This is a genomic window from Parabacteroides distasonis ATCC 8503 (assembly GCF_000012845.1).
GTDB lineage: Bacteria > Bacteroidota > Bacteroidia > Bacteroidales > Tannerellaceae > Parabacteroides > Parabacteroides distasonis.
The window spans coordinates 4,508,256-4,623,598 of sequence record NC_009615.1 but is presented as its reverse complement, the minus strand read 5'-3'; the positions used below and the strand labels follow the sequence as shown (position 1 = coordinate 4,623,598).

Below are 115,343 nucleotides of genomic sequence, written 5' to 3'. Positions count from 1 at the left end.
ATCAAGGAGCGTACGGCCTACCGTATACTGAGCGATTACTTGAAAGAATGCGACCCTCGCAACAAGATATTCGTCTTGCACCGTCTGGACCGAGACACATCGGGTATCATGATGTTCGCCAAGAACCAGAAGGTAAAAGAGCAACTACAGTCCAACTGGAGCGAGGCTATCACGCAACGAACCTACGTGGCCGTGATAGAGGGACGACCGGAGAAAGACACGGATTTGATCGTATCCAACCTCGTGGAGAACAAGCATATGCAAGTGTACGTGACACAAGATGGTGACGGGAAGGAAGCGATCACACGCTACCGACTCCTGCAAACGAACAATCGCTATTCGCTCGTGGAACTCGATCTGGAGACGGGACGCAAGAACCAAATCCGTGCGCAGATGCAATCCATCGGCCATCCGATAGCCGGAGACTCTAAATACGGGGCGGAGACAAATCCCGCCGGACGCTTGATGCTCCATGCCCGCAGGCTCTGTTTCATCCATCCGGTAACAGGCGAGGAGATGCGCTTCGAGACACGGATCCCAGAGAAATTCACATCGACAGCAAAGTAATCTATCAATAAAGGACAAAAAATGAAGAAACTCATCAGTTCGATCATGCTGGCGCTAATAGCGCTGGTAGCGCAGGCGCAAATACTTACGCCTGTCAAGTGGAAAATTAAACTAGACGACAAGGGCGGCGCACCCGAGAAAGAGATCGTCTTTACCGCCACGGCGGACAAAGGTTGGCACCTGTATGACATGAACCTGCCGGAAGGAGGTCCTGTTTCTACATCTTTCACATTCGAGACATTGAATGGAGCTGAACTGATTGGTCAACCGGTTCCTTCTGTAAAGCCGACCACGGTTTACGACGAGCAATTCGCCATGAACCTTCGTTGGTATCCGGGTACGGTATCGTTCATCCAAAAACTAAAGGTTACCGATCCCGCTAAATTCAAGGTAGAGGGCGAGGTGGAATTTATGGCTTGTAATGACGAGACTTGCCTTCCCCCAGATCAAATACCTTTCTCTTTCGATAAGAAAAGTATCCATGTAGATCCAGCTCTGGCAGCTAACAGCTCGACTACAGAGGTGGATAAAGAGGACGCCACGGCCATACAGCCGGATACGCAAGTCGTAGCGGAAGAGGCCAGCGAGTTGAACACTCCGGACCCTGCCGCTAAAGAGACACCGGCTACGACATCTCCTAAAGCGTCCGACAGCTTAACCGATAGCCCGAATCTTTGGTCTCCGGTGATCGACCAATTGAAATCGTTCGGCGACGCTACGGTATCGGCGGCGGATACCTCTTGGTTATTCATCTTCTTCGCGGGTTTCTTGGGAGGTTTGATCGCCTTATTGACTCCTTGCGTTTGGCCGATGATCCCTATGACGGTTAGCTTCTTCCTGAAACGTACGAAAGATCGTAAGAAAGCGATTCGCGACGCTATCACCTATGGGTTATCTATTATCGTAATCTATTTGGTGATGGGCTTGTTGATCACCGGTATCTTCGGAGCGAGCGCATTGAATGATTTATCAACGAACGCGATCTTTAATATCCTGTTCTTCTTGCTGTTGGTAGTATTCGCAGTCTCCTTCTTCGGAGCCTTCGAGCTGGTATTACCTGCGTCATGGACTAGCAAATTGGATAGCAAGGCCGATTCGACGACCGGCGTATTGAGTATTTTCTTTATGTCGTTTACGTTGGTATTGGTATCTTTCTCTTGTACGGGCCCGATTATCGGAACCTTGTTGGTACAGGCCGCTTCTATGGGTACGGCGGTAGGACCGGCTATCGGTATGTTCGGTTTCGCCTTGGCGTTATCCATCCCGTTCAGCGTCTTCGCCATCTTCCCGAATATGCTGCAAAGTATGCCGAAATCCGGCGGATGGTTGAATTCCGTGAAGGTCGTATTGGGCTTCTTGGAGTTGGCCTTGGCCTTGAAGTTCCTTTCCGTAGCGGACTTAGCGTATGGTTGGCGTTTACTAGACCGTGAGGCTTTTATCGTGCTTTGGATCGTGATCTTCAGTTTATTGGGTGTTTACTTATTAGGAAAGATCAAGTTTAGCCATGATAGCGAAGTAAAATATGTATCTGTTCCTCGTCTGTTTATGGCGATTATCTCTTTCGCTTTCGCCATTTACATGGTTCCGGGACTTTGGGGCGCTCCGTTAAAGGCGATCAGCGCATTCGCTCCTCCGTTGTATACACAAGATTTCAATCTATACAAAAACGAGGTACACGCCGCGTTCGACGATTATGAATCCGGTATGGCTTATGCCAAGAAGGTAAATAAACCCGTCATGATCGACTTCTCCGGTTTCGGTTGCGTAAACTGCCGTAAGATGGAGGCTTCCGTTTGGACGGATCCTAAGGTGAAGCAAATGCTAGAAAATGATTACGTGCTAATCACTCTCATGGTAGACGATAAGACGAAACTCCCGCAACCCATCGAGATCCAAGAGAACGGAAAGACTCGTAAGCTGAAGACGATCGGTGATAAATGGAGTTATTTGCAACGAAGCAAGTTCGGTTCTAATGCCCAGCCATTCTACATCTTATTGAATGACGAGGGACAGCCGCTCGGACCTTCATACGCATTCAATGAGGATGTTTCCAAATACATCCAGTTCCTTCAAAACGGATTGAAAGAATTCAAGAAAGAACAACAATAAAACAAACAGAGGGCCGGGTTCTACCCTGCCCTCTTTCTTTTACAATCATTATAGAATAAGTAAATAATATGGCAACTAGAGAAGAGAAGATGGAAGCCTTCGGGCAATTACTCGACATTCTGGATGAATTACGGGTAAAATGCCCTTGGGATCGTAAACAGACAAACGAGAGCCTCCGCACGAATACGATCGAGGAAACCTATGAACTATGCGAGGCCTTGATGCGTGAGGATAACACAAACATAAAAAAAGAATTAGGAGACCTGTTATTGCACATCGTCTTTTACTCCAAGATCGGCGAGGAAAAAGAAGCTTTCGATATCAAGGATGTCTGCGACAGCCTTTGCCAGAAACTGATTTACCGCCATCCACACGTATTCGGAGATACCTCCGCCGATACCGCTCAAAAGGTAGAGCAAAGCTGGGAGCAGCTTAAGTTGAAAGAAAAGGGGGGTAACAAAACCGTACTGGAGGGTGTTCCCGCTTCCCTCCCATCCGTAGTAAAAGCGCATCGTATCCAAGATAAGGCCCGTAACGTAGGTTTCGACTGGGAACAACGTGATCAAGTATGGGATAAGGTACAGGAGGAATTTAATGAGTTGAAAACCGAGATAGACAGGATGGACGCAGATAAGATGGAAGCTGAGTTCGGAGATCTCTTCTTTAGCTTGATCAACGCTGCCCGCCTATACAAAATAAATCCGGACAACGCATTGGAACGCACGAACCAGAAGTTTATCCGCCGTTTTAATTATCTAGAGGAGCACACGATCCAAGAAGGTCGTTCCTTGAAAGATATGACATTGGAGGAAATGGATCAACTGTGGAATGAAGCCAAGGCCAAAGGCTTATAAAGCAAGGATAAGGGCAAAACAAAAGGGGAACCGACATCACGTCGCCACCCCTCCCTTAACTTAAACGCCAAAACTAAATCTAAACAAAAAACACAAATAATGATAATATTTTACTTTTTCTGTTTTTCTTCCTTTTTATTGTCCCGACCACTCTTCATGAAATTCCGGACAAACTTATATTCCGCATTTCGGTACTTATAGACCTTTTCGGGAGAAAGTATCTTCTTGAATCTCTCAAAATACTCTTTTTCCAACTGTGCCTCTTTTATCTCAACATCCAGACATTCGTCTATCACTTTGTTATAATCAGCATCTGTCGGATTCTCCTTATGTCGAATTTCTTTTGATAACTTACGACATTCACGACCTACCTCAAATTTTTTCTGTCGCAACTCATTGCATAAAGGAATAAATTGTGCAGCTTCCTCAGGTGTAAGGCCAACTTCAGCCGTAATAAAAGCATTCCGCCTTGCTTCGAATGCCTCTCTATCAAAATGTCTTTGCTCTTTCTTCTCTTGTGCCGTAGCATTGAAAGAGAGTAGAACCGAAATCGCTACAAATGTAATGAAAAATATTTTATTCATACAAGTATTATTACAAAAATCTTCGATAAAATTACTATTTTAAACTTTATTCAGAATAGGAAAGTTCCTCATCTAAGAGATAATTGGCGTACTGAGCTTCCAAATACTCCAAATACTCCTCATCTTCTTCCGCTTCAATAGCGTCTAAAGCCGTTGTCGGGACTTCCGTCCGGACCAGTAAAGAATCAGACGCAGTACTACCATCGGAACCGTTTATTCCCACGATAGCCTTGAAAAACAAACCAAGACCAGCGAATACCGCAGCCATGTACAACCACGGACGAACACGATCCATCAAGGAAATCCGTTTCGCCCTCTCCTCCTGCTTCTCGGGGAGCTGACTCATGATCCGCTCCGTAAGCCCTTCCATATACCCTTCCGGTACAGTGAAAGGATTAGTTCCTTTCAAGCGATCTAGGTTGTTTTCTTCTTTTTTCATACTTTTTCTCTTTTTATATTGCTTTGACAGCGATTCGGGCAAAAGGTTTAAACCTCTTTTGTTAAAAACTCCTCGATTTTTTTCACCGCATGATGATACGAGGCCTTCAAAGCCCCGACAGAGGTACCTAGTATCTCGGACATCTCCTCGTACTTCATCTCCTCGTTATACTTCATATTGAAAACCAAGCGTTGTTTCTCTGGCAAGGTAAGAATAGCGTTTTGCAATCTTACCTGTATCTCGTCACCATCGAAGTATTCATCCCCTTTCAAACGTTCCAGCAAAAAGGTATCCGCATCGTCGATAGATACGTTATTCATATTTCGCTGTTTGTTTAGGAAAGTAATGCACTCGTTGATCGCGATCTTATAAAGCCATGTAGATAATTTGGCCTCGCCACGAAAAAGCTCAATGTTCGTCCAAGCTTTCAAAAACGTATTTTGGAGTAAGTCGTTCGCATCCTCATGATCCAGTACCATCTTTCGTATATGCCAATACAACTTCTCGCCATACAAGCTTACGACCTTAGCGAAGGCCTCACGTTGTCGGGCCGGGTCCCGGAGCTGTACTACAATTTCGTCTTCTGTATAGGATTGCATTTTTTCTATTTTGGGAAGTGCCCAGAACAGGACTCGAACCTGCACGATCGCAAAACCACTCGCACCTGAAACGAGCGCGTCTACCAATTCCGCCACCTGGGCTTTTTTTAATCATTCTGAAGCGCAACCTATCGGTATTGCGCATACAAAGGTAATCGTTTTTTCCAATTAGCAAGCAAATGAAAATAAAAAAAGCGACCGTCCCTTCCGGAACGGCCGCCCATATCATTAATCACGGGAGTCGATTACATCATACCGCCCATTCCGCCACCCATACCCGGGTTCATCGGAGGCATAGCCGGAGTCTCTTCTTTCTTCTCTGCGATCACACACTCTGTAGTCAAGAACATACCAGCGATAGAAGCTGCGTTCTCCAATGCTACGCGAGTTACCTTAGCCGGGTCGATTACACCAGCCTCGCACAAATTCTCGAAACAGTCCTTACGAGCGTTGTAACCGAAGTCGCCCTTGCCTTCCTTCACTTTCTGAACGATAACGGCACCTTCCTTACCAGCGTTAGCTACGATCTGGCGAAGCGGCTCCTCGATAGCGCGCTTAACGATCTCGATACCTGTAGTCTCGTCCTCGTTGTCGCCCTTCATGCCTTCCAATGCATCGATAGCACGGATATAGGCAACACCACCACCGGGCACCGTACCTTCTTCGATAGCGGCACGAGTTGCGTGCAATGCGTCATCCACACGGTCTTTCTTCTCTTTCATCTCAACCTCAGAAGGAGCACCTACGTAAAGAACAGCTACACCGCCGGCCATCTTAGCCAAACGCTCTTGCAATTTCTCTTTATCGTAATCAGATGTCGTGTTCTCCATCTGGATCTTGATCTGGCCGATACGAGCTTGGATAGCCTCCTTGTCACCAGCACCATTTACAATGGTAGTGGTATCTTTGTCTACCGTGATCTTCTCAGCGGTACCTAGCATATCCATTGTAGCACCTTCCAATTTCAAACCTTTCTCCTCAGAGATAACCGTACCGCCTGTCAATACAGCGATATCTTCCAACATAGCCTTACGACGGTCGCCGAAGCCCGGAGCCTTAACAGCGCAGATCTTCAAGGAACCACGCAGACGGTTCACTACCAATGTAGCCAAAGCCTCGCTGTCGATATCCTCAGCGATGATCAAAAGAGGACGTCCGCTCTGTACGGTCGGCTCAAGGATAGGAAGAAGGTCTTTTAATACGGAGATCTTCTTGTCATAAATCAAGATATACGGATTCTCCATCTGGCACTCCATCTTCTCTGTATCCGTTACGAAGTACGGAGAGATATAACCGCGGTCGAACTGCATACCCTCAACTACGTCAACTGTAGTTTCAGTACCTTTAGCTTCCTCAACCGTGATAACACCTTCAGTCTTCACACGTTGCATAGCCTCCGCGATCAACTTACCGATAGCCTCGTCACCATTTGCGGAGATCTTCGCTACATGCTCGATCTTCTCGAACTTATCACCTACAGCCTCAGCTTGGTTAGCGATGCTCTCTACAACCTTAGCGACAGCCTTGTCGATACCACGTTTCAAATCCATCGGGTTCGCTCCGGCAGTAACGTTCTTTAAACCGACACCAATGATAGACTGAGCCAAAACCGTAGCTGTAGTCGTACCGTCACCGGCGTTATCGTTTGTCTTGGAAGCCACTTCCTTAACCAATTGAGCACCCATGTTCTCGAACGGGCAAGTCAACTCTACTTCTTTAGCAACCGTTACACCATCTTTCGTGATGTGAGGAGCTCCGAATTTCTTCTCGATAATTACGTTACGACCTTTCGGGCCTAATGTTACCTTAACGGCATTAGCCAACTCATCCACACCTTTCTTCAAAAGGTCGCGGGCATCCATATCGTATTTAATCTCTTTTGCCATGATTGTATTTCTTTTTAATATTGTTGTTTATAAAAATGAATTAGATAATAGCTAAAACGTCTGCTTGGCGCATGATCAAGTATTTCTCACCATCTAGTTCGATTTCCGTACCTGCATACTTACCATACAATACGTTATCACCAACCTTTACAACCATCTCCTCGTCTTTCGTTCCGTTACCTACGGCTACAATCTCACCCTTTAAAGGCTTTTCCTTTGCTGAGTCAGGAATAATAATTCCACCTAATGTTTTCTCTTCCGCAGCGGCCGGCTTAATCAGCACGCGGTCTGCTAATGGTCTAATGTTCATTTTCTTGGTATTTTAAATGTTAATAATATTACGTTTTTAGTTTATGAACTTTGTGTTCACGCCTAAGTCTATGCGAATAGTGTGCCAAACGTATTCACCCGAGTTCGACTGACAATATTTCGGACGAAATAGACAAATATCCGAAGAGATAACTGACAACTTGTCTTTTTGCATCTCTCAAAAGGATTATCAATCGACCAGCAGCGTATTCATGGAATATGCTTTTACGATCGGAGTATAGACTCGATCGCCTATGCGGATGGAAAGGGAACGATCATCACTGGTCTCATTGGCGATAATCAAGGCGATACTGTTATCCGGGTTACGGAATGCCAGCAGATTCGTATAGGCTCCTTCCGTTTCTAATTTATATGCACCGGGCTGGACATAATGGCTGACATGTTTCATCACGTAGTATTCCGGAGTATATCGATAGCTCTTGGTTTGCGGATCTACGACAACCAATGAGTTTTGCGCCCATCCCCAACGACTGATCCCTCCATTTTCCAAAGATATATTCCAATACATATAGGCAGAAACGCCATTATCCAGAAAATGTCGCATCAACCCCCAAGAATACATGGCACCCTTCCAATCGTTCTTGCCATCTCCACATTCTTGCTCGGTTTGGTAAAGCTTCAACCCGGGATAACGTTTGTGGATTCCGGCGATAGCTCCCTTACCCGCCCATTGGAAACCGACACCTTTTACATATTTACCACTAGCGGGATCTGTCAATACCGTATCAACAAGCGACTCATTCGCACGTTCCATCGTGCCGAACATAATATCCACTCCTTGAACCTGCATGGCCGGCCCGAGATAATTACCGATAAAATTAGCCAAAGAAGCCGATGTCCAACAACAACTCGGGAATATTTGCGCAGAGTTGAACTCGTTCTGGGGCATTATGGCAAAGATTGGAATTCCGTGTTTCTTATAGGCCTCGATAAATTTAGAGAAATAGAGGGCATAGGCTTTCAGGTAAAGAGAGTCTTGGATAAACATATCCGTACCTTCATGGCCGACCTTATCGGCCGACAAACCATTTCGATACTTCTCGTCATAATTCTCACCCGTATAGGCAGAGGCATAGTGTTTGTTATATTTCATCCAAGCGGGAGGGCACCACGGGGAAGCCCACAAGCGTAAGTCTGGCTGATACTTCCGAGCGTTCTTGATAAAAGGAATCAACGTTTGTTGGTCATTGGCGATGGTAAAATGTTCCATTGTGAAATCACCGTCTACCTCGTCATACGAATACCAATCACGGGAGAAATCATTTGCTCCTACAGGCATCCGGCAAATCGTGAAGTTGGCTCCGACTCCGGGGAAAAAAAGCTCTTCCATGATTTCCTCACGTACACTTGGCTCCAGCTTACTCAAGGAAAGCCAACCTAATTCATTAAAACAGGCTCCGAAACCATCAATTTGTTGTTGATGCTTTTCTGTTAGAATTGTTATATCAATATTAGGTATCGTATCCGCAAGGGCGGAGATCAGATCGGGTTGCTCAGCCCAAGGGGTATTCTCGGTTGTCGTTACCCACTCGGCACGGGGGGTGAAAGAGCAGGAAGAAAGGTATAAAGATATTGAGAGTATAAAAACAGGTATTTTCATGGTCGTTTCATTAATTTATAAGTTTAGAACCATTTAAACACGGACTACACGGATGACACGGAACACACGGATAAATACAAATACCGTGTCATCCGTGTAGTCCGTGTTCCATAATCCACTATTCTCTAAAAGCGTTCTATCAGCTCCTCGATAGTCACAAGGGTTTGCTCACCCGTGAGCATATTCTTTAAGTTGATTTTATTCTCGGCCATCTCATTCTCTCCGACTATCGCAACGAACGGGATTTTCTTAGCGTCCGCATATCCCATTTGCTTTTTCATCTTAGTAGACTCAGGATATAGCTCTGTACGAATCCCCGCCTTACGAACCTTAGCGATCAGCGGCAATAAATGAATCTCCTCTTTCTGTCCGAAGTTCACGAATAGAAGCTGTGTAGTCTTCAAAGATCCTTCCGGATATAAATCCAATTGGTTCAATACATCAAAGATACGATCAGCGCCGAAAGAGAAACCGACACCAGATACGCCTTCCATGCCAAATACCCCTGTCAGGTTGTCATAGCGACCACCACCCGTGATACTACCGATCTGTACGTCCAAGGCTTTCACCTCGAAAATCGCACCTGTATAATAGTTTAAGCCGCGAGCTAATGTCAGATCAAGCTCTAATTCCGCACGGATTGACGTATGAGAGATGCGCTCCAAAATAAAATCCAATTCGGCTACACCTTTCAAACCAGTCTCAGACGCAGATAATACCTTTTTCAAGGTAGCGATCTTTTCTTGATTTGAACCCTGCAGCATAATGATCGGCTGCAAACGCTCGATCGCCTCCTCGGGTAAACCCTTGGAACGAAGCTCTTCATTCACGTTGTCCAAGCCAATCTTATCCAGCTTGTCGATAGCTACCGTAATGTCTACGATCTTATCCGCCTCGCCTATGATTTCGGCAATACCGGAAAGGATCTTACGATTGTTCATCTTGATACACACACGAATGCCAAAACGATGGAACACCTCGTCCATAATCTGGATCAGTTCCACCTCATTGATCAAGGAATCAGAACCCACAACGTCGCCATCACATTGGTAGAACTCCCGGTAACGTCCCTTTTGCGGACGATCGGCACGCCAAACCGGTTGGATCTGGTAACGTTTGAACGGAAAACTGATCTCATTACGATGTTGTACCACGTAACGGGCGAACGGAACGGTCAAATCATAACGCAAGCCTTTCTCACAAGCCTTAGCAGCAAATCTCAACGGGTTCTTTTCCATTAACTCCTCATCCGAGATACCAGCGAAACAATCACCGGAATTCAATATCTTGAAAAGGAGCTTATCCCCTTCCTCGCCATATTTACCCATCAATGTAGAAAGGTTCTCCATGGCAGGAGTCTCTATTTGCTGGAAGCCATACAAGTGAAATACTTCACGGATCGTGTTGAATATATAATTACGTTTCGCCATTTCCTCCGGCGAAAAATCCCGAGTACCTTTGGGTATGGAAGGTTTTTGCATGATCTTATGTTTTAAATGATTATTCTGGCCGCAAAGGTAATGTTTTTTGCTCGAAATAAATAAGAAAATAACAATGCCCACTGTAAGGAGCTTACAATCGCAGTCATAAGCATCTTACAATGGGCATTCTAACATCCTTACAATGGGCATCCATGGAAAGCCTCTTCCGAGGCTTATCAATCCCGGCTTCTTCCCCCCAAGAATATCATTATATAATATAATAATGTAGCAAGCGAACCTAACGCAGCGACCACGTACGTATAAGCGGCGGAACGTAAAGCATCCTCTGCCTTATCATGCGTATAAGCATTTGTTATACCGGCATTGCTCAACCACGCCAAAGCACGTTGGCTCGCATTGATCTCGACCGGAAGCGTGATAAAGCTAAATAGCGTAGTCGTAGCGAACAAGATTATACCGAATAACAATAACTGAGGAAACGTATGCAATAATAACATACCACCCAGCAACACCCATGTCATGATATTTGAGGCGAAACTAACAACCGGAACCAAAGCCGAACGCATTCTCAACGGAGCGTAAGCGGTAGCATGCTGCACAGCGTGACCGCACTCATGGGCGGCAACCGCAGCGGCGGCGATACTATTGCTATAATAAACCGACTCACTCAAGTTCACCGTCTGGTTAGCGGGATTGTAATGGTCCGTCAGATGTCCGGGTGTAGAAATCACCTTTACATCATAGATACCATTGTCATGCAACATCTTCTCTGCGACATCTTTTCCTGTCATGCCATTCGGCATAGGAATTTTCGAATACTTCTCAAACTTGCCCTGAAGACGGGATGACACCAGCCAACTCAATAGCGCAAATCCAATAAATATAATCCAATACATGCTCATAAATTTCTATCTTATTTAGTTTTATAAAACAACGACAAAAAGTTTGCCAAAGACAAAAATGGCAGGAGACACCCCTTGAGGAATGTGGTCTTCTGCCATTTTGTACGATTTATAACGAGTTTATTCTTCTGTATATCTGACAATCGTCTGTTCACGATCCGGTCCTACGGAAACGATCTTCACAGGCACACCCAGTTCTTCCTCCAAGAAAGAAAGGTAAGCGTTGAACTCCTCAGGGAACTCGTCCTCGCTCCGCATCTTCGTCATATCCGTCTTCCAACCCGGTAATTCCACGTATACAGGTTCGATCGTATCATCGATCTCATACGGGAACTCATTAGTCTCGACACCGTTCATCTTATAAGCCACGCAAGCCTTGATCGTATCGAAGGTATCTAACACATCACTCTTCATCATGATCAATTGGCTTACACCGTTGATCATCACGGCATATCTCAAGGCTACCAAATCAATCCAGCCACAACGGCGTTTACGTCCCGTAACCGCACCGAACTCATGGCCTAATTGACCGATCTTATCTCCCACCTCATCAAACAACTCGGTCGGGAACGGACCGCTACCTACACGTGTACAATAAGCCTTGAAGATTCCATATACCTCACCGATATTCCGGGGAGAAACCCCCAGTCCCGTACAACATCCGGCACAGATCGTGTTAGAGGAAGTCACGAATGGATAAGAACCGAAGTCTATATCCAGCATCGTACCTTGAGCGCCTTCCGCCAAGACCGACTTGCCTTCCTTCAAATAGTTATTGATGACATGCTCGCTATCAATCAATTTGAATTGTCTGAGGTAGTTCAAGGCCTCCAGCCATTGAGCCTCCATCTCGGTTATATCATATTCATAGTTCAATGAACGCAAGATCGCTTCATGTTTTGCTTTAGCGGCCGCATATTTCTCTTCGAAGTTATGCAACAAATCGCCCACACGAACACCGTTACGGCTAATCTTATCCGTATAAGTCGGGCCGATACCCTTTCCTGTCGTACCGATCTTTCCGGAACCTTTTGCGGCCTCGTAAGCGGCATCCAAGATCCGGTGAGTAGGTAAAATTAGGTGAGCTTTCTTAGAGATATAAAGCTGCTTGGTGATATCGTGACCACTCGCTGCCAATGATTCCGCTTCCTGCTTGAACAATAACGGGTCCAGAACGACACCGTTACCGATTACGTTTATCTTTCCACCTTGGAAAATACCGGAAGGAATCGAACGTAACACATACTTTTCCCCGTTAAACTCCAATGTATGTCCGGCATTAGGGCCTCCTTGAAAACGAGTTACCACATCGTAATTCGGAGTCAGCACATCGACAACCTTGCCTTTGCCCTCGTCGCCCCATTGCAATCCTAACAAAACGTCTACTTTCATCTTTTCTATATTTATTATAGGCTATTAATATTCTTATTTAACTGACCTTTGCAACTTAAACTTGCATTTACTGCATAGGCCATAAATGTACAAACAATAATACTCCGGCGTAAAACGAGAGACTTTCAAGTTTCTCATATCCGCTTTCAACGTACTGTTTCGCAGCTCCCGGATGGCCCCGCATCTCGTGCAAACCAAATGCAAATGCGTATCGGCATAAATCCTCAACTCATATTGCACCGACTGGACGGTTATTTGATGACGCACCACCAAACCGGCATCAACCAGTACATCCAACGTATTATAGAGTGTAGCCTTACTGACATGGAAGTTGTCTTGCTCCAACCGATCCGAAAGCATACACATATCAAAATGCCCGGGAAAAGCACATATCTCCTTGAATATAGCATATCTCTCCTCGGTTTTCCGCAGTTTCTTCTCCGTTAGATATTCGGTAAACAACGCACGCATTTCCGTATAAACTTTCGCTTCCATCTCCTAAAGACCGCACAAACGACAAAGTTAGCGCATTTATTTTAAACGCAAAGCCTTACCGATAATATTCAAACTCGAATTTTAATTCATTATAGATTTCTTGTAATTCCGGCGTGTTTCCCGCAGCCTCCTGAAATTCCTTGAAACCGTCTAGGATCCTTTCCGCATTCCCCTCAGATTGACGCCCATAAAACTTCATGGCTTGAATAGACGCTTGTTTCTCTTTCAGCGTAGATTTAAAATCCTTAGTCTCCGCTAGACTACTTAAGGTTTCTGCCAAGAAAGATCCTAAAACCACAGAAGATAAGCTGCCACCTCGCTTAAAATTCTCGGCCCAAGTAAGAAAGGCGACCGTGCGAGCGAACTCATTTTTCTTATCAGCAACCAGATCAGACGTGAAGTCCTCCATATAAGGCAGATGAACGAACAAGTTCCGGCAACAATGCTCCGCGATCTCTAAATAAGGAATCTCCTTGACCCAACGTTTCGCCTCATCCAAAGGCAACGTCTCGGCGGGTTGGAGAAAGGTCGCCAATATCTTAAACTCACGGATGTCTTCTTTCCATAAAGCCGCCGCTAGCTCTCCATTCGGTTTATGCTTACGGGCGATTCCCTTTATTTCGGGGTACGGAACCCCGAAATTTAACTTATATACGATACCTTTCTCACGCATACTCGTAGAAATCACCCCGTTCATCGCCAAACGAAGTTCCTTACGGATCTCCCTTATCTCGTCTTGTAAACTTTCCATCTATTAATCATTATAAGTCGGCAAGAAAGAATAATCACGGCCATAACGAAGCATCTGGTCCGTATAACCTTCCGTATAGTCTAAGACAATATCGGTAACCTCACCGTTAGAGTTCTTTACCTCTCTCATCACAGGGTTGACAAAACCTTTATAGGGAGCCAAGTTTAACTTAGCATAGCGCTCCAAGACCTCCGCATGCAACTCCGGATCTACTTTCACGCCGTATCCTTCAACAAGATTCTTTCCGGCCGCATAGTCACCCTCACTCTTGATACGTTGAATCTCAGCGAGCAATGTCCCAAACAACTCACGTAACCTTGGATAGTCATTCACAACCACATAGGTCTTTCCATTCCGTTTTTTCAGTTCGATCACATTCGCTTCCTTCCCTTTCTCGTAAGCCCACTTAGCGATCAACTGGCGGTTACGCATATGCGCCTCTTCTACATTCTTGCCTAGCTCGATGCGAACCAACTGGGTCATCAAGCCATTCATTATATATTTATAGTATTCCGACTTATAAGCCTCGCCGTCCGGAAGCAATCCCAGTTCCACCAGCTTCGGATCTGCCAAATAATACAGGCCAAACAAATCCGCACGGGTTTCCTCCAGTGTAGAGCTATAGGCTTTCAGCGCATCCGGGTCCGTATTTTCCAGCAATTTACCGGAACCATGTCCCAGACACTCATGTAAATCCGTATGTAGATTATCCGTTAAGAAACCGTACTGCCTCATACCGTTCCGCTCCACGTCACTCCAAACAAACTCTTCGCTAAAGCCATTTCCTTGAGACGCCTTATCATAAGCCTCCGTGATATTCTCTATCGTAACAGACTTCGAGCCATGATCCCTACGAATCCAATCCGCATTTGGCAAATTGATACCGATCGGGGTAGCCGGATAGCAATCACCTCCCAACATAGATACCGTGATTACCTTAGCGCTAACTCCTTTCACCTTCTCTTTCTTGAAACGCTTATCTACCGGAGAATGATCCTCAAACCATTGCGCATTATCACTGATGATTTTCGTACGCTTAGTCGCCTCCTTATTCGTAAAATTCACGGTAGACTCCCAGCTTGCTTTCATTCCTAACGGATCCCCATAAGTCTCGATAAAGCCATTCACAAAATCCACCTCCGAAGCTGTATCCTCTACCCAAAGGATCGAATAAGCATCGAACGTCTTCAAATCGCCCGTTTGATAATATTCGATCAATTTCCCAATGATCGCTTTCTGCGTATCATTCTCGGCGAAAGGCAAGGCTTGTCGCAATTGATCTACGATTTTTTCTATCGCGGCGGAATAAAGCCCTCCTACTTTCCAAACCTTTTCAACGACCGTACCGTTCTCTTTTACCAAACGGCTATTCAACCCGTAAGAAATCGGGGAAATGGTATCCTTTCCCATTTTCATTTGCGCATAGAAGTCCTCTACCTCTTTCTGACTGATACCTCCCCCGTAATAATTATTAGAAGAAGCTTTGATCAAATCACCGTTACCGCTTTGTACGCTACGCTTTGGCATAACGCCCGGATCAAAGATTACCGGAGCGATCTCGATCATGAACTGATCCACGTTTTGATTCTCACGAAGAGGTAACTTCTTGGCGTCGATTTGGTGAATACAATCCATCAAGAACTCAGGAGAAAACCCCGGGGCAAACTTGTCCAAGGCATAATGATGATAGATACCACTGGAGAACCACACCCGTTTCAAATAGGTTTCCAAAGCCTTGAATTGAGGGTCCTCCCGATCTCCCTTATAATTCGTATAAATAGCCTCCAATGTCCTGCGGATCGCCAGATTATAGCGTCCATTCTGATCGAAGAATATATCACGTCCCATCAAGGCCGCTTCGGAAAGATGATATAATAGTTGCTTTTGTTGCAAGGACAGGGATTCAAAACCCGGAACTTTATAGCGAAGAATCTCCAGATCAGCGAACTGATCCACTACATAATTGAACTCCTTATCGGAATTTTGAGATGCCGTATCCGACTGTTGGCCTGTACAAGCCGTCATAACCATAGCTGTCATAAGCGATAACATTATTTTTTTCATACTTACTACGATTTGCTTTTCCTATAATATATTACATCTAAAGTACATAGTTTGAAGGCCCGCATTCCAATAAGGGCCAACCGCAAAGATAGAGAATATACAGTCAATATCAAAGGTTTGAGATTTTTTCTCTACTTTTGTAAGTTCAAAAGCAAAGACAAAAAAGAGAATGGAAATAGCGGCATTAGTTTCAGGAGGAGTAGACAGCTCTGTCGTAGTGCATCAACTCAAAGAGGCAGGATACGATCCGACCATCTTCTATATCCGTATCGGTATGGAAGACAAGGATGGCTATATCGATTGCCCGGCGGAAGAGGATATCGAGATCACCTCATATATCGCCCGCAAGTATGGATGCCGGTTCGAGATCGTCTCCTTACACGACGAGTATTGGGATCGGGTGGTAAGCTATACGATCGAATCTGTCAAACGCGGTCTTACCCCTAACCCGGATATGATGTGTAATAAATATATCAAGTTCGGTTGTTTCGAGGAAAAATGGGGCAAGGATTTCGATAAGATCGCTACCGGTCATTATGCCACGACCACGGAGATAGACGGCAAGACATGGCTTTCTACTGCCAAGGACCCGGTAAAAGATCAGACTGATTTCTTAGGGCAAATCACCCGCCTACAGATACAGAAACTCATGTTTCCGATCGGGCATTTAATGAAAAGCGAGGTACGTGCCATCGCCGAGGCCCAGAAATTGCCGAGCGCCAAGCGTAAGGATAGCCAAGGCATTTGTTTCTTAGGTAAGATTAACTACAACGACTTTATAGAGCGTTATTTAGGGAAACGCCCGGGAAAAATCGTGGAACTAGAGACGGGTAAGGTCTTGGGTAAACACAATGGATATTGGTTCCATACGATCGGCCAACGTAAGGGATTGGGATTAAGTGGCGGCCCTTGGTTCGTTATCCAAAAAGACATTAAGCGAAATATAATTTATGTCTCCAACGGCTACGACCCGGAAACGCAATATGGCAAGGTGATTAATATGCAAGGTTTCGATTTCATCACGGAAGATCCATGGGGAGAATTTGAGGGTGAGAAAGAAATCACTTTCAAGATCCGTCATACCCCGGAATTTACGCATGGCTACATCCGTCGTATCGGAGATCTATATCGTGTAGAATCCGACGAAAAGATTCAAGGTATCGCTCCCGGCCAATACAGTGTAATCTACGACAAAGACCATCACTTATGTCTGGGCAGCGGCATGATTATTGATGAGACCAAGTAACGCATATTCAGATTTATTCTAAATAAAAAACGGTCGCCTCAAAAGGAAGCGACCGTTTTTATTTTTCTATCTTATTCTATTAAATAGCATACAAAGAGCTGATAGACTCTCCACTACATACACGACGGATCGCCTCAGCGAACATGTCAGCGACAGATAATACCTTTACTTTCTCGCATTTCTTAGCGTAAGGAATAGAATCCGTAAAGATCATTTCCGCTAAAGCGGACTGATCTACACGAGTAGAAGCCGGATCAGACATCACAGCGTGGCTGGCGATAGCACGAACAGACTTAGCGCCATTCTCCAACATCAAGTTCGCGGCTTTCGTAATTGTTCCGGCCGTATCCACCATGTCATCAACCAAAAGGACATCCAAGCCCGTCACATCACCGATAATACGCATCTCGGCCACCTCATTGGCACGCAAACGAGATTTGTGGCAAATGACCATCGGCAAGCCTAAATACTTAGAATAGCTGCTGGCACGTTTCGTACCACCAACATCCGGAGTCGCGATACACAAGTTATCCAAAGGCAAAGACGTCTTGATATAATCCAAGAATACGGAAGAAGCATATAAGTGATCCACCGGAACATTAAAGAATCCTTGGATCTGATCCGCATGAAGGTCCATCGTAATCAAACGATTGATACCTGCCGTACTCAACATATCAGCGATCAACTTAGCGCCAATAGAAACACGAGGCTTATCCTTTCTATCCTGACGAGCCCAACCGAAGTAAGGGACTACAGCGATGATTGAATGTGCGGAAGCACGTTTAGCCGCGTCAATCATCAGAAGCAACTCCATCAGATTGTCTGAATTAGGGAATGTAGATTGTACTAAGAATACATCTCTACCGCGGATAGACTCTTCATAAGAAACAGAGAACTCACCATCGGCAAAGTGCTGGATATTCATCTGTCCCAGAGGACAACCTAAACTGTTGCAAATTTTCTCTGCAAGATACCGGGAGTTCGTTCCCGAAAACACCAAGAAAGGAGTTTGTGCACTCATTATTCCGAATATTTATCTTAAAGTGAATAGATTTAAATTGTGCCGCAAAAGTACAAAACTTATTTACAATAACCTCTTTATATTTGGAAAACTTTCTATATTTGCAACCGCAATGATGAAGTATTTACTCTATTTCTTCGTATTGGTAAGTGTATTTCTGACTTCGGGTTCTTCATCAACTCCCGAGAACCAACAGAAATACAACGATATTTACACCATGTACTCTCCGAATGAAGACAAGACGGAATACAATATCCCCCAAGCAGATATCGAACGATACGAAAAAGAGCTATACAACGGAAAACAAAGCTATAAGATGGAAGATGGCTATATCAGGGCTTCACTATTCCGCAACATCTCCACATCAAAAAACTCAAGGACAAACCTATCCTCATCTGCGGAAAGGATCGTACGGTTTATAAAAACTCAATATCCTAAAGAAAGACAAACATTCATTTCATTTTGTATAAATCCCCTTAAGTTCTCCTATGGGTACTATATCTATACTCTAAGACGTATTCTCATTTAAACTCTCTTTCCCCCTTATTTCCATCAAAAAAGTAGAAGATAGCACTTTAATGTCTGCATTCTCACTATTCTTATTTTCTAGATTTCTCAAAGGGAATAGAATAAACATCTATTTTGTTTTCTTATTGGGTCATATAGGATAGTTCTTATCAATTAATAATCAATCTAAAATGGAATTTTTATTAGACTTCATCTTACATATCGATCAGCATATGATCGAGATCGTACAAGAATATCATACTTGGGCCTACGCGATATTATTCCTAATCATTTTTTGTGAAACGGGATTGGTAGCCACCCCATTCTTGCCCGGGGATTCCCTCTTGTTCGTCGCCGGAGCGATAACAGCGTTACCCGGTATGCCTTTAGAGATAAATCTTTTAGCCTTGATATTATTCGCGGCGGCAGTATTGGGAGACTCCTGTAATTATATGATAGGTCATTTTTTTGGTCGTAAACTATTTAACAATCCCAACTCCAAGATATTCAAGAAAAGCCATTTGGACAAAACGCATGAGTTCTACAAAAAATATGGAGGCAAAACCATAATCATCGCCCGATTCGTACCGATTGTCCGTACTTTCGCTCCCTTTGTAGCCGGAATGGGTAAAATGCACTATTACTATTTCATGATCTACAACCTGATAGGCGGCGCTTTCTGGGTACTGCTTTTCTGCTATGCAGGATACTTTTTCGGAGATCTTCCTTTCGTACAGCAGAACCTCAAGCTATTGATCATAGCAATTATATTCATATCCATACTTCCTGCCGTAATAGAGGTAGTACGGGCAAAACTAAAAGCACGGAAAAGATGATGTTATTGATGGAATAAACAGTTCCGCCAAACGTATTACCATCTATAACCCACGCCCCATCTCTTCTTTTCATTTAAATCAAAGGAAAAAGTCACCTAGCTTCATCGGGCAAGTAACTTAAGTGAAATGCCAAAGTAACTTAACATACTTGCCCGATGAAGCTAGCTGTCCCGTATCAACCACCTAACTCCACCAATGAATTATCTATACAGCACTCCTAAACTTTTCAAGAAAGCTCTTACTTATGGAGAAAAGAGAACTTTAGCATTTTGCCGGAATAAGCCGGGAGTTTCACTTGATAAGGATAAGCGTCTGTTAGCGTACTGATAGTCGTTTCCCCGGTTAACAAGTCGGTCAATTCAGCCGGTTTGTTATCCTCAAAATCAAGAGCCTTGAATGCCTCGACCGGGATATTTACCCATACACATTGGTCGGCACGGTCGAAATTCACGACCACCAGAAGTACCTCGTTCTTCCATTTGCGCAAGAACGCATACTGACGGTTCGGATTGAAATAAGGATTACCGGAGTTCGCGTACATCAAATCATAAAACGCTCCCTCGACAATAACCGGCTCGGATCGTACCACATTCAATAACTTAGCGTACATCTCACGCAACGAGCGTTCTGCCGGCGTTAATTTAGCCCCGTCAAAGAGTCCATTATTATTCCAGTTCCGCAAACTCTCGACGCTCCAATAATCGAAGATGGTCGTACGGCCATCACGTCCACTGAAACCTTCAGCGTCCATTCCTCTTTCGCCAAGTTCCTGACCACTATAGATCATAACCGGATTCGTATTCATGGCAGCGGAGACAATCATGCCCGGAATACCCGGACGAGCATCCCCCGCAAAGAAATCAGAAGCGACACGCTGTTCATCGTGATTCTCCAAGAAATTCAACATATTTTTCTGGATACCCTCCAACGATTGCCAACAATGCGATATATTACTAGCCGGAGCCTGTCCGCACATCACCGCACGAACCGTATCATAAAGACCAACCTTGTCATACAAATAATCAAAGTGTCCCGTATAAATATAATTCCTATACTCATCCGGATTATACACCTCCGCTATAAAGATCACATCACGCACCTTCTTCACCTGAGGAATCACCCAGTTCCAAAACTCGACCGGGACCATCTCCGCCATATCACAACGAAAACCATCCACTCCCTTATCAGCCCAGAACAACAATATCTCCAACATTTTCTCCCACGTATTGGGAATGGTATTGAAATGGCAAGCACCACCGTGCATATAATCCACGCCGTAGTTCAGCTTCACCGTCTCATACCAATCGTTCTGGCTTGGATAGGCATCGAAATGATTGTTACCGGTCACCTTCGCCGGAAACTCACTATAGGCAAAATCCTCCTCACGCTGCGGATCAAAACGAAGCGTCAAGGTTTGCCCCGGAAGATAATAAAAGTTATTATTCACATCAAAAGCCTTGGACACATTATCCGTTTGACCTAAGTCCTCCACGAAAGGTTCCCGTGCGTCCGAGAAATATTGACGTGCTACATGGTTGGGTACAAAATCGATAATAACCTTCATCCCAGCCTCATGCGTACGTTTCACCAAATCCTCGAACTCACTCATACGGTTCTGGATATTATCCGCCAAATCCGGATCTATATCATAGTAATCTTTTATAGCATATGGAGATCCGGCCTTACCTTTTACTACGGCAGAATGGTCTTTCCGGATGCCAAACATGGTGTAATCGGTTTTTGTAGCGTGCTCTATCACCCCTGTATACCATACATGAGTAACACCTAGTTCTTTGATTTTGGATAAAGCCAAAGGAGTAAAAGCCGAAAACTTACCCACTCCATTCTCGGCTAAACTACCATTCATTACAGGAGATGGTCGCAGATTCCCAAACCAACGCGGGAATACCTGATAAATTACCATCTTGTTTTTTTGTTCCATTGCGTTCATCTATATATAAAGTTTTTGTGGGAAAGCGCTTTGTCCAGACAGACGATTTGTCACGGCATCAGGCCTTTCTTTCTTGCCGCGATCGCTTTCACCAAGGTTTCATATTTATTCTCATCCAACACTTTCTCAAAGCAACGGGCAGCGGCGGAATAGCCAATATTACAAATCACGTCTACATTCTCAAGATCGAATGTCTTATATAAGCCAAACTCCTCCGCTTCTATTAAGACATCACACATCTCTCGATCCTCCAGCGTATTTGCCCGGAACATATAATGATAAGAGCGCTCGGCGATATGGAATATGGTCTGCTTATATTTTTGCGGGATCAACGGGCTTACGTTCACCCCGATAATACGCTCACATTCCTCACGGATGATGGAGACCGGAAAGTTGTGAAATAATCCTCCATCCACATAATGAACGCCATTGATGACTACAGGACTGAAAATAATCGGGATACTACAAGAAGCTGTCACCGCCTCAACAATAGGACCACTCCTAAATTCATGGCTTTCGCCATTATCCAAATCAGTCGCGACAACCACCAGCGGAATTTGCAAGTCCTCGATGTTCTTGGTCCGCAAGTGTCGCCTCAAGAAATAACGAAAGCGCTTACTATCGAACAAACCCGCCTTAGGAATCTGCAACTGGGCGAATTCCGAGAACTCACGTCCGGTAAAAAGCTCTTGGATCTCCGCCGCCGAATAACCATCAGCAAACAAAGCGCCCATTAAAGCTCCCGCACTGGTACCGACTATAATATCCGGTCTTAGCGCACATTCTTCCATCATTCGAAATACGCCGATATGCGCAAAACCTTTCGCTCCGCCTCCGCTAAGCGCCAAGCCCAACCTATAGGGTTTATGGTTTGTCTCTTCTGCCATTTATTTCTTGTCTCTTAATCTGGTAACAAATATGCTGTTTTTTTTAATTAGAAACATTATTATTAGGGAAAAAGTTTCCATCCTCTTTTATTTTTGCTACATTTACACGGAAAGCAAAGGTGTTGTCACATTGTTTTCTTAAGTATAACATTAAATCTACCATGTTATGATTACGAGTATTTTCTGGATTATCCCGTTAGCGTCTGTCCTAGCGCTAGCATTCGCCTGGTTCTTCTTCAGGCAAATGATGAAAGAGAGTGAAGGAACTGAGTTGATGAAAAAGATCGCCTCCTTTGTGCGTGAAGGGGCGATGTCGTATCTGAAACAGCAATACAAAGTAGTCGCCTCGGTTTTCGTTGTCCTAGTAATCTTATTCTCTATTATGGCCTATGGCTTCCATGTTCAAAACGAATGGGTTCCGATCGCCTTCCTGACAGGAGGTTTCTTTTCAGGATTAGCGGGTTTCTTAGGCATGAAAACAGCGACTTATGCCTCGGCCCGTACAGCGAACGCAGCCCGTACTTCCTTGAATAAAGGTTTACAAGTGGCTTTCCGAAGCGGGGCGGTCATGGGCTTAGTAGTCGTTGGGCTTGGATTGCTGGATATCTCATTCTGGTATATCCTGTTAAATGCTTTCATCCCAGACGAGGCTTTGGACCCGACCCATAAACTCACCATTATCACGACAACCATGCTTACATTCGGAATGGGTGCCTCCACGCAAGCCTTGTTCGCACGTGTGGGAGGAGGAATCTATACGAAAGCCGCCGATGTCGGAGCGGATTTAGTAGGTAAAGTTGAGGCTGGGATCCCGGAGGACGATCCTCGTAACCCGGCGACAATCGCCGATAACGTAGGCGACAATGTAGGTGACGTCGCCGGTATGGGAGCCGACCTATATGAATCTTATTGCGGTTCCATCCTAGCGACCGCCGCATTGGGAGCCGCCGCATTCGTTTCTTCCGGAAGCGTAGAATTACAATATAAGGCGGTTGTCGCCCCAATGCTTATCGCCGCTGTCGGTATCATTTTATCTATTATTGGTATTTTCGCCGTCCGTACGAATGAGAACGCGACGATCAAGCAACTACTGAAAGCCTTAGCCATAGGAACGAACTTGAGTTCCGTATTGATCGCTATCTCCACGTTCGGGATTCTTTATGTATTAGGCATGGAGAATTGGTTCTGGATCGGTTGTTCCGTGATCGTAGGTCTGCTAGTCGGAATCGTGATCGGGCAAGCGACGGAGTATTATACCTCCCAGTCCTATAAGCCGACCCGGCTGGTTTCCGAATCGGGGCTGACAGGCCCGGCAACGGTTATTATCTCCGGTCTCGGACTAGGGATGCTCTCTACGGCCATCCCGGTACTTGCCGTCGTGGTCGGTATTATTTGTTCCTTCTTGTTCGCCTCCGGATTCGACTTCACGAACGTGGGCATGGGATTATACGGAATCGGTATAGCTGCCGTAGGTATGCTATCGACCTTAGGTATTACGTTGGCTACAGACGCTTACGGTCCCATAGCGGATAATGCCGGAGGCAACGCCGAGATGTGTAACCTAGGGAAAGAAGTCCGCAAGCGTACAGACGCATTGGATTCATTAGGAAATACGACTGCCGCTACAGGTAAAGGTTTCGCTATCGGTTCCGCTGCGTTAACCGGCTTGGCTCTGTTGGCCTCTTATGTAGAAGAGATCAAGATCGGTTTGCTCCGTTTAGGAGAGACCGTCCTGAACTTTACCGATGGCAGGAGTATCGAAATATCTAAAGCCTCATTCTCGGACTTTATGGTATATTATGATGTTACCTTAATGAATCCTAAGGTTTTAGCCGGAATGTTCCTAGGTTCCATGATGGCATTCATGTTCTGTGGCCTTACGATGAACGCTGTAGGACGTGCGGCCGGGCACATGGTGGAGGAAGTTCGCCGTCAGTTCAAGGAAATCAAGGGTATTCTGACTGGAGAGGCACAACCGGATTATGCCCGTTGCGTTGAGATCTCGACGAAGGGAGCGCAACACGAAATGGTACTTCCCTCCGTTTTAGCTATTATCGCCCCCATCTTAACGGGACTCATATTTGGTGTGACAGGCGTTGTCGGACTATTGATCGGTGGATTAAGCACGGGCTTCGTATTAGCCGTATTCATGGCGAACGCCGGAGGAGCATGGGATAACGCAAAGAAATTCATCGAGGAAGGAAACCACGGTGGCAAGGGTAGCGAGGCGCATAAGGCAACCGTTGTCGGCGATACGGTTGGCGATCCGTTCAAAGACACTTCCGGCCCGAGTTTGAATATCCTTATCAAGTTGATGAGCATGGTAGCGATCGTGATGGCGGGATTGACGGTGGCTTGGAGTTTGTTTTAATAGTTGACCGTTAGTAGTTGGCAATTGACAGTTAGAGAAGTAAATCGACAATTTAATAGAGAAAACTAAATAATTGTCAATCATTGACTGTCAATTGTCAACTGTTTTGTATTTTTGCGTCGTAAAAACATAAAACAATTCAACAATGTCAATCTCACGCTTTAATGCTGTGGAGAAGGCATCCAACCGAAAGGCCGTGGAAGCCGTTACTCCCGAACACAAAGTATCTGAGTACTATGGCGAGAATGTCTTCAACCGGAAGGCAATGCAGAAATATCTCTCCAAGGAAACGTACAAAGCCTTGACCCACGCCATTGACAATGGCACACCTATCGACCGGGAAATCGCCAATCATGTGGCAGCCGGCATGCGTATGTGGGCACTGGAAAAAGGAGTCACTCATTACACCCACTGGTTTCAACCGCTTACCGATGGCACCGCCGAGAAGCACGACGCTTTCGTGGAACACGATGGTAACGGTGGCATGATCGAGGAGTTCAGCGGCAAATTGCTTGTCCAGCAAGAACCGGACGCTTCCAGTTTCCCGAACGGTGGACTTCGTAATACCTTCGAGGCCCGCGGCTACTCCGCTTGGGACCCCTCCTCTCCCGCTTTTATCGTAGATGACACACTTTGTATCCCAACCGTATTTATCGCTTATACCGGTGAAGCACTGGATTATAAGACCCCGCTGATCCGCTCTATCGAAGTATTGGGAGAAGCCGCCAAGGACGTATATAGATATTTCGATGAGGATGTCAATAAGATAATTACTTACCTAGGTTGGGAACAGGAATATTTCCTTGTTGACGAGGACTTGTATTCCGCCCGTCCGGACCTCTCACTCACCGAGCGTACCTTGCTCGGACATGAGAGCGCAAAGAACCAACAATTAGACGACCATTATTTTGGCGCTATCCCCTCTCGTGTACAAGAATTCATGAAAGACTTGGAAACCGAATGCTATAAACTAGGTATCCCGGTAAAGACCCGCCATAACGAGGTAGCCCCCAACCAGTTCGAGCTAGCTCCTATTTACGAGGAATGTAACCTAGCCAACGACCATAACCAATTATTGATGTCGGTCATGAAACGTGTCTCCCGCCGTCATAATTTCCGTGTATTATTGCACGAGAAGCCATTTAACGGGGTAAACGGTTCCGGTAAACACTGTAACTGGTCTATGGGAACAGACAAGGGGGTAAACTTATTCTCTCCGGGTAAAGACCGTGAGGACAACCTACGCTTCATCACCTTCGTGGTGAACACTATCATGGCCGTTTATAAATACAACGCTTTATTAAAAGCGAGTATCGCTTCCGCCACGAACGCACACCGCCTAGGTGCGAACGAGGCACCTCCCGCTATCATCTCCACTTTCCTCGGAACGCAAATCAGCGAGATCTTGGATAAGTTTGAGAATAGCTCTATCGAGGACGCTATCGAGGTAGACGATAAAAAGGGTTTGCATCTTGGCTTCGGGCAGATCCCCGAACTGCTGTTGGACAATACGGATCGTAACCGTACCTCTCCTTTCGCCTTCACCGGAAACCGTTTTGAGTTCCGCGCCCCGGGCTCTTCCGTGAACTGCGGATCGGCCATGTTAGCGTTGAACTCCGCCGTAGCCTATCAATTGCAACAATTCAAGAAGGACGTAGAGGCTTTGCAAGCGGAAGGAAAAAGCAAGGAAGTAGCGATCTTCAAGGTGCTGAAAGCCTATATCAAGGAATCTAAGCCGATCCGCTTCGATGGGAACGGTTATTCAGATGAATGGAAAGAGGAAGCCGCCAAGCGAGGTCTGGATTGCCAAAATAGTGTTCCCTTGCAATATGACGCTTATCTTAAACCGGAGTCGATCGAGATGTTCACGTCTACCGGCGTACTTACCCAGAAAGAATTGGAAGCGCGTAATGAAGTAAAATGGGAAGTCTATATCAAAAAGGTACAGATCGAGGCCCGGGTATTAGGGGATTTATCCTTGAATCATATCATCCCGGTAGCCGTTCGTTACCAGAGCGTATTGCTGGATAATATAGCGAAGTTGAAAGAGACATTCGGCGACGACCCGGAATTCCGCGATATGTCGGAAGAGCCCCGTCGCTTGGTTCGTAAGATAGCCGGACATATCTGTGCCGTGACCAAGAAAGTGGATGAGATGGTAGAGGCCCGCAAGAAAGCGAACCGCTTGACCGATATGCGGGAAAAGGCGATCGCTTACCACGACTCGGTGGCCCCTTATTTGGATGAGATCCGTGACCATATCGATGATCTGGAGCTGATGGTGGACAACCAGATGTGGCCGTTGCCGAAGTATAGGGAACTCCTGTTTATCCGATAAAAAATACCAGTACTGGCGTTGCCTTGCGCCAGTATCGGCATAGCCTCACGCTGATATAGGCGTAGCCTTACACCGATACTGGCATAAGGCTACGCCTATACTCCCGTTTACCACTTCACATAAGAGGCATTCATCAAGAAGTCATAATCATGTTTCATCGCTTGCAGCGGTGTCATATTATAACGCTCTTGCTCAATGAAGTAATCCTCTAATCCGGCTTTCTCCGCCACAGCGAATAAGGATTTGAAGTCTACGATTCCGGCGCCCATCTCCGTGCTGCCCTTTCCATCCGCATTCGCGTCTTTCAAGTGCCAGTTGGCGAAACGACCGGGATAACGGTTCACGTAATCATGACATTTAAAACCGCCATACACTAATTGAGCCGTATCGATCTGGAAAGTAACCAGCCCTTTGTCCGTATTCTCGATCATCACGTCGAACGGGATCTTTCCTTCCAACTCATGGAATTCATCCACATGGTTATGGAAAGCGAAACGCAACCCGTTCGCCTTTGCGATCTCACCACATTTATTAAATTGATCCGCTAAACGCTTCACGTCCGAAAGGCTCTTGATATCTTTGGAGGGATAACCCGCCTGAACAATCCATTTACAGCCTACCTCTGCCGTATCAGCGGCATTCTTTTTCCAGAAGTCCCATCCCTTGGTATCACCCTCCGCCAGCAAACCGCTTCCGGTATGGGAACCTACCATACGGGCACCCAGATCCGCCAGATATTTCTTCATCTCGGCCGGGGATTTCCCGTAGAATTTGCCATCCCGGTAACCGGCGGCTTCCATCCGTTTATAACCGATATCCACCAAAGCCTTCATCGTACCGTCAAAATCCGTCTTCAAGTCGTCCCGGACACTATACAACTGTACTCCTATCGCTTTCTCTTTCTTAGCCAAGATAGAGGCAAAGCCATTCGGTACTACACTCAGCGCAGCCACAGCGGCACCCGCTTTCAAAAAATTCCGTCTCGTTATCATCATACTATTCTTTAAGATTAACGGCGCTAAAGGTAGCAAAATTATTTCTACTTTCGCGCACATTTAAACAAACGATCATGCAAGGAACAAAAAATCTGACCGAAGGGGTCATTTCCCGGCAACTATTCAATCTGGCGATGCCGATCATGGGTACCTCATTTATCCAAATGGCCTATAGCATCACCGACATGGCTTGGGTAGGCCGGTTGGGAAGCGAGGCCGTAGCCGCTATCGGCGCCGTTGGTATCCTTACTTGGATGACGAACTCGATCTCTTACTTGAATAAAGTAGGCTCGGAGGTGAGTGTCGGGCAAAGTATCGGGGCGCAAAACGTGGAAGATGCCCGAGGATTCGCTTCCCATAACCTAACGATCGCCTTGATCCTCTCGCTTTGCTGGGGATTCTTGCTATTCGTCCTCGCTCGTCCGATTATCGGCTTCTACAAACTGGAGGAACCGATTGCGTTGAACGCCGTGGAATATTTGAGAATCGTCGCTTCCGCATTCCCATTTATCTTCCTCTCGGCGGCGTTTACCGGGATTCATAATGCCTCGGGATTGAGTAAGATTCCATTTTATATCAGCGGAACAGGTCTTTTACTGAATATGGTGCTAGATCCTTTATTTATACTCGGCTTCCATTTGGGTACGGCAGGTGCGGCTTGGGCTACGTGGATCTCCCAAGCGGTGGTTTGCGGACTATTCGTCTATCAGCTAAAATGCCGCAATAAATTGTTCGGTGGATTCCCTTTCTTTGTCCGTTTAAAGGAACGCTACACCAAGCGGATCTTCCAATTGGGCCTGCCGGTAGCGTTATTAAATACGTTCTTCGCGATCATCAATCTTTTTATGGCCCGTACAGCTTCCACCTACGGAGGGCATATCGGTTTGATGACGCTTACGGCAGGTGGACAAATGGAGGCGATCGCATGGAACACCTCACAAGGCTTCAGTACGGCCCTCTCCGCTTTCACCGCCCAGAATTACGCCGCACGCAAGAAAGAACGTATCTTGACCGCTTATCATACGACGCTTAAAATGACTTCGATCATCGGCGTGCTCTGTACCTTGCTATTCGTCTTTTACGGTAGCGAGGTCTTCTCACTGATCGTGCCGGAGCAAGCCGCTTACGAGGCTGGCGGCATATTCCTCCGGATCGATGGCTATTCGATGATCCTCATGATGTTGGAAATTACCACGCAAGGCATGTTCTACGGTACCGGCCGAACGGTTCCACCGGCGATCATCAGCATCTCGTGCAACACCCTGCGCATACCTTTGGCCATCGGGCTGGCGGCAGCGGGACTGGGTATTACGGGTGTTTGGTGGGCGATCAGCCTTTCCAGCATGCTAAAAGGTATCGTCGCTTTCATCTGGTTCAGTATCTTACAGAAGAAGATCTTGTAAGCGGAACAATTCTTACCGATTTTCCGTACATTCGCGATTAAAATGACATTCAATAAAAAAAACGACCTATATGGATAACAAATTCAAACCGGAAACCCTGTGCGTACAGGCCGGTTGGCAACCCAAGAAAGGAGAACCCCGTGTCCTCCCGATCTATCAAAGCACGACATTCAAGTATGAGACGAGTGAGCAGATGGCTAAATTGTTCGATTTGGAGGAAAGCGGCTATTTCTATACCCGCCTTCAAAACCCGACAAACGAGGCTGTAGCCGCCAAGATCGCGGCGTTGGAAGGTGGCGTGGCTGCCATGCTGACCTCATCCGGGCAGGCCGCTAGCTTTTTCGCTTTCTTCAATATTTGCGAGGCTGGCGACCATATCGTAAGCGCAACCAGCATTTATGGAGGTACTTATAATCTACTGGCCGTTACCTTGAAGAAGCTGGGAATCGAATGCACATTCATCGATCAAGACGCGAGCGAGGAAGAGATCTCCAAGGCTTTCCGCCCGAATACGAAGGCGATGTTCGGCGAGATGATCTCCAATCCGGGCGTTATGGTATTGGATGTGGAGAAGTTTGCCCGCATCGCCCATAATCATGGCGTACCCTTGATCGTCGATAATACGTTTGCCACGCCGATCAATTGCCGTCCGTTCGAATGGGGAGCGGATATCGTTACGCACTCCACGACTAAATATATGGATGGCCATGCCACGAGCGTGGGCGGTTGTATCGTGGACAGCGGCAATTTCGATTGGGAAGCGCATGCCGAGAAGTTCCCGGGACTTTGCCAACCGGACCCTTCTTACCACGGATTGACCTATACCAAAGCATTCGGGAAATTAGCGTTCATCACGAAAGCGACTAGCCAACTGATGCGTGACCTTGGAGCGATCCAATCCCCGCAAAACGCATTCCTATTGAATCTGGGATTGGAGACCTTGCATCTTCGTGTACCGCAGCATTGCAAAAACGCCTTGGCGGTAGCGCAGTGGCTACAGAAGTGTGATAAGGTAGCTTGGGTTCATTATCCGGAATTGGAAGGCAATCCGTACCATGAACTCGCCAAGAAGTATCTACCGAATGGCTCTTGCGGCGTATTATCCTTCGGATTGAAAGGTGGACGTGAGGTGGCGATCAAGTTTATGGATAGCTTGAAACTCGCCGCTATCGTAACTCACGTAGCGGATGCCCGTACTTGCGTGCTTCACCCGGCCAGTCATACGCACCGCCAGTTGAGCGATGAGCAATTGATAGAGGCTGGCGTAGCTCCGGACTTAATCCGCTTCTCTGTAGGTATCGAGAACGCCGATGATATCATCGCCGATATCGAGCAAGCGTTGAATAAATAAGACTTCAGTGCCACGCTGATGGCACACCCATGTCATCGGCATGGCACACCCGTTCCATCAGCGTGACACACCTGCTTCTCCAGCATGACACTGCTATAAGTTCCTAGATAGGCAGGAATCTCCCCAGACGCACCACCCAATTTGTCGTAATCCTCCCTAGGCTCGTTACCAGATGTTCCTCACGCAACAAATCCTCACGGAACTCACGAAGAATAAGCCAATCCGCCTGTTTCACCCAATGCCGGAAAGCCGGATTCTCCACATGGCTTTCCGAAATGGATAATAATGCGTCCAGATCAAAACAATCAGCGACAACGCCTGCGCCAGACAAAGAGGCATCGTAAGCATTGCAAGCTTGCTCAATATGTGTAGGAACCATCAATACAGGTTTATTCAGATACATCGCCTCACATACGGATTCGAACCCGGCGGTCGTAGCATAAGCCTTCGCCCCCGACATATAACGTAGAAACAACGTATCATCCAGCTGATGGAAAGAAAGGCAATCGTCTATTATCACCTCGGCTCGCTGATCTTTCTTATCCCAAAAGAAATGCATCGGAACCGAAGGATGACGGGAATGCCAAGAACGGATCTCCTCACTAAACCCGCTATTCAACAAATAACCATGCAAATAACTGCCGTTCGAGGGAACCGCATCCAAGACTTCTTGCCTTAATAAAGGAGGAACCACGACTATTCCTCCCAACGGCGCCTCACGCATCTTCCGAAAAGACAAGGCTAATTTTTTGACGGAGCCTATCGCCGTTAATCTCGTAAAAAATCGTAGCGACGCCAACGACAATGTGCTCTGCTTCGGGAAAACGAAATCCGGATGCAAGAATAGATATTGATGGGCGATACATACCATCGTCGCTTTCGGACGGAAAAGTAAGTAAGTCAGCCCCGTCAGCAGCTCGTAGAAATTCACGACAACATCCGCATCTGTCTGCCGAATCATCCGGTCGATATAACGGATACTTCCCATGTATTTGTGCAGACGCAATACATTATATAATATGCTACGCATCAAACTCACTTGTTTATTCTTAGCCGTCGGTAAAAAATTCGGACTCTCAAACGGATATACCGGCGACAGAATCTTATTCAAGAAGAAATCCGGTAAACGGCGGGCTGGGCTTTTTCCGACCAACACACCAACGATCTCATGTCCTTCGGCCATCAATTTCTGACGTAAGGATAACGCTTGGGTCAAGTGCCCACGTCCCTCACCTTGTATGATAAACAGGATTTTCATACGGCATCCGCATATAGTTGTACATTATTATATGTAACAATATCCCACTCTCCTTGTTCATCCTCCACGAGAGCGGTCATGCTTTCCACCCAATCGCCGGAATTTAGATAATGCACATTACCATACCATACGTTCGCTGCTTGGTGAATATGGCCGCAAATAATCCCGTCCAAATGCTTGGCCTCCGCTAAGCGTACCAACTCTTTCTCAAACTCCGAGATATAAGAGACCGCACTTTTCACCCGGTGTTTCACCTCTTGGGATAAAGAGAAATAAGGTTTTCCTTGCCGCTCTCTACGATGATTGTAAACCTTATTCAACCACAATAAAAAAGTATACCCCACATCCCCAAGCATGGCAAGCCAACGCATATGGGTCGTAACCGTATCGAAAATATCGCCATGTGTCACGAAATAGCGTTTTCCTTGTCTCGTCTTCAGCAAATAATCCTTTACGATCGATATATTGGAGAACTTAAAAGGAGCCAAGCTGTCGAGAAAATCATCATGGTTCCCCACTACATAGATAATCTCCGTACCCCTTTTCTCCATCATCTTCATCAATACCTTAAAGAAATCGGTATGCTTTTGTTTCCAGCGTTTACCGGATTTCTTCAATTGCCAGCCATCGATGATATCACCATTCAGAATCAATCGATCGCAATCTACGTGCTTGAGAAAATGGGTGACCTCCTCCGTCCGGGAATGTTCCGATCCCAGATGGATGTCCGAGAGGACAATAGTCGGATAGTACTTTCTTAATATCATCTTTTCCTTGTTTAAGATGATACAAAAGAACACCTTCGGTATTACAAGTTCACGACAACCTAGTGAAAAAGACATAACAAAAAGGCCAGCTCTTCACAAAGCCGGCCTTTTCTCGTTTAACTTTAAATATTAAAAAATTATGATGACATTTTACTTTACCTATTCTTCTGATTGAGTAGCCTCGTAAGCCTTTAACAACTTCTCTTGTACATCGGCAGGAACTAACTCGTAACTAGCGAACTTCATCGTAAAGGAAGCACGTCCGCCCGTAATGGAACTTAGTGAAGTAGAATAGTTAGACATCTCTTTCAAAGGAACTTTCGCCAATAGTTTCTCAAATCCCTTCTCGCTATTCATACCCATAATCAAGGCACGGCGTCCTTGCAAGTCGCTCATCACATCTCCCAGATAATCGGCAGGAACGGAAACCTCGACATCGTAAACAGGCTCCAAGATCTTAGGGCCAGCCTCCTTGAAAGCGGTACTGAACGCATTGCGTCCGGCAAGCATGAAAGAGATTTCATTACTGTCTACCGGGTGCATCTTACCATCGTATACGCAAATACGCACGTCGCGAGCATACGAACCCGTCAACGGCCCTTGCTCCATACGAGCCATGATACCTTTCAAGATAGCTGGCAAGAAACGAGCGTCGATAGCACCACCAACGATACAGTTTACGAACACGACTTTACCACCCCAATCCAAATCAATTATTTGAGTATCACGAACATTCATCTTATACTCCTGTCCGCCGAAACGGTAGGTATCCGGAGCAGGCATACCTTCATAATAAGGCTCGATAATCAAATGAACTTCACCGAACTGGCCTGCGCCACCGGATTGTTTCTTATGACGGTAATCCGCACGAGCCGCTTTCGTAATCGTCTCACGATACGGGATCTTCGGCTCCAGATATTCGATCGGCAATTTATCATTATTCTCGATTCTCCATTTCAATGTACGAAGATGGAACTCACCTTGACCGGAAACGATTGTCTGCTTCAATTCCTTGGACTGCTCGATTACCCATGTCGGGTCTTCCTCACGCATACGTATCAAGATTTCCATCATCTTCTCGGCGTCAGCCTCATTCACCGGCTTGATAGCACGACGATATTTCGGATCCGGATATTTAATGAAGTCGAAACGATAATCACAACCCTTTCCGTTCAATGTATTACCACGGCGAACATCCTTTAACTTAACGGTCGCTCCAATATCACCCGCCACCATTTCCGTAACCGGGGTACGAGTTTGTCCGGCTACCGCAAATAACTGTGCGATACGCTCCTTGGAACCACGATCGGCATTCATCAAATCGTCACCTTCTTTTACTTTTCCTGATATCACTTTAAAATAGGAAACCTGACCAATATGAGGTTCCACGGTAGTCTTGAAGAAGAACAAGCTAGTAGGACCATTCGAGTCCGGAGTCACCTCTACGCCTTCCGTAGTAATCAGACGAGGCATCTTGTCTGTACAAGGAACCACGTTACCCAAGAACTCCAACGTACGACGAACACACATATCACGACCGGCACATACGCAGAATACCGGGAACATACCGCGAGTAACCAAGCCCGCACGGATACCGGCACGCATATCATCCTCGCTCAAGGCACCTTCCTCAAAGAATTTCTCCATCAACATATCGTCGTTCTCAGCGGCGGCTTCCACCAAGGCTTGATGCAACTCCATCGCCTTATCCATTTCCTCGGCGGGGATTTCCAATACATCAGGAACTCCACCTTCCGGTTTCCAACGATACATCTTCATTTTTAATACATCCACCACAGCATTGAAAGAAGAGCCGCAGCTAATCGGATATTGGATAGGAACGATCTTACTGCCCCAACGGTCTTTCAACTGGGCGATGGTTCCCTCATAGTCGGCTTTATCATTATCAAGCTGATTGACAACGAAAATCACCGGTTTATGAAATTGTTCAGTATACCGGAACTGGTTAACGGTTCCAACCTCAACACCGTACTGGGCATTCAATACCATCAGTGCCGTATCCGTGACATTCAGAGCGGAAACAGCTCCTCCCACGAAATCATCCGAACCCGGACAATCGATGAAATTCAGCTTCCGATCCTGCCATTCTACACTGAAAACGGTTGAGAACACTGAGTATCCATACTCTTTCTCAACCGGGAAATAATCGGACACCGTATTTCCTGCCTCAACGGAGCCGCGACGTTTTATAACTCCACCCTCGTAAAGCATAGCTTCAGCGAGAGTGGTTTTCCCAGAGCCCGAACTTCCCAAGATAGAGATGTTCTTAATTTCATTTGTTTGGTATACTTTCATGATATCAGGATTTATTTGAGTTTAACAATACGTTTATTTGGCGTGAATCACTTTCACGAGGGCGCAAATTAGAGATTGTAAAGGAAAAAAGCAATTATCGCCCGGTGTTTGAGAACTATGTTGTGCAGCAGCAAGGTTTTTTGGAATTAAAATCATATCTTTGTGTAAAGATATAATTGTGTCCATACAGATGGCAGGCTTATACATCCACGTTCCTTTTTGCGCCAAGCGGTGTTTATACTGTGACTTTTTTTCCAATACGGAGATGAAGTATAAAGAGCCGTATATAAATGCACTTATAAAAGAGATGGAATTGCGGAAGGGATATATAGGAAACGAAGCATTAGAAACCATTTACTTCGGGGGAGGCACTCCCTCTCAATTAGACGAGAAGGATTTCGGTAAGATATTCGAAGCCATCTATCGTCTTTTTGATGTAGCCGAGCAAGCGGAGATTACCTTAGAGGCGAATCCGGATGACATGAAACGAGAATATGTATCGCTTCTCCGTAATTATCCTTTTAACCGGGTCAGCATGGGTGTACAGAGTTTTCATCCGGAAGATTTGCGTTTTCTGAATCGTCGCCATGACCGGGAACAAGCGATTAAAGCAGTAGAACTATGCAAGGAATATGGGATTACAAATATCAGTATCGATTTGATCTACGGACTTCCTAACCAAACGAAGCAAGCATGGGAAGAGAATTTGCGACAAGCGATCCGGCTGGATGTTCCCCATCTTTCCGCTTACCACCTCATTTACGAAGAAGGTACCGCACTTTACAAATTAATGGAAGCGGGAAAAGTAACTCCCGTAGACGAGGAGTTAAGCGTCTCGTTCTTTTCCACATTAATAGACCGGTTGGCAGAAGCGGGCTATTTGCATTACGAGATCTCCAATTTCGCCCGTCCCGGATTCTTCTCCAAGCACAATAGCTCCTACTGGACCGGAAAGAAATATCTGGGGCTCGGTCCTTCCGCCCATTCTTATAACGGAATAGACCGGGAATGGAATCCATCTTCTCTACCTATATATATAGAAGGTATAGAAAATGGGCATCCGACAATAGAATCCGAGGATTTAGACCTATGCACCCGGTACAACGACTTCATCATCACCGGCCTTCGAACCATGTGGGGAGTCTCTTTCGCTGATATCCAGACAAAATTTGGCAGGAAGCTCCTTTCTTATTGTCAAAAGCAAGCTCAACCCCATATCAACCAAGGTCTCTTATTACAAACCGGTGACAAATTGATTTTATCCAAGTCAGGAATCTTCGTTTCCGACGGAATCATGAGTGATCTACTTTGGGTATAAAAATTAACAAAACCACCACTTTCCCCAACAAACCTGTTAGTTAAAAGTACATTTCCTGCACATTTTCACGATTTTTGAGAAATAAAACGACGCATATTAAAAAACTATTACATATATTTGCAGCATCAAAAACAGCAAACAGTGCCATATTTGTATATAATATCAGGTTGCAACGGAGCAGGAAAAACAACAGCTTCCTTCACTATTTTACCAGAAATGCTAAAATGTAGGGAGTTTGTTAACTCAGACGAGATAGCCAAGGGACTTTCCCCTTTTAATGCAGACAGTATAGCCGTCGCCGTTGAAGCTAGTCGTATTATGTATAAGCGGATAAAGGAACTCATCGGTGCTGGTGAGACTTTCGCAATGGAAACTACGCTGGCCACCCGTTCAGTCGCAAACCTGATACGGGAAGCACAAAGGGAAGGTTATTATGTTACATTGCTTTACTTCTGGCTGAATACGCCGGATCTAGCCGTGGAACGTGTGAAAATGAGGGTAGCCGCCGGAGGTCACAATATTCCGGAAGCAACGATACGGCGTCGGTATGAGGCCGGTATCCACAATTTATTTGAGCTATACCTTCCTATTAGTGACTATTGGATGATAACTGATAATTCGATGTCTCCCATGGAAGTGATCGCCAAGGGATTCAAGAATGATAAAAGGGAAGTGTATAATCTAGATATTTTTACAAAACTTGAACATCATGAATGAGCAAGAAGTTAGAGAATTCGAAGAGAATATAGTAAAAGGTGCAAATATAGCTTTTCAGCGTTTGGTGAATCAGAAGAAGAAGGAAGACGGAGAGTTGGTATTCTCTCGTAACGGTCATATCTTCAGAGTCAAAGCTGTTGATCTTGACAAGATTTATTAAGTTATAGATATAAATATACAAAAAGAGGAGACGTATCTTTTAAAGATACGTCTCCTTTTTTTGTATTTATAGAGAAGTAAGTTAACTTACTTCTCTATCTTGAGAATTCCATCTCGTTCAATAAATAACCGGCTCCGGCATATTTATCGATTACGAATAGGACATAACGGATATCTACGATAATACTGCGTTGATAATCGGGCAGATATTGGATATCCCCTCCTACTCCTTCCCAGTTACGGTCGAAATTGATACCGATTAACTCTCCTTGTCCATTCAATACCGGACTACCGGAGTTCCCTCCCGTTGTATGGGTCGTAGCACAGAAGGCAACCGGCATTTTACCGTTAGGCATCTTATAAGGGCCAAAGTCTCCTGCTTGATATAATTCCTTCAAACGAGCAGAAACCACAAATTCCCAATTCGTAGAATCCTCCTTCTCCATGACGCCGTCTAAAGTGGTTTGATGACCATAATAATCGCAATCACGAGGACTGTAACCTTTCACCTGCCCATAAGTCAGACGAAGCGTAGAGTTCGCATCCGGAAAACTAGCTAAGTCTCCATACATCGCTAAAAGTCCTTTCACATACGCACGATGGGCGATCGCATATCCGGCATCAAAATCAGCCAAGGCCTTATCTAACGCCCTTTTCTCATCCTTTACGGATTGCGCGAACAGAATCATCGGATCTTCTCTCAAAGTTTTGACAGACGGGTGCTCCTTGAACGCATTAAAGTTCTTCTCGCTACCATAGATCGATTTATCAAACAGATAATCTACGAATTTATCCACATCCCCCTTAAACTTGCTATCGATTACGGAAAAATAAGCCGGCTGCGACTTCGGAACGACCAAACGCCTATATTCCTTTAGCATGACTTTCGCTATCTTCTTATCAACCATCGGCGCATAATCCTTATCTGCGAAACGGTGGAAAGCCCTCTCCAATTGAGTAACCTGTTTTTGCTGCTCGGAACGATCTTTCCCCTCCAAAGCCTCACAAACAGTCTCGATATCGGTCGGAACTTTGGAGAACTCGATACCACGGCTCAATGCCTCATCCAACATCCAACTACGGAAATGCAAATCCTTACGATCATTAACGATCTGCTCCAATGTCAGAAGCGCTTCTGGATAAGAAGGCTCACACATCTTCTTCGACCAAGCGATCAAACGATTCTGCACATCGTTTTTCACCTGCTCAAAATTACGTTTGTTGATCGCCCAGTTACTACCGATCGCATTCTTATAAGCGTTCGTAGAACCCGCATACTTACTAGCGTATTGAATCCGGACTTGCGGATCTTTCAACATTTCTTCCAGCATCGCCTCTTGACGGAGATTACGGATATTAATACGTACCGCATTATCTATATCCCGACGTTCGGCTACCTCCCATGAGGTATAGTATTTATTGGTACGACCGGGGAAACCCATGATCATGGCATAATCGTTCTCCTCCACACCTTTTATAGAAAGCTTTAACCAACGCTTCGGACGAAGCGGGACATTGGTTTCCGAATAAGGTGCCGGATTTCCGTTTGCATCGGCATACACACGGAAAAGAGAGAAGTCTCCGGTATGACGAGGCCACATCCAGTTATCCGTATCCGCACCGAACTTACCGATAGAGGAAGGGGGAGCACCGACTAAACGGACATCCGAATAGATTTTCTTGGTAAACATATAGTACTTATTACCTCCATAAAAAGCCTTGATCTCGACTTCCGTACCGGGGTTATCCTGTAAGAACTTCTCACCTACTTTCGCTTTAGCGAGGCCATTCAAGTACTTAGCGGACAAGAATTCCATGCTGTTCGGATCCGTGATCTTTTTCAGTTCCGTCCTCACATAATCCGTCACGTCGTCGATCTTATCGATAAAAGTAACCGTCAATCCCGGATTCGGAAGCTCCTTATCACGAGACATCGCCCAAAAGCCGTCCGTCAGATAATCATGTTCCAAGGTACTATGCCGTTGGATGCTACTATAACCACAATGATGATTCGTCAGCACCAACCCGTCCGGAGAGATCATCTCGCCCGTACAACCACCGCCAAAACGAACCACGGCGTCTTTCAAGGAAGGAGCCTCGGCGCTATACACTTCCTGATCGCTTAATCGCAGACCAAGGGCCTGCATCTCCGCAAACTTTTGTTGCTTCAATAAAGGGAGCAGCCACATGCCCTCATCGGCCAAGACCGGAAACGCCAATATAGCGGCCGCTACAGATAAAAAGAGTTTCTTCATGTATTTGAACTATTAAAAGGATGTTTTGTCAACATTGAATTATAATAACGGCGATCTCCACTTACCTCCTTACCAAGCCAAGCCGGTTTCTCAAAAGGCTCGTCCTCAGACGATAACTCGATCTCCGCAAGGATCAACCCTTCATTCGCTCCGTGGAAAACATCGACTTCCCACGTATGGCTGCCTCTGGGAACCAGATAACGAACCTTGTCGATCGCACCCGGCTCGCAAAGTTCCAACAACCGCTCGGCATCCACCAGAGGAATCTTTTGTTCGAACTCATAACGGCTCAAGCCTTTCTCATCCGAAGCGCCTTTGATCGTTAGGAATCCCTCCTCTCCCCGGATACGAATACGAACCGTACGTCCGGGCTGTGAGCAAATATATCCCTGCACGATACGGGTGGAGCTAACAGCCTCCGGTAAGAAATCACCGGAGACCAAGAATTTCCGTTCTATCTCAATGGCCATGTTTCGAGGTATCAGCCTTAATCGTTACCATCGTCGCACCAAAGCCATATTCGCGGAAAGAAGCATCTTGAAAATAATGTTGCTTATAACGGGTCTTCAAATCCTTCTCGATCGCCTTACGCAGTACGCCATCGCCTTTTCCATGGATAAAGACAATCTTCTGTCCGTTATTAAGAGCGTACTGATCCATCACCTCACGGAATTTTCCCAACTGGTACGTCAGCATATCCGCATTGCTCAATCCATTCGTATTATCCAACAATTCGGTTATATGCAAATCGATCTCAAGGATAGCGCTATTCGTCGGCTTCTTTTTCACGATTTGCCGGGGAACCCTACGTTCCTCACGAACCTTTTGCTGCATAGCTTCCTTCAACTCCGCCGCAGAGACCAATAGTTCTCTCTCGGGCAAGTCATTGCGGATAATCGGATAAATCAAGGCATCCTCCTCAAAGAAATCATTCTCCATAAAGCAGTGAAGCTTGTAGAACTTAACCGTATCCAAGCGCAACTCTACAGATACGGCGTTTTTCAACGAATAGGGTTTATCCTTCTTGAAAGCGATCAGTTGCACGCAGATCCTTTCCAGATCATTCAACTCCGGCTTACCGAACTCCTCTAGGAATATTTTCGTATTCGGCTCAATAATCCCGTTATAACGACTTGTCCAGCTATTATTCGTTCGGTTCATATAATTGAAGAACAAATAGTAATTGCTATCATTCACGAAATACGTCTCATAGCCACATTGCTGAAACGCCTTCGGATCGACCGGGAGATAAGCCAGATACACATTCAGACGCTCTCCCTCCGGTGTCTCCTCGACCTTTTCCTCTTTGGGTTCAGGCTTCTTTGGGGAAGGAGTCTCTACCGGAGCCTGTACTTTCGGGCGATTCGAGCTATGCACTTGCATATCATTGCCCCCAACCACGACACATTCCTTGATCAAGGCAGGAACCTCAAACCCATCCTCATCCTCAACCAACACTTGGTCCTTTCCACGGAATCCACGTACGACTCCACCTCCCACACTATTCAGGAAGCGAACTTTATCACCTATTTGAATACTCATATTCTATACCTTATTATATTATGCGCACAAAATTAGGGAATAATCCGCGAATCCGAAACCTATTTACTACTTTTGCACCCGGAATCCGTACAAACGGATGTTTTTTAACAGGACAGAAGAAGTAATGAAGACGCAAGAAATACGTATTGAAGATTATAACTATTCGTTACCGGACGAACGAATCGCGAAGTTCCCATTGCCTAAAAGGGACGAGTCCAAACTTTTACTCTACCGTAACGGGGAAATAAGCGAAAGTATCTTTAAGCATATCACGGATTATCTTCCCCAAAACAGCTTGATGGTATTCAATAATACCCGGGTCATACAAGCCCGCCTACTTTTCCAGAAAGAGACCGGCGCACGCATCGAGATTTTCTGTTTGGAGCCCATCGAGCCTCATGATTACGCCTTGATTTTTCAAGAGACCCGACGCTGTAGCTGGACTTGCTTGGTTGGTAACCTTAAGAAATGGAAAGAAGGCACTTTATCCAAAACGATCTTCATTAAGGATGAACCGGTCGTGCTGACAGCGGATAAGAAAAAGTCTCATGGTGACACACATTTGATCGAATTCATTTGGGATAATGAAGCTTATACGTTCGCCGATATCTTGGATGCCGCCGGGGTCTTGCCGATTCCTCCTTATTTGCACAGGGAAACAGAGAAGAGCGACCTACAGACCTATCAAACAGTTTATTCTAAGATAAAAGGCTCCGTCGCCGCACCGACCGCCGGACTTCATTTCACTCCGGAAGTACTTGCCGATATAGATGCTCGGGGCATCGGGCGGGAAGAAGTCACCTTGCATGTCGGAGCGGGTACCTTTAAACCGGTAAAAAGCGACACGATCGAAGGTCACGAGATGCACACGGAATTTATCTCCGTCCGCCGCAGTTCCATCGAACGTATCAAAAGCAACCTTGGAAATATCATCGCCGTAGGAACGACTTCCGTACGGACCTTGGAAAGTCTCTATTACATGGGCGTGATCCTAGATAATAACCCGGAAGCGACTTCCGAAGATCTCGTCGTAAAACAATGGATGCCTTACGACATGAATAACAACCGGCTGACAGCGGAGCGTTCCCTTCAAAACATCCTCGATTATCTGGATAAGCATGATGCGGATACGCTGGTAACGGCTACACAAATCATCATCGCCCCGGGCTATGAGTTCAAGATCGTAAAAGGAATCGTCACCAACTTCCACCAGCCCAAAAGCACCTTGCTCTTGCTGATCTCCGCTTTCGTAAAAGGAAACTGGAAATCCATCTATGAGTATGCCTTAGAGCACGATTTCAGGTTTCTAAGTTATGGGGATAGTTCCTTGTTAATATAGATGCATGTAAAATACGAGCCGAATGGTGAACAGTTAAAATATCTATTCGGCTCTCATTAACCACTCTGTAAACAATCCGGTAATGATTCATCCGGATAAGCTCTCTTATAGTCGTATCTTGAAACTCCGGAACCATACGCCCGGCCAAAGGAAAACGTTCTAAAACATCTACCGCCGCAAACAATCCACTTACAACTCGGGAGGCATACGAGGTATAACTCTTCTTCTCAATATAATCTCCAATTTCATTAAGGTTTTGGATCGCAAAATCAGTCCATTTTACTTCAACCATTTCGCTAATTTATTCCGGCATTCCAATTTGGTTAACACTTTTCCTTCTTCTGATTCTTTTATTCCAATACAGACCTTATCGACAAAAGACATCTTATCGACAAGCTGGTCCATAGAAAAATGCTCCGGTAATCCTTCCATAGCCATAGCAACTTTTGACTTACTTAATAGATTCATCTGAATAGGTTTCGTTTTCTACAAAGGTAACTGTTTTCTTTCAACATACAATAAGATCCCATACAATTCGTTATATTTGCACGAATATATTCCAGATTGAATGAAAGCGCATTTTACTATATATGTTTTATTTTTGCTTATCGTATCTTCCTTGTATTCCTGCAAATCGGCGAAGTTGAGCGATGCCGAGGAGAAGCAGCGTATCGGGGAATACTATGAGGCAGCCGCCATTTATCGTAAAGTTTACACGAAAACATCCCCGAAGAAAAGGGATTTGCGCGGCTATATCGCTTACCGTATGGCCGAATGTAACCGGTTGATCAATAATACGGCGAAAGCGACTAGCGCCTATATGAACGCCATCCGCTATGATTATCCGGATAGTACCGTCTATCTACGCATGGGACAGATGTTACAGAAGACCGGACGTTATCCGGAAGCGATCAAGAACTACGATATCTATATGGAGAACGATCCTAGCAATTTATTAGCCATCAACGGCATACAAGGATGCGAGTTAGCTCCCGGATGGAAAAAGAACCCTACCCGCTACGAGGTAAGGCGCATGGATAAATTCAATTCCCGCCGGGGAGAATTCAGTCCGATGCTGGCTGGAGATAAATACGACCAACTATACTTCGCTTCTTCCCGCTCGAAAGACAAAGACGCGAAAGTTAGCGCCATCACCGGGCAAAATAACAATAACCTCTTCCTTGTCAAGCAAGACGAGAAAGGGGCTTGGCTAGCTCCCGTAGAGCTTGAAGACGAGGTGAATACGGAATACGACGAAGGAACCCCCTCTTTCTCCCCCGATGGAAACACGATGTATTATACCTATTGCGCCCAAGATCCGGAAGGCCCTCGTACCGCCGAGATTTACATATCTACCCGAAGCAGCGCCAAATGGGGAAAAGGAACCCGTGCGACGATCGTAAAAGACTCGGTTACCGCCCTCGGCCATCCTTCCATCTCGCCGGACGGCAAATACTTGTATTTCGTATCCGACGCCGTGGGCGGTTTCGGTGGCAAGGATATTTTCCGTGCCCGGGTAGCGGGAAACGATTTCGGCCCGATGGAGAACCTAGGAGAAGAGATCAACACCCCGGGAGACGAGATGTTCCCGTATGTCCGGGATTCCGTCACCCTTTATTTCGCGTCCAACGGACATCCGGGAATGGGCGGTCTCGATCTGTTCAAGGCCACGCAAGACAGTACAGGGAAGTGGAATGTCGAGAACCTAGGCGCTCCCATCAACTCTATGGCAGACGATTTCGGTATCACCTTCGCCGGAAAAGAGGAACGAGGCTTCTTCTGCTCCAACCGCAACGACGCACGGGGCTATGACCATATATATTCCTTTGAACGGCCTACGATCACCATCTTCATCGAAGGAATCGTAAACGATGTCGATGAATATCCGATCGAGGACGCTACCGTACGCATCGTCGGAAAAGACGGACTGAACGTGAAAGTCCCGGTCAAGAAAGACGGTACCTATCGTGTCGAGTTGGAACGGGACATCCGTTATGTCATGATGGCCAGCGCCCGTGGTTACCTCAACCAGAATTACGAGTTGCATACCGGCCCCGAGGAGAAAAACGAGACGTATATCGTGGATTTCTTTCTCTCTCCGATCAGCAAGCCAGTTGTTATCGATAACATTTTCTACGATTTCGATAAAGCGACCCTTCGTCCGGAATCCAAGAAAGCTTTGGACGAGATGATCAAGATGCTGAACGATAACCCGAACGTAACGATCGAACTGGGTGCCCACACGGACCGGAAAGGTACGGACCAGTATAACGAGCGTTTGGCTCAACGCCGTGCGCAATCGGTCGTGGATTACCTAATAGCGGGAGGTATCGAGGCGGCTCGTCTGGAAGCGAAAGGATATGGAGAAAGCGTTCCCAAGACGATCAACAAGAAGATGGCCAAGCAATTCGATTTCTTGAAGGAAGGCGATGTGCTTACCGAGGAATTCATCCTTGCCCTGCCGCCGGAACAGCAAGAGATCGCCGACCAGATCAACCGCAGAACGGAATTCAAGGTCTTACGTACAAACTATAACTTATTTTGAGGGAGCAAAGAGCGTGATCTCCTTAAAAGAGACCGGCCAATCGATCGCACTCATCAGCACATCGAAGGACAGGCGTTGCTGATAAGAGACCGAGGACTCCCTTGAATACAAGTCATGAGCTACCAAACCGATCATCATCTTAACCTTATAATGCAATTCCTTGGATAGTACCAAGCAGGCAAGTACACTCAAATCTCTCGCTTCTTCCCAATCCCGATCCGCAAAACACATCTCCCTTTGAAGTGCCGGATAATGACGAGTCCGCATGATCAGATCTGGATCACGGACCTCACACGCACCTTCCACTACATCCAATAATATACGACAGACAGCCAAACGTTGCTTTTTAATTACCTCCATATACGTTTCCCTCAAACCGGACCGTTCACCTTGTTCGGTATTTCTATATGCTACAAAAAAGAAGCGTGGGAACTGTTAATCTACTATTCGAAACTGAGGCATCGCCAATAACCTACACTACAAAAACCAATATCAATTAAACTACAACTAAAAGCAATTATTATCAGCTATTTGAGTAATTTATCACAATAGGAAACAAGGCTTAATTTGTCTTTCTTTTGGTGATTATTGAGTTATTTTTGTTGCTTGTTTGTTACTTGTATTTGTCGAGTAACAAAAAATGCCTATATTTGCCAGTGGTAACAAATCAACATTATAGCTATGGCAAAGAAGAAAAAAGCCCTCAAAGCCAAAGAACCTATCAAGCTAAGGGCAAAAAGTCTATCCAATGGCAATAAAAGCCTCTATTTGGATATTTACAAGGATGGTAAAAGAACTTATGAATTTTTAAGGCTGTATATCATTCCAGAAGTGGACGAAACGGCAAAGGCAAGAAATGCAAATACCTTACAGGCTGCAAACGCTATCAAGGCACAAAAGATTATAGAACTTACAAACGATGAGGCAGGAGTAACAAAAAACGCCTCACGTTCCAAGATGCTTTTGATTGATTGGATGAGGCATTATAGTGACCACAAACTAAAGACGGGGCAAAGTGCCGCTTTTCATATCCAGATAGACAAAGCGATAAAACACCTTATAAAATACAGAGGCGATACCGTTACAATGAAAGAAGTTGATAAGCCTTATTGTTTGGGCTTTATTGACTATCTGAATAACGCCAAAAGGAAAGACGGTAAACTAATGGCTAAAGTAACAACAGCAGGTTATTTTAGATGCTTGAATTGTGCCTTAAACCTTGCTGTAAAAGAAGAAATTATACCTTACAACCCTATCACAAAGATTAATCCAGACGATAGGATTAAGATACCAGAAAGCACACGTGAATATTTGACGGTTGATGAGATTAAATTACTGATAGCCTCCAAGTGCATCAATGAACCCACCAAACAGGCTTATTTGTTCAGTTGCTTTTGTGGTTTAAGATTAGGTGACATACAGGCTTTGACATGGGGCGATGTTATTTTAGACGGTAGCCAATACAGGGTAAAGATTGTAATGAAGAAAACCCAAAAGACTTTGTATTTGCCTTTGTCTGATGAGGCTTTAAAGTGGATGCCCAAACGGGACGATGCAAAGGACACTGATAAAATCTTTCATTTGCCTTATGCAACTTATATCAATGTAGTACTGAAAACGTGGGCACAAAATAGCGGTATCACAAAAACGATAACTTTCCACACCGCTAGGCACACCTTTGCAACTATGATGCTTACTTTAGGGGCTGATTTGTACACAACAAGCAAACTGTTAGGACATACACAGGTGAAAACTACTACCATTTATGCAAAGATAGTGGATAAGAAAAAGGATGAGGCGGTAAACCTTGTAAATAACGTGTTTAACAAATAAAGTGGTAACGTGAAAATTCCAGAAATTAATTGCATTCTATCTGACAGAGAAATAGCGGACATGGTAGATGGTATTTATAAGCAAAACCATGAATACTATACTATTGATGAAAACGGCTTTATATTAGGCTATAAAGACCAAAAACGGCTTGCAGAGAAAGAGTATCTTACAGAACTTCTTTGCAAATGGAGAAATATTAATAGATGGTTGAACAATGGAGCATCTCCGTATGAACGTGTAACGCTCGCTATGATTGAAGAAAAAGAAAAAGAGCGTGATACCCTCTACAGGCAAATAGAAAATGCCTTAAACGGGAAATTTGTTATAAATAATAATGAAGAAAATTTGCCAAACGTATTAAATACTGATAAGGCTAAAGCTATTTTGCAAAAAGTTATTGCAGCAGAATTATGCGATAGTAATTATAAATGGAATGGTACAATACAGCTATTATCCTATTTTGCTGATAGAATGAGCCGCTATTTGAAATTAACGAATAAGATGGATAAGGACGGCAATATACAAACCAGTTGGAAACCTTTTGAAACTCTATTTGGATATGAGGGGAAAGTACAAGGAATAGATAAATTGAAGGGGGCAAAGCAGAATTGGATGAAAAACAATACCAAATTTGAGCCGACAGGACATGAAAAAGTAGATGCCCTATTTGAGTAATTCACATACCTTACACACTCTAACACACCGCTTTCATAACGGTGTGTTTTTTTGTAGTTATCATTATCGATTTTTGTACCATGTTTAACAGGCAGAGGGGCGAGTGTACATAGTTCCAACGTCGCAAAGCAGAAAATTGACATGGAAGAAAAGATAAATCAAATTTTAGTTTATTCCTTGTTAGCAGCAAAAAATGTGCTAACCTTGGAAGATGTAGCCTTATTGACAGGGTTAAGTAAATCTCATTTGTACCGTTTAACGTGTACCCACCAGATACCCTATTATCGTCCAAACGGGAAACAAATATACTTTGACCGTTCAGAGGTGGAAGCGTGGATGAAACAGAACCGAGTAGCGACCATAAAGGAGACAGAACAACAGGCTATTGCCTATGTGGTTACAGGAAAGAAAGGGGGAAACTTATGATAACGCCCAATATTCTTTATTATGCACGTCTGGAATTTGATGCAACAAGCAAGAAAACGCCCAAATATGTAGTGACAGCACAAGCGGGTTATTATCCACCGATAGAAACTATTACAGGCAGGAACGGTAAAGTATCAATGTACCTTATGGAAAAGCTGAAAGAGAACGCAAATGTTCCATCTATAAGACTACAGGCTAAAAATGGCTTGAATTTTACAGGTTTGAAAGATTATTTTGTGGACGGTAAACTAAGTGGCTTTGCTTATGGCTACCCGTTGGCAGATAAGACATACAGTGCCAAGAACAAGGTTAACCCGTTCTTTGAGTATAAAGATGATGGCTTTTTGTTTATTGTTCACCAAGACGATAAAGCGGTAACAGAAACGGAAAAGATTAGACCGTCTTTTATTGAATTGATTGTTTTAGATGGTGCAAAAGTCTTGATTTCCTCTTATTGCAAACAACTTGTGATGGGTGGCTTTAATGAAGTATTGGATGCTTTGAGGAAACAAGCCAAATAAAGAAGTTCCTTATAATAAGTTGTAGGTTGTACCCAAATTTTGGTAACAATGTATGATAAGTTAAAGCTACTCTACCCAAGAATGAGAGGTACACCAGACATAAGCGGTTATCTGGATAAGGCAAAAGAGCAAACCGACCTTAAAACGGGGGAAGTTTGCATCTTTGGCAGTCTGGACGGGTTGAAAGTGTCTATCTATACAGGCGGTTACTCCATTATAGGCAGTTTGGCAAAATACCTATATCCAAGCAATGTTTATCCACTTGACAGACATAGTACCGTCCAAGCGATAGAAAAGCTATCAGACGCTTTACATATAGATATGAAAGAGGCTAAAGTTACAGGGCTTGAATTTGGGACACAGTTTGTAATGAGGAAACCAGTAAATGAATATCTGAAAAAGTTAGGCGATATGCCTAAGTTGGCACGTTATCACTTTGATGTAGGTACGCTTTACTACAAGCACAAAGGAAAACAGCAACCCAAAGTATTTTGTTTTTATGATAAAAGGGCTGATGCTGATGCAAAAGGGTTGATAATACCAGATGGTTTTACTGAAACCAACTTGCTAAAATATGAAATGAGATTGAACGGGCGGTTATCTCAACAAATAGGAGTTCCAGAGGTGCAAGCCTCAACATTATCAGAAAGTAAGTTTTACAGGTTACTTGTAAGGAAGTGGCAGGCACACTATTTTTCAATATCCAAGTTGAACCAGCTAAAAACAGAGGTTATGAGTGAAATTAAAACCGTTTCAGATGCTTTTGATGTGTTAGTGGCACGTTTGATAAGCCAAAGCGACCAAAGCCAAATAACGACTTTTCTAGAAGAATTGAAAGAAGCAAAAGTGTTTGGTGACAGGAAGTGCTACACAAGGCTAAAGAAGAAAATTATTGAAGTGGCAAACAAGGCAAGCGTTTCTATATCCGATGAAGATATAAAGGAACTTGATGATGAGATTAAGAATGTTGGAGCATACGTGTAATTACAAGACCCTTATAATAAGTTGTATGTTGTTACCAAAAATTGGTAACAGGTAGAGACCCCAAGTGCAAGTTTTAGTGTATATCCCTAAAATTATAAAATGTCCTATATGGTTATGTAGTATTCTACAATAATACAGATTCAGCCCTTTTTCTTTGTCCTTTATTGACTTATACTTATCTTTGCCGTGTAAAATTTGGAAATATTAGCGTTAGCTATTATTCAATGGAGTAAAAAACGACCAATAAAAATTACAGACCGTTGAGTAATGAGTGAACGCCCGTGCTATGCGTGGGCTGTACTTATTATTGGTCTGTGGGTTACTTGGTCGTACCTTTACTCCGATAACGTGCAAGCCCACGTTATTTTTTACATGGTCTGTATTACGATTATCAATAAAAAACATACAGATTATGAGAAAGATTCTATTTTTATTCATAGTAGTAGTTTTCTTCTATGGATGTAGCAAGGACAATGAAGATAAATCAAATGACGCTTATCAAATTGAGTTTGTTAATGGAAAGGAATATACTCAAACTTTCTATTTTGGGAACCATTTTATTTATAGTGAAAATAATAAAGTAGGAACCGGGTGTAATATCATTTCTTCTTGTAATAGACTATCTTTCACAATCAAAGATAATGAAGTTGGTTTTTACGAGATTTGCCCTCCGGTTGATTTGAGAAATGAGGAAATAAAATTAAACGAAAACTTGGATAGTCAAAATTTTAGATATTACCTTATTGCAGATATACACTTTTCATATCCCATAACATCCACTTTAAATATGCAACTTAAAAGCCAATGGAAAATAGTGATTGGAAGGATGGAAGAATATGTTTATAATGGACAGATTTATAATCGTTTAATCATTGTAGAATAAGACTTTGTTTTTGAACACTAATAGAGGTTGGACATTTTTAATTAGGCTGTTTAATTTAGATTCAGTATATTTGTATCAGAAAAGCCCACAAGCCCAATAAAAAGGCTATTTTGTTACTGATTTGTTACCCACTTTCAAAACAAAGTGGGCTTTTTGTTTAAATATCAATCAATTACAGCAAAAACTATTGGTAATCGCCAAACACCCATCGGACAAATAATAAACAACAGCCCACGCCTTATTACGTATACTATTAGGCAGTATATATAACAAGCGTGAGCGTTTAGTTGCCTATTATCTCTGTCCGACTTGAAACTTGGCGATTTTCAGTTCCAAAGATAATATCTTAAACGCTTATCGTAATCACACTTTGATTCATAAACCCTTGAATTTCCACAAGAGTTTACTTTATCGATACAAATATAACGCTTTTTCTCATACATCATATGGATTTATTTTTCTCTTTTAAAATCTATTGGGAAAAGATAGCGTATACTCTCTAGCGATAAATTCTTCCACTATAAACAAGATGCTTCCGTGAGTAAAAAAGAGAGGCGCATATACATCCTATTTATGTATATACGCCTCACCATTATGTGGATATTTCCAAATCCGGAACTTTCTTCCTTATTTACTCTACCGAGAACTTATAAATACACTCACTCGTATATTTCTCGCCCGGACGAAGCACTACGCTCGGGAATGCCGGCTGGTTCGGGCTATCCGGGTAATGTTGAGTCTCCAGACATAGAGCGCCACGATGCGGGTAAACCACACCTAACTTGCCTTTATCACCCGCTTTCGTCATTGAGTTGCCGGCATAGAATTGAAGACCCGGCTCATTGGTGTAAACTTCCATAACGATACCGCTTGTCGGAGATACAACTTTAGCGGCTACCTTATTGATATCGCCGGCGGCGTTCAAAATCCAGTTATGATCGTAACCACCACCATAAACCAATTGCGTAAACGGATTGTCGATATCAGCGCCTACCACTACCGGTTTGCGAAGATCCATCGGTGTGCCTTCCACGGGTTCGATACCGGTCGGGATCAAAGTCTCGTCCACCGGGTTATATGTATCCGCATCGATCATGATCGTATGATCCATGATTTGCGAGCCGGGGACACCGGAAAGATTGAAATAACTATGGTTTGTCAAATTCACGACAGTAAGTTTATCCGTCGTAGCCTCGTACTTAATATCAACGGCGTTATCATCCGTCAACTTATAGATCACCTTGATATCCAGATTACCGGGGAAACCTGCCTCACCGTCTTTCGATAGATAAGTCAACTCCAAGGTTTGGTCATCGACCTGTTTCGCGTCCCAAACTACCGCATGATATCCCTTCGGACCTCCATGCAAGCAATGGCCGTTATTATTCTGCGGAAGTTGATACTCCGTTCCGTCCAACGTAAACTTACTATTCGCGATGCGGTTGCCATAGCGTCCGATCAAGGCACCATAATTCATGTCTGGGTTCGCCACGTATTGCGCGATATTATCGTAACCCAGCACCACGTCCGTCATCTTACCGTTCTTATCAGGCACCATCACGGAAACCAAGCGTCCGCCCCAATTCGTTACGCAAGCCTCAGCCCCTTTCTTATTCTTCAACACATACAAAGCAGTCGGCTTACCATCTACCTCAGATACAAAATCCGACTTCATCAAACCAGAAAGAGTGGCCTCTTCCGTAGCCGCCTCCTTCTCATTCTTACCTCCGCATGACAATAACATACACATTGCCATGACCGCAAAACAAAGTTTTTTCATCTCTTTCCTTTAAAATTAATAAATGTTATTCTTCGGGCAAAGATACGCATTCTATCCACATGAGGTCCAATATCCTTACGCATTTTCTCGGGAATCCTTACCGATTTCCTCCCGAAGTACTACACTCTTCCTCTTGACATCTTAATCATCCACCAATTGGTGGATGATCATGCAACAGCCGTTGGAAGATCATGCAACAGTTGGTAGATGATCGTCCAACAGATGATAAATAAGCTATACCTTCATACAAATCCCCTAATACCTCCCGAAGAAACCGCCAAGGATACATGAAGAAACCGTTTGAATCCTCAACCGATTTCATATTTTGACCCGTTATTCTAGTATAATACGATTCACTTTTGTACATTTGCACACTATTGTAATAAGTGAGTAATGAAACAATATTTAGAGCTGCTCAATAGAGTGCTTACCGAGGGAGTTAGAAAAGAAGACCGGACGGGTACGGGAACGATCAGCGTATTCGGTCATCAGATGCGGTTCAATCTGGAAGAGGGATTCCCGCTACTCACTACCAAGAAGCTGCATCTGAAGTCTATCATCTACGAATTGTTATGGTTCCTGAATGGAGATACCAACGTAAAATATCTGCAAGATCATGGCGTACGCATCTGGAACGAGTGGGCCGACGCGGATGGTAGCCTTGGGCATATATACGGTTACCAATGGCGGTCATGGCCGGATTATAAAGGAGGATCTATCGACCAGATCACCGAGGCCGTGGAGACGATCAAGCATAACCCGGATTCACGACGAATCATTGTAAGCGCATGGAACGTGGCGGACTTAGACAACATGAACCTGCCTCCTTGCCACGCTTTCTTCCAGTTTTACGTGGCGAACGGACGGTTGAGCCTACAATTGTATCAACGTAGCGCGGATATTTTCCTTGGCGTTCCGTTCAACATTGCCTCCTATGCCTTGTTATTACAAATGATGGCACAAGCTACCGGCCTTAAAGCGGGAGATTTTGTTCATACGTTGGGAGACGCCCATATCTACAGCAACCATTTGGAGCAAGTTAAGTTACAATTGACACGTGAGCCACGTGCGTTGCCCCGTATGGAGATCAACCCGGACGTAAAGAGCATCTTCGATTTTAAGTTCGAGGATTTCAATTTGACCGGATACGACCCACATCCCCACATCAAGGGAGAAGTGGCCGTCTGAGAATTGGCAGTTGACGATGGACAGTTGACAGTTAATTCATAAATCATAAATTACAAATCATAAATCAATAAGTCTATGAGTACAATTTCTATCATCGCAGCAATCGCAGATAAAAGCGCGATCGGAAAGAATCAGCAATTATTATGTCACATGCCTTCAGACATGAAGCGTTTCAAGGAATTAACCACGGGACATGCGGTAATCATGGGACGTAAGACATTCGAGTCTCTCCCTGTAGCGCCACTGCCCAATCGGAAGAATGTCGTATTGACGACTATGCCCGAAGCTGGTTTCGTGAATTGTTTCGCTTGCGAGTCTATGGGGGCCGCTCTGGATTTATGTGAGAAAGAGGACGAGATATTCATCATTGGCGGCGCGTTGGTCTACAGACAGGCTTTGAGAATAGCCGACAAAATGTATATTACCCGCATCCATCATGAGTTTCCCGACGCTACCTCGTTCTTTCCCGTCGTAAACTGGGACCTTTGGGAAGAGACTGAACGTGAGGAGTATCCCGCAGACGAGAAGAACCCTTACCCCTACACCTACATCACCTACGTGCGCAAAAAATAAACATTAACGTACGTTTTACAACTTTTTGCTCTTTCTTTGTATCTATATAGGAAAGGTTTATTGTTAAACTTATAAAACCCAAAAGATATGAAGATAAGAGCAATTATTTTATCTGCCCTGATACTTTGCGGCATCTCGGCGGTTATTATGTATAGCCGGGCCGCCCAGCCTCAACAAAAAAGTTCTGTTATCACGCAAGCTATAAACGATAAGAATACCCCTATGGTGATCAAGAATCTTATCCTTAAAATGAAAGAACAGATGGAGGTAAACGATGATCAGTTCCCGGAACTGATCAAGGAGGTGGAGAATTACACCAACAGTTGCGCCGACTCGGCTTCCGTGGCGGTATTACATTCCATGCTGGCGGAGATGTATCAGAATTACTACCAACGGAACCAGTGGACCATCAACCAAAGAACCCAATTAAGCGGTTATATCCCGGAGGATATCCGGGTATGGACTTCCAACTTATTCACGGATAAGATCAAGGAAGAGATCGATTTATCATTGCGACCTACGGCCTTATTGCAAAATACGCCTGTCAGCAAGTTCAAGGATATTCTGGAGATCGGAAAGGACTCGCAAACCCTGCGTCCGACCCTCTATGAGTTCCTTGCCTTCCGGGCACTGGACATCCAACCGACCGTACAGATCTATAAAGACTTGATCGCCTTTCAAAATAAGGAGCCGAATATGAAATCGGTCCTCCTTACGGAATTGGATTACCTACGATTCCTTTACGGGGATAAAAGGGATAAAGAGTCTTTTGAGGCTTACATGAACGCATTGGATGAGCTTTACAGGAACTTAGCTTCTCAAAACTATGCAGCCGAGATCTTAATCGCCAAATTGGATTTGGTTAGCGGCAGTATGTTTCGTTACGTCTCTACCCAATGGGATTCTATCAAAGCGGAAGAGGTGAAACTATGCGAGGAGGGTATCAAGCGGTATTCCGGTTACCCTCGCACGGCTATCTTAAAGAATCGCTTGGCGCAATTGGAACAACCTACTTTATCCGCATCTACAAACAATACGGTTTATCCGGGACAGCAACTGGGGATCAAGCTGGAATATAAGAATGTACAGAAAGTCATCGTACAAATCTATCGAAGCTCGAAAACACCTTTACAAGCGGCAGCCCATACATCCGCAAAAAAATCAAGTGGCAGCACCTTGGGACAACTCGTAAATGAGAAGACATTCTCTTTGCTACTGCCCAACACCTATTCGCAGCAAGATACGACCTTACATATATCTATGGATCAACCGGGATTGTATGAATGTGTCGTAACCGTACCCGGACAACAGCTAAAGACGATCAATACGGTTAGCGTAACCCGATTGGCCGCGATCTATCGTAATCTTTCCGGTAATAAACAAGAGGTCATGGTTACCGACTATCTTAGCGGGAAGCCTGTTGATGGGGCTATCGTTACCTATTACGGAGGTCAGCGTCGTAGCTTGCAAGAACTGGGTACCGTCAAGACAGACCGGGAAGGCTTGGCCACGCTTCCGGCGAACAGTCAAGTATTGGCGTTCCAAGCCAGCAGACCGGGAGATACCAACGCTATGTTGACAAATATCTACCCGATGGGTTCCGGCCACAAACCGGAAAAGAACCCGGTAGAAGTCTCGATCTTTACGGACCGTGGACTTTACCGTCCGGGACAAACCATTTTCTTCAAAGGTCTCGCCTACGTAAAAGACTCGAACGACCCGCATGCCGTGGCCGGACAGACTTTTACGGTGACTTTGTATGACGCTAACGGGAAAGAGCTAGCCCAGAAGAAATTCACGACTAATGACTTCGGTTCTTTTAACGGCGAGTTCTCCATCCCCAAACAGACCCTAAGCGGCGTCTTCCGGTTAAGTACCGGACAGATGAGCGTATATATTCATGTAGAGGAATACAAACGCCCGACTTTCCAAGCGTACTTCCTCCCGATCAAGGGCGATATCGCTTTCGGCGATTCCGTTACCATACAAGGCAAGGCGGCTACATTTTCCGGCGTGTCGCTACCCAGCGGAGATGTCACTTGGCGTATTACACGCAGGCCCTTCCTGTTGTGGAGGTATTTCCGTCCGAGCGCTCCGACACAAGTTGCGGAAGGGAGTACCACCCTTTCCGGCGATGGAACATTCAACGTATCTTTCCGTCCCCAAAAAGAGGAGGATACGAATCCATACGCTTCCGCATACCAGACCTACGAGGTATCGGCTACCGTAACCGATAGCAAGGGAGAGACCCAAGAGGCAAATTACACCTTCTCGGTAGGAGAATCCAGTATCGTCTTATTCACGAACCTACCGCCACAAATCGAGAAAGACTCGGTAAAAGCCGTAGTCGAAGCCCGGACAATCAATGGGGAGATGGTTTCCACCTCCGGTACTTTCAAGATCGTAGAACTGATCGCAAACCGATCCGATAAGAATAGCGGAGAGAGCTATCAAGAAGGCAAGCAAGTAGCTTCCGGTAGCTTTACCAGTGGCAAAGAAATCAGTCCGGCTATTTTCAACCCATTGCCCTCCGGGCGTTACCGTATTTTAGTAGAAGCCAAAGATAGCCAAGGACGGCAGAGTAAGAACCAGTCCGATTTCATCCTATACGGAAAGAACGACAAGCGTCCTCCCGTATTTACCCATACTTGGCTGCTGAAAGAGAAGACAACTTGTTTACCCGGGGAGGAAGCGGAAATCGTATTCGGCACCTCCGACAAGGACGCCTACGTACTCTATGAATGGTTTGCCGGAAATAACCGCATCCATCATGAGTTGATTAAGCTAAGTGACGCGAACCATCGGTTTAAGATCCCGTTCAAGCCGGAATATGGAGAGGGAATCATCGTATCCTTTACGTTCGTAAAAGAAGGTGAACTATATATTACCCAAGTACCCGTAGAGCTTCAGCTACCCAACCGGCAGTTGACCATCAAGCCGATAACCTTCCGGGATCGTTTACTTCCGGGAAGTAAAGAGAGCTGGAAATTCCGTATCACCGACGCGGACTCCACGATCGTATCCGCCGAGGTACTGACCAGCATGTATGATGCCTCGCTAGATAAAATCATACCATTCAATTGGTATTTCTCCCCGCGGCGAACGATCCTGCTACAAGCTCCCCGTTTCTCAACCGGAGCCGGATTCCAGCGTAGTTATCAATATGACCAGACAGAGGCCAAGTATATAAAAGTACCTCAATATCAGTATGACCGTTTAAATTGGTTCGGTCTATTCAATGAGATTGTCATACGAGGATACGGCTCCAGCAACCGGGCTTTCGCCACGGGTGGTATCATGCTGAAATCCGCGGCAGCCCCAGTAGTGGCGGAATCCATGAACATCATGGAAGACAGCGCCGTGTTAGAAGAGCCTAGTGTGGAATCTACGGAAGGGGAACCCGTGTTCAGCCTATCCGATCCTTTCGCCAAAGAGAGCAGCCTGCCGGTAAGTCCAGAGCAAACCCGGCGGAACTTCGCGGAAACCGCCTTCTTCTACCCGACCTTACAAACGAACGAGGAAGGAGACGTATTCGTAAATTTCACCCTGCCGGAAAGTAATACGACTTGGAAACTACAGCTATTGGCCAACACCCAAGACCTAAAATACGGTCTGCTTACGAAAGAGGTCATTAGCAGCAAACCCTTGATGGTTCTACCGAATCTGCCTCGTTTCGTCCGCCAAGGGGATGAGGTCAGCATCAGCACGCAAGTCATCAACAATTCCAAGGAAGCGGTATCCGGCCGTGTACGCATCGAACTATTCGATCCCGCTACAGACCAACCGATTATCTGCTTGAGCAAGTCACAACGTCCGTTTGAGTTGCAACCGGATAGCATCGCTACTGTAAGCTGGATGATCCCAGTCCCCAAACAGATCAACCTACTGGGCGTACGTATCCTAGCCGACTCTGAAAAGGGAAGCGACGGGGAGCAGCAGATCGTACCTGTTCTTTCCAATCAATTGCTCATCACGGAAAGTACCCCGTTCTATTTGCTCAAGGAAGGAGAGAAACAAATCCGTATCTCCGGGAACTCGGAGGGAGCGACACCATTCCGTCTCACGCTGGAGATGACCGGGAATCCGATTTGGTACGCGGTACAGGCATTACCGACGATCACACAGCCGAACAATGATAATATCTTATCTTGGTTTGCCGCTTATTACAGCAATACGTTGGCTTCCTATATCGCCCAAGCCCATCCCCGCATCCAGAAAGTGATCAACCAATGGACCGCTCAAGGAGGGAATGCCTCTACTCTCTATTCAAACTTGGAAAAGAACCAAGAGCTGAAGAACATACTCTTGGAGGAGACGCCTTGGGTACTAGCCGCCGATAACGAGACAGAGCAAAAACAACGCTTGTCTTTATTGTTCGACCTAAACCGTGCGGACGGATTACGGGAAGCGGCCTTGCAACAACTGATCCAACAACAGAACGAAGAGGGTGGATGGAGCTGGTTCAAAGGTTTCCCCGCAAGCCGTGCGATCACTCTTTCTATCCTGAAAGGTATGTCACAGCTTGTACAGCTAAACGCGATCCAATATGGGCAAGCGGAGAAAGAGATGCAAATGAAGGCCCTCAAGTTCTTGGACAAAAGTATGCAAACGGATTATGAGAACTTGCTGAAATACGATAAGAAATGGCAAAACGCATGGCCCTCGCCGGAGCAGGTAGAGTTCTTATTCGTCCGCAGTTCCTACCGGGATATCCCGGAACTGGGAGACGCCCGGGAAGCGATCCGTTTCTATACGAACCAAGCGGAGAAGCACTGGAATCAATATTCCTTAATCAGTAAGGGCGAAATCGCCTTGTTAATGCATCGAAACGGTAAAAAGGAGGTGGCGACAGCGATCCTGACATGGCTAAAGAAGACCGCTACGATCTCCGAGGAGAAAGGTATGTATTGGGCAAACAACCGCAGGGGGAGTGATTATTTCACCTCACCGATCGACACGCATTGCTTATTAATGTCCGTCTTTAACGAGATCGCACCGGATACCCAGAATACAAACCGGATGAAACAATGGTTGCTAAACCAGAAACGTACACAAAACTGGGAATCCGTACCCGCCACGGTAAACGCCATTTACGCCTTGCTACTCACGGGTAGCGATTGGCTGAACACGCAAAACACCTGTGTAGCGACATGGGACGGCAAGACCTATAGTACCGCGGAAGGGGAAATCGCCACCGGTTACCTCAAAACGATACTTCCGAACGAGCCGGCAAATAATTCCGCCAACCCCGTGCTCTCGATCCGCAAGGAAGGAAACACGCCGGCATGGGGAGCTGTTTACGAGCAATACTTCCAAGAGATCGACAAGGTAAAAGGACAAAAAGGGGTGTTGAGTGTCGAGAAGAAATTATTCGTCGAGACCAATAACGGTACCAACCGCCAAATCCGTCCCGTAACACCGGAGCAACCGCTCCGCATCGGAGACAAGGTAATCGTTCGGCTAACGATCCGGACAGACCGTGAAATGAATTACGTATTCTTGAAAGATCTACGTGCGGGCTGCTTCGAACCGGCCGATCAACTTTCCGGCCCGGAATCAAGAGACGGTATCTGGTATTACAGATCCCCGAAAGACGTATCCGAGAATTTCTTCATCAATCGTCTGCCGGAAGGTACGTTCGTCTTGGAATATCCGGTCTACGTATCCCGTAGCGGCGAATACGCCGGAGGTATCAGTACGATTCAATGTATGTACGCCCCGGAATTCGTGTCGCACACCGCCGGAGAAAGCTTGCGGATCATGCCCTAAACAAGCCTTTTCTTACAATGCCCGTTCTAACCTCCTTACAATGCCCAGTATAAGGAGGTTAGAATGGGCACCGTAAGAAGGTAAGAATAGGCATCGCAAGAAGCGTTATCTTCCTCTAATTTTCAGTTTTCAATTCTCAACTTTCAATTGAAATGACTATCTTTGTAATTCGAATTAAAACTAAACGATAAGATGAAACAAATAGTTTTTATTTTCATGGCGATCCTGTTAGCGACAGGAATGGCTTCGGCTCAGAAGAAAGCAGTTATTTCCGCGGAAACAACCAGTTTCGACTTCGGTACCATCAAGGAAGCGGACGGAAAAGTATCCCATACGTTTGAAGTATCCAATACGGGCGATATGCCTCTGGTCATTACACGTGTAATCGCGTCTTGCGGATGTACGACCCCGGAATGGCCGAAAGAACCGGTAGCTCCGGGTAAGAAAGCCCAGATCAAGGTTACTTTCGATCCGGCAGGACGTCCGGGTCCTTTCACGAAGACCATTTCCGTATACAGTAACGGGAAAACCGGAAGCTTCATCATGAACATCCGGGGAGAGGTTGAATAAGAAATACGTAAAAAACCCCCAATTGGAATGCTGAATATAAAAAGGTTGATCCTTGCTCTTACAGCAATTATATCTATAACGACAGCTTGGGCACAACAAGGCGCCCAAATCTTGTCGGACGAGTTGACTTATAATTTCGGGACAATAGCCGAGGCCGATGGATTCGCCAGTCATACTTTCACGATAAAGAATACGGGAGACGCCCCTTTGGTCATTACCCGTGTTACTGCGTCATGCGGTTGTACACGGCCAGAATGGACTAAGTCGCCGATCGCTCCCGGTAAGACCGGTGAAGTTAAGATAACGTATAATCCGAAAGGACGCCCCGGCCCGTTTTATAAAACCGTATCGATATTCAGCAATGGGAAGAAAGGGAGTTACAGCCTAGCCATTAAGGGAAATGTCACCCCGAAACCTTCGCAGCCGGTCTTTACGTATCCTTATTCTATCGGTGATCTGAAGCTGCATACGAAGACTGTTCTATTCAGCAGTATCCGTCCGGAGGAAACGTTGGGCGAGAAGATCAACATTAAGAACGAGGGAAAGACCTCGGCTACGATTCATCTGGGTAAAGTACCTCACTACCTTAACGTACAGGTGAACCCGGCTACCCTTCAACCGGACGAGGTCGGTGCCATTACGATCCTTATGGATGCCAAGGTCCTGAAGCGGAAAGGACGAGTCTCTACGCTTTTGCCGATCATGATACAGAGCGCCGGAAAGAAGGAAGTATCCGGAGAGATCCAGATCTCCGCCAACGTGATCGATAATTTCAGCAAACTATCCGCTGCGGATAAAGCCCAAGCCCCGATAGCGGAATTATCCGGCACTTTACTGGAATTCGGCAAGCTACCGAACAAGAAAAGTATCGTTCCGTTGATCGGTGGTAAGGTATCGGGTACGTTTGAGATTACGAATGCCGGAAAGACTCCGCTCACGATCTACAGCGTCACTTGTGATGATGAGCGTGTCGATTTGTCCGGCGGCAAGAAAGAACTTAAACCGGGAGCGACCGCTACTTTCAAAGTAACCTTGCGACCGAAAGAGATAAAGACAAAACTTGAAGCACTTATTAATGTCGTATGCAACGACCCGAACGGGCCTATCCGCTTGATCAAGGTGACGGCATACAAATAATAGATTGATATGGAACATCCAGAAAACGATGATCAGTACAAGGGATTGAAAGTGAATAAGGGCATTGCGGATGTCCCTACCGTAAATCCTTATATAAAAAAGCGTGTCCAACGCAAGGTATATACGCCTTCCGAATTCGTGGAAGGTATCTTAAAAGGGAATATCACGATACTCAGTCAAGCAGTTACCTTGGTGGAAAGCTCCAAGCATGAGCACCAACAGGTGGCGCAGGAGATTATCGAGAAATGTTTGCCTTTCGCCGGGAAATCGGTTCGTATCGGTATTACGGGTGTTCCCGGAGCGGGAAAGAGTACCTCTATCGACTCTTTCGGTATGCACTTGATCAACCAAGGGCGTAAGCTTGCCGTACTAGCGATCGACCCGAGTAGCGAACGCTCGAAAGGTAGTATCCTAGGAGATAAGACTCGTATGGAGGCCTTGTCGAGAGAGAAAAACGCCTTTATCCGTCCTTCACCATCCGCAGGCTCCTTAGGGGGGGTCGCCCGTAAGACCCGTGAGACGATCGTATTATGCGAGGCCGCCGGTTTCGATACCGTATTCGTAGAGACCGTGGGTGTCGGACAAAGCGAGACGGCCGTACATTCGATGGTGGACTTCTTCCTGTTGATTCAATTGGCCGGTACCGGAGATGAGTTGCAGGGTATCAAACGAGGTATCATGGAAATGGCGGACGGTATTATTATCAATAAGGCGGATGGAGACAATATCGATAAGGCGAATCTCGCCGCCGCTCAATTCCGGAACGCCTTGCATCTTTTCCCACCTTCGGAATCAGGTTGGTTCCCGAAAGTATTGACTTATTCCGGTTATTACAACATAGGTATCAAAGAAATATGGGATATGGTCGGAGAGTACATGGAGTTCACCAAAAAGAACGGCTACTTCGATTACAAACGTAACGAGCAAGCTAAATACTGGATGTACGAAAGCATCAACGACACGTTGCGGGATAAGTTCTATCATAACCCGGCGGTAGAAGGCATGCTGGAACAAACAGAGAAGCAAGTCTTGAACAACGAGATCAGCTCTTTCGTGGCAGCCAAACGAATGATTGATCTATTCTTGGATCATATCGCTACGAAATAAAAGTATAAGAATGTCGCACGATCGGATCATGCGACACTCTTTTTCACTTGAACCTTACATCAATTCCTTTATCTTCTTTCGCTTTCACGGCCAACGTGCGTCCTTGTCTCTTTACCTCTCCTGTGATGAATTCAGGTATATTGTAGGATTTCATAAAGCGAAAATAAAAATCCGTATCCTTCTGGGGTAACAGGAAAGGTTTGCAAGCCTGTCCTTTCTCATCGATATAAGCGATAAACGGTCTTGTATACAAACCATCCATCCGCCGGCTGCTAAACACGATCCAACGGCTATCGCTACTCCATGAATGATAGCTTTCCACATCGTCGCTATTCACCGCCTCCAATGGATAACTTCGCAGAGTCGATAAATCAATCATGTACAAATCGGCATCCTTATGCCAAATAGAGAAATTCCCATAACCGGACAAGGTATAGAGCAAATACTTTCCATCCGGGGAAACCCGGGGAAAAGAAACGCTTTTATCGATCTCCGATGCCTTATATAAAGTATCGACTACCGTCCCGAAACGGCGTGTAGCGGGATCGAACGAGACTGAGCATAGATCGTATCTCACTTGATCGTATTCCTTGGGCATCGTACGGGCTTTAGCCGAACAGAAATAGAGCGTATTTCCATCCGGGGAAAATGTAGGGAAAGTCTCGAACGCTCCCTCTGAAGACAACAGCGGAGAAGTCACGATCTCATGCTTTTGCGTATCATAGACGACCACATCCGAGGCCGAGTCGAATACCTCCACCCGATTCCTATCGTTCATATGAAACGCTTGCTTGGTTTTATTCACAGAGAAAGCGACATATTTTCCGGAAGGATGCCAAGAAGGATAGACTAGCGGAGAAAGGGTCTGATCGGTCTTCGTATTCAGCTTCTCCACCCTATCTCCATCGATCAATAAGGTACAAGAGTAGGTCTCACGCATATGGAAAAGCATTTTCTCCGGATTCTGCATACAGAAAGAATGGCAGTTCATACAGTTATTGCCGCTCATCTTATTTTCGATGATCGCGTTCTCCGTATAATTTTCCAAGTTACGTTGATAGATACCCATACGGTTCCACAGCTCATAGCCCGGTTCGATTAAACGATAAGCCAACCAACCATCGACCGGCTCCTTCGCCACCTTGATGATGAAGGGGGCATACGCGATCCATTCATCATTCACGAAGGCTTGTACGGTTACATTCAGATGATTCCCGGAAGCGGCACGCAACAGCCTTTTCCAACCGGAGGCCGGGATCACAAAACAAGCGTCTTTCCCGGTCTTGATCTCTAATTTCTCCGGGCCACATTCGAGAATGGCACGGGCCTCAGCGCAAGCGTCTTTCAGCTTAAAATTCAAGGGAGCTATATTCGGCGGGATTGTCACATCCACATAATCCGGAAAGATCTCCGGCTTGACTTCCAGATTCTTCTGTATACGTACCGGACCGGAACAAGCCATCAAGCCCAGAATCATCCACAGACATATACATCTTATTATATACATTTTTCTCATCTCCTATTTAAACATATAATAATACCAATACGTATCGCCATAAGAGCGATACATCAAACCGGGTAGCGCATTACTATTATTCCGCCCAGCGAGCACTTGCCTCTTATAATCGGTGAATCGCCCTACGATAGATTCCGAGACACCGAAACGTTTCCAGTAATCCGGATCTTTCTCCGATAGGATGATGACCGCCTCTTGAAAAGAGACCGGTAAAGAAGGGAGTAAATCCGTTCCGTAATAGGTTTCCACCAACGTCTTAAAGCGCGTCACATCTTTTGCTAAAAGATAGAATACGCCGGCATAGTGGAAAGCGGCTTTATTGGAAGGATTCTGCTCCGCCAAGCGAATCAAGTCCGTGTCGAATCCATCCATCTGGATCAGATGATTCTCAGCTAGCAGGTTCCTGCGCATATTCCCCAATAGAGGATCTGTCTCGACCGCCTCATCATTATACAGGAATTTCCGCTGCGCTTTGGCCCAATCCTTATAATAGAAAGTATTCTCTAAGACAGCGATATATTTCTCCGCGACCGGATAGGCTCCATAAATCAAGTTCGTTTGCACCAAACGTTGCGTCATGCGGGGATTTCCATCACATAAAGCGCCGATATTACTCTCGAAAGCCATCTCTTGAGCCGCGGCGACATTTCCCATCGTAAAATAAACATCACTCAGCAAGGCGGATATGGTAGTCGATTTATTCCATGCCACCATTAATCCACGAGGCCCGTGCTGCGTGTACTTAAACGCCTCATCCGCCAGAATACCTTTCCGGGCCAAAGCCATATTTTGGTAACATAAATAGAGTTGATTAGTGGTCGGTTCCTTGCATGATACCAAGATCCGGTCCCATTGCTCTGTCCGGGTAAAATAGTCCATCATCTTCAAGCGGTATGATTTCTGTTCGCCATATAGATCGAAGCCTTTCCAGAAGATAAGCCCTAAGATAATGAATTGGGAGATTCCCAGCGCTAGACGCTTTTTACCAGCCCATGATTCCTTGTTTTTACAGAGGCAGGTTACAACCAGCGCCGCATAGAAAGCGATCCATGAGAAATAAATTACCTTATCCGGCACCAAACGGAAATAATAATAACTATCCGGTAAAAAGACAAAGCGGTATTCTCCGATCACCGAGTAACGCACACATAATTCACCCAAGATCAACACGATCATCGGTAAAATCACGGAATAATACCAACGGGGCGTCCGGCTCATGGCCTCGTATCCCATCATGGACAAGGCAAACAACAAAGAGACCGGCCCGGCCAACCCAAAGAGTAACAGGGAGGCAAACAGACTTGCTATCAAACGAGGTATGAAATTCCTTATCCCTAAAACGAGATATAAAGCAAGCAGCATCATACCGAAGGCTACCGTTCCTTGAAACCTGTAATTAAAATCCCATTGCACAAACAACAAGGATAGGACGGGAAGCCAAGCCCATAAAATACCATGGCTTCGCGGATCGATCCGCCTCAAGATCGCCCAGAACAAGGCCCCTAGGCCTGTCAGCAGGGCCGCCGTTATCATAGCTCCCACATTCGGGAGAATGAAGAACTGCACCAAACAACCGGAAAGAACCATCGCTAAACCTCCCGGTTGCATTAACTTATCGATAATAAAAATGGGAGTCAACTGGAATAACTGGTTCTGCTCGACACAATAAAAGTGGTACTCACTGAATATCCTCAAGAAGATAAACAGAAAGACAAATACGATTACATGCAAGGCCACGCCGCTATACTTCTTCATGATATCAGGTTCTTCAAATAAAAACCCGGATGTACGCAATCGCTACATCCGGGTTCCTATTCGTATAAATATATGCCTTATTTAGATTGAAGAAACACGGAGCGTGTTCAACAAATCCCGGTTAATAGGCTTATCATTCTTGATCGCTTTAGAGAACGGTACATAGACGATCTGGTCGTTCTGGATACCCATCATCACGTTACGCTGGTCATCCAACAAGGCATCGATCGCGGCCACACCCATACGAGTCGCCAAGATCCGGTCTTGTGCCGTAGGAGAACCACCACGCTGCAAGTGACCTAAAATAGAGACACGCACATCGAACTGCGGATATTCCTTCTTCACACGCTCAGCGACACCCATAGCGCCACCGGTTACCTCACTTTCGGCAACCAATACGATACTACTGTTCTTGGACTTACGGAATCCATTCTCGATCATCTCGGCCAATTGATCTTTCTCCAAGGAGATTTCCGGGATAATAGCGGCTTCGGCACCAGAAGCGATCGCTCCGTTCAACGCCAAGAAACCGGCGTCGCGCCCCATGACCTCCACAAAAAATAGACGATCATGCGAGGTAGCCGTATCACGGATCTTATCCACGCATTCCATGATCGTGTTCAAGGCCGTATCATAACCGATCGTCGTATCCGTGCCATACAAGTCATTATCAATCGTACCCGGCAATCCTACGATCGGGAAATTAAACTCCTGAGCGAAAATACGCGCTCCCGTCAACGTTCCGTCACCACCGATAGCGATCAAGGCATCGATCCCATGCTCTTGCAACTTATCATAGGCCTGTTTTCGTCCCTCGGGAGTCTTGAACTCCACGCAACGGGCGGTCTTAAGGATTGTTCCGCCGCGCTGAATTATATTACTGACATTTTGTGTCTTAAACTCTTCAATCTCATCTAGGATCAACCCTTTGTAACCACGGTAAATACCTTTCACTCTCATTCCGTTATAAATAGCGGAACGTGTTACCGCACGAATAGCGGCATTCATTCCCGGGGCATCACCTCCGGACGTTAAAATACCAACACACTTTACTGTAGACATAGCGTCATTGATTTTAATGTTCTCCGGCAAAAGTAGTAAATATTTAGTTATCCTTCTGTCTTTCTCCCGGAAAGTTCACGTAATCTTAATCAAAATATCATTCCGAAGCATTCAGTTCCTTGATCCGGACCGCCACTTCCTCCATCAACCACTTGGGAGTGGATGTAGCGCCACAAACCCCGACCCGGCGCACGCCCTCGGGCAAAGGCTCGGTAATCTCTGATACCTCGGAAATAAAAAGCGTATTCGGGTTCGCTTTCCGGCACTCCTCGAACAGCATCTTTCCGTTGGAACTTTTACGACCGGCCACAAAATAGACCCAATCGTGGCTGGAGGCGAACGCTTTTATATTCGGAAGACGATTCGCCACCTGACGGCAAATCGTATCGTAATAATTAAACTCCACCCCTTCCGCCATCCGCTGCTTGATCTCCGCCACTACCGCCTTGAATCCATCCAAGGACTTCGTGGTTTGGGAAAACAGACTGATCGCACGGGTAAAGTCCAGACGATCGAGGTCTTCTATTTTCTCGATGACAATCGCCGTGCCCTCCGTCTGCCCCACCAAGCCATTCACCTCCGCATGGCCTTTCTTCCCATAGATAACCAACTGGGTGTTATTCGCCCGGGTCTCTTGATAACATTTATGGATCTTGCGCTGCAAACGCAAGACAACCGGGCAAGTAGCGTCTATAATCGTGATATTGTTTCGCTTCGCTAAAGCATAGGTAGAAGGTGGCTCGCCATGCGCCCGGAGCAACACCTTCCGGTCTCTCAACCTTGAAAGTCCCTCATGGTCGATCGTATGCAGCCCCATATGCTCCAACCGCTCCACCTCCAAACTGTTATGAACGATATCGCCTAGGCAATACAGCGTATCCGTATTTCCCAGCTCCCGCTCAGCGCTCTCTATGGCGGTGACAACCCCAAAACAGAATCCGGAATCTTTATCTATCTCGACTTCTATCATATCTATAATATCATTAACAAACAAGCACTTACAGTTTTCTTAATTTTCAATCACAAGAAACTATAGTTTCTTCATAACAAAACTAGAGTTTTCCCTAAGAGAAACTTTTGTTTCCTAGTAACGAAACTATAGTTTTCATTCGAAGAGACAAAAGTTTTCTTTATAGGAAACTCCAAGCACTCGTTTATGAACCGATCGCTTTATGATATTGTTCCAGCAACCAAGCCTTTTGCTCTTCCAAGGTCATATGGGAATTATCCAATACCAAGGCATCATCAGCTTGTCTCAAAGGACTTTCCTCCCGGGTTGAATCTATATAATCCCGCTTCTTCACATTCTCCAGCACTTCCTCGTAAGAAGCGGGGATCCCTTTCGCCTCCAGCTCATCGACCCGGCGCTTGGCACGTACCTCCGGCGAGGCCGTCACGAAAAGCTTCAACTCCGCATCCGGGAATACGACCGTACCGATATCACGGCCATCCATCACGATGCCTTTCGCCTTTCCCATCTCTTGTTGCTTAGCGACCAACGCACGGCGCACAAAGCCTAGAGTGGCTACCGGACTCACTTTATCCGCCACTTCCATACCACGGATCTCTTTCTCTACATTCACACCGTTCAAATAGGTATCCGGCCGACCGGTCTCCGCATTCAAACGAAATGAAATATCGATATCATGGATAGAAGCCTTCAGCTCTTCCTCCTTAATCTTCTCTCCCTCAAAAAATCCATGCTGGATGCAATACAAAGTCACGGCCCGATACATGGCACCCGTATCGATATACGTATATCCGATCTCCTTGGCAAGATCTTTTGCCATAGTACTTTTGCCACTGGAAGAGTGGCCGTCTATAGCGATAACTATTTTCTTCATATATATATATATTAATGTATAGATTTATTCTGTCACCTTCTTAAAATCGGCCAAGGTCGTAGATACGCTAATCATCATCGACATGGCGGACGGATGATATTTCGCCAGCGAGAAGCCCACGTCAAACATCTTGATCCTTACACCTGCGCCCGCCGAGAAACCAGAGAAACTTCCCCCGCCTTTCAACTTCATATCCATATTAACCTTCGGATTGAATCCTACGCCCACCCAAAAGTTCTCGGACGGGATAAAATCCACGCCGATGATAAAATGCTTCGCCAACGTCTTAACGAAAGAATCCCCGTCATACTCTTTATCCGTATTATCGATATAATCGAACTTCCAACGGTTCAAGTATTGGGCCGTCAAAGAAAAACGAATCGGGGCATGCGCCATTTTCTGCGTGATACCCATCTGGATATCCCAAGGCATCTTTTGTCGCTCATCCTCGTAAGCTTTCAGTTGCGCGCCGATATTCTTCAAGGCGAAACCAAAGGAAAAGCCCTTATCCGAATTATAATAACTCAATCCCGCATCCACGCATAAACCGATAGAGGTATAATCAGCCAGCCCCGAATACAAGAACTTCAACGATAATCCACCCCGCCAACGCTCATTCAAGTCACGGGAGTAAAAACCGTTCACGCTGATATCTTTCGCCGACAGGCTCGCTCCGGTCACGACGTTATCCGGTAACACCTCCTTGATATCGCCATAGCTTATAAACGTAGCGCCTACGCCCCAAGCCCCTTTCTCGCCATGCGCTTTCGTGAACAAGGCACTTCCTACGTTGATATCCGAGATGTAATTCATATAATTCAAGTTGATCATCCCATCCATCTCCGCACCTAGCAAGGCCGGATTATGGAAGATAAGCGAAGGGTCTCTTTCTACCAACGCCACGGTATGCCCACCCAAGGCGTTAGCCCGGGTCGAGGTCGGAAAACGTAAGAAAGTATACGCCTCGCTCCCGTTTTGCGCTGAGACAGACAGTGTAACAACGAATAAAATCAGTATAAATAGTTTATTTCTCATATTTTCATGCAAAAAATCGTTCAAAGATACATTAATTCGGAAAAATGTTTTTACTTTACACCCGCAAATCTCAGAAATACGGATTTCACATTAACAGAAACGGGAAAAATGCCAAAAAGGTATATTATCGCTCTCATTTTTGTTTGATATATGAAATAATTTGTATTTTTGCAGAAGTGAAAAACACTTATAAATTATTATAAACGTATGGAAATTAAAAAATCACCGAAAGCGGACCTTGAGAGAGGTAAGTCTCTAAGTATCCTGATGGGATTCGTAGTGGGCTTAGCTGTCTTGTTCGTGGGCTTCGAATGGAGCACCCGCGATGTAATGGTCGTTCAGGCTAGCGAGGGTGTAGCAGACATCATCGCCGAGGAAGAAGTGGAAATCACGAGACCGGAGAATACGCCTCCTCCACCTCCACCACCTCCAGCACCAGTTGTAACCGAGGTTTTGAACGTTGTTGAAGACGACGTTGAATTGGAACAGCAAGATATCTTATCATCAGAGGATAATCAGCAAGAGGCTCAAACAGCCGTTTATACACCGCCTGCAGTAGTAGAGGAAGAAGAAGAATCCGCTCAGCAGATCTTTACGGTTGTAGAGGAAATGCCGAAGTTCCCGGGTGGAGACGCAGAGTTGCTGAAGTTTATCGCTAAATCAATCAAGTATCCGGTAATCGCACAGGAAAACGGTATCCAAGGTCGTGTAATCTGCGCATTCGTGGTTAACCGAGACGGATCAGTAGTAGACGCTGAGGTATTACGTGGTGTAGACCCATCATTGGATAAAGAGGCTCTTCGTGTGATCGGTACCATGCCTAAATGGACTCCGGGTAAGAAGAGAGGTAAACCAGTACGTGTTAAGTATACTGTGCCTATCACGTTCAGATTGCAATAGTATAACATTAAACATATCAAAAAGGCTGCTTTATTTTCGCAGCCTTTTTTTATTTCATAACTCCATTAATTGATACAGCTATGTTAGCATTCGAGAATATACTTCAAAGAATAGAAAGCGAGATCTCTCAACTACAATTCACCAATCCTCCCAAGAGCTTATACGAGCCGATAGAGTACATCTTGTCCCTCGGAGGAAAAAGAATACGTCCGGCGTTAACGTTGATGGCATGTAATATATATAATAATAGTATAGAGAATGCGATCAAGCCCGCTTTAGGTCTGGAAGTTTTCCATAACTTCACCTTGCTGCACGACGACCTGATGGATGAAGCTGATAAAAGAAGGAACAAACCTACCGTACACAAGGTATGGAATGCCAATACGGCGATTCTTTCCGGAGACGCGATGCTAATAGCGGCTTATCAATTAATCGGATCAACGGAACACGGCCACCTTAAACAAGTGTTGGATTTATTTACGCAAACCGCGGCGGAAATATGTGGCGGCCAACAATTCGACATGGAATTCGAGTCTCGCATGGATGTGAGCGAGGAAGAATACATCGAGATGATCCGGCTAAAGACAGCCGTACTACTGGCCTGCTCCCTTAAGACGGGTGCCCTACTCGGAGGTGCCTCACAGGAAGACGCAGGCAACTTATATGCGTTTGGTATCAATATAGGTCTAGCGTTTCAACTGCAAGATGATTTACTAGATGTATATGGTGACACCGCCACTTTCGGGAAAAACATTGGCGGCGATATCCTTTGCAACAAGAAAACATTCTTATTGATCAACGCTCTCAGACTGGCCAATAAAGAACAAGCGGAAGCTCTCCGTAGCTGGATGGATAAAAAAGAATTCGACCCGGCTCAAAAGATACAGGCATTCACCTCTATCTACAACGAATTGCAGCTAAAACAATTAACAGAAAATAAAATCCAAGCCTATTACGACGCATCCGTAGAGAACTTAAAAGCTTTACAAGTCGCCCCCGAAAAATTAACGATCCTAAAAGAGGTTTGTGATCATTTAATGCATAGACAATCCTAATCCATGAGGTTAATAGACACACATTGCCATTTATATCTGGAGGATTTCGATCCGGAGCAAGACGAACTGGCTCAAAAAGCAAAAGACTCAGGTATCGACACCCTGCTTCTGCCAAACATAGACCTGACGACGATTGACAGAATGCACGATTTATGCGATCGATACCCAGAGTTCGCTTTCCCCATGATGGGATTGCATCCGACCAGTGTGGATAGCAATTATATCGATATCCTAAAACAAACGGAATCCTATCTATCTAAACGTACTTATTGCGGTATCGGTGAAATCGGGATCGATCTATATTGGGATAAGACTTATTTAAAGGAGCAACAAATCGTTTTCGAGGAACAACTGCGTTGGAGCATCGATCTGAACCTGCCCGTAGCCATCCATACCCGCGACGCATATCCGGAAGTTCTGGAATGCATACATAAAGTCGGAGCGGAAAGACTTAAGGGCGTATTTCATAGTTTTACCGGCACAACGGAAGAGCTGGAAGAAATAAAGAAACTGCCCACCTTCAAGATCGGGATAAACGGAGTTGTTACCTTTAAAAATTCAAAACTGTCCGAAGTCATTCGGCAAACGGATCTTAAAAAGATACTCTTGGAAACAGATGCACCCTATCTTTCACCAGTCCCCTACAGAGGTAGACGGAATGAGCCTACTTACATATGGAAGACGGCCGAGAAAGTGGCGGAAACATTCGGCCTCACGCTAGAGGAAACCGTAAACGCTACTCGAAAAAACACATTAGAATTGTTTAAAAGCGTAAATAAACCCATATAGACACTTTTTTTCGAATGAAGTCAAAATTTATTTCGTGGATATTGTGTATATGTCAAGCAAAAACTATAGATTTGTGCACTGAAAAGATTGCATATGGGAATTTTTTCGTATTTTGCGGTCGTTTTAGAAGAAGCTAGGCGAATAATTGGAGAGATGCTCGAGTGGTTGAAGAGGCACGCCTGGAAAGCGTGTAAACCCCTAAAGGGTTTCGCGGGTTCGAATCCCGCTCTCTCCGCGGTGGAGAATACCATGAATTAATTAACAATAAAATAAAAACAAATAAGAGAATTATTAATCTTAAAAATTAAACACACAATGAAAAAGTTATTTGCAAAAGCATTCTTGGGTTTATGTGCCCTTGGAACTTCTACCGTAGCATTCGCGCAGGACGCTGCAGACGCAGCTACAGCTGTTGAAGGAGGTATGTATCAAGCATTAAAAACAAAGTTTATCGAAGGTGGTGCCGACTTCATGAGTTTGGTTGCTATCGCTTTGATTTTCGGTTTGGCTTTCTGCTTAGAGAGAATTATCTACTTGAACTTAGCTGAAACAAATTCCAGCAAATTGTTGAAGGGTATCGAAGATGCTTTAGACAAAGGTGATGTTGAAGGCGCTAAAGCTATCGCTCGTGACACAAGAGGCCCTATCGCTTCTATCGCTTACCAAGGATTGATGAGAATTGACCAAGGTATCGACGTTGTAGAAAAATCTATCGTTTCTTATGGTGGTGTTCAAGGAGGTCTTTTGGAAAAGAATATGTCTTGGATCACATTGTTTATCGCAATGGCTCCGTCTTTAGGATTCTTGGGTACTGTAGTAGGTATGATCATGGCGTTCGATAAAATCGAGCAAGTTGGTGATATCAGCCCGACGGTTGTAGCAGGTGGTATGAAAGTGGCCTTGATTACTACTGTAGGTGGTTTGATTGTTGCTTTGATCCTTCAGGTATTCTATAACTATTTGTTAAGCAAATTGGAGGCTATCTTGAATCAAATGGAAGATGCTTCTATCTCTTTGCTTGACTTGGTTATCAAATACAACGTCAAATTCAAAAAATAATAACGAATTATGGCAGTTACTAAAATAAGAAAAATATCCAGTTGGACTTTACTGATAAGTTCTATTATCAGTATTATTGTTCTGGGTATGTTTTATGCGGGTGGAGTCGTTGACCCTGCCGCTGAAATGAAAGAGCCCATCTATACCGGGTTATTGATTAACTGGACTTCAGTATTGTTCTTCGTGACAATCATCAGTACAATGTTGTTTGCCGTTTGGCAATTTTTGACGTTGTTGAAGACAAACGCTAAATCAGCGATTATGTCTTTGGTTGTATTGGTTTGCTTCGTTGCCGTTTTGTTCATCACTTACACGATGGGTGACGCAACTCCTTTAACAGGTTTGAACGCAGACTCTCAAGTTTACAACACTCCGGGTTGGTTAAAGATCACAGATATGTGGATCATGTCTACAATCGTACTTTTGGTTCTGATCGTAGCATGTGTAGTTTGGGGTTCTGTAAAGAGAATCATGGGTAAATAATAGTAATAACGAACTGATAAAACAAGAAAGAAATGGGTAAGAAAAGAAAGACACCGGGTATCAATGGTTCTTCTTCGGCCGATATCGCTTTCATGTTGCTTATCTTCTTCCTTATTACTACATCAATGGATACAGATAAAGGTTTGGCAAGACGTTTGCCGCCCCCTGTACCTAAAGATCAGAAGAACGATACCGATGTTGACATCAAAAAGAGAAACTTGTTGGTTGTATTGATCAACAGTAATAACCAGATTCTCTGCGGTGATCAATTTGTCGATATCAAGCAATTGAAAGAAAGAATCAAAGAGTTCATTGATAATCCTTATAATGACGAACATAAGCCTGAGCGTGTAGAGGCTGATGTTCCATTCTTCGGAAAGATGATGGTAACGAAGAACCACGTAATTTCTTTACAGAATGACCGTGGTACCGAATACCAAGCTTATATCGATGTGCAGAATGAAATTGCGGCTGCTTATAACGAATTGAGAAATAAGGTTTCTAAGGAAAAATTCGGTAAGAATTTCGCTGATTTGGACGAAGAACAACAAAAAGCTGTACAGCAGATTTATCCGCAAAAGATATCAGAAGCTGAACCTAAAAATTATGGAGGTAAAAAGTAATGGGAAAGTTTAGTAAAGCGGGCGGTCGTGAAATGCCCGAATTGAATACATCATCATTACCTGACTTGGTGTTCGCTTTCTTGTTCTTCATCATGATGGTAACATCTATGCGTGAGGTAACATTGAAAGTAGAGTTCCATGCTCCACAAGCTACAGAGCTTCAAAAATTGGAGAAGAAATCTTTGGTAACATTTATCTATGTCGGTAAGCCGACTAGAGATTTGAGAGCGAAGATGGGTTCTGAAACTCGTATCCAATTAAATGACGCTTTTGCGGAAACTTCGGAAATTCAGGATTATATCGCACAGGAAAAGTCCAGTATGAAGGAAGAGGACCAGCCGTTTATGACGGTTTCTATCAAGGCTGATAAAGAGACCAAGATGGGAACGATTACAGACATCAAGCAGGCTCTTCGTGAAGCATACGCATTAAAGATTAGTTATTCTGCCGCTCAACGTGTCGACGAATAATGATCTACAAATAGAATATCTAAAAAAGGCGGGAAATAGAATCCCGCCTTTTTTATTTCACTCCATAGACATTTTGGTGAATAATGGTCTTAACTCGCTTAAAAGATCGCTCCAGATCAAGTTCCCCATGAGTCATCAAACGCATTTCTAATAACGCCTCTCCTCTACGATATGGAGGTTGGAAATATACATGGTGATCCAAGACAAACCCCAGACGTTCATAAAAACCGATTCTACGTTTACTCATCTCCTCTGTCGGCATCTCTACCTCTAAGACAACCGGATCTTCGTGGAGAGCTAAAAAACTTGTCATTGCTTTCGCTCCGATTCCTCCGTTACGAGCGGACTCGTCGATCGCGAAATGCTCCGCATAAACAAAGCCCTCAAATTGCCATCCCGTAATGAAACCCACATAAATACCATCCCGTAGCAAGGCATACATCTCGAAACGGCTATCTTCCTCCAAAAGCTTACGTACCAAAGAGAAATCACGACGCTCTTCCTCGGGGAAAGAACTAGTATATGTTTTCTCTACTAGATCCAATAAAGGATCGGCTATCTCCCGGACAGGCTTACTAATTATTACATGATCTTCGCTCATAAAAAAAATACTTAATAATTGAATAAAGAATGCTTACAAAATCAAAATAATCTAACATAATCTTTAGGTGATTATAAGATTATCATTATATTTGTATTAAATATGAAAGATATAATCTAACAGTAATACAAATATACTGAATATATGGCACATCATCAACTAGATGAACTGGACGAGAAGATACTTAAACTAATCATCGGCAATGCGCGTATGCCATTTTTGGAAGTAGCGAGGGAATGTAACGTATCCGGAGCGGCTATTCATCAACGCATACAAAAGCTGACTAATTTAGGGGTTATCAAAGGCTCAGAATTCATCGTGGATAACACAAAAGTTGGGTATGAAACTTGCGCATATATGGGGTTATTCCTAAAGTCTCCCGGACAATTTCCAAGCGTTACAGAAGCGCTGTTGCAGATACCGGAAGTCGTGGAATGCCATTATACAACGGGGCAATACGACCTGTTTATAAAAATATACGCAAAGAACAACCAGCATTTGCTAAGCATCATCCACAACAAGCTTCAACCATTGGGCTTGGCTCGCACCGAATCGCTCATATCCTTTAAGGAGGCATTCAAAAGACAAATTCCTATTGATCTGGACGACGATTAATAAAGGAAGCTAATATAAGAAAAGGGTCCGTAATTCGGTTGAAACCGGTTACGGGCCCTTTTTATCATGATCACTAAGCACTATTAGAACTCAGCATTATTCGGTGTACGCGGGAAAGGTATCACGTCACGTATATTTGCCATGCCTGTAACAAACAGCAAAAGACGCTCAAAGCCCAAACCGAAACCAGAGTGAGGCACCGTACCAAAACGGCGAGTATCTAAGTACCACCACATATCCTTCATCGGGATGCCCAACTCATCAATACGAGTCATTAGCTTATCATAGTCGGCCTCACGCTCGGAACCGCCGATGATCTCTCCGATCTTCGGGAACAATACGTCCATGGCACGCACCGTCTTTCCATCCTCGTTTTGCTTCATATAGAAAGCCTTGATCTCTTTCGGGTAATCCGTTAAAATTACCGGACGTTTGAAGTGATCCTCCACCAAGAAACGTTCATGCTCAGAAGCCAAGTCTACACCCCAATAAACAGGGAACTCAAATTTATGTCCTTTAGCGACAGCCTCTTCCAATATCTTGATTCCTTCAGTGTACGGCAAGCGAACGAATGAGTCTTTCAAGACCCCTTCCAGACGAGCGATCAATTCCTTATCGAACATATCGTTCAAGAACTTGATATCCTCCATACAGTTATCCAACGCCCATTGTACGCAATATTTAATGAACTCCTCGGCCAACTCCATATTGTCCGTGATATCATTAAAAGCGACTTCCGGCTCAATCATCCAGAATTCCGCCAAATGACGAGGCGTATTTGAGTTCTCAGCGCGGAACGTAGGGCCAAACGTATAAATCTGTCCCAAGGCTGTAGCTGCCAACTCACCCTCCAACTGTCCGGAAACCGTCAAGCTAGCCTGCTTGCCGAAGAAATCGTCCTCATAAATGATAGAGCCATTCTCATCCTTTTTCAAGTCGTACAAATTTTTGGTAGTAACTTGGAACATCTGTCCGGCACCCTCACAGTCGGAAGCCGTGATGATCGGCGTATGGAAATAGAAAAAGCCTCTATCATGGAAAAACTTATGGATAGCGTAAGCCATATTGTGACGAATACGGAATACCGCGCCAAATGTATTCGTACGAGGACGCAAGTGAGCGATCTCACGTAAAAACTCCATGGAGTGTCCCTTTTTCTGCAACGGATAAGTAGCTGGATCAGCCGTACCGAAGATCTCAATCTCGGTAGCCTGTATCTCCACGCTTTGCCCCTTGCCTTGGGATTGTGTCAAGATACCGTTTACGCTGATACTAGCTCCCGTGGTAATCGGTTTCAAGAACTCATCACCCAATTTATCTACATCCACAACGATCTGAACATTATTGATTGTAGAACCGTCATTCAAGGCGATAAAATTCACCTGTTTGCTACCACGGCGGGTGCGAACCCATCCTTTCACGTTCACGGTAGTACCGAAAGCGTCGCTTTTCAGTACGTCTACAATTTTTGTTCGTTTAATTGTTTCCATCTGTATCGTTTTTTTTATTCGAAAGCTCCCATCCTAAGAGCGTTCACTTCCCTTTCATTTAAGTAACGCCATTTACCGCGGCCTAAGTTCTTCTTAGTCAAACCGGCGAAATAAACACGATCCAATTTCGTCACATGATATCCCAACGATTCGAAAATACGGCGCACGATACGGTTACGGCCGGAATGGATCTCGATACCCACTTGGCTCTTATCGTCCTCGCTAGCATAGCTGATAGCGTCCGCATGGATCTCCCCATCCTCAAGCTCAAGGCCGTTGGCGATTTTCTCCATATCCTCGATAGCCACGTTCTTATCCAACCACACATGGTAGATCTTCTTCTTCTTGAAAGATGGGTGAGTCAATTTAGAAGCTAAATCACCATCGTTCGTCAATAACAAGACACCTGTCGTATTGCGGTCCAAACGGCCTACCGGATAAATACGTTCTTGGCAAGCGTTCTTCACCAAATCCATTACTGTCAAGCGTTCTTGAGGATCATCAGAAGTCGTTACGCAATTCTTCGGCTTGTTCAATACGATATACACCTTGCTCTCGATCTGAACCGGCTTCTCGTTAAATGTAACAACATCTTGACGAGTAATCTTAGTACCCAATTCCGTTACCACGACATCATTAACCTTAACAGCCCCTTTCTGGATAAACTCATCCGCCTCACGACGAGAGCAAACACCAGCGTTAGATAAGAATTTGTTCAAACGAATCGGTTCGTTCGGATCCGCCAAGACTTCCTTATACTTGATCTGTTTCGGACGCATGTTGTAACCCTGCTGTCTTTGGAAACCACCTCCTCCACCGGAACGGCGATTATTATTGTAAGAAGGACGGCGATTATTTCCATATCCACCACCCCCTTGACGATTACCGCCATAAGAGTTATCGTTACCATACGAACGTCTGGGTGCGTAACCGTCCCCGCCGCTTGAACGTGAATCATTGTAATCAACCCGGGTATCACCTACTCTAGGTCTTCTTTTCTTCATACCATCCGCAGACATTCCCTCTCCGGAAGGACTAGCGGAATAAGCCTTTGCCGGTCCATCATAATTAGGACGAGACGGACGATTGTATTGCCCTCCTCCATTCCCATATGACGGGCGGTTATTTCCATAAGACGAGCGGCCGCTGTTGTAGCCACCTTCACGGTTGTTGCCATAAGACGGGCGATTATTTCCATACCCACCATCGCGATTGTTGCCATAAGATGGACGACTATTACCATAGCCCCCCTCACGGTTGTTGCCATACCCGCCTTCACGGTTATTATCGTAAGAACGCGGACGGCTCGGACGATCCCCGTATGAAGGACGGTTATTTTCTCCATAAGACCGATACGGTCTACGTTCATAGCTACCCTCAGGTTTATTATAACCCTGATTGTAAGGTCTTCTTTCACCTTCTTGGTCTGTGTTTTCCCGTCTGATACTTGGTATCACTTTTTTTGGACGCGGTTGAGATTCATCTCTTTCTTCTGTACTCATTTGTTATAAATTAAACAATGGTTAAAAACTTGGTAGCCTCACGGCTACCTGTATTATCACTAAATTCCTGTATAATTATGAGGCGTTATAGCCCTTAATTCATCTTTAATCCGGTCGCTAACATTCAAGGTTTCGATAAACTCCTTGATAGATTGCTCCGTAACAGTCTGGTTCGTACGTGTCAAAGCTTTTAATGCCTCGTAAGGCTTCGGATAACCCTCACGGCGTAAGACCGTCTGGATACCCTCGGCTACCACAGCCCAGCAATTATTCAAATCCCTACTTAGGGCGTTCTCGTTCAATAACAATTTACCCAAGCCTTTTGTTAAGCTCTTGAAGGCAATTTCTATATGTGCCAAAGGCACGCCTACGTTTCTCAACACGGTAGAATCCGTCAAGTCTCTTTGTAAACGAGATACCGGCAATTTCGTAGCCAAATGCTCTAAAATAGCGTTAGCGATCCCTAGATTACCCTCAGCGTTCTCGAAATCAATCGGGTTCACCTTATGTGGCATAGCAGACGAACCGATCTCACCCGCCTTGATCTTTTGCTTGAAATACTCCATGGAGATATATTGCCAGAAGTCACGATTCAAGTCGATCAAGATCGTATTGATACGCTTCAAGCCATCGAAGATCGCTGCCAGATTATCATAATTAGAGATCTGGGTAGTCCACTCCTCACGCTTCAAGCCTAACACCTCACTAACGAACTTGTTACCGAATGCCCTCCAATCATATTCCGGATACGCTACATGATGCGCATTGAAGTTTCCTGTAGCCCCACCGAATTTAGCGGAGATAGGAACGGCCTTTAACAATGCCAACTGTTGCTCCAAACGGTAAACAAAGACCATCACCTCCTTACCCAAACGAGTCGGAGATGCCGGTTGCCCATGTGTCTTAGCCAACATCGGAATATCCATCCATTCCTCGGCGTATTTTTTCAAGGCGCCGATCACCTCTTCCAAACCCGGATAATACACCTCTTGCAAAGCGTCCTTGATCGATAAAGGCACAGATGTGTTATTAATATCCTGAGAAGTCAATCCAAAATGAATAAACTCGTGGTATTTCTCCGCAAGGAAATGATTTGTTTTTTCCTTAATAAAGTACTCCACCGCTTTCACATCGTGGTTTGTCACACTCTCGATCTCCTTCACTCGTAAAGCGTCCTCCTCCGTAAACTCCTGATAAATTTTCCGGAGCCCCTTTTTTACTTCCGCCGCATTTAACTCGCTTAATTGCGGAAGAAACTCAGATAGAGTAATAAAATACTCGATCTCAACTCGCACCCTATACTTGATAAGTGCGTATTCTGAAAAATAAGCCGCCAGATTCTCAGCCTTATTCCTGTATCGCCCATCCACGGGCGAAATAGCAGTCAGTGTCGATAATACCATATACATTATTAATATAGAGTCGCAAAGTTAAGTCTTTTCCATTGAATAATAAGGTAAGCAATCGTTATTTTTAACTAAATGCCCCGTTTTTAGGACCATCAGACACTTACGTAGCCACATCCAAACAAAATTCATATTCATCCACATTTTTTCGTCAAAAAGTTTGGTGGTAATAAAAAAAGCCGTATCTTTGCAGCGCTTTAGAGAGATAAAGCGAACGAAAAAATAAGTTTAAAGGGCGTTTAGCTCAGCTGGTTCAGAGCATCTGCCTTACAAGCAGAGGGTCGGCGGTTCGAATCCGTCAACGCCCACCTTTAAATTTATTATTTCACCGAAAGATTTTCGGGCGTTTAGCTCAGCTGGTTCAGAGCATCTGCCTTACAAGCAGAGGGTCGGCGGTTCGAATCCGTCAACGCCCACTTTTAAATTTATTATTTTCACCGAAAGAATTTCGGGCGTTTAGCTCAGCTGGTTCAGAGCATCTGCCTTACAAGCAGAGGGTCGGCGGTTCGAATCCGTCAACGCCCACAATAGAAAAGATTGTTTGGCTTCCAGACAGTCTTTTTTTATTTAGGAACCAGAGAGTTTACCCGAGGTTCCAGAAACTTTTCCAAAGCAAGTTAACTTCCCTACAATTCCCTATCTCTTCTGCGACAAGAGGACAGCGATCAGACGATCTAACGAGAACTTACCAGGTCCTGCTATATACATCAAGATAAAAATGACCAAGTAAACGAACGCCAACTCTTTCAAAGAAAACGGATCATTCCCGTGAATCACGAAGAAAGCCACTCCCATAGTAAAAATCATCGGGATCATTGCCAACCGATAGAGCGCACCGAGAATAAAGCCAATCGAACAAAAAAGCTCCCCAAAAATGGCCAAGCCTAGAGAAACCGAATGTCCAACTCCCAGTGGGTCCGGAAATGCGGCGGACATGCTCTCAAAATTCGTCCACTTCTGTATCCCATGCGAAAGCAATAGACCTCCAAATAACAAACGAAGCGCCAACAACAGTAACGATATAGCTGTACCATCCGGCTTCATTGGAAAAAGAAATTTGTAAAATGCTGACATAATTCCCCTATTTTTTATCTTATCAATTCATCTTTCTGGTAATAAAACAAAAACGAAGTAAGGTTAGTTCAGCAAAAGCTCCGGAAATTGACAAGCGGCTTATCTTTCGCCTTGCAAAACGTTTGCCACTACTATCATAACACTATTTACCTTATTATAATACAACGACTTGAAATAATACATCTTCAAAAGAATAACAATTTAACAACATGCTAATTACCTTTGTTTTCCGTGTTCTTTCATTACTTAAATAACTCCATCATAAACGTACATAAAAACTTTCGGTTTTTTCGTAAGTTTGTAGTCGAAAATATATTTCACTGAATATGAGAAATTAAATTAAGGAGAACAGGAGTAACAGTGAATATATCAAATGAGTAAGTATATTACGAATTATTACATTTAGACTATGCTTTTAGAAAAACTACTTAAAGGATTTAATTATAGCACCAGTACTTTCAATTTGAAGGAATCTAAGTTATTTGACCAATATTTTGAACGAATATTGATTAGTAAAGGTACATTTTTGGTCAAGGAAGGAGAAATAGAGAGGTATAGTTATTTCGTTTTTGATGGAATATTACGTTGTTGGCTATTAAATCATAAAGGAGAAGAACAAATCTTTTGGTTTTGTAAAGAGGGTACGTTCTCAATGTCGAACATATCTTTTACATTACAAACAAAGTCTGCGTTTAATGTGCAAACAATTGTAGATAGCGTTATTTACCGAATAGACAAGAAACAAGAAAATGAACTATACACCGCTATACCTAAGGTAAAAACTGTATTTGAAGATTTGAATGCTATATTGCTGAATAAACTCTTGAAAAGAAATATCGACTTGATTAAATATTCCCCTGAACAGTATTATCTACAGATGATTGAAGAATATGGCATTACACTAAACTATATACCGCTAAAAGATATAGCTTCTTATTTGGGTATCACACCACAAGCACTAAGCAGAATCCGTAAACGTATTTTTTAACTTAGATTCAGTGCTTTAAATGTAAAAGTTCCGAACTTTGTAGCTTTAAATAGTAATTACAATTATGATTAAAAAAATTAAAGTTACAGATCATCCACGTTTGATGGAAATCTGGGAAAGTTCAGTATTAAATACACATGATTTTCTTAAAGAGGAAGATTTTCTATACTATAAGGAACAACTTCCAGTATATTTTCAACATGTCACTCTATTCGGATTTGAACAAGAGGGAATCTTAGTAGGATTTATGGGAATCGCAAAAGGAAATCTTGAAATGTTATTCATTGACAATAATTATCGAGGTATAGGAATAGGAAAAAAATTAATCACTTATGCCATAGATAATTTGCAAGTAACAAAAGTCGATGTGAATGAGCAAAATAATCAAGCTGTCGGTTTTTATAAACATATAGGCTTTAACACATACAAAAGGTCTGATTTGGACGGAGAAGGTAAAGAATATCCTATTTTACACATGCGGTTATAGTTTTCCTTAAAATCACATAAACAAAAAATCCTTGGAAATCTAATGATTACCAAGGATTTCTTGTGACCCGGGTGGGACTCAAACCCACGACCTTCAGAACCGGAATCTGACGCTCTATTCAACTAAGCTACCGAGCCAAAGACTGCGCAAAAGTACATATAATATCTTAGTTTAGCAAATACAGGAGAGAAATATTTTATTTTTGATATTTTGCATATAAGTATTCTGCTTATTCTGCCATTTTGCAAATAAAAGCGATCACATTCTTGTTATTTTGCCATTAATCATTATCTTTGCCGCACATATTTCACAAACACAAAGTACAACAAGTATATGAGCTATCTTATTAAACCCGCAGGGTATAAAGCCTTACTTAACTTATCCCAGACTGAAATGGGAATCAAGAAGATCAAGGACTTTTTCCAGCAAAACCTCTCATCCGAGCTGCGCCTAAGACGCGTAACCGCACCTTTATTCGTACTTAAGGGCATGGGTATCAATGATGATCTTAACGGGACCGAGCGAGCCGTCACTTTTCCTATCAAGGATTTAAACGACTCTAAAGCAGAAATCGTACATTCACTCGCCAAATGGAAACGACTGACACTCGCCGATTACCACATTGAAGAAGGTTACGGTATTTACACCGACATGAATGCCATCCGCTCAGACGAGGAGCTAGGTAATTTACACTCTTTATACGTGGATCAATGGGACTGGGAACGTGTAATGAGCGAAAGCGAACGTAAGATCGATTTCCTCAAGGAAATCGTCCGTCGCATATATGCCGCTATGGTCCGTACCGAATATTTAGTTTACGAGATGTTTCCTCAAATCCGCCCGACGCTCCCCCAACAGATTCATTTCATCCATTCAGAGGATTTGTTACAAAAATATCCTACCTTTACACCGAAAGAGCGGGAAGACGCTATTACCAAGGAATACGGGGCCGTATTCATTATCGGTATCGGATGCTCGCTAAGCAATGGAGAGAAGCATGACGGACGTGCTCCGGACTACGATGATTGGTCTACGATCGCCGAGAACGGACAAACCGGATTGAACGGGGATTTATTGGTTTGGGATGATGTACTAAACCGTTCTATGGAACTATCCTCTATGGGTATCCGCGTCAATAAGGAAGCCTTGCTACGCCAGTTGGATATTTGCAAAGCCGGGGAGAAAAAAGAACTCTATTTCCACAAACGCCTCTTGAGCGGTGAACTTCCGCAAAGTATCGGCGGTGGTATCGGACAAAGCCGGTTGTGTATGTTCTATCTTCGTAAGGCCCATATCGGAGAGATACAGGCAAGTATCTGGCCGGAGGAGATGCGCAAGGAAGCACGTGCAGCTGGAATGATGCTTATTTAGTTAACAGCCAACTATTATATTATGGACGTAAAGATTGAAGAAAGCTGGAAAAAACGGTTAGCCGACGAGTTTGAAAAAGATTATTTCAAGCAATTGACCGATTTCGTTAAACAAGAATACCGCCAAGGTACTGTTTATCCTCCCGGTCCTTATATGTTCAACGCTTTTGAGCACTGCCCGTTCGATAAAGTGAAGGTCGTTATCCTCGGCCAAGATCCTTATCACGAGCCGGGACAGGCGCACGGACTTTGTTTCTCCGTGCAGGATGGGGTACCTTTCCCCCCTTCCCTCATCAATATATTCAAAGAAATACAAGATGACTTAGGGCATCCGGTTCCAACAACCGGCAACTTGATTCGTTGGGCAGATCAAGGCGTATTACTGCTAAACGCCACGCTCACAGTACGAGCGCATCAAGCCGGTTCCCATCAAAATAGAGGTTGGGAGACCTTTACCGATGCTGTTATTCATCGTCTGGCGGCTGAAAGAAGCCATATCGTTTACATATTATGGGGTTCCTACGCACAAAAGAAAGGTGCTTTCATCGATTCATCCCGTAACCTGGTTCTTAAATCAGCCCATCCGTCCCCACTTTCCGCTTACCGGGGATTCTTCGGAAACAAGCATTTCAGCAAAGCCAATGATTATTTAATCGCAACTGGGCAAACTCCCATCGAATGGTAAGATCATTGAGAATTGAAAATTAGCTATACAATCCAATAATTTTCAATTCTCAATTTTCGGTTCTTAATACCACTGCTGTCCATCCCTATAATTACTTCTCTTATCATACTTCAAATCTTTCAATAAAGCAGAGCTTACAGCGATACTGAATGTATAGGATTTATAAGGACCAACCGGAACGAAACTAGCCGTCATTTGCCAGCAGTGCAAGTTACGAGTTACGTTACAAGTCATATAAGAGATCTTCTTAGCGTCAAAATCATAAGTAGCGTTAAAGTTAAAACGCCAGTTCTTTGTCGGCTGGATATTTCCGTTAAAGCTCAAAGAGTGAGTCAAGGCGTAATCATACTCCAGTTTAGAACGATTAAAATCACCATACCGCAAACTCAAACCATAACTAAACGAGAGGCTCCAAGGAATCTTGGAAATTAAATAGCCATCGGCATCTGTCTCACCGGTCTCTTTCTTTTTGCCCAACAGACGGCCACCACTTTCCTTATTCTCGCCCTCTCCTTCTCCATCCGGGTTCAAGCCATCCGGATCTGCATTCGGATCCGTAGAAGCCGATTGATTCCCAGATTTATCCGATGAACTATCACCTCCTCCAAACAACTTCTTAAACGTATCATTATTAAATGTATAAGAAAAACTGGTGCTAGTCCCTCTCAAACGGCCAATACCCTTGCCTGCTTTCCAACGGGGAATATCGACACGATGCCCATTCTCATCGTACGTATAGGTATCGAACTGACCATTCAAGTTCAACGTATAACTCTTGGATAATTTCAAACGTAAACCGACACTCAAGTCACTCCACTTAAATGAATCCGCCGCCATATTATAACTCATGCCTAACGACAGCTTATCGATCAGACTAATTTTCTTGAATCCAGTAGAGTCCTTATCCGAACGCACCTTCATCTCGATATTGTTATTTACGTCAAAACTGATATTTCCTTGTTTTCCCGTTCCCGGAACGCCATACATATTATGAGCAAACGGAGAATACGTATATTCACGATCCTCACCATTCGCGTCTTGATATACATAAGTCTCATAAAAACCAAAACGAGAAGAAGCGAAGTCCGGCTGGGCGCTTACCGTAATAGACGGCTCGAAGCGGTGACGGATCATCTCAACCTTATTACCCAAGAATGGCAACGGTTTATAAAAACCATACAAGGTCGTAGACGCAGAGATAGAAGCGTTAAAATCGTAAATACGATAAAAACCATACGTAGTGTCGCGGGCTACCAAAGCCTGTTTCTGCGTATCATATTCCTGTTCGATCTTGCTGGTGTACCAACGTTCCTTATAATTGAAAGAGGGAGAAATATTCAAGTACTTGAGCACGGAGAATGTAGCGCTTACCGGAATCGAGTGCTGCATAGCATTCTGCCAATCTTTGATCAAATTCGATTTGAATAATAAGTTTTCCTTTGTCGTGATACTATTACTGAACGTACCGGAATAACTCATGGAGATCTTCTCGTACCAACGCTCCTTCCCGACCGGATGCTTCCGCTTGAAAGGGAAGATACGGCTCATCGTAACCGTCATGCTAGGCAAGGTTACGGCGATAGAAGAATCACGGGTCGTCTGGTTTATACTCATCGTACCGGAGATCGTGAACGGGTTATTCGGGAAACGTTTCGTTATGTTGATGGATGAACTCTTCGTATTCTGGTTCACGTCGGCATACCCGCTTGCGTTCGGATATAAACTGTTCTGATTATTGCGGTCATACGAAGAGGTCGAGAAGTTTACGCTCGCCGAAAAAGACAGATAAGGATTCGCCTTAGGGTCTTGCGTATGCGTCCAGTTAACCTTGAAGTCCTTGGATAAATTATAGTCGGGCAATCCCTTATCGCCCAATTTCGTCACCAAATAAGAAGCATTAAAACTGCCCGAGAATTTATAACGTTTACGGTAAGCCGACTTAGCCGACAATCCCCAAGATCCTTTCGTATAAATCTCTCCCAATAAAGCCAAGTCCATATAATCGCTCAAGGCGAAATAATATCCACCGTCACGCAAGAAGAAACCTCTGGTAGACTCGTCTCCGAAAGTCGGCATAATAATACCGGATGAATATGTACTCGAGAACGGGAAGAAACAGAAAGGTAACCCGATCGGATACAACGGCACGTCCTCCAAGACCAGATAGACCGGACCCGTTACGATATTCTTTTTCGGGCGCACCTTCGCTTTCGTCATCTGGATGTAAAAGTGAGGATGCTCATGCTCGTCGCAGGTCGTATACTTACCACCCACCATGTTCAAGATATCCCCTTCCATCTTTTTCGTTCGCCCGGCAGTAACATACCCTTCGCCCTGCTGGGTAATCACGTCCGTGATATATCCTTTCTTGGTACCGAAATTATACCGCATCGTCTTCGACTCATATTGCTGGTCGCCCTCCTTAAACAACGGATAGCCAAACTCCTGCCCGATAGAGTCGAGTCCAAACTTAGCGAACACGATGCTACTATCCATATTCATCTCGATCAATTCGGATTGCAGCTCGATATTCTGGTATTTGACATCGCCTTCCCCGTAAAGATATGCCCAGTTGCCAGCTGTCATCACGATAGAATCGGTCGCTTGATAACTGACCGGAGCATCTAGCCCGGTCTGCTTTTCTGGAATCGAATCTCCCGCTAACGTTGTACTATCCGTAGGAGCCACCAAGAGAGAATCAGTCTGCGCCAAGCTATCGGCAGGAGCGACAATCTCCTGCGCTTGCACGCCCAAGCCTCCCAAGAGGAAAACGAATAGAATGATTAGGACTCTATATATCAAAAACATTACTTCGTTCTTTGCAGTGTGTTACAGCGTGCAAATGTATAATAAATAAACGAGCCCTTATGCTTTTATTCCCCTAAAAAGAGTTTACACCAGTGTTCAAACTGCTCAACTGTCTCATTTCCATACTTGGATAAGCTCTGTTTTATCTTATCAGCCGGTTTCTCTTTCGTCAATTTAGTCTTGCTAAAGAATTTATCAGCGAAACAGATCAATTGTTCTTCCAATGACACGGGACGCATATCCCGATGTGGAACAGGCAGGTTCCGTTCCTCGATCATGGCAAGCGAAAGCCCCGTCCCCGTATGCCTCTCGCAAACTAAGGCGTGGCGAGGATACCCCTCTTTCCGCATTAAATCGGCTCCCAGATAGCCATGACAGATATAATCGGCCTCCCCATGGCAATCGATATCCGGTGCGTTACACAAAAAGATCCCTATGTCATGCAACATCGTCGCTTCCTCAATAAAAGTCAGATCCAGATTCATCTCCGGATGCAAACGGGCCAATGCTAATGCCTTATCCGCCACGCTACGGCTATGAGTCACCAAAATCCGGTAGGCATCCGAACTTTCCGGATAATATTTCTTTATTATATCAAGAGGTTTCATCCTATTTATTTTTTTGCGAGACAAAAATAAACAATCTCTCTCACATATGGATGAGTTCGCAGAAGATATACTGCATTGGCCAAGTAATATATACTGCGTTAGCGATGTTAGTATGTATTACTTGGCAAAGTCAGTACTACTTCTCATCACTGATACCCCTGAAACCAATTGCCCAGCTTCAAATCTTTTATATCCGCACCTGTTTCCCGTTCGCCTCTCAAATACTCAGAGAAGTAATCGACCATCCGCCAGTAATAATATTCATTATAGTCATCAAAATGATGACGTTTTCCCGGTACGATCAACATATCAAAGCGCTTGCCCGCCTTGATCAACTCGTCCACGACAACAATGGTATTTGCCGGATGCACATTATTATCGATATCGCCATGGATTAATAACAGATGGCCTTTCAAGTTCCTCGCCAATTCCTGATTGGTCGGGATGCGAATATCGAACGAGATATTTCCCATATCATCCGTGATCTCCTTTACTCCATGGTGTTTCTCTCCCCACCACCGGTTATAAATGTTATTGTCATGATTGCCGGCACAAGATACCGCCACCTTAAAGAAATCCGGATAAAGCAGCATAGCCGCTGTAGACATGAAACCGCCACCGGAGTGTCCGTGTATGCCGACCCGGTTGATATCCATGAATTTATAACGAGCGCACAACTGCTCGATAGCCACTTTATGATCCGCCATCGGATAATCACGCAAATTTCCATATCCATAATTATGATACCACTTGGAGCGACTGGGATGCCCTCCCCTGTGTCCCATGCAAACCACGACAAATCCGGCTTGCGCCAAACGATCCGTACGAGGATTCATCGGGATGTAGCGAAAGAAAGTTCCCTCCTGTTGCGGTCCGGGGTATACATAGTTAATGACCGGATATACTTTCGTGGAATCAAAATCAAAAGGCTTATACATGACACCATACAAATCGGTCACCCCATCGGCCGCCTTTACCGAAAAAGGCTCAGGGAATTTATAACCTGCCATGAATAATTGGGAGAAGTCACTCTCCTCCAAGGTCATCAATCGATTACCTTGGTTATCATACAATGCCGTAGCCGGGATCGTATTGACACGAGAATAGTTATCCACGATATATCGCATGGATTTATCCATAGAGACCAGGTGGAAATAATCGCCCGGAGTAATCAGCTTTAAGCCCGAACCATCCAGATTCACCCGATACAAATGCTCGTAATAAGGAGTCGTATCTCCCTTTTCCCGGGCATTCGCCTTGAAGTAAACGACACGATTCTTACTGTCCACGTCTACGATGGCGTCCACATGCCAAGGCCCTTTGGTGATACGGTTTTTCAAATTTCCTTGCGCATCATATAGATACAGATGCGCCCAACCATCCCGTTCGCTCCAATGGATCAATTCCTTACCATTATCGGTCATCGCTAGCGGGCGCGTTTCCATAGAGGTATTTAGACGTTCCTCAATGATCGCTTTTACCGAATCCTCCCCGATCGTATACGAACAGATATCCACCCGTTTCATATCCCGGCTGACACGGGTCAAATAGAAGGTCTGGTTATCTCCCAACCAGATCGAGTTCCGAGTGAGTCCCGTACGCTCCTTATCCGGCTTGGAGGCTAGATTGATTGTTTGATCTTTAAAACAATCCACCCGGATTTCTTTCCGCTTCCCGGTATTTTCCAAATCAAAGAGATATAAATGAACGATTGGAGAACCCGCCTCTCCCGGCATCTGATATTTATAGGTCTCAAGTGTAGGACGAGGTTTGGCGATCGAGTTAATCACCCATAAATCTTGCACCGCACGTTGATCCGACAAAGTCGCGGCGAAATAACGACCATCGGGAGACCAGTTCCCCATTACATATTTCCGCTTATGGTCACATAAAGTATCGGTATTCAAGAAGGTCCGGGGCATACCAAAGCCAAAATCTTTTTCGCCATCCGTAGTCAAGGCGATCTCGGATATCGTCTTATCCTCCGGGTCCTTCACGGCCTTCTCATAATCCTCATAACTCATGACATACAGGTTCAAATCTTTCGCGAAGACGACCCGCTTTTTATCCGGCGATATATTCGCCCAACGGATTTTAGCAGGAATCTCGTCTTTCGTAATCCGAGTCAACCGGGAGGACGGATAATCATACGAGAAAAAATAGTTCCCGTTCGTACCCTTTATCGAGAAAGTAAACGTGCGATCATCTTCCTTTAAGCGTAAATCTTCGATAGGAAGTTGTTGTCCGGTAAAAGGCTCTCTCACGATCTCGCTTATCTGTGCCGCCAACTCATCCCGATCGAATAATAATCGTTTATTTCTCGAATTGGGGTCCACCAGATACCAGTTTGTCCCCTCACTCGTCTTATACTCATACCAGAACTTGTCACTATTATTAAAATAATTGGGGGTAAGGGTATAAGAGAAAAGTAGCTGTTCCGCATTCGACGGGGCGAAACGGCGTGCTTGCGTATATTCCGGTAGGACATCTTGCGCATAGGTAAAAGGCACCCATGATAAACTCAAGAAGGCTACCGCATAAAAAAGTGTTTTTACATTCATAGATTCTTAGTATTGTCTGTTATTCGCCTCAAAAATATAAACTTTCCGCAAGATACCAAGCAGATAGCGATCATTAGTTATGTGTAAGATACTTCTTCTACAAGCTACTAGAAAGATAAATAACAACTTTATTAGTAACAACTTTATTACAAACCTAATATTGATTATCTTTGCGATAGAATAATCGTTGAAAAATCATGGAGAATAAGCCTTTTATATTCGGAGTCGCGACATCGGGCGATAATTTTACCGATCGCGAGAAAGAGACAGAGCGTCTATTGTTGAACTTTCAGCATGGTGTAAATACGGTACTGATTTCACCTCGTCGTTGGGGCAAGACTTCTTTAGTGCAGAAAGCATGTCACTTGGCGCAATCCGACAAATTGAAAGTCGTGTATCTTGATATATTCTCATGCCGTAGCGACAGGGATTTTTATGATGCGTTCGCTGCAGCCATTCTCAAACAAACTTCCTCAAAGTTAGATGAATGGCTGGAGAATACCAAGCTATTCCTCTCACGTATCAGCCCTAAAATATCCATAGGCACCGATCCCATGACAGATTTTTCCATATCACTTGAGATGAATCCTCAAAGTAATGATGTTGATGAGATATTACAACTTCCCGAAAAAATAGCGCAAAAGAAGGGATATAATATTGTCGTATGTATCGATGAATTTCAACAGATTGCCGAATTTAAGGATTCGAAGACATTCCAAAAGCGATTACGTTCCGTGTGGCAATTACAAAAGTCGGTGTCTTATTGCTTGTTCGGTAGCAAGAAGCATTTGATGAATGAACTATTTGAAAAAAAGAGTCTTCCCTTTTATAAATTCGGCGATGCTATTTATCTGCCAAAAATCGGGACTTGTGATTGGATCAATTATATATGTGGTCGTTTTGAGGCTACAGGTAAGCAGATTTCAAAAGAACTGGCTGAAAAGATATGCCAAAGGGTAGACAATCATTCATCCTATGTGCAGCAATTAGCATGGTTGGTATGGATTCATACAGATAAGGTCGCTACGGAGCAGAACTTTGAGGAGGCATATCAGGATATCATCGATCAAAACACTCCGCTATTCGAGAAACAGACCGAAAGTCTGACGACTTATCAAATGAATTTTTTACGCGCCATTCTAGATGGAGTACATAGCGAGTTTACCACGCAAGAGATTCTACAGAAATATAAACTTGGCTCATCGGCAAATGTCAGTATCGTAAAGAGGGCATTAGTTAAAAAAGAGTTGATTGAAATAGAGAAACGCAAGGTCATCATTCCAGATCCGGTGATGAAAGTGTGGCTAAAAAAGGAATTGGGAGGCGTTTAAGACAACGCCCCCTAGCTTTCTGGACATGAAAAGCAAGGGGGCATCTTCTATTTATCTTCACCAGTCCTATAACTGCCAACCTGAACGAGCGTCACGATCGGACGATCTTGCGCGTCTTCAAATACGGTGGATTTTCCGGTTTCCATATCTTTACCAAGAAAGCCGGACACTACTTAGTAAGTAGACCTTCATCTTCTTAGTAAGTAAACAGGGGGTCTGCTTACTAAGTAGTTTTCATCCTACTCATAGAGTAGATCCCGGACTATTCCGCAAGAGATTTCGGCTTATAAAGCGACAAGCCCTGTTTTGCGGATACGGAAGAAAAAGTTTATCTTTGCCCATATACAAAATAAGACGACTATGAGCAGGGATATTCGTTGGTTGCAACGTTTCGATAATTTCTCCAAAGCATGTGCCCGTTTATTGACAATAACGGATACGATGGAATATGATGCTTTATCGGAACTGGAGAAAGAGGGGCTTATTCAACGTTTTGAATATACGTTTGAGTTGGCTTGGAAGGTGTTGCAAGATTATATGCAATATCTGGGATTCCAATTCCAGACAGGCCCGAACACGACCCTTCAGTTGGCTTTTGAGAATGGATTGATAAAGGATCATGATCGATGGCGAAAGATGGCAAAAGCCCGAATCCTGACCTCGCATACATACAACGAGGGCGAGGCGGATGAGATCGCAAAAGGGATTTACGCAGACTACGCTCCCTTGTTAAGGGAACTAAGGGATTTGCTGATTATTCGTAAGAACGAGACGGAGAACAAAGATCTATTTTAATAGTTTATTATGTTTGGATTAAGCGATAACGTGGTTGAAGAGTTGCGTGAGGTATTTCGCAGGTATGGCAACATACGGCGTGTACTTATCTTTGGCTCGCGAGCCAAAGGCACGAGTCATGCAGGCTCAGACATCGACCTTGCCATGGATGGAGAAGATATCACCTTTGGCCAACAGCTCGACATAAACAACCGTATCGATGATTTGGGTTTACTTTACAAAGTCGACTTGCTTAATTATCAGAAACAAAAAGGGACTCCTATCGGGGAACATATCGACCGAGTAGGTAAAATTTTCTATTCAAGATAGCCCCGCATTCATTTCTCACAAACATTTCGTACTTTCGCGATCAGTACACAGTGATATATTATATAATGTAATGAAACAGATCTTTATATTTCTAGTCATACTTTTTAGCTTGACGCCAACGGTTTATTCACAAAACGCCCCGTTAAAGCTAGGTGCCGAGCGGATGGATGTCGTCATCCGTTTGCTTAAGGATAAGCGGGTCGGATTAGTGGTCAACCAGACTTCCATTTTGGAAAAGCGGCAGATTCATTTATTAGATGCGCTAGTAGCGGAAGGCATAGACGTTAAGAAGGTGTTCGCTCCGGAACATGGATTCCGGGGAACCGGTGATGCCGGAGAGGAGATAAAAGATAGCCGGGACTTGAAAACAGGCATCCCCATCATCTCTATTTATGGAAAAAATAAGAAACCGTCCGCCGAGCAACTGGGCGACCTCGACGTGATTGTTTTCGATATACAAGATGTAGGTGCCCGTTTCTACACCTATATCAGTACGATGCATTACGTGATGGAAGCCTGCGCCGAAAACAACAAAGAGTTTATCGTGTTGGACCGCCCGAACCCAAATGACTTTGTAGACGGGCCGATCCGCCAAAAGGGATTTGAGTCTTTCGTAGGTGTCGATCCGCTCCCGATCTTGCACGGCTTAACCGTAGGGGAATTGGCATGGATGATCAATAAGGAAGGCTGGCTGAAAAGTACGCCCGATACCTGCCGGTTAAAGATCGTAAAGATGGAGAATTGGAAACACGGAGATCCCTATTGGTTGCCGGTCAAGCCCTCTCCGAACCTCCCGAATGACCAGTCTATCCGCCTGTATCCGTCGCTTTGCTTTTTTGAGGCTACGAACGTTAGCGTGGGAAGAGGAACCTATTATCCGTTTCAAGTACTAGGTTTCCCGGACCCTAAATACGGGGATTTCACTTTTACCCCGACCTCCTTGCCCGGATTCGATACCAATCCCTTGCAAAAGGATAAAGTATGTTACGGCATCGATCTGCGGGAATATCCGTTCGAAGGAGGATTAACCTTGCGATTCTTCCTCGACTTCTACAATAAAGCGGGAAAGGATCAAGCCTTTTTCTTCTCCCGTCCGAACTGGTTCGATTTATTGGCAGGCACGAAGCAGCTCCGCTACCAGATCGTAAGGGGCTTATCCGAGAAAGAGATCCGGGAAAGTTGGAAACCCGAGCTGGATCAATACAAGGCCATGCGTAAAAAGTATTTACTTTATCCGGACTATCCTACTCAAAATAAAAAATAAGAACGAATGAATTATTGGGAGTCGCATACCCAAGTCGCCGTACGTTTCCGCCGATTCGACCGGAAACGTTACGCCGCGTTCCGGAGTATGCACAAAGTCATTAACATTGGAGTCGTAACAGCAAGCACGTTACTATTCGCCCTGCCCGACACGGCGCAAGCCCAAAAGGTAATCGAGCCTAACCGGACCGGCGAGGAAGCTTCCGTAGAGCTGGAAGAGGTAGAAGTTACCGCCTCCCGTGCGCCTATCGCACGGAACCAAGCGACCAAGATCGTGACAGTCATTCCCGCCCGTGAGATCGCGGCGGCGCCTGTCACCAGTATCCAAGATCTTTTAGAATATGCCGCGGGAATAGACGTCCGGCAACGAGGAGAAGGAGGCACCCAAGCCGATATCTCCATCCGGGGAGGGACGTTCGACCAAATAGCGGTTCTCTTAAACGGGGTCAACCTCTCCAACCCACAAACCGGCCATTATAGTTTTGACCTCCCGGTGAATCTCTCGGACATAGAGCGCATCGAGGTGGTATCCGGCCCTTCTTCCCGTATATTCGGGGCCAGCGCTTTCGCCGGAGCGATCAATATCATCACGAAAACAGGAAAAGAGAACAGGATCTCGACCGACAATTACGCCGGAATGCATAAGCTCTGGAAACTGGAGGCTGCCATCAATCATGCGACCACTCATTTCGGACAGCGCCTTTCCGCAGGGTATGCCTCGTCCGGAGGGTATATAGACAATACGGACTTCAAACAATTAAATCTTTTTTGGCAATCGGAACTTAAAAGCGAGGAGGCCGATTTCCAATTCCAAGCCGGATACAACGACAAAGGTTATGGAGCGAATAGCTTCTACTCCGCTTCCTATCCCAACCAATACGACAAGACTCGCCGCTTCTTCCTCTCCGCCGGAGGAGAAACACATGGCAAAATCAAGTTCACCCCCAAGGTATACTGGACCCGACATTTCGACCGGTACGAGTTGTTCCGTAGCGATCCCGCCGATTGGTATACCGGGCATAATTACCATGAGACGGAAGTATTCGGAGCCAACCTCAACGCCACGACACAGTGGAAACTAGGAAGAACCAGTATGGGCGTGGAATTCCGAAACGAGGGAGTAAAGAGTAATGTATTAGGCAAGCCGATGAAGGAACCGCAGGATGTTCCTTTCGAGAAAGAGGGGCAATATCTAAAAAGCGATAACCGAAGTAACATCAGCTACTTTCTTGAGCATAACGTATTATTACGCCGCTTCACGTTGTCAGTCGGGGTCTTGGCAAACTATAATTCGGCCTTAAACGAACGGATTCATTTCTATCCGGGAATAGATGCCAGTTACCGTATCGGGGACAATGTCCGTCTGTATGGGAGCTGGAACCGGGCATTGCGCATGCCGACTTTCACCGATCTTTATTATGAGGGTAAGACGAATAAAGGAAATCCAGACCTAAAACCGGAGGAAAGCGAGGCATTCGAGGTCGGACTGAAATACAACACTTACTTCCTCCGGGCTCATATAGCCGGCTTTTACCGAAAAGGTAAGAACATGATCGATTGGGTGAAAGAGAAACCGGAAGATATCTGGGAAAGCCAAAATCTGACAAAAGTCGATAACCTTGGTTTCGAGACTAACCTGAGTTTATTACCGAGGGAACTGGGCAACGAACGGTTCTTTATCCGGAAAATAGAACTGGGATATGCGTTTATCCATCAAGACAAGGATAGTGAGGGGTATATATCGAATTATGCGTTAGATTATCTGAAGCACAAGTTCACGGCTCAATTAAGCCATTCTATCTGGAAAGGTTTTTCGGCCACTTGGTATGTCCGTTGGCAAGACCGGGCAGGTAGTTATACTAAATACGAGAATCTTAAGCCGGCTTATGAGGAACCTTACGCTCCTTATTGCTTAGTAGATATGAAAGTAAATTGGGAATATCAGCGGTTAAATCTATATGCGGAGTTAAATAATCTGCTCAATTCCACTTATTATGATCTGGGAAATATCCCCCAACCGGGTATTTGGTTTAAGGCAGGATTCCGTTATAGTTTCAAATATTAATACCCAGTTGTAGAGACGGGGCGTGCCCCGTCTCTACAACTGGGTGATTTTATTTTTGCTTTTTGATCACCAACAACTTATCATTATTGGTCCCGAACAAAGCGATTTCCGTAACAGGAGCCGCCTCACCCTGTGCCTCAAAGCGCACCACCTTATTAAGCGCTTCCAGCAACTCACGTTCGCCGCTCATATCCGGGCAAGCCATTCGGGTAGTCGCTACCTGTGGGAACTTAATGATATTTCTATAAGCATCATTATATTCGATCTTCCCCATCAACCGATTGCAACCGGCATTTCCCGAAAGCCCTTGACGAGCCACGTCGAACACCAAAACCTGATGAGTCTCCTCGGGATTCAACGTCTTACCGTTCATCTCCACGACACCCCATTCACCATCCAGATCCGAGAAAGAAGCTACCACCGCTTTCTTGGATTTACAGCCGGCGAACAAACCGACGCCTACCAAAAGCAGGCAAATATAAAAAAGACCTTTTCGCATTAATTTCTCTCCAATACTAATAATACATTACCATCTTGGTCTACCAGCAACATCTCATTCTCATCTTTTCCGCCCTTCACGGAACGAACCTGATCCATCGATTGAAGCACGCTCGTCTCCAAATCCATATTCGGACAAGCCATCATAGTTGTAGCGCCCGGAGCGATCGTAATAGAAGATACATCTTCCGGATCTAACGTGATCGTCGTATTGAATAAATTACAGCCTGTATTTCCATGTAATTTCTTCTCAGCCATATTGAAGTCCATCTGCGGCAGGCCTTCTTCCAAGACTTTCTCACCTTTCACTTCTACCACATTCCATTTACCTTCCAACTTCTTCACATCTGTCTTGACATCTGAACAAGAAAACATCATCCCAACGAAAGCGGGAAGCAAAAACGCATAAAACAATACCTTTTTCATCTTCATCATAATCTTTTATAAAATATCTATTGTAATTAGTAAGACGCAAATAGAAGGCGAAATGTTCCCAAGAACACCCTGTTTTAGCTTATATTAACAGGATTCTTGATTAACATCCTCTTTTTCCACTTCTGCGTTCGCCACCGCAAACAGAGTACCGCTCCCCTGGAACACTCGTCCAAAGCAAAAGCGAACCACATCCCCGCTAAGCCTAATCCGAACACGATACCGAACATATACCCGCAGAACACGGCAAAGAACCACATACAGAATAACTCGATAATTACCGGGACCACAACGTCGCCTACCGAACGCAAGCAGAATAAGAACAGCAGTACCGTGGCCCGCCCTTGCTCCAAGAGTACATCTACCAGCAAGGCTCCCATCGCAATCGTTATGATTGCTTGATTCTCCGTGAATATCCCCAATAAAGGACGTCCCAGCAGATAAACCCCGGTACTAGCGACCAGCGTAATCAGCAATGACCTCCTCCAAGCATACCAACTCAATAAATAAGCGGCTTGCTTCTTCCTCGCGCCCACCAAATTGCCGGTACAAATAGAAGTAGCTTGTGCGATCGACAAAGAAAAGATATAGCCGATTATTACGATATTCATCACATAAACACGAGCTGTCAAGTACTCATTACCCAGCATATTGATAAAGTAGACAATCGTCACCTGCGAGGCATCATACGAGATTTGTTCCGCTGCCGAAGGCAAACCGATCTTCAACACGTCTCTCAACTTCTGAAACGGGAACGGACGGAAATAAGCCAAAGGGATACGAGGCACCAACCGCTTGAACAGCATGATAAACAAAAGTGTCATCGCCACTCCCCGGCAAACAGAGGTAGAGATAGCCGCTCCTTGTACACCGAGGGCAGGAAAACCGAAATGGCCAAATATCAATGCATAATTTCCAAACACATTCAATACATTGATCAGCAAGGTCACCTGCATCGCGTAATTCGGCTTGTTCGCCGCACGGAGCACCGCCGATATCGTAAAACTAACCGCTTGGAAGAAGCCGAACCCTCCGACAATGTGCATATAAGTCTCAGCGTCCGGCATCAGATCCGGACGGATATCCATCAGGACCAACATCTCCCTACCGAACAAGAAAAGCATCAAGCTGATCAAGCAACCTACGCCGGCGTTAAACAACAAGGAGGTTCCTAACACCTGAATAAAACTCTTATTATCTTTCGCCCCAAAATAGAGGGCGCACATGACAGACGTTCCGGTCGTGGTAATATTGAACAGCAGAAATACCATGTTCAGCAATTGATTAACCACACCTACCGCTGCCACCGCATTATCGGAATGATGGCTCAACATAAGCGTATCCACCACGCCTAAAGTCAACATCAGCAAGGTTTCCAGAAAGATAGGCCCTGTTAATTTAAATAATTTGCCTCTCAGCCCTCTCGGGGCACGGAATAGTCTATACATGTCCATTGATCTGCTTTCTACCTAAACACCTTTTTACGAGTCTGCGAAGGTACAAAGCTTTACGCTAAATAGGTTTCGCTATTTCTATTATTTTCCGTAAGTTTGTATCCAGTTGAATAATTTTTGATGAACAAACGAAGACAAATGGACAAGAAACTACCTATATGTATCGTATTAGCCATGTTGATGAGTTGTTTCTCCTGCAAACAGCCCCAACAGCCCACGGAAGACGCAGACATGGATACGCAGTGGGTGGATAGCTCACAACATCTGTATCAATACGGCATCTGTATCGATTCCTTGGACGTAAAAGAGTATTTGATGAAAAACGGGGATAATCCCGCCTCCATCTTCTCCGGGCTGGGCTTCACGGCCTTGAAAGCAGACAGTATCAGCAGGGCATCCACCCATGTCCTCGATCCGACGAAACTGCGAGCCGGCATGCATTATTACACATTTTCCACGGTAGATTCCTTGGAGACGATCCGATATATCGCCTTCGCCAAGTCGCTGACCGATTATGCCGTAATCGACTTGACCGGAGATACGATCAACGCCTATGAATTTAATAAGCCGATCACCCTCAAGAAAAAATATACGGAAGGAGTATTAAACTCTTCCTTATGGAACGTGATCAAGGCCAACGGAGGTGATCCGTATCTGGCGATCAAGATATCGGACGTGTACGCTTGGCAAATCGATTTCTTTGACATCAAGGATGGAGACTCTTTCAAGGTTCTATACAATGAGGCTTACATCGACGATACCACCGCCTTGAGCATCGCCTCTATCGAGGGGGCGATCTTTACGCATCAAGGCAAAGAGTTTGTAGCGATTCCTTTCACCCAAGACAGTATCTTCGAATACTTCGATGAGGAAGGGAACAGCCTTCGCAAGGCGTTCCTGAAAGCACCGCTGGACTTTTTCCGGATCACATCCCGTTTTACGAACGCCCGTTTTCACCCGATCCTCAAACGATACCGGGCGCATCATGGGGTTGATTATGCGGCACCGGCCGGTACACCGGTACGCAGCATCGGAGCTGGTACGGTTATCGCCAAGGGATATCAAAACGGCGGGGGCAATTTCCTGAAAGTGAAACATAACTCCGTATACACCACGACTTATATGCACTTAAGCCGCTTCGCCAAAGGAATCCAAGTAGGCAGCCATGTGCAACAAGGCCAAGAGATCGCTTATGTAGGCTCTACCGGACTCTCTACCGGGCCGCACCTAGACTTCCGTGTCCACAAAAACGGGCAGCCTATCGATCCGCTAAAAATGGAAGCTCCCCCTTCTGAACCGGTGAAACCGGCCTATAGGGATAGTTTCGCTTTCGTTAAGCGGCAAATCTTGGCGGAAATAGATAGCTTTCATGTAGCCACAGTTAGCAAAGCATCTGTTATATATGAGAAAGATAGTATCAACCATTTAAATAACTAGCGTATGAAATTCTTGGGGAATATAATATGGTTACTCTTCGGAGGGATTATAACAAGTGTAGAATATCTGATATCCAGCCTAATACTAATGATAACGATCATTGGTATACCTTTTGGCCTCCAGACCTTAAAATTAGCGATACTGGCTTTATGGCCTTTTGGCAGCCGTGTCGTAGACGAGGGGAATTCCGGAGGATGCCTGTCACTTATCATGAATGTGATCTGGATATTCGTCGGAGGCTTTTGGATTTGCCTTACGCATCTGGGATTCGGCCTTTTGCTATGTATCACGATCATCGGCATCCCTTTCGGCATGCAACATTTTAAGATGGCGGCGTTGGCCTTGGCTCCTTTCGGAAAGAGCATCCAATAAGGGAACGTCTGACTTTTCTGTAGAAGACAGACATCCGGCAAGAATTTAGGCTAGGATAAGGTATTATACCTATTTCTTTCTATACCTATACATTCTCGCTCCTTATTCTATTTCATAAATCACGGTATGGTACGTACAGACCACGCCTTGGTTTGTATAGATCAAGCCTTGGTCTGTAGAGTTCACGGCGTGATCTGTAGAATTATACTAGATATTCAAATGAATTCATCCGATATCTTTCAAGTATTCATAAAGAAGGAGGGAAGTATAAATAGCGTTCATATACATCTCCCTCATAGGGCCTAGGGGCGTTATAGCTCGATCTGGGAAACAGAAACCGGAGTATTCATGAAGATAGAGGCCGCCTCAGAAAACTTCTCTGCCGACTCCGTGGTAAGAAAACGGCAACTTCCTCCCTTCGTGAGTTTACGATCCATTTCCGGGTGACGCCCTAAATAATCTCGCAAACTCTCCGCTACATGCTCGCCTTGCGAGAATAGAGTGATGCCGGAAGGAAGAAAAGCACGGATCTTATCCATCAAAAGGGGATAGTGAGTACATCCCAAGATAAGCGTATCGATTTGCGGATCTACGGATAATAGATGGTCGATATGCTTTTTCACGAAATAATCCGCTCCCGGAGAATTAAACTCATTATTCTCCACCAAAGGAACCCACATGGGGCAAGCCTCGCCTGTCACTTGGATATGTGGGTACATCCTGCCAATCTCGATCGTATAAGAATTGGACGTAATCGTACCGCTCGTACCTACGATACCGATATGTTTGGTACGGCTGATTGTATCCACTAACTCAACTGTAGGACGGATGACTCCCAATACACGACGATTGGGGTCCCATGTAGGCAAGTCTTTTTGTTGGATCGTACGAAGCGCTTTCGCGGATGCCGTATTACAAGCCAAGATCACCAATTGGCAACCCGACTCAAACAAGCGCGATACCGCCTGACGGGTAAATTGATAAACAACCTCGAACGAACGGGTTCCATAAGGAGAACGTGCGTTATCGCCCAGATAAACGTAATCATAACCGGGCATCAACTGATGAATCTTATCGAAAATCGTAAGTCCGCCATAACCTGAATCAAAAAGACCGATCGGACCGGGAGTTTGTGGAAACATATCAGAAACCTTCTTTTATAAAGTACAAAGGGTGCAATCCTTTCGGAAAACACCCCCTCTTTTATTCTATAGAATAAATTTTCTTGCTAATTACAAACCGAGTTTCGTACGAACAAACGGAGTTGCGTCTACCGCGTTAGTACCCGTATAAAGCAAAGCTGCCGGATCGATGATATACGTATATCCCTTCTCCTCGCCTACCTTCTGGATAGCCTCGTGCAACTTCTGTTGGATCGGTTGCAACAATTCTTGTTGTTTCTTTTGTACGTCTTGCTGAGCTACCTGAACGAAGTTATCCATACGTTCTTGGATATCTTGAATCTCTTGCATTCTTCTCAACTTGATATTTTCTGTCAATGAATCTTGCTGCGCTACGAAGTCTGAATATTTCTTTTGGTATTCATCTTGCATTTGCTTCAATTCAACTCTATATTTCTCATTCAAGTCTGCCATTTGTTTTTCCATACCAGATACCTCCGGCATAGCCATAAACACCTCTTGAGTTTTTACAAACGCAATTTTAACTTCCTGAGCGATAGCTCCCAACGGGAGAATCATCAACAATAAAACAATAAGTTTCTTCATTTTTACTATATAATTACTTTGTTATTAATCAAGCTTTCACACTTTTCATGCATAAAGCGCACAAATGTAAGCATTTATTTTGAATATCCTAACTTAATCAGCACTTCATTACTGATATCGATCTTCGGAGAAGCGAAAATAATGCTCATAGCTGAAGCTCGATCCCAAACAATTTGATATCCCTTGTCTTCCGAGATTTCTTTCACCGCATTATACACCTCGTCTTGAATCGGTTTCATCAAACTCTCGCGTTTCTTATATAACTCACCCTCAGGACCGAAATATTTACGCTTCAGATCTTGCGCCTCTTGCTCTTTCTTCACGATCTCTTCCTCACGTTTCGTTTTCATCTCGGCAGAGAGGAATACCAAATCGCTCTGATAATTCTTATACATATTCTGAGCTTCTTGCTGAATCGCTTCCACCTCATTTTGCCATTTCTTGGAAACTTGGCTCAACTGCTCATTGGTCATTTCGTAAGCCGGAATATTCTTCAATATATATTCCATGTCGATTAAAGCGAACTTCTGTGCCATGCCGGCAAAAGAACAAAGCAACATCAGACAGCTCAATGTGATAATCTTTTTCATACTCTCTTTATTTATAGTTCTACTTTATGACTGCAAATATAACAGAGGGTTTACTTACAGCCTACCAATATTCGTTAAAAGTATTTATTTAAATGTAGAGACGGGGCGTGCCCCGTCTCCACATACGGAACACGCCCCGTCTCTACATACGAAGCTATACCCGATCTATATTTTAGAATTCCTGTCCGATGATAAAGTGCAGGTTACTACCGCTACGTTTACCATTAGATCCATAATTCGGCTCGTCGAAACCATAAGCCCAGTCGAGTCCCATCAAACCGATCATCGGCAAGAATATACGGACACCGACACCGGCGGAGCGTTTCAAGTTAAACGGATTAAAATTCTTCAAATCAGTCCAAGCGTTACCAGCCTCCACAAATACCAATCCGTAGATCGTAGAGGAAGGCTCCAGCAAGAACGGATATCTCAACTCCATAGCCAAACGAGAATAAGCGTATCCATAAGAGTTGTAACCACCATTACCGGCGATACTACCATTCTCATAACCTCTCAAACCGATCGTTTCCTGAGCATAGGTACTGGAGTAACCACTCATACCGTCACCACCCATATAGAAGGTCTCGAACGGAGACTTCTTATTTTTATTATAAGTACCCAAGAAACCATACTCAACACGGGTCATCAATACCGGCGTACGTTTCACGGTCAACGGAGCCAACGGAGAGAAGATCTTCGCTTTGAACTTCCATTTATGATACTCGATGAATTTATACTTATCCGGGTCTGAGCTTGACATCGACGCATAATCCTTACCATCGAATAAAGAGTAAGGAGGCGTAGCAGCTACAGACAACATGAATTGTGAACCCTTACGAGTATACAACGGGTTATCGATAGAGTTACGTTGCAACATCAACTCCAAGTTGATATTATGGCAATTTCCGTTATTAACCAAGAAATAGTCCCAATCATGCATCATATACAACTGATAGTTCAACGTCGCCATGAACTGGAAGTAGTCGTCCGGCCAATTCAAACGTTTACCATAACCGGCCGCTAAACCGAACATCATGATAGACTTATCCGGGTCGTAAGCATACTCATAACTATTATTGTAACCATAGTTGCCGTAATAGTTGCTACCATAGCCATAACCGCCCCCATAATAACCGGGATAACCATAGCCATAGCCCGGATAGCCATAACCATAACCGGAATTGGTCAAGTAATTGCTACTGATATCGGTTTGCTTTGAGAAATAAGCACTGACAGACAATGTATTCGGTCGTTTACCGCCGAACCAAGGATCCATGAAGGAGATGCTGTAAGCCTGATAGTAACGCCCATTCGTCTGGCCGCTCAAGGTCAATGTCTGTCCCTCACCTTGCGGGATGATGCCCTTATAGGTTTTCGGGTTTAAGAAGTTCTTCATAGAGAAGTTCGTAAACTTCAAACTTAACTTACCGATCACACCCGTCTGTCCCCAACCTGCGGAGAACTCGATCTGGTCATTCGCCTTGGAAACCAAGTTATACTCGATATCCACGGTTCCATTCTCAGGATCAGGCAGCGGCACCGGATTCATGTTTTCCGGGTCGAAGTGTCCCATCTGGGCCAACTCACGAACGGAACGCATCAAATCCTCGCGGCTGAACAACATACCCGGCTTCGTACGCAACTCACGGCGAACGATATCCTCATACAGACGGTCATTACCATTAATGATAATACGGTTGATCGTCGCTTGCGGACCCTCTTGGATACGGATCTCTAACGAGATAGAGTCATTCGCTACATCCACCTCTACCGGATCGGCGTTGAAGAACAAATAACCGTTATTAAAATAGACATTCGAAACGGCATCCTCATCCGTACTCAAACGTTCGTTCAATTTCTTTTGATTATACACCTCGCCCGGTTTCATACCCAGCACGGCCATCAAATAGTCCGTAGAATATTGCGTATTACCCACGAAGCGAATATCTTTCAAATAGTATTTCTCACCTTCATCCACTTTCAAGAAGATATCTACCTTCTTCTCGTTAAAGTTCGCTACGCTATCGGACAACAATACGGCGTCGCGATAACCATGCTCGTTATATTTAGCGATTATATTTTTCTTATCGTTCTCATATTCCTCAGTCGTGAACTTCTTCGTGCTGAACATCTCCATGATACTGGTTTTCCAGTCGTTCGGCAAGCTGAACTTCTCGTTCGTCTTCTTCATCGCCTTCTTCAACTCCCGGGCGGTCAGTTTTTCGTTACCCTCAAAATAGATACGATGGATCTTGGTCTTTTCATTCTTATCGATATTGATATCCACGATCACCTCGCCTTCATTCGCGGGATCGTCCTTTTGCTCGATCTCGACATCCACGTTCTTAAAGCCTTTGCCATCGAAGAACTTCTGGATCACGATCTTGGCACGGTCCATGACGTTCGGCGTCACCTGGAAACCTTTCTTCAAGCCCAGCTTCGCCTCCAAGTCCTCACGCTCGCCTTTCTTGATCCCGTGGTAATTGACTTGCGAGATACGCGGACGCTGCTTCAGCTGGATCTCCAGCCAAATCTGGTCGCCCTCGATCTTCGTCGCCAAGATCTTCACATCCGAAAACAAGCCATGTTTCCAAAAACGCTTCACTGCTGTAGTGATCTCCTCTCCCGGTACGGTAATCTCATCGCCTACCGACAAGCCCGAGAAGCCGATCAACACAAAATCATCATAATTCTTGATACCCGTAATCTTTATATCCGCAATCTTGTATTTCTTCGCGGCCAACGAGTACGAAATGACCGGCACTTCTGCCGGCGTCTCAACTTGGGTAGTGTCTATTTCTTGGGCAAACGCACCGCAAGCGAAACCCAAGCAAATAAAAAACAGCACTATTCTTTTGTACATATAACAGCTATTGTTTATAAGATTAATTGCTCACTTGTCTTACCGAAACGACGCTCACGTTGCTGGTAATACAATATAGCCTCATACAACTCTTCTTCTCTGAAATCCGGCCAAAACACATCCGTAAAGAAGAATTCAGCATATGACAACTGCCATAGCAAGAAGTTACTGATGCGTTTCTCTCCTCCGGTCCGTATCAAAAGATCGGGATCGGGGATATTTTTGGTCGTCAAGTGGTCCGAGACCATAGCCTCGGTTATATCATTGGGGTTTATTTTCTGTTCCAAGACCTCTTGGGCGAGTTGCCTAGCCGCTCTGGTGATCTCCCACCGGGAAGAATAACTAAGCGCCAGAACAAGTGTGGTTCCCGTATTCGCCGAAGTCGTATCGATACATTCTTGCAATGTATTATAAGCATCCTCACGCAAGCGGGAAAGGTCGCCTATGGCGGTAAGGCGAACGTTTTTCTTCATCATGTCCGGAGTCTCCCGGTGAATGGCGGAGACCAGCAAGCTCATCAGCGCTTGGACCTCTTCTTCCGGACGATTCCAGTTCTCGGTAGAGAAAGTGTACAACGTCAGATATTTCAATCCGAGTTGAGTGACCGCATCCATAATCTTACGGACCGAAACAACGCCTTCCTGATGCCCGAAGCTACGGTCTTTCCCCTTCGCCTTGGCCCAACGTCCGTTCCCGTCCATAATAATTGCCACGTGCCGTGGCAAGCGATTCTTGTCTATTTTCTCAATCAACGACATTTTTTATCTTACTAATATTCACTTATATTTTTCGCATTGTTACAAGTACGGCACCTCGGGCCGAAATCCCATGTAACAGACAACAACAAAAAAGAGTACCAATCTTTATTCTTAAGAGCGCTACCCTTAACACCATACGGATCGTCCAACATGTCCTTTCCCTCTAGGCCATCGCCAAATAACTTACGAAACGAGAACTCGCACCCTAGATTAAGGCGGTTCTTGATCTTATATTTCATGCCCACGCCTAAAGGAATATTCGGGCTGGCGAAAGTCTTCCCGCCACCCGGAGCCACCGTCAGCCCTATGCCCACCAAGACATAAGGAGAGAAACGCTTCGCCCCCGCATAGTCGAACTTATCGCTATACGGGAAAAAGTTGAACTCTGCCTGTCCCCCCAACTCCATGATACTACGGTTGAAAGAGGTTTGGGCATTATTCGGAAAAACGTTCTCCATACCTTCGGTCTTACCGGAAACCTGTCCCCACATCAAGTTGGCTTTTAAGGCCCAACGAAAGTTGATGTTATACCGGAACACGGCTCCCACCGCCGGATTCATTCCTTTAAATATCGTATTCTTGTTGGCGTCGCCCATATAAAAGGCGCCACCAGCCATACCACCGATCTCGTACTTATATTCCTGCGCCCAAAGCGTAGGGATCGTACCCGCCAATAGGATGATTATGAGAAGCCGCTGAAAAAAAGTTGAAGTCATAAGCCTTGCTGTTATATATACCACACTTCTTTTTCTAACGCTAAAAGCCTCATAAAATTATACATCTCCTATCGAACTTTTCTATTCCTTCGGGATCAAACGATTGATACGGCCTCTCCAAAGTTGGTTCAAGTCATTGGAACCAGTGCTGATCTTTCCTCCGAAAATGTTCACGAAATTCTCTTTATCCACAATAATTGAGGAAAAGCCTCTCGCCGCATAGTCGGTCGGTAACACCACCATCGAGTCGATCAACGACCAAGAAATACCATAATCTATCGATTGATACATATCTTTCAATGCCTTGTTCGAAGCGTCGATACCTCCGATCAAGAAAAACTTATCGTCATAATTCGTGATCATCGCTCCCTCACGCTTCGTGAAGTTTGCGTCACCGGAAGCCATCAACGCCCAAGAGATACCATCCATGGTAGCCCAAGTCGTATTAACCACTTGGTTGTCCACGGTACGTCCGCTGGCGGTCATCAAGTACTCATGATACATTGCGGCATATTGGAGATTGCTAAATCCGGTAACAGGGAATCCGCTAGGCACCGCATCTCCGGCGATCCACTCCATGGATTCGTTCATCGCATAGAACGCTAGCTTTCCTTCCTGATCCACGATCGTAGCCAAGGCGGAAGGCTGTTTCGTGCCCTGCTTCACGCTACCCAAAACGTATTTCACGGAAGGGGCGTTCTCTACAGCGCTCCAAGTCAAGCCATCCTCGGATCTATATAAAGTGCCATTTGTAGCCGGCACATATAAAGCATTGTTATACTCGGTAATCTGGGAGATCAAAAGCCCATCGGAAGGCAGACCGGTCAAGGATAATGACTGCCAGCCCTTAGGCGCGCTTACCGGAGCGTAATATAATTGGTAAGGTTTACCGGACTCGGCGGGTTTCACATACATAAAGTAATTCTCCGATCCATTATAATCGTAGGTTACCACCTTCTGATCCTTCACGGTAATGCCAATCATAGGATTCGCGTACATACTCCAAACCATAGAGTCCGGAACCACTTGATGGATATTCACCTGCGCCATATAGACTTTTGTCGTGACTTGGTCATACGCATGAACCACGAACTTTACCGGAGCGGAGAAATCGATGGAATCCGACAAACTACTTAAATAATAAGTGGAATCGGGATAAGCCTCGGGACTAGCCTCCACGCCACCTATCACTGAAGAATTAGCGAACCCAATCTTACAAACCACTTTCTCGATCTTCGTACCAAAAGGTAAAGAGTCTATATTAAAAATCCGTCCCGTTAGCTGGTCTATCGTAAACTTCACAGTATCCAACCCCGACACAGAATCATGACTTAATGAAAAAGTATGTATCTGGCAATTCTTAATAGCTTCTACACCAACGATTTCATCTGACTTCAAACAAGAAGACAGCACTAACGCAAAACAACCTGTTATAAATAGTACTAATTTATTTTTCATCAAAAACATAAGTTTGTCGCATATAAAGGCACAAAAGTAGAAACATTTTTTGCTTTCACCCTAATACCTGCTAATATTTATAATATTTTAGTTGATTATATGAGCCTTAAAATTCATAGTTATGATTTTTCGAACTCATCGTTATGATTTAAAATTTCATAGTTATGATTTTTAATGCTCATAACAGAACGTCCGGAGATGCCGCTAACAGCCTCCTTTCCAAGCATCGGCGTATGCACCCCTTGATACAGACGAACCGGGGCCGTTTCCACCCTCGCCTCGTCCCATACATCCGCTTCCACAAAAGAATTAATCAGCTGAGTCCCACCTTCCACCAATAAGGAATCCAACTTCCGGACAGCAAGATGATCTAGCACTTGCCGGATCACCGGACCCTCGAAATCTATCCGGATATACTCCACGTTCTCTCGGTTTTCCACTTCCTTCTCCGTAAATATTAATGTACGTGAGGAACCATTCAGCAACCGATAAGAATCGGGAATAACGAGCCGACGATCCAATACGACCCTAACCGGAGAATTACCGGACCAATGGCGCACGTTCAATGATGGATTGTCCAATAAAGCAGTCCGTGTACCGACCATGATAGCCGCCACCTCCGAGCGAAGTTTATGCACCAAGCGGGAAGTCTCCGGAGAAGACAAAACCGTGACCGGCTCCGACACGTCCATACGTAAACGGTCGATAAACCCATCCTCACTCTGCGCCCATTTCAAGATAATATAAGGACGGCCTTTCGTTTGTAGCGTCATAAACGCCTTGTTCAACGCACGGGCTTCTTCCTCCATCACGCCTGTGACTACCTCGACACCGGCCTCACGCAACATCCGCACACCTCGCCCCGACACCTCGGGAAAAGGATCCAAGCAACCGACCACCACCCGTGGAATCCCTTTCCTGATAATCAACTCGGCGCAAGGAGGCGTTTTCCCATAATGAGAGCAAGGCTCCAGACTCACATAAATCGTACTGTCTTTCAACAAAGACTCGTCTTTCACGGAAGCGATAGCATTCACCTCGGCATGCGCCTCCCCGCATTTCCTGTGAAATCCCTCACCGATAATACGGCCCTTATGCACAACCACCGCACCAACCATCGGATTCGGACTGACATTTCCCCTCCCTCCTTTAGCCAACTCGATGCAACGAGCCATGTATTTCTCTTCAACCTCTACCATAATCTTTGCATATAAACGGTTTTTACACTACTTTCGCGATAAAACAAGAGAAAGATATGACTGAGACCGTCGCTTACATCCGAAATTCCCTCAAAGATATTTATCCTCCCGGCGAAGCCCAAGCGCTCGTCCGACTGATCATGGAACGTGTTTGCGGTCTTTCTACCCATCAACTCCTGTTAGGCAAAGGTAAAGAATTATCTGATACGGAGAAATTTAAAATCAAGGAGATTGTAGAAGGACTGCGTTTATACAAGCCCATACAATACTTATTAGGCATAGCGGATTTTTACGGGATGGAGTTTAAGGTGACGCCGGACGTATTGATTCCCCGCCCGGAAACCGCCGAGTTGGTCGAGCGGATCATCACGGACTACCAAGGCCAAGCCCCTCGTATATTAGATATCGGCACGGGAAGCGGCTGTATCGCTATTTCCTTGGCGAAACATCTTCCGGAGGCAGAGGTAGCGGCGGTGGATATATCACCCGAAGCGCTCGCCGTGGCCGAGGAGAACGCCCGTATGAATCAAGTTTCCGTATCCTTCCATGAATTGGATATCCTTTCCGAAGGTTATTCCAGTTTCATGCAAGAGAAACAAAATTTTCACGTACGTGAAACTAGATTTTCATGTACGAGAAACAAAATTTTCACGTACGTGAAACTAAAATCCCATACGGAGGAAACCGAAGCGTCTCTTATAGGAAGCTTAAACTGCATCGTCAGTAATCCCCCTTATATAATGTATAGAGAGAAAGCGACCATGGAAGCGAACGTTCTGGAGAACGAGCCTCATCTAGCCTTGTTCGTTCCTGACGACGATCCGCTTCTCTTCTACCGGGCCATCGCCCGCTTCGGACAAAGGCATTTGGCGGAAGGCGGGCATCTCTATTTCGAGATCAACGCCCTTTGCGGAAAAGAGACCGTAGCGATGCTACGTCAAGAGAATTACACCGAAGTCGAATTAATACAAGATTTATACGGAAAAGACCGGATCGTAAAAGCAAAAATATGAAAGAGATAACCGAACCCGAGATGTTGCACCGGGCAGCCGCCTATTGCTCCGCCGCCGAACGCTGCATACAAGACGTACAGAAAAAGATCGATGCCGCCGGACTTCCCCCCGACGCCTCCGAGCGTATCATCGCCCGCTTGCTGAAAGAGCGGTTTATCGACGAATCCCGTTACACCCGTTTCTTCGTGAACGATAAGCTACGATTCAATAAATGGGGACGGGTAAAAATAGGCTACGAGCTTTATAAGAAAAACATCCCCTCCCCGATCCGGGAAGAATCGCTCGCCGCCATTGACGAGGGAGAATACTGCTCCATCTTACTCGATTTACTAAAAAGCAAAAAGAAATCGACAAAAGGAAAAGACGAGCGGGACCTATTCAACAAGTTACTCCGTTTCGCCGCCGGACGAGGTTTCGAAAGCCGGATCACGTTGAATTGCCTAAGCCAATTATTCAAAGGAATAGACTGCGAGGATTATGCCGACGACATGGAATAATCTGCTCAACCTGTTTTTCCCAAACTTATGTAAAATATGTAAACGACCACTCGTCGAGGGAGAAGAACAAATTTGCCTGAAATGCCTATGCGACCTGCCGCACACGGGATATCATCAACAGGCGAACAACCCCGTCGAGCAACTTTTTATCGGAAAGAACCGGATCGAATATGCCACCGCTTATCTACGATACGAGAAAGGCGGAAAAGTACAAAGCCTGATCCACTCGCTCAAATACCATGATAATAAAGAGTTGGGCTATCTACTCGGACGGCAGATAGCGAGAGAGCTCCAAGCGGATCACAGCCCGATATGTACCGTAGACCTCCTTATCCCCGTTCCCCTGCATCCCCGCAAAAAACGGCAAAGAGGTTACAACCAGTCCGAATGGATCGCCTCCGGCATCCGTTCCATATGGGATATCCCCATCGATACGCAAAGTCTAGCCCGCACCACCCACACAAGTACCCAAACTCGTAAGGCCATTTACGATCGTTGGTTAAATGTATGTTCTATTTTTAATGTCATTCATCCGGAAAGCTTAAAAAACAAACATATCCTGCTCATAGACGACGTGATCACAACCGGAGCCACGATTTCCGCTTGCGCAAAGGCTTTATCAGGGATTCCGGGCATACGCATCAGCATTTTAGCCCTGTCTGTCGCATAAATATTAATAAAAAATTAACGTACGATATTCAAGGTAATGTCATTCAGTTTATCTATTTTTGCAGACTGATATAAATATAGGATTGTATGAAAACACTGGAAAGTTTAGTAGCAGAAAAATTATTAAAGATTAAAGCCGTAAAGTTGCAACCGGCCAATCCGTTTACTTGGGCATCCGGCTGGAAATCTCCGATCTACAATGACAACCGAAAGACTCTTTCTTATCCGGTCGTTCGTAGCTTCATTAAATTGGAGTTGGCTCGTGTGATTAGTGAAAAATTCGAGAACGTAGATGCCATTGCCGGTGTTGCTACAGGCGCGATCGCTCAAGGTGCTTTAGTAGCCGATTTATTAGGATTGCCATTCGTATACATCCGCTCTACGCCAAAAGATCATGGATTGGAAAACCTTATCGAAGGAGAATTGAAACCGGGTTCTAAAGTAGTGATCATCGAGGATTTGGTATCTACCGGAGGTAGTAGCTTGAAAGCCGTACAGGCCGTACGTAACTTTGGTTGCGATGTCGCGGGTATGGTAGCTATCTTTACCTATGGATTCCCTGTAGCGGAAGCCGCTTTCAAGGACGCTAAAGTAACATTGACTACATTGAGTAACTACGACGCTGTCTTGGAAGAAGCTGTCCGTACGCATTACATCGATGAGTCTGAGATCGCGGTTCTTCAGGAATGGCGTAAAGATCCGGCTAACTGGGACCCGAAATAAGTAATAAACAAAAAGACACTCAATGACTGAAGAATTTGTGAGTGAGGTCAAACAGATCCCACACAATGATGAACGTATCTTCACGATGTTGTCCGATCTTTCCAACTTGGAACGTATCAAGGATCGCATCCCGCAAGATAAAATAAAAAATTTTGAGTTCGACAGCGATACCTGTAGTTTCGCTGTCGATCCCGTTGGTAAGATTACCTTCCAGATCGTAGAAAGAGAGCCGAATAAATTAATCAAGTTCACGACGACCAACTCTCCTGTTCCCCTTTTCTTATGGATACAATTGAAACAGGTGGCCGAGGACGACACACGGTTAAAAATCACGGTTCGTGCCGATCTGAATCCGTTCTTGAAACCAATGGTATCGAAACCTTTGCAAGAGGCTGTGGATAAAATCTCGACCGTTATCGCCTCCTTGCCTTATTAATTCCTTTTTCATTATGGCTCAGAAACTTTGGGAAAAAAATGTACAGGTAGATCATGAAGTAGATATATTCACGGTAGGTAAGGACCGTGAGATGGATCTTTACCTCGCTAAATATGACGTATTAGGCTCTATGGCGCATATCACGATGCTGGAAAGTATCGGTTTGTTGACTAAAGAGGAACTAAACGTCTTATTAGCAGAATTACGGAATATATACGCCGTAGCGGATCGTGGAGAATTCATCATCGAGGAAGGCATCGAGGATGTGCACTCGCAAGTGGAACTCATGCTTACACGTCGTTTGGGCGATATGGGCAAGAAGATCCATAGCGGGCGTTCCCGTAATGATCAGGTCTTATTGGATCTGAAGCTTTTCACCCGTTCGCAAATACAGGAATTGGTTGAGTTGGTTTCCGGCTTGTTCGACGTTTTGATCTCCCAGAGTAACCGGTACAAGGATGTACTGCTTCCCGGATATACGCATTTGCAGGTAGCCATGCCCTCTTCGTTCGGACTTTGGTTCGGCGCTTATGCGGAGAGCTTGGTAGATGATTTGCAACTTATGCAAGCCGCATACCGTATTTGCAACCGCAACCCGCTGGGTTCCGCCGCCGGATATGGTTCATCCTTCCCGCTAAACCGCCAGATGACTACGGATTTATTAGGTTTCGACTCGCTGGACTACAATGTGGTATACGCCCAGATGGGACGTGGCAAGATGGAACGCACCGTAGCTTTCGCTATGGCGGGTATCGCCGCTACGCTCTCCAAGTTGGCGTTCGACGCTTGTATGTTCAATAGCCAGAACTTTGGCTTCATTAAACTGCCGGATCAGTTCACGACCGGCTCCAGTATCATGCCGCATAAGAAGAATCCGGATGTATTTGAGTTGACACGTGCCAAATGCAATAAGCTTCAAGGCTTGCCTCAGCAAATCATCTTGATCAGCAATAATCTTCCTTCCGGTTACTTCCGGGATCTCCAGATCATCAAGGAAGTCTTCCTTCCGGCTTTCGACGAGCTGAAGGATTGCTTACGCATGGTAACTCATATGATGCGTGAGGTGAAAGTAAACGAGCATATATTGGACGATGATAAATATTCTCTCTTGTTTAGCGTGGAAGAAGTGAACCGCCGTGTCTTGGCCGGAATGCCTTTCCGTGACGCTTATAAGCAAGTAGGTTTGGATATCGAGGCCGGTAAATTCATTCCTTCGAAGAGCGTTAACCATACACACGAAGGCAGTATCGGTAATCTATGTAATGAATCAATCACCGCCATGATGCGTAGTGTGATAGGTTCTTTCTCTTTCGAACGGATGAACGAGGCTGAAAAGAAATTGATCCATGGATAAGATAAGACGGATATTT

103 protein-coding genes, 6 tRNA genes and 1 pseudogene (2 of these 110 cut by a window edge) are annotated in these 115,343 nt (G+C 44.9%); 57 read left to right on the top strand and 53 right to left on the bottom strand.

Annotation, left to right across the window (positions count from 1 at the left end):
* The 3 genes from BDI_RS18980 to mazG all read left to right on the top strand — a co-directional run.
* Positions 1 to 567: the 3' portion of an RluA family pseudouridine synthase gene (locus BDI_RS18980; protein WP_005858777.1), read on the top strand. 348 nt of this gene lie to the left of the window's left edge; 567 of the gene's 915 nt are visible here — the last part of the coding sequence; the start codon falls outside the window, past its left edge; its stop codon occupies positions 565 to 567.
* Between the two features lie 21 nt (positions 568 to 588).
* The gene (locus tag BDI_RS18975; protein ID WP_012056175.1) at positions 589 to 2,676 is read left to right on the top strand and encodes a protein-disulfide reductase DsbD family protein; all 2,088 of its coding nucleotides are present in this window, start codon (positions 589 to 591) and stop codon (positions 2,674 to 2,676) included.
* 68 nt (positions 2,677 to 2,744) lie between these two features.
* Positions 2,745 to 3,530 (top strand): nucleoside triphosphate pyrophosphohydrolase, encoded by a 786-nt coding sequence (gene mazG, locus BDI_RS18970; RefSeq protein ID WP_005858781.1) that lies wholly within the window; start codon positions 2,745 to 2,747, stop codon positions 3,528 to 3,530.
* A 110-nt stretch (positions 3,531 to 3,640) separates the two neighbouring features.
* On the opposite strand, the gene BDI_RS18965 is transcribed toward mazG, so the two are convergent.
* From BDI_RS18965 to BDI_RS18905, 13 genes are all read right to left on the bottom strand, one after another.
* On the bottom strand, positions 3,641 to 4,114 hold the full coding sequence (locus BDI_RS18965; RefSeq protein ID WP_005858783.1) for a hypothetical protein: 474 nt from the start codon (positions 4,112 to 4,114) through the stop codon (positions 3,641 to 3,643).
* Positions 4,115 to 4,160: 46 nt separating this feature from the next.
* Positions 4,161 to 4,553 carry a hypothetical protein gene (locus tag BDI_RS18960; protein ID WP_005858784.1) on the bottom strand — a complete coding sequence of 131 codons (393 nt, stop codon included), beginning with the start codon at positions 4,551 to 4,553 and terminating at the stop codon, positions 4,161 to 4,163.
* 47 nt (positions 4,554 to 4,600) lie between these two features.
* Positions 4,601 to 5,152, bottom strand: coding sequence for an RNA polymerase sigma factor (locus BDI_RS18955; RefSeq protein WP_008772592.1), 552 nt, complete (start codon positions 5,150 to 5,152; stop codon positions 4,601 to 4,603).
* An 18-nt stretch (positions 5,153 to 5,170) separates the two neighbouring features.
* Positions 5,171 to 5,254 (bottom strand) — tRNA-Leu (locus tag BDI_RS18950).
* Positions 5,255 to 5,397: 143 nt separating this feature from the next.
* Positions 5,398 to 7,038 (bottom strand): chaperonin GroEL, encoded by a 1,641-nt coding sequence (gene groL, locus BDI_RS18945; RefSeq protein ID WP_005858786.1) that lies wholly within the window; start codon positions 7,036 to 7,038, stop codon positions 5,398 to 5,400.
* Between the two features lie 40 nt (positions 7,039 to 7,078).
* A complete protein-coding gene (locus tag BDI_RS18940; RefSeq protein WP_005858788.1) occupies positions 7,079 to 7,348 on the bottom strand; it encodes a co-chaperone GroES in 270 nt (89 codons plus the stop codon).
* A 189-nt stretch (positions 7,349 to 7,537) separates the two neighbouring features.
* Positions 7,538 to 8,968 (bottom strand): glycoside hydrolase family 30 protein, encoded by a 1,431-nt coding sequence (locus BDI_RS18935; protein ID WP_009017029.1) that lies wholly within the window; start codon positions 8,966 to 8,968, stop codon positions 7,538 to 7,540.
* 125 nt (positions 8,969 to 9,093) lie between these two features.
* Positions 9,094 to 10,449: a histidine--tRNA ligase gene (hisS, locus tag BDI_RS18930; protein WP_012056174.1), complete on the bottom strand. Its 1,356-nt coding sequence runs from the start codon at positions 10,447 to 10,449 to the stop codon at positions 9,094 to 9,096.
* A gap of 176 nt (positions 10,450 to 10,625) precedes the next feature.
* A complete protein-coding gene (locus BDI_RS18925; RefSeq protein ID WP_005868492.1) occupies positions 10,626 to 11,312 on the bottom strand; it encodes a zinc metallopeptidase in 687 nt (228 codons plus the stop codon).
* 120 nt (positions 11,313 to 11,432) lie between these two features.
* Positions 11,433 to 12,704 (bottom strand): adenylosuccinate synthase, encoded by a 1,272-nt coding sequence (locus BDI_RS18920; RefSeq protein WP_012056173.1) that lies wholly within the window; start codon positions 12,702 to 12,704, stop codon positions 11,433 to 11,435.
* A 33-nt stretch (positions 12,705 to 12,737) separates the two neighbouring features.
* Positions 12,738 to 13,199 (bottom strand): Fur family transcriptional regulator, encoded by a 462-nt coding sequence (locus BDI_RS18915; protein WP_012056172.1) that lies wholly within the window; start codon positions 13,197 to 13,199, stop codon positions 12,738 to 12,740.
* A gap of 55 nt (positions 13,200 to 13,254) precedes the next feature.
* The gene (locus tag BDI_RS18910; RefSeq protein WP_005858799.1) at positions 13,255 to 13,950 is read right to left on the bottom strand and encodes a DNA alkylation repair protein; all 696 of its coding nucleotides are present in this window, start codon (positions 13,948 to 13,950) and stop codon (positions 13,255 to 13,257) included.
* 3 nt (positions 13,951 to 13,953) lie between these two features.
* Positions 13,954 to 16,014 carry a dipeptidyl-peptidase 3 family protein gene (locus tag BDI_RS18905; RefSeq protein ID WP_012056171.1) on the bottom strand — a complete coding sequence of 687 codons (2,061 nt, stop codon included), beginning with the start codon at positions 16,012 to 16,014 and terminating at the stop codon, positions 13,954 to 13,956.
* 169 nt (positions 16,015 to 16,183) lie between these two features.
* On the opposite strand from BDI_RS18905, the gene mnmA reads away from it, so the two are divergent.
* On the top strand, positions 16,184 to 17,260 hold the full coding sequence (mnmA, locus tag BDI_RS18900; protein ID WP_005858803.1) for a tRNA 2-thiouridine(34) synthase MnmA: 1,077 nt from the start codon (positions 16,184 to 16,186) through the stop codon (positions 17,258 to 17,260).
* Between the two features lie 79 nt (positions 17,261 to 17,339).
* On the opposite strand, the gene BDI_RS18895 is transcribed toward mnmA, so the two are convergent.
* Positions 17,340 to 18,281: a ribose-phosphate pyrophosphokinase gene (locus tag BDI_RS18895; RefSeq protein WP_005858805.1), complete on the bottom strand. Its 942-nt coding sequence runs from the start codon at positions 18,279 to 18,281 to the stop codon at positions 17,340 to 17,342.
* A 698-nt stretch (positions 18,282 to 18,979) separates the two neighbouring features.
* Between BDI_RS18895 and BDI_RS18885 the strand changes: the two genes are divergently transcribed.
* Together BDI_RS18885 and BDI_RS20805 are read left to right on the top strand one after the other, a co-directional pair.
* Positions 18,980 to 19,624, top strand: coding sequence for a DedA family protein (locus tag BDI_RS18885; protein WP_005858811.1), 645 nt, complete (start codon positions 18,980 to 18,982; stop codon positions 19,622 to 19,624).
* Positions 19,620 to 19,688 (top strand): annotated as a pseudogene (locus tag BDI_RS20805) (DUF47 domain-containing protein); the annotation flags it as partial. The gene BDI_RS18885 and the pseudogene BDI_RS20805, both read left to right, overlap by 5 nt.
* A 174-nt stretch (positions 19,689 to 19,862) precedes the next feature.
* On the opposite strand, the gene BDI_RS18880 reads toward BDI_RS20805, so the two are convergent.
* Together BDI_RS18880 and BDI_RS18875 are read right to left on the bottom strand one after the other, a co-directional pair.
* A complete protein-coding gene (locus BDI_RS18880) occupies positions 19,863 to 21,566 on the bottom strand; it encodes an alpha-amylase family glycosyl hydrolase (protein WP_008777935.1) in 1,704 nt (567 codons plus the stop codon).
* Positions 21,567 to 21,625: 59 nt separating this feature from the next.
* Positions 21,626 to 22,462, bottom strand: coding sequence for a patatin-like phospholipase family protein (locus BDI_RS18875; RefSeq protein WP_005858815.1), 837 nt, complete (start codon positions 22,460 to 22,462; stop codon positions 21,626 to 21,628).
* 166 nt (positions 22,463 to 22,628) lie between these two features.
* Between BDI_RS18875 and BDI_RS18870 the strand changes: the two genes are divergently transcribed.
* Positions 22,629 to 24,833, top strand: a complete 2,205-nt coding sequence (locus BDI_RS18870; protein ID WP_005858819.1) for a sodium-translocating pyrophosphatase — start codon at positions 22,629 to 22,631, stop codon at positions 24,831 to 24,833.
* A 145-nt stretch (positions 24,834 to 24,978) separates the two neighbouring features.
* Positions 24,979 to 27,171 carry a glutamine synthetase III gene (locus tag BDI_RS18865; RefSeq protein ID WP_008779365.1) on the top strand — a complete coding sequence of 731 codons (2,193 nt, stop codon included), beginning with the start codon at positions 24,979 to 24,981 and terminating at the stop codon, positions 27,169 to 27,171.
* A 107-nt stretch (positions 27,172 to 27,278) separates the two neighbouring features.
* Here BDI_RS18865 and BDI_RS18860 read toward each other — a convergent pair whose 3' ends face one another.
* Complete coding sequence (locus BDI_RS18860) at positions 27,279 to 28,166, bottom strand: TIM barrel protein (protein ID WP_008772604.1); 888 nt, start codon at positions 28,164 to 28,166, stop codon at positions 27,279 to 27,281.
* Positions 28,167 to 28,240: 74 nt separating this feature from the next.
* On the opposite strand from BDI_RS18860, the gene BDI_RS18855 reads away from it, so the two are divergent.
* Complete coding sequence (locus BDI_RS18855) at positions 28,241 to 29,569, top strand: MATE family efflux transporter (RefSeq protein WP_012056169.1); 1,329 nt, start codon at positions 28,241 to 28,243, stop codon at positions 29,567 to 29,569.
* A gap of 70 nt (positions 29,570 to 29,639) precedes the next feature.
* Positions 29,640 to 30,920 carry an O-acetylhomoserine aminocarboxypropyltransferase/cysteine synthase family protein gene (locus BDI_RS18850; RefSeq protein ID WP_012056168.1) on the top strand — a complete coding sequence of 427 codons (1,281 nt, stop codon included), beginning with the start codon at positions 29,640 to 29,642 and terminating at the stop codon, positions 30,918 to 30,920.
* Positions 30,921 to 31,023: 103 nt separating this feature from the next.
* On the opposite strand, the gene BDI_RS18845 is transcribed toward BDI_RS18850, so the two are convergent.
* The 3 genes from BDI_RS18845 to BDI_RS18835 form a co-directional block, all read right to left on the bottom strand.
* Positions 31,024 to 32,178, bottom strand: a complete 1,155-nt coding sequence (locus BDI_RS18845; protein WP_012056167.1) for a glycosyltransferase family protein — start codon at positions 32,176 to 32,178, stop codon at positions 31,024 to 31,026.
* On the bottom strand, positions 32,175 to 32,945 hold the full coding sequence (locus tag BDI_RS18840; RefSeq protein WP_005858831.1) for a UDP-2,3-diacylglucosamine diphosphatase: 771 nt from the start codon (positions 32,943 to 32,945) through the stop codon (positions 32,175 to 32,177). Before BDI_RS18840 ends, BDI_RS18845 begins: the two co-directional genes overlap by 4 nt.
* Positions 32,946 to 33,104: 159 nt before the next feature.
* The gene (locus tag BDI_RS18835) at positions 33,105 to 35,261 is read right to left on the bottom strand and encodes an elongation factor G (protein ID WP_012056166.1); all 2,157 of its coding nucleotides are present in this window, start codon (positions 35,259 to 35,261) and stop codon (positions 33,105 to 33,107) included.
* Positions 35,262 to 35,451: 190 nt separating this feature from the next.
* On the opposite strand from BDI_RS18835, the gene hemW reads away from it, so the two are divergent.
* The 3 genes from hemW to BDI_RS21085 all read left to right on the top strand — a co-directional run bounded on the left by hemW (position 35,452) and on the right by BDI_RS21085 (position 37,456).
* A complete protein-coding gene (gene hemW / locus BDI_RS18830) occupies positions 35,452 to 36,579 on the top strand; it encodes a radical SAM family heme chaperone HemW (RefSeq protein WP_009276143.1) in 1,128 nt (375 codons plus the stop codon).
* Between the two features lie 117 nt (positions 36,580 to 36,696).
* Entirely contained in the window at positions 36,697 to 37,296 is a 600-nt protein-coding gene (locus BDI_RS18825; protein WP_005858862.1) for a zeta toxin family protein, read from the top strand.
* Positions 37,289 to 37,456: a hypothetical protein gene (locus BDI_RS21085; protein ID WP_005858864.1), complete on the top strand. Its 168-nt coding sequence runs from the start codon at positions 37,289 to 37,291 to the stop codon at positions 37,454 to 37,456. Before BDI_RS18825 ends, BDI_RS21085 begins: the two co-directional genes overlap by 8 nt.
* A 94-nt stretch (positions 37,457 to 37,550) precedes the next feature.
* Here the strand turns inward: BDI_RS21085 and BDI_RS18820 are convergent, their stop codons facing one another.
* From BDI_RS18820 to BDI_RS18810, 3 genes are read right to left on the bottom strand one after another with little or no spacing between them, the layout of a single operon-like run.
* The gene (locus BDI_RS18820) at positions 37,551 to 39,710 is read right to left on the bottom strand and encodes a S46 family peptidase (RefSeq protein ID WP_012056164.1); all 2,160 of its coding nucleotides are present in this window, start codon (positions 39,708 to 39,710) and stop codon (positions 37,551 to 37,553) included.
* Positions 39,707 to 40,180 (bottom strand): CYTH domain-containing protein, encoded by a 474-nt coding sequence (locus BDI_RS18815; RefSeq protein ID WP_005858868.1) that lies wholly within the window; start codon positions 40,178 to 40,180, stop codon positions 39,707 to 39,709. The genes BDI_RS18820 and BDI_RS18815 overlap by 4 nt, the downstream gene beginning before the upstream one ends.
* Positions 40,170 to 41,252 (bottom strand): DUF2027 domain-containing protein, encoded by a 1,083-nt coding sequence (locus tag BDI_RS18810; protein WP_012056163.1) that lies wholly within the window; start codon positions 41,250 to 41,252, stop codon positions 40,170 to 40,172. The genes BDI_RS18815 and BDI_RS18810 overlap by 11 nt, the downstream gene beginning before the upstream one ends.
* 124 nt (positions 41,253 to 41,376) lie before the next feature.
* Here BDI_RS18810 and BDI_RS18805 point away from each other — a divergent pair, with 124 nt between their 5' ends.
* Positions 41,377 to 42,591: an S-adenosylmethionine:tRNA ribosyltransferase-isomerase gene (locus BDI_RS18805; RefSeq protein WP_012056162.1), complete on the top strand. Its 1,215-nt coding sequence runs from the start codon at positions 41,377 to 41,379 to the stop codon at positions 42,589 to 42,591.
* Here BDI_RS18805 and BDI_RS18800 read toward each other — a convergent pair.
* Both BDI_RS18800 and BDI_RS18795 read right to left on the bottom strand, forming a co-directional pair.
* Positions 42,551 to 42,883 (bottom strand): type II toxin-antitoxin system RelE/ParE family toxin, encoded by a 333-nt coding sequence (locus tag BDI_RS18800; protein ID WP_005858874.1) that lies wholly within the window; start codon positions 42,881 to 42,883, stop codon positions 42,551 to 42,553. The genes BDI_RS18805 and BDI_RS18800 overlap by 41 nt on opposite strands.
* Positions 42,871 to 43,029 (bottom strand): hypothetical protein, encoded by a 159-nt coding sequence (locus BDI_RS18795; RefSeq protein ID WP_227211290.1) that lies wholly within the window; start codon positions 43,027 to 43,029, stop codon positions 42,871 to 42,873. Before BDI_RS18795 ends, BDI_RS18800 begins: the two co-directional genes overlap by 13 nt.
* 130 nt (positions 43,030 to 43,159) lie before the next feature.
* Here BDI_RS18795 and BDI_RS18790 point away from each other — a divergent pair, with 130 nt between their 5' ends.
* On the top strand, positions 43,160 to 45,136 hold the full coding sequence (locus tag BDI_RS18790; RefSeq protein WP_008772625.1) for an OmpA family protein: 1,977 nt from the start codon (positions 43,160 to 43,162) through the stop codon (positions 45,134 to 45,136).
* On the opposite strand, the gene BDI_RS18785 is transcribed toward BDI_RS18790, so the two are convergent.
* On the bottom strand, positions 45,128 to 45,496 hold the full coding sequence (locus BDI_RS18785) for a hypothetical protein (protein WP_005858880.1): 369 nt from the start codon (positions 45,494 to 45,496) through the stop codon (positions 45,128 to 45,130). The genes BDI_RS18790 and BDI_RS18785 overlap by 9 nt on opposite strands.
* Before the next feature lie 321 nt (positions 45,497 to 45,817).
* Between BDI_RS18785 and BDI_RS18780 the strand changes: the two genes are divergently transcribed.
* From BDI_RS18780 to BDI_RS18755, 6 genes are all read left to right on the top strand, one after another.
* Positions 45,818 to 46,969 (top strand): site-specific integrase, encoded by a 1,152-nt coding sequence (locus BDI_RS18780; protein WP_012056161.1) that lies wholly within the window; start codon positions 45,818 to 45,820, stop codon positions 46,967 to 46,969.
* A gap of 9 nt (positions 46,970 to 46,978) precedes the next feature.
* Positions 46,979 to 47,644, top strand: coding sequence for a hypothetical protein (locus BDI_RS19945; protein WP_012056160.1), 666 nt, complete (start codon positions 46,979 to 46,981; stop codon positions 47,642 to 47,644).
* A 141-nt stretch (positions 47,645 to 47,785) separates the two neighbouring features.
* Complete coding sequence (locus BDI_RS18770) at positions 47,786 to 48,070, top strand: helix-turn-helix transcriptional regulator (RefSeq protein ID WP_041525631.1); 285 nt, start codon at positions 47,786 to 47,788, stop codon at positions 48,068 to 48,070.
* Complete coding sequence (locus BDI_RS18765; RefSeq protein WP_012056158.1) at positions 48,067 to 48,591, top strand: hypothetical protein; 525 nt, start codon at positions 48,067 to 48,069, stop codon at positions 48,589 to 48,591. The genes BDI_RS18770 and BDI_RS18765 overlap by 4 nt, the downstream gene beginning before the upstream one ends.
* 48 nt (positions 48,592 to 48,639) lie before the next feature.
* Positions 48,640 to 49,575, top strand: a complete 936-nt coding sequence (locus BDI_RS18760; protein WP_012056157.1) for a phage/plasmid replication protein — start codon at positions 48,640 to 48,642, stop codon at positions 49,573 to 49,575.
* Between the two features lie 412 nt (positions 49,576 to 49,987).
* Positions 49,988 to 50,458 carry a hypothetical protein gene (locus tag BDI_RS18755; protein WP_012056156.1) on the top strand — a complete coding sequence of 157 codons (471 nt, stop codon included), beginning with the start codon at positions 49,988 to 49,990 and terminating at the stop codon, positions 50,456 to 50,458.
* A gap of 631 nt (positions 50,459 to 51,089) precedes the next feature.
* On the opposite strand, the gene BDI_RS18750 is transcribed toward BDI_RS18755, so the two are convergent.
* Positions 51,090 to 52,238 carry an aldose epimerase family protein gene (locus BDI_RS18750; protein ID WP_012056155.1) on the bottom strand — a complete coding sequence of 383 codons (1,149 nt, stop codon included), beginning with the start codon at positions 52,236 to 52,238 and terminating at the stop codon, positions 51,090 to 51,092.
* Between the two features lie 393 nt (positions 52,239 to 52,631).
* Between BDI_RS18750 and BDI_RS18745 the strand changes: the two genes are divergently transcribed.
* The 6 genes from BDI_RS18745 (at position 52,632) to meaB (ending at position 62,582) form a co-directional block, all read left to right on the top strand.
* Entirely contained in the window at positions 52,632 to 53,426 is a 795-nt protein-coding gene (locus BDI_RS18745; protein WP_005858887.1) for a thymidylate synthase, read from the top strand.
* A gap of 75 nt (positions 53,427 to 53,501) precedes the next feature.
* The gene (locus tag BDI_RS18740) at positions 53,502 to 53,999 is read left to right on the top strand and encodes a dihydrofolate reductase (RefSeq protein ID WP_005858889.1); all 498 of its coding nucleotides are present in this window, start codon (positions 53,502 to 53,504) and stop codon (positions 53,997 to 53,999) included.
* A gap of 87 nt (positions 54,000 to 54,086) precedes the next feature.
* Positions 54,087 to 59,768: an alpha-2-macroglobulin family protein gene (locus BDI_RS18735; protein WP_012056154.1), complete on the top strand. Its 5,682-nt coding sequence runs from the start codon at positions 54,087 to 54,089 to the stop codon at positions 59,766 to 59,768.
* 192 nt (positions 59,769 to 59,960) lie between these two features.
* Positions 59,961 to 60,338, top strand: a complete 378-nt coding sequence (locus BDI_RS18730; protein WP_005858893.1) for a DUF1573 domain-containing protein — start codon at positions 59,961 to 59,963, stop codon at positions 60,336 to 60,338.
* A gap of 27 nt (positions 60,339 to 60,365) precedes the next feature.
* On the top strand, positions 60,366 to 61,475 hold the full coding sequence (locus BDI_RS18725) for a DUF1573 domain-containing protein (RefSeq protein ID WP_005858896.1): 1,110 nt from the start codon (positions 60,366 to 60,368) through the stop codon (positions 61,473 to 61,475).
* 9 nt (positions 61,476 to 61,484) lie between these two features.
* Positions 61,485 to 62,582 carry a methylmalonyl Co-A mutase-associated GTPase MeaB gene (meaB, locus tag BDI_RS18720; RefSeq protein WP_012056153.1) on the top strand — a complete coding sequence of 366 codons (1,098 nt, stop codon included), beginning with the start codon at positions 61,485 to 61,487 and terminating at the stop codon, positions 62,580 to 62,582.
* A 43-nt stretch (positions 62,583 to 62,625) separates the two neighbouring features.
* Here the strand turns inward: meaB and BDI_RS18715 are convergent, their stop codons facing one another.
* From BDI_RS18715 to porQ, 6 genes are all read right to left on the bottom strand, one after another.
* Positions 62,626 to 64,098, bottom strand: a complete 1,473-nt coding sequence (locus tag BDI_RS18715; protein ID WP_012056152.1) for a TolB family protein — start codon at positions 64,096 to 64,098, stop codon at positions 62,626 to 62,628.
* 3 nt (positions 64,099 to 64,101) lie between these two features.
* Entirely contained in the window at positions 64,102 to 65,853 is a 1,752-nt protein-coding gene (locus BDI_RS18710; protein WP_012056151.1) for a DUF6057 family protein, read from the bottom strand.
* Between the two features lie 81 nt (positions 65,854 to 65,934).
* Positions 65,935 to 66,915, bottom strand: coding sequence for a 6-phosphofructokinase (pfkA, locus tag BDI_RS18705; RefSeq protein ID WP_005858904.1), 981 nt, complete (start codon positions 66,913 to 66,915; stop codon positions 65,935 to 65,937).
* 97 nt (positions 66,916 to 67,012) lie between these two features.
* Entirely contained in the window at positions 67,013 to 67,885 is an 873-nt protein-coding gene (locus tag BDI_RS18700) for a 4-hydroxy-3-methylbut-2-enyl diphosphate reductase (protein ID WP_009276154.1), read from the bottom strand.
* A gap of 184 nt (positions 67,886 to 68,069) precedes the next feature.
* Entirely contained in the window at positions 68,070 to 68,759 is a 690-nt protein-coding gene (gene cmk, locus BDI_RS18695; RefSeq protein WP_005858908.1) for a (d)CMP kinase, read from the bottom strand.
* 24 nt (positions 68,760 to 68,783) lie between these two features.
* Entirely contained in the window at positions 68,784 to 69,794 is a 1,011-nt protein-coding gene (gene porQ / locus BDI_RS18690) for a type IX secretion system protein PorQ (RefSeq protein WP_005858911.1), read from the bottom strand.
* A gap of 207 nt (positions 69,795 to 70,001) precedes the next feature.
* Between porQ and BDI_RS18685 the strand changes: the two genes are divergently transcribed.
* From BDI_RS18685 to BDI_RS18650, 8 genes are all read left to right on the top strand, one after another.
* Positions 70,002 to 70,694, top strand: a complete 693-nt coding sequence (locus BDI_RS18685) for an energy transducer TonB (RefSeq protein ID WP_012056150.1) — start codon at positions 70,002 to 70,004, stop codon at positions 70,692 to 70,694.
* 80 nt (positions 70,695 to 70,774) lie between these two features.
* Entirely contained in the window at positions 70,775 to 71,749 is a 975-nt protein-coding gene (locus BDI_RS18680) for a polyprenyl synthetase family protein (RefSeq protein ID WP_008779351.1), read from the top strand.
* A gap of 3 nt (positions 71,750 to 71,752) precedes the next feature.
* Positions 71,753 to 72,538: a TatD family hydrolase gene (locus BDI_RS18675; RefSeq protein ID WP_012056149.1), complete on the top strand. Its 786-nt coding sequence runs from the start codon at positions 71,753 to 71,755 to the stop codon at positions 72,536 to 72,538.
* A gap of 147 nt (positions 72,539 to 72,685) precedes the next feature.
* A tRNA-Ser gene (locus BDI_RS18670) sits at positions 72,686 to 72,773 on the top strand.
* 80 nt (positions 72,774 to 72,853) lie between these two features.
* Positions 72,854 to 73,597: a MotA/TolQ/ExbB proton channel family protein gene (locus BDI_RS18665; protein ID WP_008772636.1), complete on the top strand. Its 744-nt coding sequence runs from the start codon at positions 72,854 to 72,856 to the stop codon at positions 73,595 to 73,597.
* 9 nt (positions 73,598 to 73,606) lie between these two features.
* Complete coding sequence (locus BDI_RS18660) at positions 73,607 to 74,080, top strand: hypothetical protein (protein WP_005858922.1); 474 nt, start codon at positions 73,607 to 73,609, stop codon at positions 74,078 to 74,080.
* Positions 74,081 to 74,112: 32 nt separating this feature from the next.
* Positions 74,113 to 74,703 carry an ExbD/TolR family protein gene (locus tag BDI_RS18655; protein ID WP_005858924.1) on the top strand — a complete coding sequence of 197 codons (591 nt, stop codon included), beginning with the start codon at positions 74,113 to 74,115 and terminating at the stop codon, positions 74,701 to 74,703.
* Positions 74,703 to 75,173 carry an ExbD/TolR family protein gene (locus BDI_RS18650; protein ID WP_005858926.1) on the top strand — a complete coding sequence of 157 codons (471 nt, stop codon included), beginning with the start codon at positions 74,703 to 74,705 and terminating at the stop codon, positions 75,171 to 75,173. The genes BDI_RS18655 and BDI_RS18650 overlap by 1 nt, the downstream gene beginning before the upstream one ends.
* Positions 75,174 to 75,225: 52 nt before the next feature.
* Here BDI_RS18650 and BDI_RS18645 read toward each other — a convergent pair whose 3' ends face one another.
* Positions 75,226 to 75,774 (bottom strand): GNAT family N-acetyltransferase, encoded by a 549-nt coding sequence (locus BDI_RS18645; RefSeq protein WP_005858928.1) that lies wholly within the window; start codon positions 75,772 to 75,774, stop codon positions 75,226 to 75,228.
* 144 nt (positions 75,775 to 75,918) lie between these two features.
* On the opposite strand from BDI_RS18645, the gene BDI_RS18640 reads away from it, so the two are divergent.
* Positions 75,919 to 76,389: an Lrp/AsnC family transcriptional regulator gene (locus BDI_RS18640; RefSeq protein ID WP_005858930.1), complete on the top strand. Its 471-nt coding sequence runs from the start codon at positions 75,919 to 75,921 to the stop codon at positions 76,387 to 76,389.
* A gap of 83 nt (positions 76,390 to 76,472) precedes the next feature.
* Here the strand turns inward: BDI_RS18640 and asnS are convergent, their stop codons facing one another.
* Genes asnS through purB form a run of 3 tightly spaced genes read right to left on the bottom strand, consistent with a single transcriptional unit; the run spans position 76,473 to position 80,784 of the window.
* Positions 76,473 to 77,879 carry an asparagine--tRNA ligase gene (gene asnS / locus BDI_RS18635; RefSeq protein ID WP_012056148.1) on the bottom strand — a complete coding sequence of 469 codons (1,407 nt, stop codon included), beginning with the start codon at positions 77,877 to 77,879 and terminating at the stop codon, positions 76,473 to 76,475.
* Positions 77,880 to 77,893: 14 nt separating this feature from the next.
* The gene (locus BDI_RS18630) at positions 77,894 to 79,381 is read right to left on the bottom strand and encodes a pseudouridine synthase (RefSeq protein WP_005858934.1); all 1,488 of its coding nucleotides are present in this window, start codon (positions 79,379 to 79,381) and stop codon (positions 77,894 to 77,896) included.
* 59 nt (positions 79,382 to 79,440) lie between these two features.
* Complete coding sequence (gene purB, locus BDI_RS18625) at positions 79,441 to 80,784, bottom strand: adenylosuccinate lyase (protein WP_005858936.1); 1,344 nt, start codon at positions 80,782 to 80,784, stop codon at positions 79,441 to 79,443.
* Between the two features lie 236 nt (positions 80,785 to 81,020).
* Between purB and BDI_RS18620 the strand changes: the two genes are divergently transcribed.
* The 3 genes from BDI_RS18620 to BDI_RS18610 all read left to right on the top strand — a co-directional run bounded on the left by BDI_RS18620 (position 81,021) and on the right by BDI_RS18610 (position 81,312).
* Positions 81,021 to 81,095, top strand: a tRNA-Val gene (locus BDI_RS18620).
* 33 nt (positions 81,096 to 81,128) lie between these two features.
* Positions 81,129 to 81,203, top strand: a tRNA-Val gene (locus BDI_RS18615).
* 34 nt (positions 81,204 to 81,237) lie between these two features.
* A tRNA-Val gene (locus tag BDI_RS18610) sits at positions 81,238 to 81,312 on the top strand.
* A 111-nt stretch (positions 81,313 to 81,423) separates the two neighbouring features.
* Here BDI_RS18610 and BDI_RS18605 read toward each other — a convergent pair.
* Positions 81,424 to 81,861 carry a DoxX family protein gene (locus tag BDI_RS18605; RefSeq protein WP_005858940.1) on the bottom strand — a complete coding sequence of 146 codons (438 nt, stop codon included), beginning with the start codon at positions 81,859 to 81,861 and terminating at the stop codon, positions 81,424 to 81,426.
* Between the two features lie 409 nt (positions 81,862 to 82,270).
* Between BDI_RS18605 and BDI_RS18600 the strand changes: the two genes are divergently transcribed.
* A complete protein-coding gene (locus tag BDI_RS18600) occupies positions 82,271 to 82,849 on the top strand; it encodes a Crp/Fnr family transcriptional regulator (RefSeq protein ID WP_005858942.1) in 579 nt (192 codons plus the stop codon).
* Between the two features lie 64 nt (positions 82,850 to 82,913).
* Positions 82,914 to 83,336 carry a GNAT family N-acetyltransferase gene (locus BDI_RS18595; protein ID WP_005858943.1) on the top strand — a complete coding sequence of 141 codons (423 nt, stop codon included), beginning with the start codon at positions 82,914 to 82,916 and terminating at the stop codon, positions 83,334 to 83,336.
* A gap of 63 nt (positions 83,337 to 83,399) precedes the next feature.
* Here the strand turns inward: BDI_RS18595 and BDI_RS18590 are convergent.
* Positions 83,400 to 83,473: transfer RNA gene (locus BDI_RS18590), tRNA-Arg, on the bottom strand.
* Between the two features lie 196 nt (positions 83,474 to 83,669).
* Here BDI_RS18590 and asnA point away from each other — a divergent pair.
* Together asnA and ung are read left to right on the top strand one after the other, a co-directional pair.
* Entirely contained in the window at positions 83,670 to 84,707 is a 1,038-nt protein-coding gene (asnA, locus tag BDI_RS18585) for an aspartate--ammonia ligase (protein ID WP_005858945.1), read from the top strand.
* Between the two features lie 21 nt (positions 84,708 to 84,728).
* Entirely contained in the window at positions 84,729 to 85,391 is a 663-nt protein-coding gene (gene ung / locus BDI_RS18580) for a uracil-DNA glycosylase (RefSeq protein WP_005858947.1), read from the top strand.
* Positions 85,392 to 85,454: 63 nt separating this feature from the next.
* Here ung and BDI_RS18575 read toward each other — a convergent pair whose 3' ends face one another.
* The 3 genes from BDI_RS18575 to BDI_RS18565 all read right to left on the bottom strand — a co-directional run bounded on the left by BDI_RS18575 (position 85,455) and on the right by BDI_RS18565 (position 91,368).
* Complete coding sequence (locus tag BDI_RS18575) at positions 85,455 to 88,199, bottom strand: putative LPS assembly protein LptD (protein ID WP_012056147.1); 2,745 nt, start codon at positions 88,197 to 88,199, stop codon at positions 85,455 to 85,457.
* A gap of 65 nt (positions 88,200 to 88,264) precedes the next feature.
* Positions 88,265 to 88,807 carry an HDIG domain-containing metalloprotein gene (locus tag BDI_RS18570; RefSeq protein WP_005858951.1) on the bottom strand — a complete coding sequence of 181 codons (543 nt, stop codon included), beginning with the start codon at positions 88,805 to 88,807 and terminating at the stop codon, positions 88,265 to 88,267.
* A gap of 146 nt (positions 88,808 to 88,953) precedes the next feature.
* Complete coding sequence (locus tag BDI_RS18565; protein ID WP_012056146.1) at positions 88,954 to 91,368, bottom strand: S9 family peptidase; 2,415 nt, start codon at positions 91,366 to 91,368, stop codon at positions 88,954 to 88,956.
* Between the two features lie 197 nt (positions 91,369 to 91,565).
* Between BDI_RS18565 and BDI_RS18560 the strand changes: the two genes are divergently transcribed.
* The 5 genes from BDI_RS18560 (at position 91,566) to BDI_RS18540 (ending at position 97,131) form a co-directional block, all read left to right on the top strand.
* Positions 91,566 to 92,699 carry an AAA family ATPase gene (locus BDI_RS18560; protein WP_012056145.1) on the top strand — a complete coding sequence of 378 codons (1,134 nt, stop codon included), beginning with the start codon at positions 91,566 to 91,568 and terminating at the stop codon, positions 92,697 to 92,699.
* A 360-nt stretch (positions 92,700 to 93,059) separates the two neighbouring features.
* On the top strand, positions 93,060 to 93,494 hold the full coding sequence (locus BDI_RS18555; protein WP_012056144.1) for an HI0074 family nucleotidyltransferase substrate-binding subunit: 435 nt from the start codon (positions 93,060 to 93,062) through the stop codon (positions 93,492 to 93,494).
* Positions 93,495 to 93,503: 9 nt separating this feature from the next.
* Positions 93,504 to 93,803 carry a nucleotidyltransferase domain-containing protein gene (locus BDI_RS18550; RefSeq protein WP_012056143.1) on the top strand — a complete coding sequence of 100 codons (300 nt, stop codon included), beginning with the start codon at positions 93,504 to 93,506 and terminating at the stop codon, positions 93,801 to 93,803.
* Between the two features lie 70 nt (positions 93,804 to 93,873).
* Positions 93,874 to 95,067, top strand: coding sequence for an exo-beta-N-acetylmuramidase NamZ family protein (locus BDI_RS18545; protein WP_012056142.1), 1,194 nt, complete (start codon positions 93,874 to 93,876; stop codon positions 95,065 to 95,067).
* 6 nt (positions 95,068 to 95,073) lie between these two features.
* A complete protein-coding gene (locus BDI_RS18540; RefSeq protein WP_012056141.1) occupies positions 95,074 to 97,131 on the top strand; it encodes a TonB-dependent receptor plug domain-containing protein in 2,058 nt (685 codons plus the stop codon).
* Positions 97,132 to 97,180: 49 nt separating this feature from the next.
* Here the strand turns inward: BDI_RS18540 and BDI_RS18535 are convergent, their stop codons facing one another.
* The 3 genes from BDI_RS18535 to BDI_RS18525 all read right to left on the bottom strand — a co-directional run bounded on the left by BDI_RS18535 (position 97,181) and on the right by BDI_RS18525 (position 99,509).
* Positions 97,181 to 97,630, bottom strand: a complete 450-nt coding sequence (locus BDI_RS18535) for an META domain-containing protein (RefSeq protein WP_008772651.1) — start codon at positions 97,628 to 97,630, stop codon at positions 97,181 to 97,183.
* Entirely contained in the window at positions 97,630 to 98,055 is a 426-nt protein-coding gene (locus tag BDI_RS18530) for an META domain-containing protein (protein ID WP_041525709.1), read from the bottom strand. The genes BDI_RS18535 and BDI_RS18530 overlap by 1 nt, the downstream gene beginning before the upstream one ends.
* 83 nt (positions 98,056 to 98,138) lie before the next feature.
* Complete coding sequence (locus BDI_RS18525) at positions 98,139 to 99,509, bottom strand: MATE family efflux transporter (protein WP_041525630.1); 1,371 nt, start codon at positions 99,507 to 99,509, stop codon at positions 98,139 to 98,141.
* A 126-nt stretch (positions 99,510 to 99,635) separates the two neighbouring features.
* Between BDI_RS18525 and BDI_RS18520 the strand changes: the two genes are divergently transcribed.
* Both BDI_RS18520 and BDI_RS18515 read left to right on the top strand, forming a co-directional pair.
* Positions 99,636 to 100,952 carry a M23 family metallopeptidase gene (locus tag BDI_RS18520; protein ID WP_012056138.1) on the top strand — a complete coding sequence of 439 codons (1,317 nt, stop codon included), beginning with the start codon at positions 99,636 to 99,638 and terminating at the stop codon, positions 100,950 to 100,952.
* A gap of 3 nt (positions 100,953 to 100,955) precedes the next feature.
* Entirely contained in the window at positions 100,956 to 101,324 is a 369-nt protein-coding gene (locus BDI_RS18515; protein WP_005858967.1) for a YccF domain-containing protein, read from the top strand.
* Positions 101,325 to 101,635: 311 nt separating this feature from the next.
* On the opposite strand, the gene murI is transcribed toward BDI_RS18515, so the two are convergent.
* The 8 genes from murI to ribD form a co-directional block, all read right to left on the bottom strand.
* On the bottom strand, positions 101,636 to 102,466 hold the full coding sequence (gene murI / locus BDI_RS18510) for a glutamate racemase (protein WP_005867900.1): 831 nt from the start codon (positions 102,464 to 102,466) through the stop codon (positions 101,636 to 101,638).
* A gap of 90 nt (positions 102,467 to 102,556) precedes the next feature.
* The gene (locus BDI_RS18505) at positions 102,557 to 103,051 is read right to left on the bottom strand and encodes an OmpH family outer membrane protein (protein ID WP_005858972.1); all 495 of its coding nucleotides are present in this window, start codon (positions 103,049 to 103,051) and stop codon (positions 102,557 to 102,559) included.
* Between the two features lie 74 nt (positions 103,052 to 103,125).
* Complete coding sequence (locus tag BDI_RS18500; RefSeq protein ID WP_005858974.1) at positions 103,126 to 103,641, bottom strand: OmpH family outer membrane protein; 516 nt, start codon at positions 103,639 to 103,641, stop codon at positions 103,126 to 103,128.
* Positions 103,642 to 103,813: 172 nt separating this feature from the next.
* Positions 103,814 to 106,504 (bottom strand): outer membrane protein assembly factor BamA, encoded by a 2,691-nt coding sequence (gene bamA, locus BDI_RS18495; RefSeq protein WP_005858976.1) that lies wholly within the window; start codon positions 106,502 to 106,504, stop codon positions 103,814 to 103,816.
* A gap of 14 nt (positions 106,505 to 106,518) precedes the next feature.
* Complete coding sequence (locus tag BDI_RS18490) at positions 106,519 to 107,262, bottom strand: isoprenyl transferase (RefSeq protein WP_005858978.1); 744 nt, start codon at positions 107,260 to 107,262, stop codon at positions 106,519 to 106,521.
* Positions 107,263 to 107,273: 11 nt separating this feature from the next.
* A complete protein-coding gene (locus BDI_RS18485) occupies positions 107,274 to 107,978 on the bottom strand; it encodes a DUF6089 family protein (protein ID WP_005858980.1) in 705 nt (234 codons plus the stop codon).
* 81 nt (positions 107,979 to 108,059) lie between these two features.
* Positions 108,060 to 109,436 (bottom strand): DUF6242 domain-containing protein, encoded by a 1,377-nt coding sequence (locus BDI_RS18480; protein ID WP_012056137.1) that lies wholly within the window; start codon positions 109,434 to 109,436, stop codon positions 108,060 to 108,062.
* 119 nt (positions 109,437 to 109,555) lie between these two features.
* Positions 109,556 to 110,635 (bottom strand): bifunctional diaminohydroxyphosphoribosylaminopyrimidine deaminase/5-amino-6-(5-phosphoribosylamino)uracil reductase RibD, encoded by a 1,080-nt coding sequence (gene ribD / locus BDI_RS18475; protein WP_012056136.1) that lies wholly within the window; start codon positions 110,633 to 110,635, stop codon positions 109,556 to 109,558.
* A 56-nt stretch (positions 110,636 to 110,691) separates the two neighbouring features.
* Here ribD and BDI_RS18470 point away from each other — a divergent pair, with 56 nt between their 5' ends.
* The 7 genes from BDI_RS18470 to BDI_RS18440 all read left to right on the top strand — a co-directional run.
* On the top strand, positions 110,692 to 111,648 hold the full coding sequence (locus tag BDI_RS18470; RefSeq protein WP_005858986.1) for a N5-glutamine methyltransferase family protein: 957 nt from the start codon (positions 110,692 to 110,694) through the stop codon (positions 111,646 to 111,648).
* Positions 111,645 to 112,145: a regulatory protein RecX gene (locus BDI_RS18465; RefSeq protein ID WP_005858988.1), complete on the top strand. Its 501-nt coding sequence runs from the start codon at positions 111,645 to 111,647 to the stop codon at positions 112,143 to 112,145. Before BDI_RS18470 ends, BDI_RS18465 begins: the two co-directional genes overlap by 4 nt.
* Complete coding sequence (locus tag BDI_RS18460; RefSeq protein ID WP_005858990.1) at positions 112,126 to 112,815, top strand: ComF family protein; 690 nt, start codon at positions 112,126 to 112,128, stop codon at positions 112,813 to 112,815. Before BDI_RS18465 ends, BDI_RS18460 begins: the two co-directional genes overlap by 20 nt.
* Positions 112,816 to 112,901: 86 nt before the next feature.
* On the top strand, positions 112,902 to 113,537 hold the full coding sequence (gene pyrE, locus BDI_RS18455) for an orotate phosphoribosyltransferase (protein ID WP_005858992.1): 636 nt from the start codon (positions 112,902 to 112,904) through the stop codon (positions 113,535 to 113,537).
* A gap of 22 nt (positions 113,538 to 113,559) precedes the next feature.
* Positions 113,560 to 113,973 (top strand): polyketide cyclase, encoded by a 414-nt coding sequence (locus BDI_RS18450; protein WP_005858994.1) that lies wholly within the window; start codon positions 113,560 to 113,562, stop codon positions 113,971 to 113,973.
* Between the two features lie 13 nt (positions 113,974 to 113,986).
* Positions 113,987 to 115,327, top strand: coding sequence for an argininosuccinate lyase (argH, locus tag BDI_RS18445; RefSeq protein ID WP_012056135.1), 1,341 nt, complete (start codon positions 113,987 to 113,989; stop codon positions 115,325 to 115,327).
* Positions 115,320 to 115,343 carry the beginning of a Rieske (2Fe-2S) protein gene (locus tag BDI_RS18440; protein ID WP_005859000.1) on the top strand. The gene runs 450 nt beyond the window's last position, so the window shows 24 of its 474 coding nt (coding positions 1-24); the start codon lies at positions 115,320 to 115,322; the stop codon falls past the right edge of the window. The genes argH and BDI_RS18440 overlap by 8 nt, the downstream gene beginning before the upstream one ends.

Coding starts and splice junctions, on each gene's coding strand:
- BDI_RS18520 (WP_012056138.1), top strand. CDS start 99,636: ATGAACAAACGAAGACAAATGGACAAGAAACTACCTATATGTATCGTA.
- BDI_RS18630 (WP_005858934.1), bottom strand. CDS start 79,381: ATGAGTACAGAAGAAAGAGATGAATCTCAACCGCGTCCAAAAAAAGTG.
- BDI_RS18915 (WP_012056172.1), bottom strand. CDS start 13,199: ATGGAAGCGAAAGTTTATACGGAAATGCGTGCGTTGTTTACCGAATAT.
- BDI_RS18940 (WP_005858788.1), bottom strand. CDS start 7,348: ATGAACATTAGACCATTAGCAGACCGCGTGCTGATTAAGCCGGCCGCT.
- BDI_RS18780 (WP_012056161.1), top strand. CDS start 45,818: ATGGCAAAGAAGAAAAAAGCCCTCAAAGCCAAAGAACCTATCAAGCTA.
- BDI_RS18525 (WP_041525630.1), bottom strand. CDS start 99,509: ATGTATAGACTATTCCGTGCCCCGAGAGGGCTGAGAGGCAAATTATTT.
- BDI_RS18660 (WP_005858922.1), top strand. CDS start 73,607: ATGGCAGTTACTAAAATAAGAAAAATATCCAGTTGGACTTTACTGATA.
- BDI_RS18700 (WP_009276154.1), bottom strand. CDS start 67,885: ATGATAGAAGTCGAGATAGATAAAGATTCCGGATTCTGTTTTGGGGTT.
- BDI_RS18560 (WP_012056145.1), top strand. CDS start 91,566: ATGGAGAATAAGCCTTTTATATTCGGAGTCGCGACATCGGGCGATAAT.
- BDI_RS18935 (WP_009017029.1), bottom strand. CDS start 8,968: ATGAAAATACCTGTTTTTATACTCTCAATATCTTTATACCTTTCTTCC.
- BDI_RS18750 (WP_012056155.1), bottom strand. CDS start 52,238: ATGAAAAAACTTTGTTTTGCGGTCATGGCAATGTGTATGTTATTGTCA.
- BDI_RS18855 (WP_012056169.1), top strand. CDS start 28,241: ATGCAAGGAACAAAAAATCTGACCGAAGGGGTCATTTCCCGGCAACTA.
- BDI_RS18760 (WP_012056157.1), top strand. CDS start 48,640: ATGTATGATAAGTTAAAGCTACTCTACCCAAGAATGAGAGGTACACCA.
- BDI_RS18505 (WP_005858972.1), bottom strand. CDS start 103,051: ATGAAGAAACTTATTGTTTTATTGTTGATGATTCTCCCGTTGGGAGCT.
- BDI_RS18515 (WP_005858967.1), top strand. CDS start 100,956: ATGAAATTCTTGGGGAATATAATATGGTTACTCTTCGGAGGGATTATA.
- BDI_RS18575 (WP_012056147.1), bottom strand. CDS start 88,199: ATGTTTTTGATATATAGAGTCCTAATCATTCTATTCGTTTTCCTCTTG.
- pfkA (WP_005858904.1), bottom strand. CDS start 66,915: ATGTCTACAGTAAAGTGTGTTGGTATTTTAACGTCCGGAGGTGATGCC.
- BDI_RS18885 (WP_005858811.1), top strand. CDS start 18,980: ATGGAATTTTTATTAGACTTCATCTTACATATCGATCAGCATATGATC.
- BDI_RS18460 (WP_005858990.1), top strand. CDS start 112,126: ATGCCGACGACATGGAATAATCTGCTCAACCTGTTTTTCCCAAACTTA.
- BDI_RS18835 (WP_012056166.1), bottom strand. CDS start 35,261: ATGAAAGTATACCAAACAAATGAAATTAAGAACATCTCTATCTTGGGA.
- BDI_RS18465 (WP_005858988.1), top strand. CDS start 111,645: ATGAAAGAGATAACCGAACCCGAGATGTTGCACCGGGCAGCCGCCTAT.
- cmk (WP_005858908.1), bottom strand. CDS start 68,759: ATGAAGAAAATAGTTATCGCTATAGACGGCCACTCTTCCAGTGGCAAA.
- mazG (WP_005858781.1), top strand. CDS start 2,745: ATGGCAACTAGAGAAGAGAAGATGGAAGCCTTCGGGCAATTACTCGAC.
- BDI_RS18565 (WP_012056146.1), bottom strand. CDS start 91,368: ATGAATGTAAAAACACTTTTTTATGCGGTAGCCTTCTTGAGTTTATCA.
- ribD (WP_012056136.1), bottom strand. CDS start 110,635: ATGGTAGAGGTTGAAGAGAAATACATGGCTCGTTGCATCGAGTTGGCT.
- BDI_RS18770 (WP_041525631.1), top strand. CDS start 47,786: ATGGAAGAAAAGATAAATCAAATTTTAGTTTATTCCTTGTTAGCAGCA.
- BDI_RS18810 (WP_012056163.1), bottom strand. CDS start 41,252: ATGAGTATTCAAATAGGTGATAAAGTTCGCTTCCTGAATAGTGTGGGA.
- BDI_RS18710 (WP_012056151.1), bottom strand. CDS start 65,853: ATGAAGAAGTATAGCGGCGTGGCCTTGCATGTAATCGTATTTGTCTTT.
- BDI_RS21085 (WP_005858864.1), top strand. CDS start 37,289: ATGAATGAGCAAGAAGTTAGAGAATTCGAAGAGAATATAGTAAAAGGT.
- BDI_RS18725 (WP_005858896.1), top strand. CDS start 60,366: ATGCTGAATATAAAAAGGTTGATCCTTGCTCTTACAGCAATTATATCT.
- BDI_RS18785 (WP_005858880.1), bottom strand. CDS start 45,496: ATGGAGGTAATTAAAAAGCAACGTTTGGCTGTCTGTCGTATATTATTG.
- purB (WP_005858936.1), bottom strand. CDS start 80,784: ATGGTATTATCGACACTGACTGCTATTTCGCCCGTGGATGGGCGATAC.
- BDI_RS18920 (WP_012056173.1), bottom strand. CDS start 12,704: ATGAAAGTAGACGTTTTGTTAGGATTGCAATGGGGCGACGAGGGCAAA.
- BDI_RS18490 (WP_005858978.1), bottom strand. CDS start 107,262: ATGTCGTTGATTGAGAAAATAGACAAGAATCGCTTGCCACGGCACGTG.
- meaB (WP_012056153.1), top strand. CDS start 61,485: ATGGAACATCCAGAAAACGATGATCAGTACAAGGGATTGAAAGTGAAT.
- BDI_RS18860 (WP_008772604.1), bottom strand. CDS start 28,166: ATGATGATAACGAGACGGAATTTTTTGAAAGCGGGTGCCGCTGTGGCT.
- BDI_RS18535 (WP_008772651.1), bottom strand. CDS start 97,630: ATGCGAAAAGGTCTTTTTTATATTTGCCTGCTTTTGGTAGGCGTCGGT.
- BDI_RS18685 (WP_012056150.1), top strand. CDS start 70,002: ATGGAAATTAAAAAATCACCGAAAGCGGACCTTGAGAGAGGTAAGTCT.
- BDI_RS18905 (WP_012056171.1), bottom strand. CDS start 16,014: ATGAAAAAAATAATGTTATCGCTTATGACAGCTATGGTTATGACGGCT.
- BDI_RS18470 (WP_005858986.1), top strand. CDS start 110,692: ATGACTGAGACCGTCGCTTACATCCGAAATTCCCTCAAAGATATTTAT.
- BDI_RS18820 (WP_012056164.1), bottom strand. CDS start 39,710: ATGAAGAAACTCTTTTTATCTGTAGCGGCCGCTATATTGGCGTTTCCG.
- BDI_RS18555 (WP_012056144.1), top strand. CDS start 93,060: ATGAGCAGGGATATTCGTTGGTTGCAACGTTTCGATAATTTCTCCAAA.
- BDI_RS18870 (WP_005858819.1), top strand. CDS start 22,629: ATGATTACGAGTATTTTCTGGATTATCCCGTTAGCGTCTGTCCTAGCG.
- BDI_RS18640 (WP_005858930.1), top strand. CDS start 75,919: ATGGCACATCATCAACTAGATGAACTGGACGAGAAGATACTTAAACTA.
- pyrE (WP_005858992.1), top strand. CDS start 112,902: ATGAAAACACTGGAAAGTTTAGTAGCAGAAAAATTATTAAAGATTAAA.
- porQ (WP_005858911.1), bottom strand. CDS start 69,794: ATGAGAAATAAACTATTTATACTGATTTTATTCGTTGTTACACTGTCT.
- BDI_RS18735 (WP_012056154.1), top strand. CDS start 54,087: ATGAAGATAAGAGCAATTATTTTATCTGCCCTGATACTTTGCGGCATC.
- BDI_RS18755 (WP_012056156.1), top strand. CDS start 49,988: ATGAGAAAGATTCTATTTTTATTCATAGTAGTAGTTTTCTTCTATGGA.
- BDI_RS18845 (WP_012056167.1), bottom strand. CDS start 32,178: ATGAAAATCCTGTTTATCATACAAGGTGAGGGACGTGGGCACTTGACC.
- BDI_RS18955 (WP_008772592.1), bottom strand. CDS start 5,152: ATGCAATCCTATACAGAAGACGAAATTGTAGTACAGCTCCGGGACCCG.
- BDI_RS18450 (WP_005858994.1), top strand. CDS start 113,560: ATGACTGAAGAATTTGTGAGTGAGGTCAAACAGATCCCACACAATGAT.
- BDI_RS18840 (WP_005858831.1), bottom strand. CDS start 32,945: ATGATATTAAGAAAGTACTATCCGACTATTGTCCTCTCGGACATCCAT.
- groL (WP_005858786.1), bottom strand. CDS start 7,038: ATGGCAAAAGAGATTAAATACGATATGGATGCCCGCGACCTTTTGAAG.
- mnmA (WP_005858803.1), top strand. CDS start 16,184: ATGGAAATAGCGGCATTAGTTTCAGGAGGAGTAGACAGCTCTGTCGTA.
- BDI_RS18805 (WP_012056162.1), top strand. CDS start 41,377: ATGAAGACGCAAGAAATACGTATTGAAGATTATAACTATTCGTTACCG.
- asnS (WP_012056148.1), bottom strand. CDS start 77,879: ATGGAAACAATTAAACGAACAAAAATTGTAGACGTACTGAAAAGCGAC.
- BDI_RS18815 (WP_005858868.1), bottom strand. CDS start 40,180: ATGGCCATTGAGATAGAACGGAAATTCTTGGTCTCCGGTGATTTCTTA.
- BDI_RS18480 (WP_012056137.1), bottom strand. CDS start 109,436: ATGAAAAATAAATTAGTACTATTTATAACAGGTTGTTTTGCGTTAGTG.
- BDI_RS18595 (WP_005858943.1), top strand. CDS start 82,914: ATGATTAAAAAAATTAAAGTTACAGATCATCCACGTTTGATGGAAATC.
- BDI_RS18730 (WP_005858893.1), top strand. CDS start 59,961: ATGAAACAAATAGTTTTTATTTTCATGGCGATCCTGTTAGCGACAGGA.
- BDI_RS18740 (WP_005858889.1), top strand. CDS start 53,502: ATGAGTACAATTTCTATCATCGCAGCAATCGCAGATAAAAGCGCGATC.
- BDI_RS18665 (WP_008772636.1), top strand. CDS start 72,854: ATGAAAAAGTTATTTGCAAAAGCATTCTTGGGTTTATGTGCCCTTGGA.
- BDI_RS18715 (WP_012056152.1), bottom strand. CDS start 64,098: ATGAGAAAAATGTATATAATAAGATGTATATGTCTGTGGATGATTCTG.
- BDI_RS18795 (WP_227211290.1), bottom strand. CDS start 43,029: ATGGCTATGGAAGGATTACCGGAGCATTTTTCTATGGACCAGCTTGTC.
- argH (WP_012056135.1), top strand. CDS start 113,987: ATGGCTCAGAAACTTTGGGAAAAAAATGTACAGGTAGATCATGAAGTA.
- BDI_RS18865 (WP_008779365.1), top strand. CDS start 24,979: ATGTCAATCTCACGCTTTAATGCTGTGGAGAAGGCATCCAACCGAAAG.
- BDI_RS18965 (WP_005858783.1), bottom strand. CDS start 4,114: ATGAATAAAATATTTTTCATTACATTTGTAGCGATTTCGGTTCTACTC.
- BDI_RS18680 (WP_008779351.1), top strand. CDS start 70,775: ATGTTAGCATTCGAGAATATACTTCAAAGAATAGAAAGCGAGATCTCT.
- BDI_RS18975 (WP_012056175.1), top strand. CDS start 589: ATGAAGAAACTCATCAGTTCGATCATGCTGGCGCTAATAGCGCTGGTA.
- BDI_RS18800 (WP_005858874.1), bottom strand. CDS start 42,883: ATGGTTGAAGTAAAATGGACTGATTTTGCGATCCAAAACCTTAATGAA.
- BDI_RS18550 (WP_012056143.1), top strand. CDS start 93,504: ATGTTTGGATTAAGCGATAACGTGGTTGAAGAGTTGCGTGAGGTATTT.
- BDI_RS18960 (WP_005858784.1), bottom strand. CDS start 4,553: ATGAAAAAAGAAGAAAACAACCTAGATCGCTTGAAAGGAACTAATCCT.
- BDI_RS18880 (WP_008777935.1), bottom strand. CDS start 21,566: ATGGAACAAAAAAACAAGATGGTAATTTATCAGGTATTCCCGCGTTGG.
- BDI_RS18910 (WP_005858799.1), bottom strand. CDS start 13,950: ATGGAAAGTTTACAAGACGAGATAAGGGAGATCCGTAAGGAACTTCGT.
- BDI_RS18875 (WP_005858815.1), bottom strand. CDS start 22,462: ATGGCAGAAGAGACAAACCATAAACCCTATAGGTTGGGCTTGGCGCTT.
- BDI_RS18645 (WP_005858928.1), bottom strand. CDS start 75,774: ATGAGCGAAGATCATGTAATAATTAGTAAGCCTGTCCGGGAGATAGCC.
- BDI_RS18895 (WP_005858805.1), bottom strand. CDS start 18,281: ATGAGTGCACAAACTCCTTTCTTGGTGTTTTCGGGAACGAACTCCCGG.
- BDI_RS18745 (WP_005858887.1), top strand. CDS start 52,632: ATGAAACAATATTTAGAGCTGCTCAATAGAGTGCTTACCGAGGGAGTT.
- BDI_RS18485 (WP_005858980.1), bottom strand. CDS start 107,978: ATGACTTCAACTTTTTTTCAGCGGCTTCTCATAATCATCCTATTGGCG.
- BDI_RS18850 (WP_012056168.1), top strand. CDS start 29,640: ATGGATAACAAATTCAAACCGGAAACCCTGTGCGTACAGGCCGGTTGG.
- ung (WP_005858947.1), top strand. CDS start 84,729: ATGGACGTAAAGATTGAAGAAAGCTGGAAAAAACGGTTAGCCGACGAG.
- hisS (WP_012056174.1), bottom strand. CDS start 10,449: ATGCAAAAACCTTCCATACCCAAAGGTACTCGGGATTTTTCGCCGGAG.
- BDI_RS18765 (WP_012056158.1), top strand. CDS start 48,067: ATGATAACGCCCAATATTCTTTATTATGCACGTCTGGAATTTGATGCA.
- BDI_RS18545 (WP_012056142.1), top strand. CDS start 93,874: ATGAAACAGATCTTTATATTTCTAGTCATACTTTTTAGCTTGACGCCA.
- asnA (WP_005858945.1), top strand. CDS start 83,670: ATGAGCTATCTTATTAAACCCGCAGGGTATAAAGCCTTACTTAACTTA.
- BDI_RS18570 (WP_005858951.1), bottom strand. CDS start 88,807: ATGAAACCTCTTGATATAATAAAGAAATATTATCCGGAAAGTTCGGAT.
- BDI_RS18540 (WP_012056141.1), top strand. CDS start 95,074: ATGAATTATTGGGAGTCGCATACCCAAGTCGCCGTACGTTTCCGCCGA.
- BDI_RS18675 (WP_012056149.1), top strand. CDS start 71,753: ATGAGGTTAATAGACACACATTGCCATTTATATCTGGAGGATTTCGAT.
- bamA (WP_005858976.1), bottom strand. CDS start 106,504: ATGTACAAAAGAATAGTGCTGTTTTTTATTTGCTTGGGTTTCGCTTGC.
- murI (WP_005867900.1), bottom strand. CDS start 102,466: ATGTTTCCACAAACTCCCGGTCCGATCGGTCTTTTTGATTCAGGTTAT.
- BDI_RS18605 (WP_005858940.1), bottom strand. CDS start 81,861: ATGTCAGCATTTTACAAATTTCTTTTTCCAATGAAGCCGGATGGTACA.
- BDI_RS18650 (WP_005858926.1), top strand. CDS start 74,703: ATGGGAAAGTTTAGTAAAGCGGGCGGTCGTGAAATGCCCGAATTGAAT.
- BDI_RS18500 (WP_005858974.1), bottom strand. CDS start 103,641: ATGAAAAAGATTATCACATTGAGCTGTCTGATGTTGCTTTGTTCTTTT.
- BDI_RS18530 (WP_041525709.1), bottom strand. CDS start 98,055: ATGAAAAAGGTATTGTTTTATGCGTTTTTGCTTCCCGCTTTCGTTGGG.
- BDI_RS18925 (WP_005868492.1), bottom strand. CDS start 11,312: ATGAGCATGTATTGGATTATATTTATTGGATTTGCGCTATTGAGTTGG.
- BDI_RS18790 (WP_008772625.1), top strand. CDS start 43,160: ATGAAAGCGCATTTTACTATATATGTTTTATTTTTGCTTATCGTATCT.
- BDI_RS18655 (WP_005858924.1), top strand. CDS start 74,113: ATGGGTAAGAAAAGAAAGACACCGGGTATCAATGGTTCTTCTTCGGCC.
- hemW (WP_009276143.1), top strand. CDS start 35,452: ATGGCAGGCTTATACATCCACGTTCCTTTTTGCGCCAAGCGGTGTTTA.
- BDI_RS18600 (WP_005858942.1), top strand. CDS start 82,271: ATGCTTTTAGAAAAACTACTTAAAGGATTTAATTATAGCACCAGTACT.